Origin of the sequence: Bacillus sp. FSL R5-0443 (assembly GCF_038608285.1) — a bacterium.
Lineage (GTDB): Bacteria > Bacillota > Bacilli > Bacillales > Bacillaceae > Bacillus > Bacillus velezensis.
Window position 1 is genome coordinate 230172 of the sequence record NZ_CP152013.1, and the last position, 115343, is coordinate 345514.

Below are 115343 nucleotides of genomic sequence, written 5' to 3' on the forward strand. Positions count from 1 at the left end.
ATCATTCTCCGACTTTTCCAAAAGGGCTTTCATCGTTTCCAGACTGGTGATGATTTCAGCCATCTTAGCCTGAATATGCTGATATTCGCCCACATCTATCGCTTCGACAAGCGTTTGGGCGAGGCCCAGGAGAAACTCCGTCTTTACAATTTGTCTCGTGATAACTTGATGAAATGCGAAGGCGTTAAAAGAGCTTTTCATATTAAAATCAAAAGCCGCCTCGTAATTATTATAAAAAAATACGCGTTCCCAAGGGACCAAAACGTGATCAAATACAACGATAGAATCCATTTCTTCATATCTTGAGCTGAGCGGATAATCAAACGATGATTTTCCGAGTACGAAAGATTCCCTGCAGATGAATTTTACTCCCTTTGTATTGGAAGGGATTGAAAAAGCGAACGCTTCATCCGATTCAAAATACATTTTAGGCAGAGAAACCACGAGCACTTCATCCGTCAGGCCGCCTTGTGTGGCTAAAATCCGGGCGCCGTGTATGATGAGGCCTTTTTCATTTTTATCGACGACTTTTGCCGAGATAGGTGTCGGCGATACGTTTACACCCATTTGTGAACGATTCACCTGAGGGGTGATAAACGTGTGCGTAAAAGAAAGATCCTGTGCAGCAGCGCGTTCGTACAGCGCTTGAACATGTTCCGGAAAACAATGATCGCGGTCTTTCAAAAGCGCGGCGGAGGAGGCGAAGCTCATCAGCACGGTATTCATATAATCCGGGCTTCGTCCCATCATTCCGTGCGTGTGTCTGGCCCAATGTTCGAACATGTTTCTTCTTCTTTTTACGTCTTCTTTCGTTTTCGGCTGCAGGTATGAAAGCCCGGCCCGTTCTTTTTTACCGGGAAGACTGTAAGTCATTTGATCTTTCATGTCCGGTTTCGTTTGCAAATCATAAAGAGAGCGCTTCGTTTCCAGAAGGCCCTTAAATGCGGGATGTTCAGAAATCTGTCCCTCGATCTTTTCACCATCAAGCCAAATCTCATTTCCAAGCTGATTTAATCGGTCAATGAACATTTTGCCATTAATGATACCCATCATGTCGCCCTTCTTTCTTTGCAGATCCACTACCTCATTATATTGAAAACGAAATTGGGTGTTCCGGTTTTTTCCAAAGGGGAAGAGCCTTTTTGATAAGGGGGGTGAAGGGATTGCATAATAAAAAAACCCCTTAAGCAGAGGGGTTTTTAACTGATCATGTCTTTGTATCGTTGTTCGAGGACAAAGTCTATCATTCCGGTGATACGGGTGTTTTCAGATTTTTGTCTGAAACGGTCAGACACTTGGATTTTTCTTGAAAACGGAAATACAGCAATAATCCAAACAAGGCCGGCCAGGCCGAAAACCATCTGCAGAGCCATTTCAATCAAATCATTAAAATGAGTGCTGAAAAAAAAGATATATAACGTGATGAATGTAACTGTACATACGATTTTGACAGTATGTTGGAAGGTGAGGGGCGGTTCAGTGAAACACATTTTCATTTGATTCAGTGTGAGCGAATCTTGTTTCATTAAGTATGTAAGCAGTTCTTTGTCATTTTGACTTCGCGGAATCAAATCGGTTTCTATTTTTTGAACGGTTTCCTTGTATGTCTGCATATCAATCTTCATGCGAATCCTCCTTTAGAAATAACTCCAAGAATACTCATTGAGCATTCCTGGAGCAAGGAGCTGCCTGTTCAATTATAGAAATAGTGATAAAACCGTGCTGAACAAGGCTGCAGCTCCTCCTAATTCAGGTGCTAAAACGACTAAAGCACCGATCCCTACAATAACAATAATTCCTGCGCCTGCAATAGCCATGGTATTCACGACAGAATCCCAATCCGGAGAGTACACTTCTTCGGAATCCGGCAACCTGAAGCTCTTTTGTTTTATTTTAAATGTAATGGTAGTTGTTAGTCCAGTTGTAGCACTGTCACCGACCGGAATATCAGGTGTATAAATTTTAAATTGAATATTCAGCGATCCCGCAGCCGGATTGACATACACTTCTAAATAACCGTTGCGGACTGACAAGCTCAGACTGTTAAGCAGGTTTTGATAGGAATCAATTTGTGATGCTGTAAAAGAGACTTGTGAATCCCCCATCAGACCGGTAATATAAGCTCCCGGTTTGCCATTTGTAATGGTAACTGTGTTGGGAGAACCTTCGCTTGGCACTGTTGCCAAAAGTGAAGTAGATAAAAGAATATCCATTTCAGGTGATGCATAAATGGTTTCTGTCTTGTCGAATTCAAACATGGCATTCGCAAGATTCGATATATTTTCTAAAGCAGGAATGGTTGTTAAAATATCCGTCAGTGTGCGCAGTCTTGCATCATACACAGGATCAGAAGGCGGATGGACGCTGCTTACACCCGAGTCTTTTCCGGAGTATCCGTCTTTGTCAATGGCGACTTTTCCCGCTCCGCTTCCGATTGATCCTTCATAAAATTGATCAAAAGCCCAGTTTTTCGGCATCGGGTATCCGAGGTTGCCGCTGAATCCGGTCGACATGTTAGCCGTAAAGCTATATTTGGTCAGACCTGCTTCTGACGTCCGGATACAAATGTTTCTCGGTCCGTATACCCCGATTTCATATTTCGGCGCAGTTGAGAACGCCTGCATTTTCATAAAAGCTGACTTGATTTCTTGAAAGTAAGGGATGATTTTATCTGTGACTTCATAATCATACGCATCGAAATCGACCGCAAAGTAAATGGTCGTTCCTGACGGAAAACCTAATCTTCGGGCGGCTGATGCAGCGCTGTACGCATCTCTCGTTCCTTGGTCTTTTACAAAATAAGAAGATTCATAGCCGCCGTCCTGATAAATCGGAAACACGCTTAAGCCGGCATTGAAAATCGTGGAAAGTTCTTTTGACGTTAACGCTTTCGATGTCAGTCCGCTGCTTGTCCGCACATTCCCGGTCAGATATCTTCCCACGATCTTATAGCCATTCTCACGCAAAGTTTTAGCCGTATCTGCCGTCAAAATGGCAGCGGTGTCACAAGCTGAAGCAGCCCGCGTTGTGTCGCCTGAGCTTGATAATAAAGCTTTAATCGTCGGCATGTCCGCATAACCGGTCTGCGGCAGGCACATAAACTTTTGGAAAGCTTTCACTGCCGATACAACTCCGACGCCGTATTTTCCGTCGAATTCACCGGGATCAAACGCTTCCCCATTACAGTAAAGCGCGTATTGGACAATCAAGACAAAGCCTGTCCGTGAATCGCCGGGAGTCAAGGTAGGGCATAAGCTGGTCGTTCCGTTCCCGAAAAATCCATTGGCGACGCTTGTGCTCATGCCTTCTTCTTTTTGCAGAGCATAAATGAGAGCCTTGTTTGTATCGCGGGCATATAAGCCGTCACAAGGCATCAAGCCGATGTAGTCATTGTAATCCCGGTTCAGGTTCTGCTGGATTTGGCGGATTCTTTTGTCGCCTCCCGCTACTAACCGAAAAGCGCTCATATCCAGCAAGGCTTTCATAATGAGTGCCGTGACGATGCCGTCTTGCTTAGTGAGCCCGGCCGCTTTTTGAAACTCTTTTACAGCCCTTTCGGTATTTTCATAGAAAACGCCTGAAAATCCGCCGGGGTTAAAACCTTTACACCACAGCGCCCCTTGCAGAATGTAATTCATGTTTGTCGGCTTAGAATCGGGAGCCTGCTTTTTCAACGGCTTAAACAATCTTTGTGTCGTCGGTCCGAAGTTATCGGCAGGTTCTGAAATACCAAGCTCAATTTGAAGCGCCCGTGTCAGACCGTAAATGGTATCCCAGCCCGTTTTTCCGTTTTCCGGCACTTTGTTGTACCCGTGTCTGCCTTTGTACGTCTCATTCAGCCATTGTTGTGTTTCCAGGACCATTTCGTCCATTGCAATCCCTCCATTATGTGTATTGTGCGTTCATTCATAGGTGGCAAACGTATGACAGTTTGTCATGGGTGCAGGGGTTTATCCAAGGAGAGCCCCATCACAGCAGCAGAACAAACGCCGAAAGAGAGGCATTGATAGGAAAAGACCTCGCTATGACAATTGATACAAAAACAACAAAATGAATAGCGGTTTAAAGTAACTTTATCACTTAATCAAAAATGACAAGAATCATAAGTAGTAGTCATATAGTCATTTTAAGGGCTGTTCACATCTCCTCCTGCGGTCAAAATGGTTAGTTGGACGGATTTATGATTGGCTATATTGTCATTAACATAAATAGGGTAAATAGTTACAGGAAGGAAGGATTTTCTCGATGAAAAGCAAAAAGATTTTTAAGTCGCTCATCATTATTTTTACTCTTTTAATCAGCGGAATTGGTTTTATGGGTTTTTCTTCTCCGCAAAAAGCAGAGGCTAAAGACTGGCTTCATACTTATAAAAGCGGGTATTTCACTAACTATGTGATCAATACATATCACCCTAAATTCACTAAAACGACAAAAAAGTACACCTTGAGAGCCGTGACTTTTAAATCCAACAGTAAAGGGAAGGGCACGTATAAAATATACGTCCAAAAGCAAGTCAACGGCAAAGGTGCCTGGAAAACAATCAAAACCGCCAATGCAAAGAAAAATGGAACGACTTATTTTGAAACACCTTCGTTGAAAAAAGGGGATTCATACAGATTTAAATTGGTCAATCAGGGTTCGAAAAAACGTGTCAATTATAGTGCAAGATGGATTGTATTCGCTTCATAATGCTGATCTTCCGGTCTATAAAGTTTTAGCTGCTGCAGCTGCGGCAGCTTTTTATTTTGTCCGGAGCTCAACCGCCAGGGAGCCCGCACCTGTCTATTCGGACGTGCGTTTGTATTTCACCGCATCATTCTGGATTATGCGGGAAGGTACATCGCTTCAATGATAAGCCAATCCCGGGTTCTTTTGATTCGTTTGAAAATGTTCTGATATAAAAAAGGCGTGCCGCGGTGTAAAATGGCTATATTGATAAATATGGAGGTTGAGATGGATCAAGATTATATGACTGAGCTTGTCTCAGTCCAGCTGAAGAAAATCCGGTCGGAGAGAGGCTACACACAGGAGAAAATGGCGGATGTGATCGGCCTTTCTAAAAAGTCGCTGGTGCAGATTGAGAAAGGGCGGGCGCTTGCGGAATGGCCGCATGTTGTGGCGGTTTGCGCGCTTTTCAGATCAAGTGAAACACTGCAATCCGTATTAGGAGATGATCCGCTGGAGGTCATTGAAACGGTTGCTCACCGCACAATTGACAGGCCGAAGGGGAAGACGATGGGCGGCAAGGTGTGGTGGAAAGCCATCGAGAAAAAAGGCGAGTTCCGCTTGCAGCAGCATTTGATTTCCCACCATTACCGCATCCTTGATTCTTATGATGATCTGTGGTTCAGCAGTTTTGAAAAGGCAGAGGCTTTGGAGCGGCTTGATGAGCTGTTTTTGGAGGCGGAAGAAGCGAAGCGCTGAGCACCTCCGGTTGATGTATTTTCTGACAAGTGGGAAAATATATATAAATTCCAGCCAAAGGAGAGATTCGAATGAAGCCTGAAGATATCGTCCGAAGCGGCCCGAATCAGTACATATGCAAGGAAGGAATCGCAAAAGAACTTCCGGGGCTGCTGGAGACATTCAGAAAACCCGTTATTGTGACCGGAATCAAATCCTATCAGGCGTTCTCCGATTACAGCGGCGGTTCTTCCTGGGATGTGATTCAGCATAAAGGATACTGTTCACCTGAGGCGGTGCGTAAGGTCTGTGAGCAGGCGGAAGACGCGGATGTGATCATCGGTATCGGAGGCGGCACGATATTGGATTTGGCAAAAGCGGCGGCAGACCGGCTTGATATTGAAGCTGTGATGGTTCCTTCCATTGCGGGGACGTGTGCGGCAAGTACGCCGTTGAGTGTCATATATGATGAGAGCGGCAATTTTATCAGAGTTGATTATCATAAGCGTTCAAGCTATTTGACGCTTGTTGATCCGCTGTTTTTGCTTTCCTCTCCCATTGAATATATGAAAAGCGGGATCGGTGATACGCTGGCGAAATGGTATGAGGCCGAGGCGGTCATCAGAAATACGGAGGAGGCGGCGCCGCTGATGGCGCAGGCGGGGCTGAGACAGGCGGAATATATCCGTAATCTGTTATTGCGTTACAGTGAAGCGGCCGTCGGAAGCATGGAGAAAGGCGAGCTGTCCGTGCCGTTCATCCATACGGCGGAAACGATCATTATGCTTGCGGGAACGGTCGGCGGGTATGGCGGCCGTTTGTGCAGGATGGCAGGGGCGCATGCGGTCCACAACGGACTCAGTTTTCTTCAGGAGACACATCAGGTGCTGCATGGCCAGAAGGTTGCTTACGGCATATTGGTGCAGCTCGCGCTTGAGAATCGGAGACCTGAGATTGAAGAGCTGCTTCCGTTTTACCGCCGGCTCGGTTTCCCCGTCAGTCTCTGTGATCTCGGCATCCTTGACAACCATGAGGAAGCCAAGCGCCGCATTGCTTCTCACGCCTGCCGGGCGGAAGAATCGTTATGCTTAATGGGGCAATATCGCGAGAAGGACGTGTCAGCTGCGATTGAATCGCTCGAATCAGCGCAAAAGACAGGATAGAGCTTGTCATCTATCTTGTCTTTATTTTTTGAATATTTCCGTTATAATGAGTGGGGTATAGAAAGGGAGGGGCCAAAGGACATGTATCAGGCGAAGAAGATGTTGTTATTAGGATCAGGCGAGCTGGGGAAAGAAGTCGTCATTGAAGCGCAGCGGCTCGGGGTTGTCACTGTAGCCGTTGACAGCTATGAGCATGCTCCCGCCATGCAGGCCGCGCACAAAAGCTATGTGATTGATATGCTTGATAAAGCGCAGGTCAGAGAAGTCATTGAGAAAGAAAAACCGGACTTGATCGTGCCGGAAGTGGAAGCCATTGCGACGGATGAGCTGCTGAAGCTTGAGGAAGAAGGTTTTCACGTCATTCCGAATGCGCGTGCGGCAAAGCTGACGATGGACCGTGAAGGCATCAGACGGCTTGCGGCAGAGACGCTTCATCTTCCGACTGCCGGCTATGAATTCGCGAATACATATGAAGAATTTAAAGAAGCGGCGGAAACAATCGGCTTTCCGTGCGTGGTAAAACCGCTGATGAGCTCTTCCGGAAAAGGGCAAAGCGTGTGCCGCTCGGCTTCCGGGCTGAAAAGCTGCTGGGACATGGCGATGGAAGGCGGCCGGGTGAAAAACGGCCGGGTCATCGTTGAGGAATTCATTCCGTTTGAATCAGAAATCACTCTTCTGACAGTGCGCGCGGCGAACGGTACGTCCTTTTGCGCGCCGATCGGACATGAACAAAAAGACGGTGACTATATTGAATCATGGCAGCCTCATCATATGACGGAACAGCAGATCAAAGAGGCGAAACACATTGCGAAAAGCATAACGGACGAGCTCGGCGGATACGGTTTGTTCGGGGTGGAGCTTTTCCTTACTGAAGATAAAGTATATTTCAGCGAGGTGTCCCCCCGTCCGCATGATACGGGGCTCGTTACGCTTGTAACGCAAAATTTGTCAGAGTTTGCGCTGCATGTCCGCGCGGTATTGGGATTCCCGATTCCGGAAATCACTCAGCTGTCGCCGGGGGCAAGCCGTCCGCTGAAGGCGCCAAAAGAGCTTGCTGATTATGCGGTTGAAGGTTTGGAAAAGGCTTTGGGGGTAAAAAGCACTCAGGTCCGCGTATTCGGTAAACCCGTCACGAAAGTTGGACGCCGTATGGCGGTTGCGCTTTCTGCAGCTGAGACCGTTGAAGAGGCCAGAGAAAGAGCGGCCGAAGCACTCAGTCATTTATCAATTACATAAAATGATCTTAAAAGGCGTTTTTACCGTAATGGTAAGGCGCCTTTTTTGTTTGGCAGACTATATACTGGAAAACGGGGTTGTGAGATAATGTATGAGGCCGTTTTGTGCCGGCTTTTTAATTCATGAAACTTTTTATGTCCGCAATCGTTATATGTAATGTTCTCATTTCACGGAGAAGGAAATAACAATACATCATACGGCTTTTCATTCATCAAGAACGGACAATCCGGATCGCGGCATGGAATATTTAAGCAGGGTAATCCGGAATAGAGGAATCCATGATTGCTTACCTTAATATGAACGGCGAAAAAACAAAAATCACCAGATTAGATTGTTCAAATAACACCAAATGCTGTATAATAAAAGAATTTGAATGATAGCATTGAAAGAATTTCATTTTATGTTTCCGTAAAATGGAGCCTTTATGCATACGCAGTCCGATTTGATATGGTTTTAATTGGAGGTTTGTGTAAACTGTGAATTATATACCTAGTATGATTACAATTGGAAATTTTATTTGCGGGCTCTTATCGATTCATTCCCTTTTGTATCATAATATACACTCTGCGGTGATTTTTATTTTCACCGGGATGTTTCTTGATTTCTTTGATGGTTTGGCCGCCCGTAAGCTGAACGCGGTATCGGAGATGGGAAGGGAGCTTGACTCTTTTGCTGATCTCGTGACGTTCGGCGTTGCGCCGTCCATGCTCGCTTACAGTGTTTCACTATATACGATTCCGTTCATCGGAATTTTAATCGCGCTTTCCTACAGTATCTGCGGGATGATCCGTCTTTCCAGATTTAATATTGAACAAAGCAAGCTGCCGACGTTTATCGGGATGCCGATTCCGTTTGCGGGTATGTGTCTTGTCATTTTGAGCTTTATCAATAACGCTTTTCTTCTGGGGGCGGGAACGATCGCGCTCGGTTATTTAATGGTCAGCAACATTAAATTTCCGCACTTTAAAAAACAGGCGCCTGAAAACCTGGAGAGCAGAAGATGGAATTAGTTCAGCAATTAATATCCGATTACGGATATATCGCGATTTTTCTTATGCTGACACTCGGTATTATCGGATTGCCTATTCCGGATGAAGTCATGATGACGCTTGTAGGCTACTTCGCTCATTTAAACGTGCTGAATTACGGGCTCTCCATTCTGATCAGCTTTATCGGAGCGCTCCTGGGGATGATTATCAGCTACTTCATCGGCAGAAAAGCCGGCCGGCCGTTTATTAATAAGTTCGGGAAATGGGTCGGCCTGAAGGAAAAGAGGATGGAGAAAGTAGACAGGTGGATGAAGAAGTACGGGCCGTACACCATTATTTTAGGTTATTTCATCCCCGGCATCAGACACGTGACCTGCTACTTTTCCGGAATCGGCAGAATGGAATTCAAAACCTACTTATGCTTCGCCGCCATCGGAGCGTTTTTATGGTGTTTTATTTTTATTACTATAGGAAAATTCATAGGAGTAATCAATGTTTAATACTGCCGCTAAAGTTCTTTACCGTTCATTGATTGAACTGACTAATAATCGATTGACGTCTTATCTCATTAAAAACTTCTGTGAATCGAAACTGAGCAAGCCGATGATTCCGCTGTTTTCCAAACACTATCGCATCAACTGGAATGAAACGGAGCGCACGGCTTCTGACTTTGATTCACTGGCGTCATTTTTCATTCGTGATATTAATTTGAATCTCCGCCCCGTGGCAAAAGAGAAGAACGCCATCGTCAGCCCGGTGGACGGTGTCGTTCAGACGGTTGGCATGATTAAACCTAATCAAACTTTCATGGTAAAAGGGAAGGATTATTCGTTCGCCGAACTGACGGGGTTTAAAAGCGCCGATCACAAGTATAACGGCGGGTGTTTTGCCGTGCTTTACCTGAGCCCGAGACATTACCACCGCTTCCATTCTCCCGTCAGCTGCACGTATCAGAAGCTGGCCGAGCTGGGGAAACGCTCCTATCCCGTTAATACGATGGGGTTGAAGTACGGGAAAGATGTGCTCTCAAAAAATTACCGTTATGTGTACGAGCTGACCCGTGCTGACCAGCAGATGCTCATGATTCCGGTAGGTGCGATGAATATTAACTCGATCGTTCAGACAAACACCGGAAACAGGCTTGAGACGGGAGAAGAGCTGGGCTATTTTTCATTTGGATCGACCGTTATTTTAGTATTCGAGAAAGATATGTTTACCCCTTCGGATAACCTGACTGAAGGCCGTGAATTACAGGTCGGCCAGATCATCGGTTATGCGGAGTCACAGGAGGAGGCGTCCGCTTTATAAAAGCTGCTCCTCTTTTTTATATGGTGTAAGGAAGTGAACATTATGGAAGAAAAGGATTTGGCAAAGCTGATAGAACAGTACCAGCATACAGGGGATCAGCAAATTCTTGAAGCCGTGCGGGACGCATGCCGGCCTGTCGTTGAGGCGCTCATCTCAGAACTGGCTGAAGACAGCGCCGATCTTTTGCGGGCAAAAGGCCGTGACCGTTTTCCGTTTATTATCGGCAAGTATCAGACCGCGGCCGGCCTTTCGCTTGAGACCTTTTTGCGCAATACGTATCGGTTTTATTTTCAGCAGGTTTTAAAAGGCGAAGCGTGACTGGAAGAAAGAGTACGGACGGAAATGTTCATCTTTCGCCTGTTTTCCTGTATGATATAGTAGAGTGTGCGATCATTAATATAATTGAACAGGGTGTATAAATCATGGAAAAACAATATAGAGTTTTACTTTATTATAAATATGTAAAGATTGATGAGCCTGAGGAGTTCACGGCTCAGCATTTGAAGTTTTGTAAGGAGCTCGGTCTGTTAGGCCGTATTTTGATTTCTGAGGAAGGCATTAACGGTACGGTGTCCGGAACGGTTGAACAGACGGAACAATACATGAATGCGCTGAAAGCTGATCCGCGCTTTGCCGACATGCCGATCAAAATTGACGAGGCTGACGGACATGCATTCCGCAAAATGTTTGTGCGCCATAAAAAAGAATTGGTGACGCTTCGTCTCGAAGATGATGTTGATCCGAATGTCACGACGGGCAAGCATTTGAAACCGAAAGACTTTTATGAGCAAATGCAGGATCCTGACACGATCGTGATCGACGCCAGAAACGACTATGAGTATGACCTCGGTCATTTCCGCGGAGCGGTCAGACCTGATATTGAGGCGTTCCGTGAGCTGCCGGACTGGATTGAAGAGCACAAAGACATGCTTGAAGGCAAAAAAATCCTCACGTACTGCACAGGCGGCGTACGCTGTGAAAAATTTTCCGGCTGGCTGCTGAAGAAGGGCTTTGAAGACGTGTCCCAGCTTGACGGCGGTATCGTCACTTACGGTAAAGATCCTGAAGTGAAAGGGCAACTGTGGGACGGACAGTGCTACGTGTTTGACGAAAGAATCAGCGTACCGGTCAACCGTGTAGAGCACGTTATCATCGGAAAAGATTATTTCACGGGCGAGCCGTGCGAGCGTTATGTGAACTGCGCAAATCCGGAATGTAATAAAAAAATGATCTGCACACCTGAGAATGAATACAAATACATGCGCAGCTGCAGTCACGAATGCCGTACGAACGAACGCAACATGTATGTGAAAGAGCACGAAATGACTCAGGAAGAAATCAATGAACGCCTTGCTTTGATTGAACAAGAGGATCATGCGGCGATTGATTGATAGAAAAGACCACCAATAAGGTGGTCTTTTTTGTGTTTACATACTTTCTGTCCGGGCGGTCTGGTCTGCCGTGACGGGTCCTTTATATTTGAATGCTTTTTCCCACTTGGACACGACGATGCAGGCGACCGCATGGCCGGGCACGTTAACGCCGGTTCTCGCCATGTCCATGACGCGGTCGACACCGGCAATGATGGCGACGCCTTCCGCGGGGAGACCGACGGCATTCGCTGTCGCCAGAAGCACGACGAGTGAGCCTGACGGGACGGCGGCAATGCCTTTGCTTGTCATGACGAGCACAAGCATCATCAGAAGCTGCTGAGAAAGCGGCATCTCCACATGAAACGCCTGAGCCAGAAAAATACAGGACACCGATAAATAGAGGCTTGAGCCGTCACAGTTCAGCGATAAACCTGACGGAACCACAAAGGAGACGACCCGCTTCGGACAGCCGTATTTCTCCATCCGATCCATCAGCTGAGGCAGAATGGTTTCTGTGCTTGTCGTGGAGAAAGCGATCAAAAACAGATCCCAAATCATTTTCAGCACTTCAAAGTACTTGATTTTAAAGATAAGCCCCACGATCGGAAACAGAACGAAGAGTATCAGGAACAGCCCGAGGAACACAGTGCCGATCAGCTTCAGCATCGGAAGCAAAAGCGCGATTCCGAATTGCCCGACAGAGGCGGCCATCAGGGCGAGAACGCCGATCGGAGCGGTGACCATTACCATTTGCGTCAGCTTGAACATAATATTTGCCGTGGATTCGAAGAAACTCATGACAGGTGCGGAGGCTTTGCCGATGCCGGCTGCGGCAACACCGAATAAAATCGCGAAAAAAATGACGGCGAGAAGATCGTTTTTCGCCATGACGTCAATGATGTTAACGGGGATAATATCAAGAAGCATTTGTTTCAGGTCGACTACTTTTTCCGTATAGCCGGAAAGCTCGTGAATATCTTTTTTAGCAAGATGAGAGAGGTTAAGTCCGACTCCCGGCTTCAGCACGTTCGCCAATAACAGGCCGAGCGCCAGAACAAGCGTCGTAATCACTTCAAACCAAATAATCGTTTTGATGCCGAGACTGCCCATCTTTTTCATACTGCCGCTGCCGGCGGCTCCGATAACAATGGTCGAAAACACAATCGGCACGACAATCATTTTAATCAGGCGGATAAATCCGTCTCCGACGGGCCGCAGCGCCATCCCGAAATCCGGGAAGAAGTGGCCGATCAATGCTCCGATGGCTAAAGCGATCAAAATCTGGAATGCGATAAATTTTTTCAAGCGAATCCCCCTTTTACTTGCGCATTTCTTACGTAATTCGTGAAGCAGTCGGCAACCACCTTCCTATTCGCCATAAATTTGTCACATGATTGACTGTGCGAAAGAAAGGATTGCTTTACATTATGTAAGCGCAATCATTTAATATGACAGAAAGTCCTCATTGAAAAAAATCAAGCAGAATAAAATAAAGTTAGATTTTCGCTTGAAAATATCAAAAATTTTGATAATTATCCTCTTATAAGTGGTATATTTGTTATGATACGGTCAACTGCATCCTCATATATCTGTGCATACACGATTCAGGCAGAGAAAACAGGCAGCTTACAAAAGACTGAAAATTTGAACAATTACAAGAAAGGTGTGCTTTTGTTGAATCAACTGATTGAAAGACGTAAGGTCACAGCAAGAAAAGAAAAACCGGACTCCGCTTCATTGGGGTTTGGCAAGTACTTCACAGATTACATGTTTGTCATGGATTACGAAGAGGAGAGAGGGTGGCATGATCCGAGAATCACCCCTTATGAACCGGTCCATCTGGATCCTTCCGCATCGGTTTTCCATTACGGGCAGGCCGTATTTGAAGGGCTGAAGGCTTACAGGTCAGAAGACGGCCGGGTATTGATGTTCCGTCCTGACCAAAATATAAAACGGCTGAATAAATCGTTACGGCGGATGAGCATGCCGCCTCTTGACGAGAAGCTGGCGCTGGAGGCATTGATACAATTGGTGGAGCTGGAGCAGGAATGGATACCGATAGAAAAAGGAACCTCTTTATATATCCGTCCGTTTGTAATTGCGACTGAGCCTTCTTTAGGCGTCCGGCCGTCAAAGCGTTACAAGTTCATGGTTGTTCTGACGCCTGTCGGTTCGTACTACGGCGATCAGCTGAAACCGATCCGTATTTATGTGGAGGATGAGTATGTGCGTGCCGTCACCGGCGGAGTGGGCGACGTCAAAACGTCCGGAAATTATGCGGCCAGCTTACAGGCTCAGCGGAAAGCCGAAGAACTGGGGTATGATCAGGTGCTTTGGCTCGATGGGGTGGAAAAGAAATATGCCGAAGAGGTAGGGAGTATGAATATCTTTTTCATCATAAACGGAGAGGCCGTAACGCCGGCGTTAAACGGAAGCATTCTCGGGGGCATCACACGCGCATCTGTGATAGAGCTGTTAAAAAGCTGGGGCATCCGCGTCAGGGAAGAACAGGTCGCCATTGATGACATCTATGAGGCTGCGATGAGAGGCGAGGTGTCAGAGGTATTCGGTACGGGAACCGCGGCCGTCATCTCGCCGGTCGGCGCGCTGCACATTCACGGAGAAACGATTGAACTGAATAACGGTTTGATCGGTGAAGTGTCAGAAAGGCTCTATGAGACGATTGCCGGCATCCAAGTCGGGAAGGTGCGGGATTCGTTCAGATGGGTGGTTGAAGTATAAATGAAAAAAGAACCCTTGCGCTGCAGGGTTCTTTTTTTGGTTATTGGGATTTTACGGCTTGCACGCGGGCTCTGCTTTTCCGGTTTTTCAAGTAATAAGCGGTGTAGCAAACGGCCATAAATGCAATTCCGCAATAAAGGGCGATGGCCTGGTTCGGATCAAAAGCGATGCCGATACAGGAGGCGAGGCACAGGAGAAAGGCCGCTATCGGTACGGCCGGATATCCCGGCGTCCTGTATTTTAAGTCTGAAAGCTGGTGCCCTTCTGTAAGAAACCGTCTTCGGAACAAAAATTGCGATGCGGCGATGCTCATCCACACAGCCACTACCGCAAATCCTGAGACGGAGACGAGAACAAGATAGACTGTATCCGCTGCAAATACGCTTGACAACAACGACAGAATGCCGCCGATCATACTGAAGATCAGAGCGTTAAAAGGAATGCCTTTAGAGGTCAGCCTGGCAAAGGCGGGGTGAAGCTCCCCTTCTTTAGACAGGGACCACAGCATACGTGATGACGCGTACAGCCCTGAATTGGCCGCAGACAGAAGCGCCGTTAAAATGACGAAATTCATCAGATCGGCCGCATAAGGCACGCCGACTCTGTCAAATACCGTGACGAACGGGCTTTCAATCACACCGGCTTCCTTGATGGAGATCATCCCTGACAGCACAAAAATCGTTCCGATAAAGAAAAGCGCCAGCCGCCAGACTGTGGTCTTAATGGCGCGCGGAACGGTTTTTTCCGGATCGGCGCTTTCCCCTGCGGCGATTCCGATCAATTCCGTCCCTGAAAAAGCGAAGTTTACTGAAAGCATCGTCATCAGTATCGGGAAAAAGCCATTTGGAAAAAGGCTGCCGCCATCCGTAAAGTTCGACAGCATAGGTGCGGCCTCACCGCTTTTCATCGGGACGATGCCGAACATCGCCGCTCCGCCCAATAAAATAAACAGTAAGATGGCTAAGACTTTAATGCTTGAGAACCAAAACTCCGATTCAGCAAAAAATTTCACGGAGAAGGCGTTTAATAAAAAGATGAAAAGAGCGAATACCGCACTCCACATCCAAACTGAAGTATGCGGGAACCAACGCTGCATGAAAAGCCCGGCCGCCGTGAATTCAGAGCCCAGCGCCACCGCCCACGTCAGCCAGTACAGCCATGCGACCGTAAAGCCCGTCGCGGGCCCGATATAGGTTTTCGCATAGGTGTGGAATGCGCCCGTCACCGGCATGGCCACTGACAGTTCACCAAGGCAAAGCATGACAAGATAGACGATGCCCGCGCCCAAAAGGTAAGCGAAAATGGTGCCCGCCGGACCCGCCTGATGAATGGTATACCCAGAGCTTAAAAACAGCCCCGTTCCGATCACACCTCCAAGTGATAGCATAAAGAGGTGTCTGCTTTTCATACTTCTCTGAAAATTCGTCTCGTTCTTGTTGTTCATTGTTTTCCAACTTTCTGCGAGGGCCGTCCTAATAAAAAATCTCATGCCGGCGAACGGCACGAGATTCCGGCGAACCGGCTTTTTGAATAGAATATACAAACTATTCCGATTAGTCAAGTTGTTTTTAAGGTCTTGGCCCAATCGGCAATGGCCTGAATGTCCGCAGGTTTCGTCCGGCAGCAGCCGCCGATCAGGCTCACGCCGTTTTCGTACCAGCTTTGCGCGCTTTTTCCGAAATGGTTTTCGCACGCTGCGCCTTTCCAGGTTTTTGTCACTGGGTCATATTGTTCGCCGGAGTTCGGATAGGCGATAATCGGTTTGGACGTTGCCCGTTTGATTTCTTCTATCAGCGGCGGAATATGTTCAATCGGTGTGCAGTTGATGCCGATCGCTGCGATTTGGCTGCAGGAGTCAAGCAGGGCCGCACATTCGGAAATAGGCGTGCCTTCGCTGATATGCCGTCCGTCTTTGGCGCTGAAGCTCATCCATGCATAAGTGCCGGGGAATTCCTCCAGCAGCCTTGTGATCGCTTTTGCTTCTGACAGACACGGAATGGTCTCACAGGCCAAAAGATCGGCGCCGGATTCTATAAGGGCTTTCATCCGGGGGCGGTGAAAGCTGATCAGCTCATCCTCCGTCAGTCCGTAATGCCCGCGATATTCTGAGCCGTCAGCGAGGCTCGCGCCGTAAGGTCCGATAGAAGCGGCGACCAAAGGTTTGGGCCGGTGTAAACGGTTTTCTTCATGCGCCCAAAATTCATCGCGTGCTTGTGCGGCAAGTTCAACAGATGTCTGAATGAGACGTATCGCATCGGTTTCCGGGATGCCGCGCGCTGCAAATCCTTCAATTGTCGATTGATAACTGGCGGTGATCGCGCAATCAGCGCCGGCGGCAAAATATTCTGCATGCACCTGTTTGATCAGTTCTGGCCTCTCCAAAAGAATTTTGGCCGACCACAGATCGTCATGTAAATCACAGCCCATCCGCTCAAGCTCGGTTGCCATCGCGCCGTCTATGATCATAACCGGGTATTCATTTAATATTTGTGTAATGGGATTCATAGGCCTTCCTTTCTGACTTTACTGAAAATATATAAAAAGGGTAATGGATGCTATTCTCTTTGTCAATGAACCGGCAGAAAAAAGGTGTTCAGGACGCTGCCCGAACACCTTTTGTTTAGGAAATGTGTTTGCCTTTCGCACTTTTCGCGATGTCTGAATACTCCCAGCAGTCGATCCCGTCATCATCAGGGAGCACATCTCTGTAAAAGACGGGGTCCTTTCCGGCTTTCTTTTGCCGGGCATAATCGCTCAAAGCGGCAAACGCTTTTTTCGACAGAAGGAAAATCGCGATTAAGTTCACGACCACCATTAAGCCCATGAACAAGTCAGCCATATCCCACACAAGCTGGACTTTGGAAATACAGCCGAACAGTACCATTCCGAGCACGCAGATGCGGTAAATGAACAGCCATTTTTTGTTCTGGCTTAAAAATCCGATATTGGTTTCTCCGTAATAATAGTTGCCCATCAGAGCGCTGAAGCCGAACAAAAGCATTAAGACGGCAAGGAAACCTGACGCCCATGCGCCGACATGATCGCTCAAGGCGGCCTGAGAAAGCGCGATGCCGCTCAGTCCCGGCTGGTGATACGCGTCTGAAAATAAAATGATAAGCGCCGTGCTTGTACAAATGACGAGCGTATCCGTCAGGACGCCGAATGCCTGAATGAGCCCCTGTTTCACCGGGTGGCTCGTTGTAGCTGTCGCCGCCGCGTTCGGAGCGCTTCCCATACCCGCTTCATTTGAGAAAATCCCGCGTCTTACACCTTGCATCAAGGCCGCACCTAAAGCGCCGCCCGCTGCCTGATCAATGCCGAACGCATTTTTTACGATTAGCGACAGAACGCCGGGCAATTGGGTGATGTTCGTCAGAATGACAAAGAAAGCGACACCGATATATAAAACGGCCAAGACGACCACGATGTATTCCGCCATTTTCGCAATTCGTTTGACGCCGCCGAAGATTACGCCGCCGAAAACCACGATTAAAATAATGCCCAATGTAAGCCGGCTGGTGCCGAATGCGTTTTGAAAGGCGACGCTGATTGTATTGGATTGAACGGAATTAAAAACAACCCCGAATGACAGTGTGATTAATACGGCGAACAGCGCGCCCATCCAGCGTTTCTTCAGGCCCTTTTCCATGTAATAGGCCGGGCCCCCGCGGAATCCGTTTTGATCTTTTACTTTATAAATTTGGGCCAGCGTGCTTTCAACAAAGCTTGAAGCCGAACCGATGACTGCGATAATCCACATCCAGAAAATAGCGCCCGGACCGCCGAGTGAGATCGCAATGGCGATTCCGGTAATATTCCCGGTTCCGACACGCGCCGCCATACTGATGCAAAATGCCTGAAACGGGGAAATGCTGTTTTTTGTCCGGGCGGCCGCGCCTTCCTTCAAAACCCGGATCATTTCCTTCAGCATGCGGACTTGCAGACCCTTTGATCTGAACGTAAAAAACAGTCCCAGAGAAAGAAGCAGTACGATTAACAGTTTTGACCATAAAAAATCATTTGCCGAGCCGATTACATTTTCAAGGAATTCCTGCATCCAATCACCTCTTGGTTCGTTTGATTAAAAAATACTGAGCTCCCACTCCTGTGCGATATGTTTCAGCAGCATGCCGCCGGTCAGGCTGTTGCCGTATTCATCAATGGCCGGACCGTAAATGCCGATGCCGCAGCCGTTATGAAAAGGCTGTTCTCTTCTGGCGCTTGGAGGAACCAATGCCATAATGCCGCCGGATACCCCGCTTTTGGCCGGGACGCCGACGAAAGCCGCATATTTGCCTGACGCATTGTACATTCCGCACGTCAGCATCAGGGCTTTGGCGAGTTTTGCGACATCTTTCGGAATGACCTGTTCCCGTCGGATCGGATGGTAGCCGTCATGCGCAAGTATCAATCCGATTAAAGCGATGTCCTCGGTTGTACCCTCCATGGCGCACTGCTTTAAATACACTTCAAGCGTTTCTTCCACATCCGCCTCGAGAAAGTTCGTTTCTTTTAAATAGTAGGCGAGCGCTCGGTTCCGATGCGCGGTCTGCCATTCAGAACGGAAGACCTCCTCGTGAATGTGTGGGCGTTTTCCTATTAATTTTTCAAAAACGGAAAAGAGATATTCTAATTTATCATGCGCCGTTTCACCCGGAAGCAGCGAGGCGACGGTAATGGCGCCGGCATTGATCATCGGGTTGAAGGGCTTCCCGGGTTTATGGATTTCAAGCCGGATGATAGAATTAAACGCATCACCCGTCGGTTCCACGTCCACACGATCCAGCACGTAAGAAATGCCTCTGTTCATGCAGGCGGCAATAAAGCTGATGACTTTTGAGATGCTCTGCAATGTGAACGGGACATTCCATTCACCGGCATGAATCATTGAGCCATCCGGCTCTAATATGCAAATGCCCAGCTGAGAGTCGTTGATTTCTCCGAGGGCGGGTATATAATTTGCGCTTTTTCCATTGACGGAAAACGGTCGGTAATGCTCGACCCAATCTTGTAAAAGTGAAGCCAGTTCCTCTTTTTCAAGGCGCTCTCTGACCATATCTTTCATAACATTCCTCCTCTATTGCAAGCCTGTCCGAAGCGGAAACCGGTCTTGGAAAACGTTTTCAAAAATAGCGTGTTCCATGTTAATGTATAATGACATCTACAGAATCATACAAAATACGACAAAATCATTCTTAAAATAAGCCGATAGATTTATAAATCAGCCGGAGCGTCCCGCCATTCGGGTCTAAAGAAATTTGCGGACTGTGTCGGTCTTGTTCAAAATAGACAGAAGAAGGAAGTGATTATGATCAGGCTCGACTATTTACTGAAAAAAGACGGCTATCTTTTCGCCCTTATGCTGATCACCGTGCCGCTGGCGGGGGAACTGAAATTTTACCCCCTGAATGAGGTATATCGGATCAGCTTCGGCGCCCCGGCTTTTTTCTTTTTTCTGCTGCTGCTTCGGCATGTGCCGGCAGTATTGTCAGGGCTGTTGACAGGTGCAGCCGCTGTGGCATTCCGGATCGGCCTGGAGTGCTGGGGAGGAGAGCATGCCGGCTTTACGGAGGCTTTTTTCAGCCAATATCCCAGTTTCTTTTTTTACTTTACATATGCCTGCTTGTTTTATGTGCTGAAGGTCAGGCTTTTTTGGGATCGGCCGCTGATGATCGGGTTTCTCGGTTTTCTCATTGAAATTGCGTCCGATGCCGTTGAAATGACGGTTCAGTTTTCCGGCGGCCGGCAGATTATGATGCCGGACAAGCTGGCGGATATTGCGGTTATCGCTGTTTCTCACACATTTATTGTGCTGAGTTTTTTCAACGTGATGAAGCTGCACGAATCTCAGGTCAGGGAAAAACAAACGAGAAAGCAGCATGAGCACATGCTGATGATTGTGTCCAACTTATATGAAGAAACGATTCATTTGAAAAAAACGCTGAAAACGACGGAGCATGTGACGAAAGAATCCTATCAGCTATATCGGGAAATGAGCGGGAACGACCGGGAGCTCGGGAGCCGAATGCTGCGCCTTGCGGGAGAAATTCATGAAGTGAAAAAAGACAATCAGCGAATATTCGCCGGTTTGTCGAAGCTGATTTCCAATGAGAGATTCCGGGATTACATGAATGCCGCCGCTCTGGTCGGCATCGTCATCCGAATCAATGAAAAATACGCCGAATCTTTAGGCAAGGACATTCAATTCCGGAGCGTGATTGAAGGAGAGCATCCCGATTATCACGTCTTTACCGTCCTGTCGATCTTAAATAACCTGACCGCCAATGCCGTCGAAGCCATGGGTGACAGGGGTGAGATCCGCCTCGCGCTGCGCAGGACGGAAGGAGAAAAGGCTGAATTTCAGGCGGAAGATGACGGTCCCGGCATTCCGGAAAAAATCGGAGAGGTCGTTTATGATCCCGGGTTTACGTCCAAATACGATGAATTCGGCACACCTTCAACGGGCATCGGGCTTACTTACGTGAAGGAAATCGTAACTGAACTTGACGGAGACATTTCCTTTCATAACAAGCCAAAAGGCGTCATATTTACGATTAAACTGCCGGTGAAGCATTTGATTGCAGAAAGGATGAACTCATAATATGCGTTTTTTTATAGCTGATGATGACCGGGCGATCCGTTCCATTTTAAAACAGATGATCGAGGACGAGGACTTAGGAGAAGTCGTCGGTGAGGCAGAGGACGGAAGCCAGATTGAAGGGCATTATCTCCATTTTAAACAAGTCGATATTTTATTAATTGATCTGCTGATGCCGGGTCGGGACGGGATTGAGACGATCCGGCATCTTCAGGGATCGTACAACGGAAAAGCGGTGATGATATCGCAGGTGGAGGCAAAGGAAATGGTGGGAGAAGCTTATTCTCTCGGCATCGAATACTTTATCCACAAACCGATCAACAAAATCGAGATTGTCACCGTTTTGCGAAAAGTAAAAGAGCGGATTGAACTGGAAACCTCGATCGGCGACATCCAACACTCGTTAAGCCGTCTTATTCAGCGGAATGAGCCGAAAAAAAGCGGGCCGGGGGGGATGCGCGAGAAATCAATCAAAGAAACAGGAAAATTTCTTTTATCGGAATTAGGCATCGTGGGAGAAAGCGGGGCGCATGACCTCATGGCCGTCCTTCACTATTTATTTGAGGATGAACAGGCGGAAAGAAACATCCCGTCTTTAAAGCAGATGTTTACAAACGTCGCCATCCGGAAGCTGGGGCCTGCGGCGGCACAAGCCGAGGTTAACAGGGAAATCAAAGCCTCGGAACAGCGGATCAGAAGGGCCGTCATTCATTCGTTAAACCATTTCGCTTCATTGGGCACAACTGATTTTTCAAACCCCAAATTTGAATATTACGCCTCGAAATTCTTTGATTTCCCCGCTGTCAGCAAGAGAATGAAAGAAATGCAGGCTAAGGAAACCGTGCCGCTTTCTCCGGTTAAAGTGAATATGAAAAAATTCATTCACGTCTTCTTTTTGGAGGCGAAAGATTTACGCGAGGGATCAAAATTTGTCAGCGGAGGCAGCCGGTAAGCTGGCATTGGAAAAGATGGCAAACGTGGATAAATGACAGTTCGTACTGGCCTGATTTTTCCGCGCTGATCCATGGCTTGCACCCTCCGCATATTTTTGTAAACGAAAATCAGCATGTGACAGAATGGCAGGCCGCTTACCCTGTGGAAACGGCGAAGTTCGCGCTTCAGACGGGGCAAGAGGAGCATATGCAAATGGCGCGGGACATGCTCGGCCTGACCGATCCGAAAGGTTATTGACTTCCGCCGGATGACAGCGTATGAGACATTTTAAAATAAAAGAACGGATGAACAATGCTGAGGAAGAGTAAGTACGCATCAGCGCGCGGGGTTCAGAGAGTCGGTGGCCGCTGTGAACCGATCCCCGTCCGGTGCCGAATGGGCTTCTGAATTGCTGCGCTGAAATGACAGTAGGCGGTGCCGGGATTCTTTCCCCGTTATCAAGAAAGGAGTATTGAAACCGTGTGTTTCTGTACTTTTTGAGAGAATGGCTTATCAGCCGTTAATAAAGGTGGCACCGCGAAAACCTCGTCCTTTGATGGACGGGGTTTTTTTGTATTGTTAAGGAGGTGATGGCCATGGAAAATGACTGGAGACGGACAGACAATCAAAAAAGGAGGGATATTCATGGTGATCGCAACCGACGATCTTGAGCTCACGTGTCCGCATTGTGAAGGAACCGGCGAGGAGAAGGAAGGGACGCCCTGTCCGAAGTGCGGCGCGAAGGGCGTCATATTGACCGCTCAAGGAAACACGCTGCTGCATTTTATCAGAAAGCATATTGATCAGTGAAATCAAACGAAAAAGGCCGTTATCCGGCCTTCATGCTGTCGAGAAAATCTCGACAGCCTTTATTTTTCCCTTGTCATAAAATAAAAGAAAGACAGAAAAAATGGCTTTCTCATGTTCCACACAAGAAATTTTTCTCGAAACACAGCCGAATTCGTTCTGTTTGACCAACTCGTCGAAGAGGATCACCTTCTTCGAAAAATTGATAAATACATAGACTTCTCTTTCATCGGTGAAAAAGTCAAACCTTACTGCAGCGAAAATAAAGACCGCCCCTCACTTGATCCGCTGATCTTATTCAAAATGATGTTGAAGATTGCCACATACCCAGCCAAGCAAAGCTAGGCATGTGGGAGTGCTTTTTCTGCACCTGAAATCAAATGAATATGTAAAGAAACAGCACAAAACAAAAAAGCTTGCAGAAAAAACATCGTTTTCTCTACAAGCTGCTTTTTCATTCTTCAAAATAAGGATTCACGTGGATGAGCACTTCTTCAACATCTGAAAAGTGTCTTTGGATTTCATTTCGGATTTCGCGGGCAATATCGTGTCCCTGCTTAATCGTCAAATCATGATCCAAAGATAACCGGACATCAAGCAATTTATAGTGGCCGTGTTCTCTTGCTCGGATTTTATCGAGCCGTTTGACTTGAGGGCAATGCAAAATAACGGCTTTATATTCCTCTATCAGTTCGGGATCAACACTTTTTTCCATGAGAACGTCAACAGACGGCCTGATTAATTCCATTGAAATCTTAAAAATAAGGTACGCCACGATGACACTGGCAATTGCATCGGCGTACAACAGATAGGTCCATCCGCGTGTGTTCCCGATAATCGCCAATAGGACGCCGATAAAAGCGGCAAGAGAGGCAACGATATCGCCTTTATGATCGTATGCAATCGCTATAATCGCTTTACTGTTCCATTTTTCCCCTTGTTTGATCGAATAACGATATAAGATCTGCTTAGCCGCGTAGGATATCAGAGCCGCAAACAATGCGCTGTATTGCGGGATGCTTGGACCTTCAACAAAGGACGAAATCGCTTCTATCAGAATATACACGGAAACGAGCACTAATATGATTCCTACAATCGCTTCGCTGATGACCTCAGCTTTGCCATGCCCGAAAGGATGGTCTTGATCGGGCGGCTTATTAGAAATGCCGATGACGGCCAGGACAGCAATTGAAGCCACGACATCCGCTGCAGAATGTATACCGTCGGCAAAAACTGCTTCACTATCGCCTATCAGTCCAAAAAAGATCTTTCCTGCCATTAAGATCAGATTGGCTATCAATGCAATCAAAGCAACTTTTTTGCTTATTTGTTCTCTTTCACTTGTCATTTTTTCCTCCTATAAAACTGCACAAAAAAATAGAGGCGCTTTTGATTCGCTCTCCGTATCCTTTCTTGTGTAATCACTTTGCTTATCGTACCAATTCAGTTTCGAGTGGGTCTATAGCAAGGTTTTTTCCTGTTTACTAATAAATAAGGTGACAGAAAAAAAGTTGGAGCAGGGCTAAACAGTACACAGACAAAATGGGGCTGAATTAAAAAAAGAACTGTTGACATTTGAGTATTTATCTTTTATTATTATCTCGAATTCAAGATTTTTTAATTCAAGATAATTTAATTAGAGTGCAGGATAAGAACCTGCTGATCGTTTGAATCACGAAAAGATCAGTGAAGAGAACGTTTCGTTTTTTGATCATATGTTATTTGGTTTTTTATACTATAATATCTCGAATTCGAGATAAAGGGGGTACGAGGGAAATGGCTGAATTTGTACAGCTAGTGAATGAAAGAAGATCTGCAAGCAACTTTCTTCCAGAACATCCAATCACAAGAGATGAACTCAACGAAATGTTTGAATTAGTTGCGTTGGCTCCATCAGCTTTTAATTTGCAGCACACAAAATATGTGACGGTTCTTGACCCGGATGTAAAAGAAAAGCTGAAGCAGGCCGCAAACGGACAATATAAAGTGTTTAGCTCATCAGCTGTTCTTTTGGTTTTAGGGGATAAGCAGGCATATCAGCAAGCGGCTGACATCTATGAAGGATTGAAGATGCTGGGGGTATTAAATAAACAAGAGTATGATCACATGGTTCAAGACACCGTTTCGTTTTATGAAAACAGGGGAGAACCATTTAAGAGAGATGAGGCGATAAGAAATGCTTCACTTTCTGCGATGATGTTTATGCTGAGTGCTAAGGAAAAAGGCTGGGACACCTGTCCGATGATAGGGTTTGATGCTGAAGCCGTGAAACAGATTTTGAATATAGATGATCAATTTGAGGTCGTCATGATGATTACAATCGGGAAAGAAAAAATAGAAAGCAGAAGGCCGCGCGGCTACCGAAAGCCTGTGAATGAGTTTGTGGAGTATATTTAACTATTTGTAAAGGAGCGAATAAAAATGGCGAAAAAAACGATGGGCATCCATCATATTACGGCGATTGTCGGTCACCCTCAAGAGAATGCTGATTTCTACGCTGGAGTGCTGGGGCTGCGATTGGTCAAGCAAACGGTCAATTTTGATGATCCGGGTACGTATCACCTTTATTTTGGGGATGAAGGCGGGAAGCCGGGAACAATCATCACATTCTTTCCATGGGCGGGCGCCCGCCAAGGCATCATTGGAGACGGACAGGTTGGCGTGACATCTTACGCCGTGCCGAAGGGTGCCGTGGCGTTTTGGGAAAAGAGACTTGAAAAGTTCAACATTCCATACACAAAAATTGAGCGTTTTGGAGAACAGTATATAGAATTTGATGACCCGCACGGTCTGCACTTAGAAATCGTGGAAAGAGAAGAAGGAGAAGCCAATACGTGGACGTTCGGAGACGTAACCCCGGATGTTGCCATTAAAGGCTTTGGCGGTGCGACCCTGTTATCAGCACAGCCTGAAAAAACAGGTAAACTGCTGGAAAACATCATGGGACTTGAGCGAGTCGGTAAAGAAGGCGACTTCGTTCGTTATCGTTCTGCCGGTGATATCGGAAATGTGATTGATCTTAAATTAACGCCTATCGGCCGCGGGCAAATGGGTGTCGGCACGGTCCATCACATCGCTTGGCGGGCTCAGGATGACGAAGATCAATTAGATTGGCAAAGGTTCATTGCTGCGCACGGATATGGTGTGACTCCTGTTCAGGATAGAAACTATTTTAATGCGGTTTACTTCAGAGAACATGGGGAAATCTTATTTGAGATCGCAACTGATCCGCCTGGCTTTGCCCATGATGAGTCAGAAGAAACAATGGGCGGAAAACTGATGCTCCCTGAGCAGTATGAACCGCACCGGGCACAAATTGAACAAGGGCTGCTGCCGTTTGAAGTGAGAGAATTAGATTGATTGATAGATGAACGTGAAGCATGAAGAAAAATAACAAGACATACATTTAACAGATGTTTGCTGGAAGCGACTGTTGGTAAACAGCTGCCTTGCAGACATCATATAATATGAAAAATAAGGAGAGATAAAAATGGAAGATGCAGGACTATTACTTATTCGAATCATGATTGGTGTGGTGTTTCTGTTTTATGGATCACAAAAATTATTCGGCTGGTTTGGCGGATACGGAATTAAAGGAACCGGACAATGGTTCGAGTCAATTGGAGTTAAACCAGGTAATGCCGCGGCCGCTTTATCAGGTCTCGGGGAACTCGCAAGCGGAATTCTATTTATTTTAGGTGTTTTCCTCCCGCTCGGAGCTGCTATTATAACGATTATTATGTTAGGTGCCATCGTAAAAGTCCATGGAGCGAAAGGATTTGCCAACGGTGCCGGCGGTTTTGAATATAACTTGGTGCTGATTGCAGTCTCCATCGGAGTTGCACTCATCGGTTCAGGGGCGTACGCTTTGCATTTTTAATATAAGTATCTAAGAACAGTTACTGAAAAGCGGTAACTGTTCTTTTATTTTTCAAGCACAACGTTCAGGTGCTCTGAATAGCAAAAAAGCGGATATGTTCAATATAAATGTGTATAGTGAATGTACGAGTATTGATGAGCTTGGTCATAAAAGACGAGCCGATTTGGAGGAGGGTTTTGATGAAAGAGATGGCAGAATTACATTCATTAGATTCTATCGAGAATTTTATTAAACAGTATCAATTCAGTTTTATCTACATTTCAAGACCCGCCTGTACAGTATGTCACGCTGTTCTGCCGCAGCTCAGAAAAGTATTGGATCAGTTTCCGAATATCAAATTGGGGCATATCAATGCTGACGAGGTAGAAGAGGTGGCCGGCAGATTTTCAGTCTTCACTGTTCCCGTGCTTCTTTTGTTCATTGATGGGACTGAGTTTCTGAGAGAAGCCCGCTTTGTTCATTTTGAACAGCTCGAAGAAAGGCTGAAAAGGGTTTATCAGTTATATCAAGATGTATAAAGCGTTTATACTTTACAAATAAAAAGCCCCTTTTAAAGGGGCTTTTATCCGGCCTTTTTTAGGTTATTCGGACCGGGGTTCTAAAAAACGGGACCCGCCCAAGTCTTTTCTCATCAGATAGATATGGAAAAAATATTCTCCGACGGCGATGATGACGGCGGAAATAAGAGCGGCAAACGCCAGTCTTCCTCCGGAAATGCCCATGGACAGCGGCATTCCCATCAGCCAGACAACAAGAAACGCGATTCCGAAATCAGCGGACGCCGCCGTGATATTATTCCATCTCGGAAGCACGTACAGGTCGCCCGTAAAGTAGGAAACGGCTCCCAGCACAATGGTCATCAGCAGCACGTCGCCGAATGTAAAGCGAAAACCTAAGCCGAGTATCAGATACAGAATAATGATGGTCATAATGCCTTTAATGGCAAGCGCTTTAATGTGTTCCATGCGAATTCCTCCTTATGGAAATCATGTTAGTATGTTTCCTCATCCCGTGAAATATAAACCCTTTTTTCGTGAACATTTGTTTTCTGGCTTTTGACTGTCATCACTGGGCCGCTGCTGAATATGATGAAAGGAGAAAATACGGGAGGTGTCATGATGGCAGTCGTAAAAGCGTCGAGCGCCGATGTCGATCTAATGGCAAGGCTGCTCAGGGCGGAAGCGGAAGGCGAAGGGAAGCAGGGAATGCTTTTGGTCGGCAATGTGGGAATCAATCGGGTGCGGGCGAATTGTTCTGATTTTAAAGGCCTGCGCACCATCAGGCAGATGGTGTTTCAGCCGCACGCGTTTGAAGCGGTGACTCACGGATACTTTTACCAGAGACCGCGTGAATCCGAGCGGAGGCTTGCCCGCAGGAACATTAACGGAGAACGGTTTTGGCCGGCTAAATTCAGCCTGTGGTATTTTAAGCCTCCGGGCAACTGCCCGCAGACTTGGTATGGCCAGCCGTTTGTCGCCAGATTCAGATCCCACTGCTTCTATCAGCCGACAGGTGAGACGTGCGAAAACGTGTACAATACATTTTAATCCCGGGCGCACCGTTCTGAGAATGAACGGTGTTTTTTTAATTTTTTGTGAAGAAAAATAGGAAAAAAGTGCGCTTGACGGATGACAAGCCAAAAACAAACAGAGGGGGTTTTCTCCCGGCGGGGCAAGGTTTGTCGAAACAATGTGAAAAATGTCTCCCGCCGTCCATTTTTCAGCCTTACAAACCCTTCACACTTCTTCATAGCGGTTTAACATTTCTTTTTTATAATAAGGGCGATCAATGAGACGAAAGGGGAACTGACATGACACATGACGGCCGTTTAGATGAATGGATCAAGGAATTGGAGAACAAAAGCTTTCAGAACAATACGTTTGACCGACGCGCATTTATACAGGGCGCCGGGAAAATCGCCGGTCTTTCCCTCGGGTTAGCGATCGCGCAATCCATCGGCGCGTTTGAAGTGAATGCCGCTCCGAAATTTTCAAACTATCCGTTCACCCTCGGCGTAGCTTCCGGCGACCCGCTGTCTGACAGCGTCATTCTCTGGACGCGTCTTGCCCCTGACCCGCTGAATGGGGGCGGCATGCCGAAGCAGGCCGTGCCGGTAAAATGGGAAATCGCCGCTGATGAACATTTTCGTCACATCGTCAAACGCGGAACGGAAATGGCCAAGCCGAATCTCGGACACTCCGTCCATGTCGAGGCGGACGGGCTCAAGCCCAATAAAGTGTACTATTACCGGTTTAAAAGCGGGCATGAGCTCAGTCCCGTCGGCCGGACGAAAACGCTGCCCGCTCCCGGCGCTGACGTATCCGCCATGACGTTTGCATTTGCCTCATGCCAGCAGTATGAACACGGCTATTATACGGCGTATAAACATATGGCGAAGGAAAAGCTTGATCTCGTATTCCATCTCGGAGATTACATTTATGAATACGGACCGAACGAATATGTGTCAAAAACGGGAAATGTCAGGACGCACAGCAGCGCTGAAGTGTATACACTGTCAGATTACCGCAACCGTCATGCCCAATACCGCTCTGATGCCAATCTGAAAGCCGCCCACGCCGCATTTCCGTGGGTCGTGACGTGGGACGATCATGAGGTGGAAAACAATTATGCCAATGTTATCCCTGAAAAAGGCCAATCCGTTGAAGCGTTTGTGCTCAGGAGGGCCGCAGCTTACCAGGCTTATTATGAACACATGCCGCTCAGGCGAATGTCATTGCCGAACGGTCCTGATATGCGGCTGTACAGGCAATTTTCTTATGGCAATTTAGCCTCGTTCAATGTGCTTGATACAAGACAGTACAGAGATGATCAGGCCAACGGCGACGGGAATAAGCCGCCTTCTGATGAGTGGAGAGATCCGAAGCGTACATTGATGGGGACAGAACAGGAGCAATGGCTGTTCGGAAATTTAGCCGCTTCAAAAGCGAAGTGGAATGTGCTGGCGCAGCAAATCTTTTTCGCGCAATGGAATTTCGGAACAACCGCCAATCCGATATACAGCATGGATTCATGGGACGGCTACCCGGCTCAGCGGGAGCGGGTCATCAATTTTATAAAAAGCAAAAACCTGAACAATGTCATCGTGCTGACGGGTGATGTTCACGCAAGCTGGGCGTCAAACCTGCATACCGATTTTAATCAAACGAATTCAAAGATTTTCGGAGCCGAATTCGTCGGGACTTCCATTACATCTGGAGGAAACGGAGCGGATAAACGGGCCGATACGGATCAGATCTTAAAACAAAACCCGCATATTAAGTTTTTCAACGATTACCGCGGCTATGTCCGCTGTACGGTGACCCCTGCCCAATGGAGAGCGGATTACAGAGTGGTGCCGTACGTGACGGAGCCGGGGGCTGAGGTATCCACGCGGGCTTCATTCATTTATCAGAAAGACCAGACGGGGATTCGGAAGGTCTCTCAAGCTGCGGTTGCAGGCGGTTTAAAGCAGTCAAACGAGGTGGAAGAGGATCGTTTCTTCGCCCATAACAATGCGCATGAAAAGCAAATGAGAAAGAAACGGGCCAAAATCTCACAATAAGGAGGCACACTCATGTTTTCTAATATCGGCATTCCCGGGTTGATCCTGATCTTCGTCATCGCTCTCATCATTTTCGGGCCTTCAAAGCTTCCGGAAATCGGCCGTGCCGCCGGCCGCACGCTGCTTGAATTTAAAAGCGCCGCAAAAACACTGGTCTCAAATGAAGAGCCGGACAAGCAGACGGCTGAGAAAGACAAAACGGCAGGCTGAATCCTGACATGGGGGCAGACGAATCCGTTTCTGCCTCTTTCTCTATAAGGAGGATGTACGATTGGATAAAAAAGAAACCCACTTGATCGGGCATTTAGAGGAAGTTCGGCAGCGTCTCATTAAAACCGTTATCGCCTTTCTCGTGTTTTTTATCGGCGCCTGCTGGTTTGTGCAGGATATTTATGACTGGCTGATCAAGGATTTGGATGGCAGGCTGGCCGTTTTAGGGCCGAGCGAGATTTTATGGGTGTATATGATGATTGCGGGAATATGCGCCCTTACGGCAACGATTCCGGTTGCCGCTTTTCAGCTCTGGCGTTTTACGGCGCCGGCTTTGACCCCGTTTGAACGCCGCGCCGCTTTGCTTTACATTCCGGGGCTTTCGGTTTTGTTTATTATCGGAATTTCCTTCGGGTATTTTGTGCTGTTTCCGATTGTGCTCGGATTTTTAACACAATTATCCGCCGGCCATTTTGACATGGTATTTACGGCGGACAAGTATTTTACCTTTATGCTGAATCTTACATTGCCGTTCGGATTTTTGTTTGAAATGCCTCTGGCCGTCATGTTTCTGACACGGCTCGGAATCGTGAATCCAACCCGGCTGGCAAAGGCGCGGAAGCTTTCGTATTTTGTGCTGATCGTCGTCTCGGTGCTGATTACGCCTCCGGATTTTATGTCTGACTTTCTCGTCATGATTCCGCTGCTCGTCCTCTATGAAATCAGTGTGACGCTGTCCCGCATCGTTTACCGGAAGAAATGGGCCGAGGCGCCGTCTGCAGCTTAGTGAAGTTCGCCTCCGCCGGTCTCAATATCGTCCTCATGCGCCGCGGCGGTCACCGCGGCGATTTTGAGCGCTTTTGTCACGAGATCCAGGCTGAGGCTCGGCGCAGACTTCTGCAAGGTTTGCTCCGGAATGTACGGGATGTGTATAAACCCGCCGCGGATGTGCGGATGATGGCGGCTGATTTCATCCATCAGCCCGTAAAAGAGGTGATTGCATACAAACGTCCCCGCCGTGTAGGATACAGCCGCGGGAATGCCTTCCTTTTTGATTTCCTCAACGATCCGTTTGATCGGAAGGCCGGTCCAATAGGCCGCGGGACCGTCTTGAGAAATGTTTTCCCCGACAGGCTGGTTTCCTTCGTTATCCGGTATGCGCGCCTCATTGAGATTGATCGCGACCCGTTCCGGCGTGATCTGCATTCTGCCGACTGCCTGTCCGACACAGATGATAATGTCAGGCTGATGTTTTTTGATCGCCTCGCGCAGCACGGCAAGAGACTTATAAAAAACGGTCGGCACTTGTTCAGATACGATAGAGGCGGGGCCCTCAGCGGCACCATTCAGCCGTTTGACCGCTTCCCATGAAGGATTGACCGTTTCCCCGCCGAAGGGGTCAAAGCCTGTCAGCAATACTTTTTTCTCCATATAAAACCCTCCTTTTCTTTTTACCATACTCTATAATGGACATATATTCCTGCCGAAGGGGGAAACATGTCTTGAATTCGCCTCTGGTGCAATACCGATCTTTATTTCCGGCGCTCCGCACACATACGATGCTCGCCAGCTGCTCTCAAAGCGCTCTTGCCCTGCCGGTTTCAAAAGCGATCAATGACTATCAGGAAAGCCTGCTTCAGCATGGCGGAAACTGGGAAGAAGCCATTGGACGAACGGAGCGGGCAAGGTGTGAATTTGCGAAATTGATCGGCGCCCATCCTGAAGAAATCGCCGTTTTACCTTCAGTAACGGCTGCTGTCTCTGCCGTCGTTTCTGCTTTACCGGATTGCCGAAAGAAACAGGCGGTGTATACGGAATTGGATTTTCCGGCGATCGCCCACATTTTGAAGGCACAGACTGAGATGGAGCTTTCAGTCGTGCCGTCTGAAGATGGAATGATCCCGTTAGAGCGGTATGAGACGTACATATCGGAACAGACGCTTTTCACCTGTGTGCCCCATGTGTCCTATACGTCCGGTTTTGTCCAGGATATGAAGCGCATTGCCGAGATATCCGCAAAGAAGGGATCGCTTCTTTTTGTCGATGCTTATCAATCGGCGGGGCACATCCCGATTGATGTAAAAGAATGGGGAGTTGATATGCTGGCCGCGGGTGCGAGAAAGTATATGCTCGGCATACCGGGAACGGCGTTTCTTTATGTCAGAAAGGAACTTGCCGAACGGCTGAAGCCGAAAGTCACCGGATGGTTCGGGCAGCAGCGGGCGTCGATGCTGGATTTAACCCGTTTTTCTTATGCGGACGGAGCCAAACGCTTTGAGACCGGAACCCCGGCATTTATCAGCATATATGCGGCACAGGCGGCATTATCTCTATTAAATGATGCCGGCACAGACCGCATTCACCGGGAAGTAAAAAAACTCAGCACATTTGCGTATGAATACGCTTCTGAAAAAGGGTTGCACCTCACAGGGCCTCCGTCTGCCGATGACAGACCCGGCATGATTTCCATACGGGATGAAAAAGCGGCGGAAACGGCTGCGCTGTTGAGGCGGAAAAACATCGTATGCGCACCCAGCGGACATATCATCCGGCTTTCGCCTCATTTCTATAACACGGCTGACGATCTGATCTATGCGATTGATGAACTGGCTGAAGCGCGCGGTATATAAAAAAACAGCAGACTCACGGGGAGCCTGCTGTTTTCTTATGAGTGATTCACTTTGACCCGTTTCATAAAGAAGGCGCTGATCAAGCCGATAGCGGCGACAATCATCGCGAAGATAAAGGCGTGCTGGACGCCCGCAATCAGCGCGTGAGAGTATGCGGAAGGATCATTCGGGTTTTTCACGGTGCTCATATAATTCTTCTGCCCGGCTGCCATGATGCTGACCGCCACCGCAGTGCCGATTGCGCCGGCCATCTGCTGGAGCGTATTCATAATGGCCGTTCCGTCCGGATAAAATTCCGGCGGCAGCTGGTTTAAGCCGTTCGTTTGCGCCGGCATCATGATCATGGAAATGCCGATCATCAGGCATGTGTGGAGCACGACGATGAGAATGGCCGTTGAAGTGCCGGTAATGTTTGAGAAAAACCAAAGTACGGCTGCCGTGATGACAAACCCGGGAATGACAAGCCACTTCGGTCCGTATTTATCAAACAGGCGCCCCGTCACCGGAGACATAAAGCCGTTTAAAATACCGCCCGGCAGCAGGATGAGCCCGGACGTAAACGCCGTCAGCATCAGTCCGCTTTGTAAATACATTGGCAATAGAAGCATTGTCGATAAGATAACCATCATACAGATAAATACAATCACGACACCGAGAACAAACATCGGATAGCGGAAAGCGCGCAGATTCATCATCGGCTGCTTCATTGTCAGCTGCCTGATGGAAAATAAGATGAGCGCGATCGCACCGACAGTGAGCGAACCGATAACCGTCGGGCTTGACCAGCCGTCTGATCCTTCGCCCGCATTGCTGAATCCGAAGACGATGCCGCCAAACCCGATCGTAGACAGAATAATGGAAAGCACGTCAATTTTCGGTTTTGTAATGTCAGACACGTTCTGCATGTAGGCGATGCCGAATAAAAGAGCCAACACAAGAAACGGCAGGGAAATCCAGAAAATCCAATGCCAGTTCAAATGCTCTAACACGAGCCCTGAAAATGTCGGACCGATCGCAGGAGCGAACATGATGACAAGCCCGATCGTCCCCATCGCCGCTCCGCGCTTATGCGGCGGAAAGATGACGAGGATTGTATTAAACATCAGCGGCAGCAGCAGCCCGGTTCCTAAAGCCTGCACGATTCTCGCCGCCAAAAGAAACGGAAAGCTCGGCGCAAGCGCTGCAATCAGCGTGCCGATAATGGAAAAAGCAAGTGAAACGATAAACAGCTGTCTCGTCGTAAACCATTGCAAAAGCAGACCCGATACCGGGACAAGAATACCGAGAACGAGCAGATAGCCCGTCGTCAGCCACTGGACGGTCGCAGGAGTGATATGTAACTCCTTCATCAGGTCAGTCAGGGCGATATTCAGCGCCGTTTCACTGAACATGCCGATAAACCCTGCCGTCAGTAAAGAAATCATGATCGGCATGACTTTATATTGTTTGGAAGGCTGAGCGTTTTCCAAAATCATTCTCCTCTCTTTCTATACGTACATGTCTCTCGTATTTTATGTCTTCAGCAGGTTCGGGATTTGTTTAGAAATATGGAGGATCGGCATTTTGTCTTTTTTGGCTAAGGACACAATGATGCCGCCTTCTATCATGGCATTTAAAACAGTGCTGATTTCCGCCGCTTTCTCATCAGAAAAACCGGCTGATCTCAATTTGCCCGCGAACAGATTCTCCCATTCCTGATAAGCGCTTTGACAGGCCTGCTGGAGCTTTTCGCTCTTTAAAGCAGTCTCGGCAGCCAGTAAACCGACAGGAAACCCTTCAAAGTTCTCCGGACATGTGAATTGGCTTGATAAGTCCTGTAAAAACGCTTGAATGCTTTCCGCAGGATCAGGATGGGCATCAAGGCTTTCTTTTATTTTCATACGGATATAATGGCTCATTTCATTGACAGCCTCAATGGCGAGCTGCTCTTTGCCGTCCGGAAAATGATAGTAAAGAGAACCTTTCGGCGCACCGCTTTCTTTAATAATCTGATTCAGCCCCGTGCCGTAATACCCCTGAAGCTGAAACAGCCTGGTTGCCGCGGCGAGGATTTTTTCACGAGAATCTCCATAGCTCATAATGTTCCCACCTTACTGATTTTTGACAAATTTAAAATATAGTGACTGGTCTATTATCTTGATTTCACATGACGGTGTCAAGGTTTTTTAACGGTTATTTTCTTCGGGAGGTTGCCTGACAAGCGCGTTGACCGGTGCGAGGAAAATCTTCATAAATAAAGAAAAGGAGGGAAAAGAATGAAAAAACAATTTATGCCCTTCATTACATTTATCACGGCTCTGCTCTTCATCGCGGCCGGCTGCTCCCAATCTCCTCAAGCGAAAGAAACACCGCCCCGGATGGCAGCCGCAGCCCCAGCGAAAAAAGACGGACTTCCGAATGTTAAAATTCTTGCCACCGGCGGCACAATTGCAGGCGCTGCTCCTTCAAAGACGTCCGCTACGGAGTACACGGCGGGGGCAATCGGAGTTGATGCCCTGATTCAGGCCGTTCCGGAGATAAAAGAGGTCGCGCATGTGAGCGGAGAACAGGTTGTGAATATCGGCAGCCAGAATATGAATAACGAGACACTGCTGAAACTTGCAAAACGGGTAAACAAGCTGCTCAAGTCTGATGATACAGACGGCATTGTCATTACACATGGAACAGACACACTTGAGGAAACCGCCTACTTTCTCAATCTGACGGTCAAAAGTGACAAGCCCGTTGTTGTCGCCGGGTCAATGAGGCCGTCCACGGCGATCGGAGCGGACGGGCCGTCCAACTTATATAACGCTGTAAAAACAGCGGCTGCGCCTGATGCGAAAGGCAAGGGGACGCTTGTCGTATTAAATGACAGAATCGCTTCGGCGCGCTATGTGACAAAAACCAATACAACCGCGGCCGACACATTCAAATCGGAAGAAATGGGTTATATCGGAACAATTGCTGATGACATCTATTTTAATAACATCATGACCCGAAAGCATACGAAGGATACAGATTTCAAGATAGATAAACTTGATAAACTGCCGCAGGTCGATATTATATACGGCTATCAAAATGACGGAAGCTATCTCTTTGAAGCTGCCGTAAAATCAGGGGCGCAAGGCATTATTTTTGCAGGCCCGGGAAACGGCTCAATGTCTGATGCGGCGCAAAAAGGCGCCGTAAAGTCGGTCAAAAGCGGGCTGGCGGTCGTCCGCTCCACAAGGACGGGAAACGGAACGGTAACACCTAATCGAGAGTATGAAAAAGACCATTTGACAGCTTCAAACTCTCTCAACCCTCAAAAAGCGCGGATTCTTCTGATGCTTGCGCTGACAAAAACGCATGACCCTAAGCGGATTCAAACCTATTTCAATGAGTACTAGGAGAAGAGAACTGGGTGTTCTCTCCTTTTTTGTTATGCCGTATTAAAGCATAAGCGTGCTTTCGGGAAAGGGGCGTCTTTCTCATTTTTCCGCTCTTTTTTTAATTGTTGAAAACAGTAAAAAATACACTATTTTTTCCTTTTCTTCTCTAATAGAATAAAAACTGCAAAAATATTACATAGCAGGAGGAAAGTTCATGAAACATATAAAAAGCAAAATTCTAGTTGTCCTTACAGTTTGTATGCTGTCCGTCATTTCCGTATTTGCCTTCCAGCCGACCGTATCGAAAGCCTCCTCAGGGCATAACCCTGTTGTCATGGTCCACGGAATCGGCGGGGCGTCCTTTAACTTCGCGGGAATCAAAACATACTTGGCATCCCAAGGCTGGTCAAGAAAAGAGATGTACGCCATCGATTTCTTAGACAAAACCGGAAACAACAGACACAATGCGCCGAGACTGTCCAATTACGTGAAAAAAGTGCTCAGCGAAACAGGTGCGAAAAAAGTCGATATCGTCGCGCACAGCATGGGCGGAGCCAACACGCTCTATTACATTAAAAATCTTGACGGCGGAGACAAAATTGCAAACGTCGTCACACTCGGCGGAGCGAACGGCCTTGTGACCAACCGGGCGCTTCCGGGGACTGATCCGAACCAAAAGATTTTATATACATCGATTTACAGCTCAGCGGACTTAATCGTCCTGAACCCGCTGTCACGGCTGATCGGCGGGAAAAACGTGCAGATTCACGGTGTCGGACACATCGGACTTTTGATGAACAGCCAAGTAAACGGGCTGATTAAAGAAGGTCTGAACGGCGGCGGACAAAATACAAATTAACAGTTTCAAAGCCCCGGAGAATGTGAATATCCCGGGGTCTTTTTTTCTTCCATATTCTTTTTTCGCCGTAAACCAAGCCCTCTGAAGTTATTTTTGTTAAAATAATAAAGTTATATCAGAATTCGGAGGGTTTATTGTGGGAAAAGTGAAAAGAAATGCCCCTTGCCCATGCGGCAGCGGGAAGAAATATAAAAAATGCTGCGGAAGCAAAGAAGCTGCCATTCCGGCAGACATCGCGGCAAAAGAAGCGAAACAGATTCAGGAAAGCCTAATGGAGTACGCCTTTACAGCACATAGAGACGGCATATCATCATTTATTAACCAGCACGCGTTCATTACGGAGCTGGACAGACAGACAAAAGACATCGGAGTCTTCAACCTCGGCATCTGGGGAATTTTCTTCCGTCCGCTGGCAGGCGGCAAGACGATTTTTGAAGAATATCTTCAGAAAAAAGCCGGCGGCATCAACCGCCCGAAAACACGGGAAATCGTTGAATCATGGAAAAGCATGACACCTGCCGTTATGGTGCTTGAAGATGTGAGAGAAGGAATGATTCACTTTGAAGATGTGATGACGAAAAAACAATTCAAAGTGGAAATGGACGTCAGCCAGCAGGATCTTCCGCCGGCGGGAAGCCTGATTCTCGGCTATCCGATCCACGAAGCGGAAAAAGCGGAGTTCTTCATGCAATTTACGATCTTCCCTGTGAAGCGGGCCGAAGCTCTAATCAGCAAAGTGAAAAAGGCGGCTGCCCCGGCTCTTGCGGAAGGAAAATCGCCTGAGCGCTTTATGCAGGAAAACTTCGACATTGTGCTGGCCGCTCTTTTAGGAACGGCGGAAGAGCCTGAGCAGGCTGCTGAAGAAAAACAGACAGAGTGGGCCAACGACATGGAGAAGGAAACGGCAGACGCCATTGAAAAAGGCCTGAGCGGGGATGAATACCCGGCTGAGCTGGTTCCGGCCGTAATTGATCTGTGGAAAACGTTCTGTATCAAAAAAACACCGACGATCAGAAAGCCTGAAGCTTTCGCGGCGGCGGTCGAATATTACGTAAACAGCATTTCTCTGAACGGCGCGTCCGTTTCTCAAGCCAAGCTGGCGAAGAAGTACGGCGTCAGCGCCTCAACGATTTCCAGCCGCTATAAGGAAATCGAGGGTGCTCTCACGGATGAAGCCGAACGCTTCGCCGCAGCTCTGACATCTTAATACACAGCCAAAAAAACCTTGAAGGGCAAACGCTTTTCAAGGTTTTTTTTGCAGATAGGCTCTCAGGCAGGATAATTCTTACCGTCTATCTAATACTAAACAGAGCGATAAAAGGAAGGGAGCCTGAGCCATGGATGAGACACGTACGCTGGGCAGGACGGATTTACGGGTAAAGCGTATCGGTTTTGGCGCAAATGCGGTCGGAGGACATAATCTGTTTCCGAATCTTAATGATGAAACGGGAAAAGAACTCATCCGCACAGCATTGGACGGCGGCGTCAATTTTATTGATACGGCGTTTATATACGGTTTGGGGCGTTCCGAAGAGTTAATCGGTGAAGTTGTCGGAGAGCGCGGCGTGCGGGACAGCCTCGTGATTGCGTCAAAAGGCGCGCACAAAGAGGTCAACGGACAAATCGAGCTGGACAACAGCCGTGAATTTCTCCGGAGTGAGGCGGAAAACAGCCTGAAGCGGCTGAAAACAGACGTGATTGATTTGTATTACGTCCACTTCCCTGACGGCAAAACACCGCTCTCCGAAGTGGCGGGCACGCTAAAAGAACTGAAGGACGAAGGGAAAATCAGAGCAATCGGCGCGTCCAATCTCAGCTTCCGGCAATTGCAGGAGTTTAACGCCGACGGCTATTTAGAGGTTTTTCAATCGGAATATTCACTGATTCAGCGTGAGGCGGAGCATGATCTGCTGCCTTATTGTGAAAAGAACGGCATTTCCTTTATTCCTTATTTTCCGCTTGCTTCCGGCTTGCTGACGGGAAAGTTTACAAAAGACACAGTCTTTGAGGACAGCCGAAAGAACAGGCCGCCGTTTCAGGGAGAAGCTTTTCACCAAAATCTGGAGCGAGTGGATAAGCTTCGGGCCGTTGCGGAGGAAAAAGGGGCGCAGACAGCGCATATCGCACTCGCATGGCTTCTGTCGCAGCCGGCGGTGGATGCGATCATTCCCGGAGCCAAACGCCCCGACCAGCTGAAACACAATCTGGACGCGCTTAATGTGCAGTTAACCGAGGATGAGGTTCAATATATCAGTGACATCTTTAAGTGAAAATAAAAAAAGGAAATAGCCTGCGCTATTTCCTTTCTTGTTGTCAGGACGTTTTCAAAAACGCTTCTGTCAATCCTTCCAGATCGGCGTCTGTATCCAGATACCACTGGCCGCGGGCGTTTTTCTTCATCTCGATTTCTCTTGTAACAGAAGAAGAAGCCGGTTTCAGGCGCATAAACTCTTCTGGATAGACAGAAAGCAGGTGGCTGACAATTTCGTTTTCATCAGCATCAGGGTGCTTTCCGGCATAGTCTTGCACGCGGTCTTGCAGCTGGCCCGCAAGCGGAGACATATCAAGCGGCGTCACTTTTGCTTCAAGGACGGCTTTTTTGCCTGACATGGATTTGGTATGCACCTTGAGCTCTGTGTTATCCCGAAGCGCTGATGACATGGCGTCAATAATAGCGGAAATGGATTTTGAATCCGCCTGTTCTTGTGAAATGCCTGCAGAAGCGATAAAGCTGGCTTTCGCCGATTCCTGATATGCGGCGGCCGTCATTTTTTCATTTACACCGGTCAGGCGGGTGAAATCTTTATTGTGCTTGCCGTACAGCATCACATCAATGTATGCGGATAATGCGTCCGCTGGGTCAGGTTTTGCGTTGGAGGCTGTGCCTTTGACTTTCAGTTTATAAGATAAAGGCTTCGCGTCTTTTGCCTGCGGCTGATATACCAATTCATAGGATTTGCCTTCGTCAGCCGTGAAGTACAGATTGCCCGTCACTGTCTTACCCGCATGAAGCGTGCCGCTCTGCATCAAGTCTTCCTTATCGGCCTTGGCTGTTTTCGCGTCATCCTGATAAAGCGAGAAGTCGCTGCTTTTGACGGTAAGCGGGTCTTTGCCCGTATTTTTGACGGTGACCGTTACTTTCAGCGCGGCCGGATGTTCAGTATCGTCTGAAGCGGCCCATGCCGTCTCTTTTATTTTCACTTTCGCCGTGCTGCTTTCCTGGCCGCCGCTCGTTTCGCTGCTGCACGCGGCGGTAAATGCCGTGAGAAGCAGAATGAAAAACACGGCGCTCATTTTTTTGATGGACATCTGGTTTACCCCCTGTTGTTAATGATTAATTCGATAGTCATGAAGACGGACAGGTTAATTATACTAGTTTTGTATAAAAGAGTCTTGGTAATCATCAATCTTTTTGGAAGAAAAGGAAGTGTTATGATGAATAAAGAAGAATTGAAACAGCTGGCTCTCCGAATCGGAAACGTACCTGCCCGCTACGAGAGTAATGTGGAAGAATACCGGGAAGATGAGGTTCTGTTTTGGTGGGAAGATAAGAATGATCCGGAAGCCGGCATCATGGTCGAATTAGACCGGGACGGAAAACTGAAATACTTATCCCGTGCGGCTTTCCAGACTGATCTGCCGGCTCTTTCGGAATCGGACATAAAAAAACGGATGCGGGCGTTTTTAGAAACCCATCGTCCTGGGGCATTGGCTGAGTTCGAATTGGAAAACAGCGGCTCCGCCAATGATGGCGATGTGAGATATTCCTATGTTCAGATGGCTGACGGTCTGCTGCTTCCGCTGACCGGGTTTTACATCGACCTGGCTGTGACAGGGGAAGTAACCGGCTTTTCTTACCATGGGAAGGCCGATGATCTGTTAAGACCGGAGACAATTGCGGACAAGCGGGAAGCATTGGCTCACTTTGTCAAACATATTGAAGCAGAGCTGTTGTTCACCGTCCTGCATCAGTCCGTCTATGTGCAGGGGGATGACAAGCCCCATCTCGTCTATGAAATCGTGTCTCCGACGCGGCCGATATCGGCCGACCTGAAGGAAGAGAATGCAGAATTAGACGAATATGAAGAGCTGGAAGACGACACGCGGCCGTATGTCCCGATTTCGCGCCCTGCACCTGAAGCGGAAAAGATGAGCATCAATGACATGATCGGGCTGCACGACGGTTTTTATAAAGAGAGGGAAAGCGACCTTGGAGAGGGCCGTATCGGCATTGCCTGGCGTCCTGAAAAAACAAAATCCGCACGGGAAGATAAAAGCTTTGAAAGTCTGTTTAAAGAACGGAATGAACACGTATTGAAAACAATGCATGATAAAGAATCGGGCCGGCTCACCGGGGCGATGTCATTTATAAAGGTTGAAGGCGAACCGGTGTTTTCCGAGGAAGAATGCCATCACATGGCCATCCGCTTTTTATTCGCCATGTTTCCGGAAGCGGATCAGTATTTCCGGGTTCAATATGATGAGCCGGATGATGAAGGAGAAAACGTGGGACTTACATATAAGGCTTGTTCGGGCGGCGTTGATTTGCGATTCGGAGAGGGGAGAATCTGTGTCAGCAAAAAGACGGGTCTTGTCACTTTTTATATGCCGCCGGAAATTGATCCGAAAGAGCTCCAGGAAATCGATCCCGTTCCTTCATTGACAATGGAAGAGGCGAAAGACGCGATCCGCCGGGCCATCAAAGCCGAGCTCGCTTGGGATCGTTGTTACGATGACGACAGCTGCGGAAAAGTGTACAGGCTCGTATACAAGCCGGTTTTCCCGCTGTTTATTGAGGCTCATACAGGGGAAGCGATCACGAGTTTAATAGGCTGAAGGTCATGGGCGTTCGTCCCGGGGCTTTCGCGGGGAATGTGACATTTGTATGAAAAAGAGCCGCTCTGAATACGGCTCTTTTCCCTCTTTGCTAAAAATAGACACATAAAAGGCACTTTCTTCCCTTTAAAAGGATAAGGACGTTTTTATATAATAAAAAACAGTTCTTTTTTATACACTCTTCTGAAAGGATGACCCCATTGCTGAAAGAACATCTGAGAAAAAAAGCGCTGGAAATCGGGAACATACCGCCGGACTATGAGCTTGAAATAGAAGATTATGATGAAAAACAAAAAACGAAAGCCTATTATATATGGAAAGATCGTAACCAGCCGGATAAAACGGTCACGATTGAGCTGGGCGACGACGGATCTTTGCTTACCTATTCACGCAACGACTGTCCGAGTTCAGACATGCAGCTGTCAGACGCCGAATTAAAGCTGACGGCTCTTCGGTTTGCGGCGAGACACCGCCCGCTTACTTTTATGAATTTCATCTTTCAGGCGAGGGAAGAACGCAATGGGTGCATCCGATTTATCTATACAAAAAAAGTGCTCGGCCGGCCGCTTCCCGATTCAGGTTTTTTCGTTGATGTAAGCAGGAGCGGCTTCGTCGTGCAGTTTATCTATTACGGGGATAAGGGTGAAGCGCCCGTCCCGGAAACATTCGTCGATCGGGAAAAAGTCGTCTCGCATTACATGAGTGTGCTGACATTCTGTCTCGTCTATGATGTGGTCAATTTTGAGAAAATACCGCGTCTCGTCTATGAACCGATTCTGCCGGCTTACAGCTATCCGGCCGGTGAAGATGATATCGTGCCGGATCAGCAGCTTTGCGAAGACAGGAATGAGCCGGCAAAACCGCTTCCCGCGTTTGAACATAAACGGGAAATCAGCCTGGATGAATTAATGGGGTTTACCTCGGATATGGTTCAGACGCGCCGGCGCGATCTCGGGGATGAGATCGGAACGACATGGCGGAAAGGGTCGGTTCCGGAACGGAAAGATTTGAGTATCGAAAGCTATTTTGAAAGCAGCAACAAAAATACAATGAAGATGAAAACGGACAAAAAGACAGGGAAAATGACAGCCTTTAAATCCTTTATTGAGCATCAGGGCCCGGCCTTTTATTCTGCGGAAGAGTGTGAGGCCGTCGCGCTTCAATTTTTATACAAGCTTTATCCGAGAGCGGACGAGTTTTTTAAAATGAACCCGCTGAAAACGGACGGAAGGGGCAGGTTCCGCTTCCATTTTTCCATATGGCATCAGGATATTCCGCTGCGGTTCGGCGCTGCGAGAATACTTGTCAGTCCCGTAACGGGGCTTGTGGAAGCTTACATGGCGCCTGACATTGACCCGGAGCAGCTGGAGAAGATCAATCCGGTGCCGGCCGTTACTCCCGAAGAAGCAAAGGCCGCTTTTTTATCCGATTTCCATCTGCGGCTGGAGTGGCAGCGCGATTTTACGCCGTCCGGCAATGAAGGATATAAGCTTGTGTACAGGCCTGTCTATCCTCCGTACATTGATGCGCAAAAGCGAAAAAAGAAAAGGTTTTATTAGCCAGGGATCATTTGTAAATGAGGATAATCTTTAAAGCCTCTCCAATCGCCTCCCCAATCAAAACCGAGCGTTTTGGCAATCGATACGACCTCAAGCCAATCGGGCGTGCCGTTTCGGTTACCGTCGTACGTCATATCCCAAATCAGGCTTCCATCCTTTTTTTGCAGGGCGAAGTCGATCGCAAGGCCGTAATTGTGGTAAGATTCCCCGCCTTTTGCGTAGGTGACGATATTTCCTTTTTTTGAACGTCCTTGACGGTACAATTCGTTTTGTTCCTCAATTGATCTGAAACCCTCTGTGATAACGACGGTGATGCCTTTTTTCAGAGCGGCCGTCTGCAATAGCTCCGCATTCTGTTTCACGAGCGGATGAAGAGCGCTTGGAATGGCTCTGTCTTGTAATGCCGTCTGCGGCCTCAATTCTTTCTGCACATAGGAAAAACATAGGTCTGCGGAAAAGAAGAGGATCAAAAGCAGTGCAATTCTGACTGGTCGTTTCATGGTGAATTCTCTCTTTCTTTAATTGATTAAAATCTTTGTTTGCTCACTGCCATAAATTTGCTATGATAAAATATAACATAATTAGTAGCCGGAGGAAGGAGGCAAATCTATGAAATCCAAGATTCCATCTGAAGAAGTGGCCGTAAAGATGAATGAATGGTATAAGCTGATCCGCGCGTTTGAAGCCGATCAAGCTGAAGCGCTGAAGCGGGAGATTCAATATGAACTCGAAGATATGGAAGAGAACCAGGATTTATTGTTGTATTTTTCATTGATGGAATTTCGGCACCGCATCATGCTGGATAAATTAAAACCCATGAAAGACGGCGACTGCCAGCCTCCGTTCTCTGAAATGCTCACTGAGATTGAGATGAACCAGCAAAAGCTGACCGGCTTACTGGAATATTATTTTTACTATTTCAGGGGAATGTATGAATTTAAGCAGAAAAACTTCATCTCAGCGATTTCTCATTATAAGCGGGCTGAGGAAAAGCTTGAATATGTGGAAGATGACATAGAGAAAGCCGAGTTTCTGTATAAAATTTCTGAGGTGTACTATCATATCAAGCAGACTTTCTTTTCGATGAATTACGCGGGGCAGGCGCTTGATATTTACAAGAAATATGAATTATACGGAATGAGAAGGGTGCAGTGCAAATTTATCATTGCCGGAAATCTGATGGACGCCCAGCAGCATAAAAAAGCGCTGGAATACCTCGAATGCGCCTTGGAACACGCGGAGCGGCTTGATGATCAATATATGATTGCTGCGGCCTATTATAATATCGGGCACTGTATGTACAGTCTGGGTGACTTTTGCAAGGCGGCGGAGGATTTTGAACGGGCGGCTGCCGGATTTGAAGCACACAGCTTCCGGCAGGTCATCCAGGCTGTTTTTTCACTCACGCATATCTACTTTAAAACGGAAAAATACAGTGAAGCCGCCGCCAGCTGCGTGCGGGGCATGAGAAGCGCGGCGGAGTGGGAAGATGAGATCTATATGACGAAATTCCGTCTGATTAAAGAGCTTTATCAGGGGGAAGGCGGACAGGATTCGCTCAAAGAGTATTTTGACATTCTGGAATCAAAAGAGCTGTTGGCTGACACAGAGGAACTGCTTCAGGACGCGGCTCATTTCTTTCATAAACGGGAGAACTACAAAGCGGCATCTTATTTTTTCAGCAGGCTTGTCGGCGTGCAAAAAAGGCTGCAAATGAACAACTACGCATAATGAAAAAAAGAACGAGGGAGCTTCGGCTTCATCGTTCTTTTTATGATCTCTTTTGTTTTCAGCCGATTAAAACCGGGTACATGCTCTGTATTAACATCAGGGAGGAAAAGAGACAATGTATCAGGATTTACAGGGGAAAACAGCAATCGTAACAGGTTCTTCGAAAGGAATCGGAAAAGCCATTGCCGAACGCTTCGGCAAGGAGCGGATGAATGTGGTTGTGAACTACCTCGGTGATTCCGCCGGAGCGGAAGAAGCGGCGGACATCATTGAGAAAGCGGGAGGCAGAGCCGTCACCGTAAAAGCCGATGTATCCTCAGAAGAAGGGATTCAGGCGCTGTTTGATGCCGCCCAGGAGCATTTCGGGGGTGTGGACGTGATGGTCAACAATTCCGGCTTTAACGGGGCCGAAGCGATGCCCCATGAAATGAGCCTGGAGGATTGGCAAAGGGTCATCGACGTCAACGTGACCGGCACCTTTTTGGGGGCGAAAGCGGCACTGAAACATATGCTCGATCGCGGCAAAAAAGGAACGGTCTTAAACATATCGAGCGTTCATCAGCAAATACCGCGTCCTGAAAACGTGCAGTACTCGGCATCCAAAGGCGGGATCAAAATGATGACGGAAACGATGGCGCTCAATTACGCAGACAAAGGCATCCGGGTGAATGCCATCGCTCCCGGCACGATCGCCACGGAGTCCAATAAGGATCTGGAAGATGAAACACATAAACAGGCCCAGCTGAAAAAAATTCCGATGAACGCCTTCGGAAAACCGGAAGAAGTCGCCGCGGCCGCCGCATGGATGGTGTCGGAAGAAGCGAGTTACGTAACCGGAACGACACTTTTCGTCGACGGAGGCATGACGCTTTATCCGTCTCAGCTGGAAAGTTAAAAGAGGAGGGGAAACCTTCTCTTTTTTGTTTAGGGAAGGATTATAAAGGAAATGGTTCTCTAAAAAACAGGAGGGGCCGCAAGATGGCGAATGACTGGTGGAAAGACGCCGTTGTCTATCAAATCTATCCGCGAAGCTTTCAAGATACGAACGGCGACGGTATAGGCGACCTGTGGGGGATTATCGCGCGTCTCGATTATATAAAAGAACTTGGCGCTGATGTGATATGGATCTGCCCGATTTACCCGTCGCCAAACGTCGATAACGGCTACGATGTGACGGATCATCAAGCGATTATGGAATCTTACGGAACGATGGAGGACTTTCACGATCTGCTTACAGAATGCCGCAGCCGCGGATTAAAGCTTGTGATGGATTTCGTCTTAAATCATACCTCCACGGAGCATCCTTGGTTCAAAGAGGCGGAAATGAATCCGGACAGCAAATACCGCGATTATTATATTTGGCGGCCGGGCACCGCGGACGGCCCGCCGACCGATTGGGTGTCGGATTACGGACAATCCGTCTGGCAGTACGAAGAACATACGGGCGAATATTACCTGCATATGAACGCCGTCAAACAAGCCGATCTGAATTGGGAAAATCCCGAGGTTCGGCAATCAGTATACGAGATGATGAGATTTTGGCTCGATAAAGGCGTGGACGGATTGCGTATAGACCAGCTCCATCTTCTGTCAAAAAAAGAATATTTGCCGCCATATGAAGATTACATCGCCCGCCGGGCCGATCCGAAGCCTTTCCGGCCAAACGGAGCACGGATACATGATTACTTAAAAGAAATGACGAAAGAGGTATTTTCCAAATATGACGTGATGTCGGTCGGCGAGGCCGGATCAGTGACGCCTGAGGAAGGGCTCGTTTATACGGGAACCGATGAGCATGAGCTGAATATGATTTTTCATTTTCAGCATATGGAGCTTGATCAGAAGCCGGGCCAAGAGCATTGGGATGTAAAGCCGCTTGAGCTGACCGATTTGAAGAAAGTGCTCACAGACTGGCAGAAAACACTTGAACATCAGGGCTGGAATACGCTGTATTGGTGCAATCATGACCAGCCCCGGATCGTATCCCGCTTCGGAGACGAAGGCACATACCGCAAAGCATCCGCCAAAATGCTTGCCGCCCTGCTTTATTTCATGAAAGGCACGCCATACATTTATCAGGGAGAAGAACTCGGCATGACAAACGCCCCGTTTGACAGGATTGAGGACTATCAGGATATTCAGACCGTCAATATGTATCACAAAAGGGTATTTGAAAAGGGCCGTGACAGAGAAGAAGTCATGGCGTCCATTATGGCGAAAAGCCGTGACCATGCCCGTACACCGATGCAGTGGGACGGCAGCAAGAATGCCGGGTTTACGGAGGGCGAACCGTGGCTCGCGGTCAATCCCAATTACAAAACCGTCAATGCGGCCGAGGCTCAGGATGATCCCGATTCTGTATTGAACTTTTACAAAAAACTGATCCGCCTGCGAAAACAGTATGCTGATGTCATAAAAGGCAGCTACACGCTGCTGCTTCCTGATGACCCGCAGCTGTTTGTATATGAAAGACAAGCAAACGGACAAAAGCTCATCTCCATCAGCAACGTATCGAAAGAAGAAGCCGTCTTTTATTGGCCTGATGGCTCCAAACCTGAAAGCGCCGAGCTTCTTCTCAGCAACTATGAAAATGGCGGCGCGGAATCCCGCATCACATTCCGTCCTTATGAAACAAGAGTTTATCTGCTTGCCTGATATGTGATAGGACGCCCCCGTCCATACATGGCGGGGGCTTTTTAGGTAAATTGGATATCAATTTAGAAAAAAATATCTTGCAAAACGTAATTACTTCGTTTTATTATGGTATAGGTAACAAATGAACGAGAAAGTACGCTTTGGAAATCGTCATCATTCTGATTTACAGAACAGGGGGAAACGGCTTGTTTAAAAAATGGAGCGGAATCATTGTCATTGCGGCATGCTTTTTAATTGCGGCGGGCTGCGGCAATTCATCTTCAAAAGGTTCGTCAGGTTCTTCAAAAAGCGGCAAACTGCACGTCGTGACGACCTTTTATCCTATGTACGAATTCACGAAACAAATTGTCAAAGACAAAGGCGATGTAGACATTCTCATCCCGTCTTCGGTCGAACCCCATGATTGGGAGCCGACGCCGAAGGATATCGCCGGCATTCAAAACGCCGATCTTTTCGTATACAACAGCGAATATATGGAGACATGGGTTCCTTCAGCGGAAAAAAGCATGAGCTCTGATCATGCGAAGTTTGTAAAGGCGTCAAAAGGAATTGACTTACTCGAAGGTTCGGATGAAGAGGAAGAGGAACATGGACACGGCGGTCATGACCACAGCCACAGCATGGACCCTCACGTGTGGCTCAGCCCGGTTCTTGCGCAAAAAGAGGTCAAAACCATTACGGCGCAGATCGTAAAACAGGATCCGAAGAATAAAGCATACTATGAGAAAAATAGTAAAGAATATATTGCAAAACTGCAGGATCTTGATAAACTATACCGTACAACATTAAATAAAGCGGCGAAAAAAGAATTGATCACACAGCACGCGGCATTCAGCTATCTCGCCAAAGAATACGGCTTAAAACAAGTCGCGATTGCAGGCCTTTCTCCTGAAGAAGAGCCGAGTGCGGCCAAACTGGCGGATCTCAAAACGTTTGCCAAACAGCATGATGTGAAGATCATCTACTTTGAAGAAGTTGCATCGCCTAAAGTTGCAGATACGCTTGCCGGTGAAATCGGCGCGAAAACAGAAGTGCTCAATACACTGGAAGGTTTAAGCCAAAAAGAACGGGATAAAGGCATCGGTTATATCGACATTATGGAGAAAAACCTTGATGCACTGAAAGATTCGCTATTGGTTAAATAACATAGTGTGCGCCGCAGGGTGCACACTATTTCTATGCGGGAAAGGAAGGTCAGCATGAATCTCGTTACATTACAGGATATCGTTTTTGGTTATTCGCATACACCCGTGCTTGACGGCGTGTCGCTGGAAATCAAAAGCGGCGAATTTGTCGGCATTACAGGACCGAACGGCGCGTCAAAATCGACGCTGATGAAAGTCATGCTCGGCATGCTCAGACCTTGGGAAGGAACGGCCGAGATCAGTAAAAAAAACGCAGCCGGAAAACGCCTGACAATCGGCTATGTTCCGCAGCAGATTTCTTCATTTAACGCAGGATTCCCAAGCACGGTTCTGGAGCTTGTGCAATCAGGCCGTTATACGAAGGGAAAATGGTTTAAACGATTGAACGAAACGGATCACCACGAGGTGGAAAACGCGCTGAAGATGGTGGAAATGTGGGATTTCCGCCACCGGAAAATCGGCGATTTATCCGGCGGACAGAAGCAGAAAATCTGCATTGCGAGAATGCTTGCGAGCAATCCGGATCTGCTGATGCTTGATGAGCCGACAACCGCGGTTGATTATGAAAGCAGACAGGGTTTCTACGAATTTATGCACCATCAGGTGAAAAATCACAACCGCACCGTCGTCATGGTGACACACGAACAAAACGAAGTACAGCAGTATCTGGATAAAGTCATACGGCTTGAAAGGGGGGAAAAAGGCGGATGGAAATGTTTGACTTGGAATTCATGCGACGAGCTTTTCTAGCGGGAAGCATGATCGGAATTATGGCGCCGATATTAGGCGTATATCTCGTGCTGAGAAGACAGGCGCTGATGGCGGATACACTGTCTCATATTTCATTGTCGGGCGTGGCCATCGGTTTTTTTCTCAGTACCAATATTACGGCGGCGAGCATCGTTGTCGTCACGATCGGAGCGATCGGCATTGAATACATGCGGCGGGCGTACCGTACATATTCCGAGGTATCTATCGCAATCTTAATGGCGGCCGGGCTGTCGTTTGCGATGTTTCTGATCAGCCTGTCAAAAGGCGGCGCGTCGATGAGCATCGATCAATATTTATTTGGATCGCTTGTCACGGTCAGCCAGCAGCAGGTCTATATTATCGGAGGCATTACCCTGCTGATTCTGCTTTATTTCATTATATTAAACAGACCGCTCTATCTGCTTACTTTTGACGAGGCGACGGCGAAGACATCAGGCATTAACACAAACCTGCTGTCAATGTCATTCAGCATCGTGACGGGGCTGGCGATTTCGGTCATTATTCCGATTATCGGCGTGCTGCTCGTTTCCGCGCTCCTCGTACTGCCCGCGGCTTTTGCAATCCGTATCGCCAAAGGGTTTAAATGGGTGTTTGCGGCAGCCATTATTATTTCTCTTTTCAGTGTGTTCATGGGGCTGACGTCTTCGTACCAGCTCGGAACGCCTCCGGGGCCGTCAATCACTTTACTGTTAATCATTCTGCTTCTGCTCGGGTTTACGCTGCAGGGGATTTGGAATGCGTTTAAAAAAGGAAAAGAACGAAAAAACCGCCGTTAAGCGGTGCAGCAGTCTCATCTGCTGCTCCGTTTGACGGCTTTTTTTTACAGAAATATATCAGCAAGACGCTCATATGACTCTTTTTTTGCTTCGAAATCAAAGACGTTGCACAGCACCATCATCTCTTTTGTCTGATACCGCTCGGAAAGTTCAAGCAGACGGCGTTTCACTGCGGCAGGAGAGCCGATCACCATCCGCTTCCTGTTTTCTTCTATCTGTTTACGGTCCTCCGGCGAATACGGATAAGCCTTCGCTTCTTCCACACTCGGCACGCGGCTGTCGGCGCCTTTTCCGACACGAAGAAGCCATAAATCCTGGCTTAAGGCGAGTTCTTCCGCTTTCTCATCCGTAGCCGCGCATATGACGAAAATGGCACAGAGCGAGGCGGGAGCGGAAAAGTGGGCGGAGGCCCGGAAATGGTCCCGATAGATCTGAAAAGCTTTTTCCCCGCGTTCCGGATTAATGAAATGGCCGAAGACATAGCCCGCACCTTGAAGAGCGGCGCGTCTGGCGCTGTTTTCCCCGAGGCCGAGCACCCAAAGCTGCGGGGCTGTTTCAATCAAAGGCGCTGTTTTTATTCCTGCATAAGCATGGTCCGAGGGAACCGAATCTGTCAGAAAGGATGATAAATCCTGAAGCTGCCTGTTAAACTCGGTCATGCTTTTCTTTACCCCGTCTGTGAGGGCGAGCCGGATTTTCGTTGTGCCGCCCGGTGAGCGTCCGACCCCGAGGTCAATCCGGTTTGGATGCAGCGCCTCAAGCTGACGGAAAGTTTCCGCGACTTTATAGGGGCTGTACTGCGGCAGCAGCACGCCGCCTGATCCGACACGGATGGATGTTGTAGCTGCGGCGGTATGAGCGATCATAATTTCCGGCGAAACGCTTGCGAGCCCTCTTGTGCCGTGATGCTCGGCAAACCAGTACCGCTTATAGCCCCATCCTTCACTGAGACGGGCGAGCTCCGCTGAACGGCGGAGCGTCTCGTGCGGCCCGTTTCCTTTGGATACGGGCGCCTGATCAAGTATGCTTAAATCAATCACTCGTCTGCCCCTTTCCTGACATGTATTGATACAAGGATAGGAAAAATGTTCAGTCTTCGTCAATTTCTTTGTTTTCTCTATTCTCTCCGGAACGAAGGAGAATATAGGAAGTAATTTTTCGCCGTTTTTCGCCAAAAATTCTTATGTTTTATGAAACTTTGATATAATAAAAGACGTATATCTTAATAAACACCGGGATTCTTGTCCCGGAATTTAGTAAAAATGCACACTTGCGGCGTGCTTAGCGGCACCCTTACAGAATAGGAGTGAATCATATGGCGATCTCTTTACAAAAAGGACAGCGGATTGATTTAACAAAAGGAAAAGCCGGTCTGTCAAAACTGCTGGTCGGACTCGGCTGGGACCCTGTATCATCCGGGGGCTTTTTCGGAAAGCTGTTCGGCGGAGGCGGTGCCAATATCGACTGTGACGCTTCCGTACTGATGCTTGAAAATGATAAAATGACAGACAGTAAAAACGTCATCTATTTCGGCAATCTGAAAAGCCGATGCGGCGGTGTCGTACACACGGGTGACAACCTGACGGGAGAAGGCGACGGCGATGATGAACAAATTCTCGTCGATTTGGCGAAAGTCCCCGCTCAGATTAATAAACTTGTGTTTGTCGTCAATATTTACGACTGCGTCAGACGAAAACAGGACTTCGGCATGATTCAAAACGCGTTTATCCGCGTCGTTGATCAGGCTAACCGCGAAGAACTGGTGACTTACAATTTAAGAGATAACTATTCAGGCAGAACGAGCCTGATCGCGGCTGAAATCTACCGCGAGGACGGCGAGTGGAAATTCGCTGCGATAGGTGAAGGCACAAACGATACGAAAATCGGCGATATCGTTAACCGATACGCCTAAACGAAAAAAAGGAGAGTGCACACATGGCAATTTCATTGGCAAAAGGACAAAAAGTAGATTTGACTAAAACAAATCCGGGTCTTTCTAAAGTCGTTGTCGGCCTTGGCTGGGATACAAACAAATACGACGGCGGACATGATTTTGATTTAGATTCCAGCGTCTTTCTATTAAATGAAGCAGGAAAATGCGCGTCGCCTGATGATTTCATTTTCTATAATCAGCTTGAAGGCGGAAACGGCTCTGTCGCACATTCAGGCGACAACCTGACAGGCCAGGGCGAAGGCGATGACGAAAGCGTAAGAGTCAACCTGAGCGCGGTGCCTGCCGCTATTGACAAAATTTCATTCGTCATCACGATTCATGAAGCGGAAGCGCGCGGCCAAAACTTCGGACAAGTTTCCAACGCGTTCGTGCGCATTGTCAATGAAGAAACAAATGAAGAGCTGATCCGCTACGATCTGGCTGAAGATTTCTCAATTGAAACAGCCATTATCGCAGGGGAGCTTTACAGACATAACGGCGAATGGAAATTTTCCGCGATCGGCTCAGGCTACCAAGGCGGACTGGCCCGTATTGCGACAGATTACGGCCTGCAAATCGGCTGAACCATATCAAACACAGAAGGGAGAGACGGCACATGGCTATTCAATTGGCGAAAGGACAGCGTGTTGATCTGACAAAAACGAACCCCGGCCTTACAAAAGCGGTGATCGGTTTAGGCTGGGATACGAACAAGTACTCCGGAGGGCATGACTTTGACCTTGACGCGTCGGCTTTTCTTGTCGATGCCCATGACAACTGTGTAAATGATCTTGATTTTGTTTTCTACAATAACCTGGAACACCCAAGCGGGGGCGTCATCCATACGGGAGACAACCGGACGGGCGAGGGCGAGGGAGACGATGAACAAATTATCGTCGACTTCTCAAAAATACCCGCAAATATTGAAAAGATCGGCATCACCGTCACGATTCATGATGCGGAAGCGCGCGGCCAAAATTTCGGACAAGTTTCGAACGCGTTCGTGCGCGTCGTCGATGAAAACAGCCAGAATGAACTGCTTCGTTTCGATTTAGGAGAAGACTTCTCGATTGAAACGGCGGTTGTCGTTTGTGAGCTTTACCGCCATGGGGCTGAGTGGAAGTTTAACGCCATCGGCAGCGGGTTTTCCGGCGGTCTGGCATCACTTTGCCGGAATTACGGCTTGCAGGTGTAAGCAGGAAATTACCGTTTTACTAAATAGGAGGAAAAAACTTGGATTTTCTACATCATATTATGTCGACCTACGCTTCCTTTTTTGATTGGAAAATGTGGGGTGAGGTGCTGACTGACCCTGTATCATGGGGGCTGATCGGTTCCTTGGTTCTGCTGGAAGGGCTGCTGTCGGCCGACAATGCGTTAGTGCTTGCGGTGATGGTAAGGCATCTGCCTGAAAAACAGCGGAAGAAAGCATTAACATACGGATTGTTCGGGGCATATATTTTCCGTTTTATCTTTATCGGGATCGGAATGCTGCTCATTAAGTTCTGGTGGATCAAAGTGCTTGGCGCGCTGTACCTGGCTTGGCTCGTCATTAAGCATTTCTGGATCGGAGAAGGTGATGACGATACGGAAGGCATGAAGAAAAATTCATGGATGGTCCGTACGTTCGGAATTTTCTGGGCCACTGTCGTTTCAGTTGAGTTAATGGATTTGGCCTTCTCTGTTGACAGCATTCTGGCCGCGTTTGCGGTATCGGAAAAAGTGTGGGTGCTCTTGATCGGCGGTATGCTTGGCATTCTCATGATGCGTACAGTCGCAAAAGTATTCCTTGTTTTAATTGATAAAATCCCTGAGCTTGAAAATACGGCTTTTGTGCTGATCGGGATTATCGCCGTGAAAATGGCGGCGAGCGCCTTTGATTATGAAATGCCGCACGTTGTGTTCTTCGGAATCATCATCGCTGCGTTTGTGGTAACGTTTATTATCCACTATTTCAACAAACAAAAGCAGGTTCAGGAGCAAACGGCTGCATCTAAAGAAGAATAAAACAAAAAAGGAGGGAGAGTTCATTTCCTTCCTTTTTTGTACCGATCATCATGAAGAGAAAGGAGGAAAATGATGAGGCAGGAAGAATTGGTGATCCGAAAGGCAGAGCCGGAAAACGATGACTGGGAAACGTTTCTGCTGCGGCCGCTGCCGGAACGTCCCGGTTACGAGCGGGAAAACGGGCTGGCGTTTACCCGGCTTGCCGTCCGGATTTTGGGCACTCCTTATGATGAGACGGAGTATTACAATAAGCTTTTCGAGCTGTCTTCTCATGAAAACATCCATGTGTTAAGCGAGACGCTGGATAAGACCATCGCGCCTGAAACGTTTCAGGCGCTCCAGCACATCCATTCGGTCAATCAAAAAGAGAAAGGGCTTTCGGTTTCCAGGTTTGTCGCGTTTCTCGATGGGGGCAGGCTGCTTGCCAAACACGCTGATCCGCTTATGCACCGCCGGCTGAGAACCGCGTTTATGACGCTTTTGGAAACCTTTGCGGACCGGCATGAAAACGGGCTGAATCATCCCGATTTCCGGCGTGTGCTCTTGGATGTGTCAAAGTTTTCGCTGAACCACCTGAATCCATGGCTTGAACAAGCCGATATAGAGCGTGAGATGCCGAAGGTGGTGTGGTATGGAGACGCTGCCAAAAGCCAGCTCTATTTTCTCTATTATCTCATGCTGATCGGCTGTGACGTCCTATTGTTTCATCCGGCTGCGGAAGATCCGTTCAGCTTGATTGATCCGGATGAGGAACTCAGCTTTGTGATAAAGCTCCCCGCAACAGGCGGCCTTGAGCCATTCCCGAAAGAAAAGCCGGACAGAACGTCCACGACGGCCTACCGGTCAACGAAAGAAATTGAGCATGTGCTGAACCATGAGGAATCTATGATGTATAAGCCTTGGCAGTTCAGGGATCATACCCCGCAGTCCGTGACATTAAAAACGACGTATGATGAGTTATTTCTCATTGCGAAGGAGCGGGCGTTTATCCGGCCGCAATTTAAAGCGGACAGGGAGCGGGTGGCCGTTCCGAACCTTTTTGCGAAAGTGATGGGGGTTTCCAAAGATACGAAAGAATATTGGAATAGACTCCATACCGCCGCAGACTATCAGGAGACACACATGATCCGCAGTTTTCCGTTTACGGAAGAGCTGAAAGCCAACTACCAGTATCACTACAGTCAGGTTTTGAACGAAGAAGGAGCGATTGACGCGGACAGGCTGAAAAGAAGCAACATCTGGCAGTACAAGCATCTCCCGTCAGGCGTGCAGAACGCCATCGCCAATGTGATTTCTGACATGTGCAGAAACCCAGGGCTGAAGGCTTTGCCCGGGGAGCAGGCAAGGGATGCCGCAATCTATTTGTTCCGCCAGGCGACGAACCTGCCCGCTTCGCTGCTGCAATTGATTCAGACGTTTGATTACGCCCAAACCGTTCCGAAACTCGTTTTATATCATACGGAACAAAATGGCGAACTCACACGTTCTGACGCCGCCGCTCTGTTGTTTTTAAATAAATTCGGCGTCGATATCATCTTGTATAATCCGCCGGGGCATCAAGACATTGAGCATTATATTGAAGAAAGCCAATTTGATGTCCATTGGCTGGAGGACATGGTATTTCGGCAGGAATATAAGGAGCCGTCACTCGTAAGAAAGCTGTTTAGAACCATTACGCAAAAGCAGGGAGAGTAAATAAACATGACAGAAAATCAAAATCCGCTTGTTCTTGATAAAAATGAAGAGATTTCTGAACAAAAAGCAGATGACATCAGGGTGCAGCTGCGCCAAGACCCTGAGGTGCAGCGCATTTCACAGCAGATTGACGTGAAAAACCAAATGGAGCTGCTTGAGTACGGAAAAGAACCGGCAGTTGAAATCTCGAAGTTCTCCGACCGCATCTTAAATATGATGAAAACAACAAGTGTCACGGATTCAGGCACAATGCTGACGCAGCTCGGAAAAATCATGGACCGTTTTGACAAAAATGATTTCGATGAACCAAAAGGATTTCTCGCTAAAATGTTCAAACGCGGCAACAGCATGATTGAAAAGATTTTTCAAAAGTACCGCACCCTGGGCGGAGAAATTGAAAAAATCCACGTCGAAATTTCAAAATACAAAGATGAAATGGCAAAGACGAACCATACGCTTGAAGAGATGTATGAAAACAACATTAACTACTACATGGAGCTTGAAAAGTATGTCGTTGCCGGGCAGATGAAGCTTGAGGAAATGCAGGCGCTCATTCCTTCTTATGAAGAAAAAGCGGCAGGCGGAAACCAGCTTGCGCAAATGCAGCTTGATACGCTGCGTGACGGGCTTCAAGCGCTTGAGGAACGTGTCTATGATTTAGATATGGCGCGGATGGTGGCGCTGCAAACGGCGCCGCAGATCCGCCTCCTTCAGCGCGGAAATACGAAGCTCATCGGGAAAATCAATTCCGCTTTCGTCATTACGATTCCGATTTTCAAAAACGGCATCATTCAGGCTGTCACAGTCAAACGGCAAAAGCTTGTGGCTGATTCAATGAGCGAGCTGGACCGCCGCACGAATGAAATGCTGAAGCGAAACGCTGAAAATATTTCAAACCAAAGCGTGGAGATTGCCCGTATGGCAGGCCGTCCGAGCATTGACATTGAGACGATTGAAACGTCTTGGAATACGATTGTCAGCGGTATGCAGGAAACGAAACAGATCGAGGAAGAGAACAGACGTATCAGAGAAGACGGCGCGAAACGGATTCAACAGCTTCAGGATAATATTAAAAACGCAGTCTTAAAGAATTAACACACACCCCGCTTGCTTACGGCAAGCGGGATTTTTTTGCGAAAAAAGATAATGACAATGTGTAAAGACAGGTGTAAACTTATACGGTAATCATTTTCGATTTGAGGTGCTGCTTATGAATAAACAACCTGCTGTCACTCCGCGAAAACTTCTGGCGATTGCCGGAATGGGCTGGCTGTTTGATGCGATGGATGTCGGAATTTTATCGTTTATTATCGCCGCGCTTCACACTGATTGGAATTTAACACCCGATCAAATGAAATGGATCGGAAGCGTCAATTCCATCGGTATGGCAGCGGGCGCCTTTGTATTCGGAATGCTGGCCGACAGGATCGGCCGGAAAAAAGTGTTTATGATCACGCTGTTATTCTTTTCTGTCGGAAGCGGCATATCCGCTTTCGCAACGGGATTGACGGTTTTTCTCATATTGCGTTTTCTGATCGGAATGGGGCTTGGCGGGGAACTGCCTGTCGCCTCAACGCTCGTGTCAGAAGCGTCCGCTCCCGAAAAGCGGGGACGGATCATCGTGCTGCTTGAGAGCTTTTGGGCCGCGGGCTGGCTTCTTGCGGCGGTGATTTCCTACTTTGTCATACCGTCATTCGGCTGGCAGGCCGCGCTGCTCTTAACGGCGCTGGCGGCGTTTTATGCGCTGTATTTGCGGACAGGGCTGCCTGATTCGCCGAAATATGAGTCGCTTTCTGCCAAAAAGAAATCGGTGTGGGAGAATGTAAAAGGCGTCTGGGCAAGACAGTATATAAGACCGACAGTGATGCTGTCGATCGTGTGGTTCTGCGTGGTGTTTTCTTATTACGGCATGTTCCTCTGGCTGCCGAGTGTCATGCTGATAAAAGGCTTCAGCATGATTCAAAGCTTTGAATATGTCCTGCTGATGACGCTTGCTCAGCTTCCGGGCTATTTTTCCGCTGCATGGCTGATCGAAAAAGCGGGCCGGAAGAGGATACTCGTCATTTACTTGATCGGTACAGCAGGAAGCGCCTATTTCTTCGGAACAGCTGATTCCTTAGGCCTTCTGCTTACGGCTGGCATGCTGTTATCGTTTTTCAACCTTGGTGCGTGGGGCGTGCTGTATGCCTATACACCGGAGCAATACCCGACAGCAATTCGCGCAACAGGTTCAGGAACGACAGCGGCGTTTGGAAGAATCGGCGGCATCTTCGGCCCGCTGCTCGTCGGAACGCTCGCAGCCCGCCATATTTCGTTTTCGGTCATCTTTTCAATCTTTTGCATTGCCATCTTACTCGCGGTTGCTTGTATTTTGATTATGGGGAAAGAAACAAAACAAACTGAGCTTGAATAGGGAAAGCACCTCGCGATTGAGGTGCTTTTTTTACATGTGCGCCCGGGCTGAGGATTGGCGATTCCCGGTTGTCTGGTAGAGCGTCATCGCCAGAATGAATAGAATGGCTGTAAATCCTGTAACAGCTCCGAAATGGTGTGAGCTTTGATATAAAAAACCTGCAGCACATGTGCCGACAGTAGTACCTGCATACATAGCGGCATTGGAAAGGGAAGCGATAGTTCCTCGCGCATTCGGTGAAATGGCTTGAAAGACACCCATCATTAACGGAAAGATGATGCCAGCCGTAAAGAACGTGAGAAAAAAGCTTGTTTCTACAAAAAATAAGTTAGGCAAGAAAGGAAGAGCGAAATAGAGAGCGCCCATCAGCAGCATGCCGCCGATCAATGTTTTAAACATGCCCAGCTTTTCTGAAATCCGGCTGCCGATCAGGCTTCCGAGCATATTTCCCAGTCCGAGTACAAGCATAGCGGCGCCAATTTGCGACACGGTTAAATGATAATCCGCAGAAAGCCAAGTGCCGAGAAAGCTGAACGACGCGAAATTTCCGGTTTGAAAGAGGAAATAGGCAAGCAAAATGACCGCTGTTTTCGGCAGCGAAAACAGCTCCCGATATGGAGCGGCAATTGACGTGCGCGCTGTTTGTTCAGAAGGTCGAATATCAGGCATAACAGCTGCCAGGATCAATAGAAGAATAAGCGAGCACGCTGACAAAACGAAAAAGGGAGTATGCCATGTAAAGGAAGCGAAAAACCCTCCGATCGGCAGTCCGAGCATTTGTGAAGCGGCCAATCCCGCTGTCGCAATCCCCATGCTTTTCATGATCTGAGAAGGCTGGACGAGGACAGGGATGGACGCCCAAATTTGAGGCGTCACAAACGCAGCGCTAACGCCTGCGGCAAAACGGAACAGGCACATGGCGGCAAAAGAGGGTGCGATGCCGCATAAAAACGTGGATACAATAAAGCCTGCAAGCCCCCACAGCATGACTGTTTTCCTGTTAAGCCTGTCTGAGATCGGGCCCGCAATTAAAGCGAACAGCGCATAACCGAGTGCATAAGCACTGACCATCCAGCCTGACAAATCGGTAGAGACATGAAACTGATCCTGTAAAAGCGGGAGAAGCGGAGAAAGTAAAAAAGTATCCGTGCCAATGACAAACATCACACTGAAGAAAAGCCAAATACGATTCAAATGTTATCACTCCTATAGTTTTATAACTTTGAAACTATGAAACAGATATGTATAGAGGAAACCCTTTGTTAAAGGGTTTCCAAAAAGCCGGGCAGGTATGTTTGAAATGTGTCTTCCCGCAGGCTGACGTATTTTGTCCGTGAATTTTTCCGAGTTGCCGTTAATCCCGCTTCCCGCAGCGTTTTAAAATGATAGGATGCTGTGGTTTTGACAATATCGCATTTTTCACCTACTTCACCGCAGCTGAGTTCTTTTCCGCTGTAATAAAGCGTCCGAATAATGGCAAGCCTCGATTCATCAGACAGCGCTTTAAAGATTTGGGCTCTGATTTGATCATCTGATTGTTTCATAGTCATAAAACTATAATACATAATGGGAGGTGGAAAAGCAACTTATTTTTCCAGTAAAGGAGAACAATTATAGAAAAAAGAGGAATTAAGTTCCATTAAAAGCGCTTTCAAACATAGGTGAGCGAAATATCACCTGTAAAATACAATCATAAAGGAGTATAACAGAGTATTTAGAAGCATAAATAAGGTCAAACGGCCACAGGGATGTTTATAAAGAAATGATACAGAATAAAAGGAAATATGCTGTTTGTGGGGATGTTACATAAATGTTACGTTAATAAAGATTGCTTAATATGGAGGGAAAATATGAGTGTAGATGAGAAACCAATTAAGATAAAAGTCGAAAATGTATCCAAAGTTTTCGGAAAACAGACAAAAAAAGCCATTCAGATGCTGTCCAGCGGAAAAAACAAAAAAGAGATCCTGAAAGCGACCGGATCAACCGTTGGTGTCAATCAAGCAAACTTTGATGTTTATGATGGGGAGATATTTGTCATCATGGGTCTATCGGGGAGCGGTAAATCAACTTTAGTTCGGCTGTTAAACCGGCTTATTGAACCGACTGCCGGGAATATTTATATTGATGGTGACATGATAACAAATATGTCAAAAGACCAGCTCCGGGAAGTGCGCCGGAAAAAAATCAGCATGGTCTTTCAAAAATTTGCGCTGTTTCCGCACAGAACGATTCTTGAAAATACGGAATACGGTTTGGAGCTCCAAGGCGTTGACAAAAAAGAGCGTGAGCAAAAAGCGCTTGATTCGCTTAAGCTTGTCGGTCTTGAAGGCTTTGAACACCAATTCCCCGATCAGCTCAGCGGAGGAATGCAGCAGCGTGTCGGCCTTGCCCGCGCATTAACGAATGATCCTGACATTCTTCTGATGGATGAAGCTTTCAGTGCGCTTGATCCGCTGATCCGTAAAGATATGCAGGATGAGCTTTTAGACCTTCATGACTCTGTCGGCAAAACGATCATCTTCATCACGCATGACCTTGATGAAGCACTGCGCATCGGCGACAGAATCGTGCTGATGAAAGACGGTAACATCGTTCAGATCGGGACACCTGAAGAAATTCTGATGAGCCCGTCCAATGAATACGTTGAAAAATTCGTTGAAGATGTTGATTTATCAAAAGTTCTGACAGCGGGCCATATCATGAAGCGCGCTGAAACTGTGCGGATTGACAAAGGGCCTCGTGTAGCGCTGCAGCTGATGAAGAACTTGGGTATTTCTTCTATTTACGCCGTTGATAAACAGAAACAGCTTCTCGGCGTCATTCACGCGGCGGATGCGAAAAAAGCGGTGGAATCCGACTTATCGCTTCAGGATATTTTAAATACTGAATTTACGACTGTGCACGAAAGCACCTACTTGACGGAAATTTTCGATGTCGTGTCTGATGCGAATATTCCGATCGCCGTCACGGATGATAAGGACCGCATGAAAGGCATTGTCGTAAAAGGCGCATTAATCGGCGCGCTTTCAGGCAATAACGATTATATAAATGTTGAAGATTCTGCTGAACAAGCTCAGGATTCTTCTGTTCAGGGGGTGAAGTAAATGGACAGATTGCCTAGAATTCCGTTAGCAGATATCGTTGACCGGTTTGTTGACTGGCTTACTATGACGTTCGGAGGTTTCTTTGACGGAATCTCAAACGGTTTGGCCGCTTTCGTAAACGCGATTGTGAGCGGTTTAGGTTTCATCCCGTCTATTTTATTGACTGTTATTTTTGCAGCTCTCGCTTGGTGGATCAGTACGAGAGGAATTGCACTCTTTACGTTAATCGGATTCCTTGTTATTGATTATTTGGGTTATTGGTCGCCGATGCTGCAAACGTTGGCGCTTGTCGTCACATCTGTTTTGATTTCCATTATTATCGGGGTTCCGATCGGCATATGGGCGTCTCAGAAAGAAACGGTCCGCCGCATTGTCACACCGATTCTGGATTTAATGCAGACCATGCCGGCTTTCGTATACCTGCTGCCTGCCATTTTCTTCTTTAATATCGGGGTTGTGCCAGGCGTTGTGGCATCTGTTATTTTCGCGATGCCTCCGACGATCCGCATGACGGTTCTCGGTATTAAACAAGTTCCGGCTGATCTGATTGAAGCGACGGAAGCATTCGGTTCAACGACGTCTCAGCGTCTGTTCAAGGTTCAGCTTCCGCTTGCCACAAAAACCATTCTTGCCGGTATTAACCAAAGCATCATGCTTGCTTTGTCAATGGTCGTTATCGCGGCCATGGTCGGAGCGCCGGGTCTCGGTTCTGAAGTATACAGCGCCGTGACACAATTGAAAACCGGTGTCGGAGTGGAAGCGGGTATCGCGATCGTCATCGTAGCGATTACACTCGACCGTATCACGCAAAACATTAAAGTGAAGAAGAAGAGCAGGGGGAATGCCTGATGCTTAAGAAAATCATCGGTGTCGGCGTTACCGCTGCGCTGGCTCTTTCTTTGGCTGCCTGCGGTTCGCAGACTGATGGTAAGGCAACGGCTGCGGACCAGGTGAACAAAACCATTATCGGTATTGATCCGGGATCGGGAATCATGGCCCTGACGGATGAGGCCGTGAAGGATTACGGATTGAAAGACTGGAATGTCGTCACGGCGTCAAGTGCTGCCATGACGGCGACATTGAAGAAATCATATGACCGGAAAAAGCCGATCATCGTAACGGGCTGGACGCCGCACTGGATGTTCTCCAGATACAAGCTGAAGTTCCTTGATGATCCGAAAAAAACGTACGGAACTGCCGAGCAGATTCATACGATTACAAGAACCGGCTTCAGTAAGGAACAGCCTAACGCGGCCAAAGTTCTCAGCCAGTTCAAATGGACGCAGGACGATATGGGAGAAGTCATGATTGCCGTTGAAGAGGGCGAAAAGCCGGCCAAAGCCGCTGCTGAATATGTGAAAAAACACAAAGATCAAGTAGCTCAATGGACAAAAGGCGCCCATAAAGTCAAAGGGGATAAAATTAACCTGGCATATGTGGCTTGGGACAGTGAAATCGCAAGTACGAACGTGGTCGGAAAAGTATTTCAAGACCTCGGCTATGACGTGAAGCTGACGCAAGTGGAGGCAGGACCGATGTGGACTGCGATTGCGACAGGCAGCGCGGATGCGTCATTGTCTGCTTGGCTTCCGAATACCCATAAGGCATATGCGTCTAAATATAAAGGCAAATATGAAGATGTAGGAACGAGTCTGACAGGCGTCAAGATGGGTCTGGTCGTTCCTCAGTACATGAAAAACGTCAATTCAATTGAAGATCTGAAGAAGTAATGAGGAAAAGCAGCCCTGTAACGGGCTGCTTTTTTTATGCTTCAAACGATTTGAGGACGGCAGCCGTTAATATCTCAACGCCTGTAAAGATGGCGCTTCGGTCAAATGTCATTTGGGGATGGTGAAGCCCCGGCTGCAGACCGCATCCTAGGCCGAGCATCGTCGTTTTCAAGTTTGGCACCTTTAACCCGTAAAAGTGAAAATCCTCTCCTCCGGTTGTCACAAGAGGTTCATCCACATGTTCTTCTCCGAGAATGCCGCTTATCGCAGATGCCATGATGGATTCCGCCTCTTTGTTTCGCTCGGCTGCCGGGAGGCTGTGTTCTTTTTGCAGTTCGATTTTTGCGCCGAATGCGGCAGCAGCCGCCTCACAGGCTCTTTCGGTTTCGGCGGTTAATTTCTCCATGGCGGCATTGGTTTGTGCGCGGAGATCAAGGCTGAACGATGCTTTTCCCGGAATGATATTGGAACTCTCACCGCCTGCCTGAAGCTTTGTCATCTTCACGGAATGCGGGATGCCGGGATCAAGATGAATGAAGCTGAGTTTTTGGACGAGAAGAGCGGCGATTTCGATACTGTTAAGGCCGAGATGCGGTCTCGCGCCGTGGGCTTCTTCTCCGATAATCAGGCCTTCTATATGCTGGCTTGAGCCATGCAGAATGGACGGTGCGCATCGGCCGTTTGCCGTTTCCTGTACGGGGCGCACGTGCACGCCGTATAAGAAATCAACATCATCCAGTACGCCTTTTTCAATCATTTTCAGCGCTCCGCCGCCTTTTTCTTCCGCCGGCTGAAAAATTAAGCGGATGGTGCCCTTCGGAAGTTTCGGCTGACTCTTTAAAAGCATCATCGTGCCGAGCGCCATCGTCATATGTGAATCATGTCCGCATGAATGGTTCGCCTGAAAGACACCGTCCACTTCCTGCCACAGCGCGTCAATATCCGCCCGGACAGCCACAACGGGCGAGCCTTCTCCGATTTCGCCGACAACACCGGTGCAATCATCAAACGTGCGGGTCCGGCAGCCGGCCTCTTTCAGTTTTTCAGTCAGATATTCAGTTGTTTGATATTCTTTCCAGCTTACTTCGGGATTGGCGTGCAGGTGGTCAAAAATATCCATAATGACTTGCTTTTCATGCGCTGTGAGTCTGTTCATGCCGTAAGTCCTCCTTCAAAAGCTGTCTGTTTTTTATTTTTGATATTGAAAACAGGCAATCGGTCTGTATATAATATAGCACATATCTGTATTTTCTGAATAGTTTATAAATTTAAAGCGGGATGGTGATGTTATGGCTGTGCCGAAGGCCGAACCTGTATTGAAAAAGAAGAAATTGTTTGTGATGCCTGATGCTTATGTGCTGCTGTTCATTGTCGCTTTACTATGCGCGATAGCGTCGTACATCGTTCCCGCGGGGGAATTTGACAGGGTGACAAAGGGCAGTGTGACGTCCGCCGTCCCGGGGAGTTATCATTCTTTAGACCGGTCTCCTGTCAGCCCGATCGCTTTTTTTACCGCGATTCAGGAAGGGATGACAAGTTCCGCGCCGATTATTTTTTTAATCCTGTTTACGGGCGGCACCATTGCGATTTTGGAGAAAACGGGCGCCATCAATGGATTGATCAGTAATGTCATCAGTACGTTCCGCACAAAACAGCTGCTGTTTATTGCGATTGTCGGATCTCTATTTTCGATCCTCGGCACAACCGGCATCGTCGTTAATTCCGTGATCGGTTTTATTCCGATCGGCCTGATCGTCGCCCGCTCGCTGAAATGGGACGCCGTGGCCGGAGCGGCCGTCATTTATATCGGCTGCTATGCCGGGTTTAACGCGACGATTTTATCACCTTCACCGCTCGGGTTATCACAAAGCATCGCGGAGCTGCCGCTGTTTTCCGGTATCGGCCTGCGGATTGCCGTCTACATTTGTTTTCTGTTATCATCTATTTTATATATTTATCGGTATACGAGAAAACTCAGAAAAGCAAAGGACGCCAGTCTGCTGGGGAACGATTGGTTTCCGGCGGCAGGTTCACTCCCGCAGGTTTCTGAGCCGGAGGACAAGCATGTCCCGTTTACCGTCCGCCATAAATTGATTCTGGCTGTTGCGGCTTTGTCGCTTGCCGGCTTTTTATACGGCGCGCTTACTCTTGGCTGGTCTGATTCAGAGATGGCCGCCGTGTTCATTTTTATCTCAATCGTGTCCGGCCTGATTGCTGGAATGGCGGCAAATGATATCGCAAAAACGTTTATTACAGGCTGTCAGGGGCTCGTTTACGGTGCACTGATCGTCGGAATGGCGAGAAGCATTTCCGTTATCTTGGAACATGGAAAGCTGCTTGATACGGTAGTCAATGGACTAGCGTCACTGCTGCACGGTTTCAGCCCGATGGCAGGCGCAATCGGAATGTATATTTCCAGCGCCCTGCTTCATTTTCTGATTTCATCGGGCTCAGGGGAGGCGGTCGTATTTATTCCGATCTTGGCGCCGCTTGCCGATCTGATGGGCATCACGAGACAGGTCGCGGTTGAAGCGGTCATGCTCGGAGAAGGCGTCGTAAACTGTGTCAATCCGACTTCCGGCGTGCTGATGGCCGTACTGGCTGCCAGCGGCATTCCGTACGTAAAGTGGCTTCGCTTCATGATTCCGCTGGCGCTGATTTGGTTTGTCATCGGTCTCGTGTTTATCTGCATAGGCGTCCTGATCAATTGGGGCCCTTATTAACATTTTTGTCAATGATATTTCGGTTTATCATTATGAATCGGCAAGATATAATGGGAGTTGTAAGCCATTCTTAATAGTACGGGAGGAAGTCATGAATCAGCGTCGGAACGGACTTTCAAACGTGAATGGAAAGAGTGAGAGTGTGAAAGAGAAAGAACGAATGATTTGGTCAGAAGTCGGAATGCTTGTGGGCACACTGTCTTTGCTTGACATCATCGTACGCGGACTTGTTCTGAACTGTCCGTTTAGGGAATGGGCCGGTAGCTTGGCGGTTTTCTTCATTATAATTGTTTATTATTGCATCAGGGCGGGAGCGTCGGGAATGCTCATGCCGAGAATAGACACCAAAGAAGAACTGCAAAAGCGGGTGAAGCAGCAGCGGATAGATTCAATTGCGGTCACTTTTGCGGTAGCGGCGATTACGATGTACGACAGGGGGTTTCCCCATACATTCTTTGCTTGGCTGAAAATGATCTTTCTTTTTATCGTCTGCGGAGGCATTCTGTTTCTGCTTCGGTATGTCATTGTGAAGCTGTCTTACAGAAGAGCGATAAAAGAAATAAAAAAGAAATCATCTTGACAGGTGGTTTCTTTTTTTGTTTGAAAGCGGGAAGTCTTTTTAATTGATAGGAATATAGATTTGAATTCACTCTGTCACGTTGCTTTGATAGAGAGAGTGTGATAAGTTGAAATGTAAGCGTTAACAAAATTATCCAGTCTTCACAACAGTTGAAAGGAGCTGAAGAAAGAGTAAGAGGAATTTTTGACTCCGCAGTCAGTCTTCAAAAATGAAATAAGGAGTGTCAAAAATGTTTGAAAAACGATTCAAAACCTCTTTACTGCCGTTATTCGCCGGATTTTTATTGCTGTTTCATTTGGTTTTGTCAGGCCCGGCGGCTGCAAACGCTGAAACTGCAAACAAATCGAATAAGGTGACCGCGTCATCGGTCAAAAACGGGACCATCCTTCATGCATGGAATTGGTCGTTCAATACGTTAACACAAAATATGAAAGATATTCGTGATGCGGGCTATGCAGCCATTCAGACGTCTCCGATTAACCAAGTAAAGGAAGGGAACCAAGGAGATAAAAGCATGAGGAACTGGTACTGGCTGTATCAGCCGACATCGTACCAAATCGGCAACCGTTACTTAGGCACTGAACAAGAATTTAAGGACATGTGTGCAGCCGCGGAAAAGTATGGCGTAAAAGTCATTGTCGATGCGGTTATCAATCATACTACCAGCGATTATGGCGCGATTTCTGACGAGATTAAGCGTATTCCAAACTGGACCCATGGAAACACACAAATTAAAAATTGGTCGGATCGATGGGACGTCACTCAAAATTCATTGCTTGGGCTATATGATTGGAATACACAGAATACTGAGGTGCAGGCCTATCTGAAACGTTTCTTGGAAAGAGCATTGAATGACGGAGCAGACGGGTTCCGCTATGATGCCGCCAAGCATATAGAGCTTCCGGATGATGGGAATTACGGCAGCCAATTTTGGCCGAATATCACAAATACATCGGCGGAGTTCCAATACGGAGAAATCCTGCAAGACAGCGCGTCCAGAGATACTGCTTATGCGAATTATATGAATGTGACGGCTTCTAACTACGGGCATTCCATCAGATCCGCTTTAAAGAACCGTAATCTGAGTGTGTCGAATATCTCCCGTTATGCATCTGACGTGTCTGCGGACAAGTTAGTCACATGGGTGGAATCACATGATACGTATGCCAATGATGATGAAGAGTCCACATGGATGAGTGATGACGATATTCGTTTAGGCTGGGCAGTGATTGGTTCCCGCTCAGGAAGCACGCCTCTTTTCTTTTCCAGACCTGAGGGCGGAGGAAATGGTGTAAGATTTCCCGGAAAAAGTCAAATAGGAGATCGCGGGAGCGCCTTATTTAAAGATCAGGCGATCACTGCGGTCAATCAATTTCACAATGTAATGGCCGGGCAGCCTGAGGAACTCTCGAATCCGAATGGGAACAATCAAATATTTATGAATCAGCGCGGCTCAAAAGGCGTTGTGCTGGCAAATGCAGGATCGTCTTCTGTCACCATCAATACTTCAGCGAAATTACCTGACGGCAGGTATGATAATAGGGCCGGCGCCGGTTCATTTCAAGTAGCGAACGGCAAACTGACAGGTAAGATCAATGCCAGATCGGCGGCTGTTCTTTATCCTGACGACATTGGAAATGCGCCTCATGTCTTTCTTGAGAATTACCAAACGGGGGCAGTCCATTCTTTCAATGATCAGCTGACGGTCACCCTGCGTGCAAATGCGAAAACAACAAAAGCCGTTTACCAAATCAATAATGGGCAGCAGACAGCATTTAAGGATGGAGACCGACTAACGATCGGGAAAGGAGATCCAATCGGCACGACTTACAACATCAAATTAACCGGAACGAACGGCGAGGGTGCAGCGAGAACCCAAGAATACACATTTGTCAAAAAAGACCCGTCCCAAACCAACATCATTGGCTATCAAAACCCGGACCATTGGGGCCAGGTAAATGCTTATATTTACAAACATGATGGAGGCAGGGCCATAGAATTAACCGGATCGTGGCCGGGGAAAGCCATGACTAAGAATGCAGATGGAATGTACACGCTGACGCTGCCTGCGAATGCGGATACGGCCAACGCCAAAGTGATTTTTAACAATGGCAGCGCCCAAGTGCCCGGACAGAACCAGCCCGGCTTTGATTATGTGCAGAATGGTTTGTATAACAACTCCGGTTTGAATGGTTATCTTCCGCATTAATGGATAGGGCCATCATCACATCAGCGTGCCGGCAAACCCCCGCTTCTGGGAAAGGGACAGCGCGTCTTCAATCACGCTGAAAAGATGACAGCATCCTAAAACGGTTCCGTTTTAGGATGCTGTCATCATTCTGGAAACCATCACCGATATTTTTTTGTCCAAAAATCAAACTTTTCTCTTGCAAAAGTTTGTGAAGTGTTGCACAATATAAATGTGAAATGCTTCACAAGATAAAAACAGACACCACGAAACACTGGAGGATGAGCATACATGATGAACGAACGAGTGAACAAAGTAGCATTAATCGGAGCAGGTTTTGTTGGAAGCAGTTATGCATTTGCGTTAATTAACCAAGGGATCACAGATGAGCTTGTGATCATTGATGTAAATAGAGAAAAAGCCATGGGAGATGTCATGGATTTAAATCACGGAAAGGCATTTGCGCCTCATCCGGTCAAAACGTCTTACGGCACATATGAGGATTGTAAGGATGCCGATATCGTGTGCATCTGTGCAGGAGCCAATCAAAAACCGGGTGAAACGAGACTTGAGCTGGTCGAAAAAAATCTCGCCATTTTTAAAAGCATTGTCGGTGAAGTAATGGCAAGCGGATTTGACGGCATCTTCCTCGTTGCCACAAACCCGGTCGACATTCTCACTTATGCGACATGGACATTCAGCGGGCTGCCGAAAGAACGCGTCATCGGAAGCGGCACGACACTGGATTCTGCGCGATTCCGTTATATGCTGAGCGAATACTTCGGAGCCGCTCCGCAAAACGTACACGCCCACATTATCGGCGAGCACGGCGATACCGAGCTTCCTGTATGGAGTCACGCCAATATCGGCGGAGTGCCGGTGCAGCAATTGCTGGAGAAAAATGCAGCTTACAAACAGGACGAGCTGGATCAGATCGTTGACGATGTGAAAAATGCGGCCTACCATATTATCGAGAAAAAAGGCGCGACATATTACGGAGTGGCGATGAGCCTCGCCCGCATCACAAAAGCGATTTTGCGTAATGAAAACAGCATTTTAACCGTCAGCACATATCTGGACGGCCAATACGGTGTAAACGACGTCTTTATCGGCGTTCCGGCCGTCGTCAATCGGAACGGCATCGCAGGTGTGACGGAACTTGAGCTGAATGAAACAGAACAGGCTCAATTCAGCCGCAGCGCAAACGTGCTGAAAGATATTCTCGCTCCGCATTTCGCAGAGTAAACAAAAAAGCAGTACATGACAAACGCCATGTACTGCTTTTTTTAATTCGCTTTTTTCGCCATTTCCTGAGAGGTTTTTACTCTCGCTTTTCCCATAAACAAAATGGTAACGGCCGCAATGACGATCGGCGCCAGCGCAAGCGTAAATACATATGTGATGCTTTGCGACATGGCGTCAATAATGCGATCCAGAATGTGCGGCGGAATATGGGCGCGCGTGCCGGCCTGGAAAATCTCCTGCGGATTTCCGATGTTCTGCATCGCGCCGCCCGCTCCTTTCATGCCGCTGAATGAATCTGTGAGCTTATTGGTAAACACATTCGTCTGGATGGTTCCGAAAATCGTCACACCGAGCGTCATACCGAATGATCTCAAAAACGAGTTTGTTGAGTTGGCGCTTCCGCGGTAACGCGGCTCCAGATCGTTCATGGACGCGGCCGGCAGCAGTGAGAAGTTGAAGCCGACGCCGAATCCTGAGATCAGCATGAATACCGTCAGCATCGTACGCGCCGTATCCGGTGTCATATTGGAAAGCAGCAGCATTCCGATAAAGAAAGCGACCACGGAAATCAGCATTAAATTGCGGAACCGCACTTTCGTCTGGAAAATTCCGCCGATCATACTTCCGATAACAGAACCGATCATCATCGGCGTCAAAATAAAGCCCGCGCTTGTCGCGGTGCTTCCGTACACAGCCTGAACGAAGATCGGGATAAACACCGCTAAAATGACGAACGTGGCTCCGTAAAGGAACGCCAGAATCTGTGCCGTAGCAAATAAACGGTTTTTAAACATCCAAAATGAGATAATCGGTTCTTCCGCTTTTCTTTCCACAATAAAAAAGGCGATAAAGAACACGGCGAACACAGCGAACAGACCGATGATCTGCACGGAGTTCCAATCATACGTTTTTCCGCCGAGCTCAAGAGCGAACATCAGACCGACAATGGAAACCACCAGCGTGATTGCGCCGGCCCAGTCGATTTTCTGCTTCTTGTGTTCAAGGGATTCTTTATAATAACGAAGAATGAAAAACAATGATAAAATACCGATCGGCACGTTGATGTAAAACACCCAGTGCCAGCTGATGGAGTCGGTAATGAGCGCGCCTAAAAGCGGCCCGAGAACGCTGGACAGGCCGAAAACGGCACCGAACATGCCCGACATTTTTCCGCGTTTTTCCGGCGGAAATAAATCAAAAATGATCGTGAAGGCGATCGGCATCAGCGCGCCTCCGCCGATTCCCTGAATGACGCGGTAAATAATGAGCTGATCCATTGTCTGGGCGATTCCGCATAACGCGGATCCGATTAAGAAAAGAATAAGACCGAATAAAAAGAAACGTTTGCGTCCGTACATATCGGACAGTTTTCCGTAAATCGGCATACCGGCCATAACGGCTACCATGTATGATGCCGTCACCCACGCGAACTTATCGAAACTTCCGAGGTCCGCCACGATATTTCCCATCGCAGTGGCAACGATTGTATTATCCATAGCCGACATTAAAATGCCCAGCAAAAGACCGATGACGACAAACTTTGTCGAGGCGTCCTTCGCGGCTGTTTGTTCCATGCTTTTTCCTCCCATACTTACTTTTGATCATTAAATTTGCTATGATCATATTAGATTTGCCGAAAATTATCTTGATCGTCAAGATAAATTGATTTTATAGGGAGGCCTGTCAGTTGTCAACAAGAAATACCAGAAGCGAGACGGAGGAAACCGCGATACAGTTATTCCGGAAGATGGCCACAAGGACGATCCTGTTTCATCAAGCGGCCGCTCAATCTCTCGGTCTGTTTCCGACCGATTTGAAATCAGCTGATATCTTAAATGAAGCAGGCCCGATGACCGCAGGCGAGCTGGGAAAAAAAACCGGCCTCAGCACAGGTTCGGTAACGGCGCTCATTGACCGGCTCGAAAAAGCGGGATATGTCATGAGGAAAAAAGACCCGGAAGACAAACGGCGGGTGATCATCGTGCCGCTGACAGCCGGAAAGGCGAATGTGAAGCAATTGTTCAGCTCCTTATCCCAGTCTACGATCAGCCTTTGCCGGCAATATAAAGAAGAAGAACTGCGGCTGATATTCGATTTTTTAGGAAAAGCGACGGACATGATGGAAGACGAGCTTGAGAAATTAAAATAATATATCATAGCGCGGCCCATTCATGAATAACTTGTACAAGTTGCATGAATGAGGGGGAAGCCAATGAACATCTTTTTAAGCTACATCGTTCTCGGGCTGTCATTGTCAGCACCTGTCGGACCGGTCAATGCGGCGCAAATTGACAAAGGCATCAAAAACGGCTTTTGGCATGCATGGATTTTCGGTCTTGGCGCCATGGCCGCGGACGGGCTGTATATGATTCTGATCTATTTCGGGCTGTCTCAATTTTTGACCGCTCCTTTTGTAAAAACGTTTTTGTGGCTCTTCGGTTTTTTCGTGCTGACCTATACGGGAGTCGAAACGCTAAAAAATATAAGGGAAGCCATGAATGTCAGAAGCGGAAAAGGAAAACCGGCTTTTTACAAAACATTCGGCGCGGGATTTTTTATTTCTCTTTCCAATCCGCTGAGCATTTTATTCTGGCTCGGCATATACGGCAGCATCCTCGCTAAAACCGCTGAATCCTTCGATACAAATCAGCTTTTGATTTACAGCTCCGGCATTCTTCTCGGCATTTTGATCTGGGATTTCTGCATGGCGGTCGCCGCGAGCACTTTCAGAAATCTCCTTCATGAAAAAGCGCTCCGCTGGCTGACGGGAGCGGCGGGTGTGTCTTTGATCGTTTTCGGATTTTATTTCGGCTGGCAGGGGATTCAAATGCTCATCTCATAAATAGAAGGACTGTCACCCATCGCCTGTCTCCATCATAACGTATCCTGACGATACTGGAGGTGGGCTGATGGCAAGCGAGCTGTACACAAAAAGTTGCCTTGAGGAAAAGTTGTTGGATCTGCCAAATTGGCAGAGAGTCGCTTTTGAGCTTCTATCAGAAAAAGTAGGTGATAAAGCGGACGCGTTTCCGTGCATTCCGGGACGTCAGGGATTTTTGACAGATCAGCTCCGGATATCCTTTGCGGGTGATCCCCGCGAAGAGGGAACCCCGGAGGAAGTGGGGATGCTGCTGTCCGAGTACGGAAAGATCTCAAGGAATACCGGAAAATACGCGTCGCTGCTTGTGATTTTTGATACGCCTGAGGATTTAGCTGAGCATTATTCCGTTGAGGCGTATGAAGAACTGTTCTGGTCTTTTTTAAACCGGCTGAGCGGCTGCGACCCGAAAGACTGGCCGGAAGACATACCGGAGGACCCTGAACATTATAAATGGGAGTTCTGCTTTGACGGCGAGCCGTATTTTATTCTATGCGCGACGCCTGCGCATGAAGCGAGACAAAGCAGAAGCTTCCCGTTTTTTATGCTGGCGTTTCAGCCGAGATGGGTTTTCGAAGGATTAAATGATTCAACCGCGTTCGGACGAAACATGAGCCGGCTGATCAGAAAACGCTTAGAGGCGTATGATGAAGCCCCTCTTCATCCCCGATTGGGGTGGTACGGAGGAAAAGACAATTTAGAATGGAAGCAATATTTCCTCCGTGATGATGAGACGCAAGTGTCAAAGTGTCCCTTTTCTTATTTGAAGAGACTGTTTAAACCGACGAAATAAGCTATGATCCGGCAGGGCTGTGTCCCTGCTTTTTTTGTACGATCCATGTCACGATCGCAATGACGGCGAGAAAACAAAGGCTGACCAGAAAACCGGGCCGGCTCGATTTCTCAAACAGCGTCCCGGAGACGGCCGCGACAATCAGCACAAGGGCGATAACAATCTGAACGGTTCCCATCTTTGTCGTTTCAAGCAGTTTCTTGCCCGAGAACAAAATGAACAGCCACGTATAAAGAAGCATCAGGCCCGCCGCGGTTGTCATGTGTTCATATATATTTTTCGGCAGCACCAATGACAGGATGATGGAGACGATGAGTCCGGCAAACGTCAATCCTAGCGCAGGCCAGCAGATTTTTTTGTTTTCCTTTAATCTGAAGCATTTCGGCGCATCCCCGTCATCGGCCATCGTACAAAGCAATGTCGTCACGGCAAACAGCGAGGCGACGAGCGTGGAAAATCCCGCAATAATAAAAATCCCGTTAAAAATATCAAGAATGATATCTAAATGAAAACCCTTCAGCGATGTAATAAACGGGCTGTCCTGTTCGGTGAATTTGCCCAGCGGCACTAACAGCAGCGCCAGGCCGAGAGAAATGACGTAAATCACCGCAAGAACGGCAAGCATCAGCCGGCCTGATTTTGAGGCTTCCTCCGGCTTTTTTAAATGCACGGTCATCAGCCCCAAGACTTCAATTCCTCCGAAGGCGTAAAACGCATAAATCAGTCCCGTCCATAACCCCATCGCTCCGTGCGGGAACAAATCCTTAGATTCGTTCGGCACCTGCACATCCGGTTTATGAGAAAATATACCGCACAGCGCCAATATGGCGATCACGATAAACATAAAAATCGCCGCTGTCTTGACAACAGCGAGCACATTTTCCGTTTTTTGAAAAACGGACAGCCCCGTAAATATAATCAAAAGACCGAGCACCGCATAGATGGAGGCGAAAATCCACAGCGGCACATTCGGAAACCAATGCTTCGTAAACAGCGAGATCGCTGTCAGCTGGCTTCCCGTGATCAGCATCTCGGACGACCAGTACACCCATCCGTTGCTGAAACCGGCCCAAGTGCCGAAAGCCTTTCTCGCATAAGCGCAAAAAGACCCCTTTTCGGGCTGTTTGGCCGAAAGCTTCGCGAGCTGCTCAAAGACAAAATAGGTGCCAAGCCCGGCAATAAGAAATGAGATCAGCGCGGAATATCCGCTTTTGACAATAGCGATGCTGGACCCGAGAAAAAAGCCCGTCCCGATTGTGCAGCCGACGCCGATTAAGGAGAGCTGCCACCAAGCGAGATTTCCTTTAGGCTGGTCCTGTGATTTACCCATGAAGTTCAACCCCTTTATCAAAGCTTAGATTGCGGCCGTCAGAAGGGGAATATACATCCAATAAATTGCTTTACATGAAACAAACGGCCGAAGTTCATAATAGAAGAAAAAAAGGAGCAGTCTGATGACACAGCAATTTATTGTACCGCCGAAAAAAGGGCTCGGCCTGAAGGTTCACAAAGGGCAGATTATAAAAGTAGTCGATGTGGAAGGACAGCAGGTGGCTGACTTCACGGCGTATCATGCCAAGGACTTCTATGAACATCTTGATCAGGGCGCGACGATTGATGCCAACCAGTCCATTCATGTAAAAACGGGTGATCATATTTATTCGAATTTATACAAGCCGATGCTGACGCTGATTGAGGATACAGTCGGCAAGCATGACCTGCTGCTTCCCGCCTGCCGTCCGGATATGAACAGGCTTTTATACGGAAAGCATAAAGACGAGCTCCAGGATACGTGCTATGACAATATGAGCGGGGCGCTTGAACCGTTCGGGGTGCCGCGGCCGCATATGCATTACCCATTTGCCATCTTTATGAACACGGTGCTCGATGAGAAGGGGAACTTATCAGTCGAAACGCCTCTTTCTGACGCGGGTGATTATGTACGGCTCCGTGCGGAAATGGATCTCGTCGTCGCGTTTTCATCCTGTCCGATTGAAAAAGGAAAATGCAACGGAGACAGCATCACGGCGCTGCGGGTGGAAATCAGCTGATCCCGGTGTATTTGATTCACTTAAAATCTGCACCTGTGCTATATTTAACAGAGAGTCGTACATAGTGGCATGATTCATTTTCAGCATGAACGGGAAATGGATCATAAAGAAACAATGCAGGAGGAGTGATTGGGATGAGCATCCAGAAACAAATTATGAATGATCTCCATGTAAAGCCCTCAATTGATCCGAAACAAGAAATTGAGGACAGAGTGAACTTTCTGAAACAATATTTGAAAAAAACAGGTGCCAAAGGCTTTGTGCTCGGCATCAGCGGGGGGCAGGATTCCACGCTTGCGGGACGCCTCGCCCAATTGGCGGCTGAAAGCATCAGAGAAGAAGGCGGAAACGCTGAATTTATCGCCGTCCGCCTTCCGCACGGCACACAGCAGGATGAGGATGACGCCCAATTGGCGCTCAAATTCATTAAACCTGATAAATCATGGACATTTGATATTAAGTCCGCTGTCAGCGCGTTCGCTGATCAGTATAAAAAAGACACGGGCGATCAGCTGTCTGACTTTAACAAAGGAAATGTAAAGGCCAGAATGAGAATGATCGCTCAATATGCCATCGGCGGACAAGAGGGGCTGCTTGTCATCGGAACCGACCATGCGGCCGAGGCGGTGACCGGTTTCTTCACGAAATACGGTGACGGCGGAGCTGATCTGCTGCCGCTGACCGGATTAACGAAACGCCAGGGCAGACGTTTATTAGAAGAGCTCGGCGCGCCGGAACGCCTGTATTTGAAATTACCGACGGCCGATCTGCTTGATGAAAAACCGCAGCAGACTGATGAGACCGAACTCGGCATCACATACAATGACATTGATGATTATTTAGAAGGCAAGGACGTTTCTTCCGAAGTGATTGAGGCGCTGGAAAAACGCTATCTCAGTACGGAGCATAAGCGCCAGGTGCCGGCATCAATGTTTGATGATTGGTGGAAATAGAATGAAAAAAACCTCCCTTTTGAAAGGGAGGTTTTTTGTTTATCTCATTTTTATTTATCTACACTTTCATAAATCCCTACCCAATACCCTTTGCTGCTGTCATAGTATTTGCTTTTGAAAATCCACGTTGTTCCATCTAAAACGAAAGAAGCAGCGAAGTTGCCGTTAGGGCTTTGAACGAGTTTGATGGCATTAATGCCGGCATCTGCTTTCGTTGAGATTGGGCTATTTTCCGCGGATGCGGATGCTGTTGGTGATGCGGCAAAGGCAGGAGCGGCAGACATCAGTAAGGCAAGAGACAGCGCAGAACCGGTTAACACTTTTTTGAATTTCATTTCGAGCACTCCCTTTTCAAATGAAATGTGTTACAGTGTTAATAATTAGATTATTATCCATAAAATTCCTTCTGTATTTCTAAAATTTTTTTCTTAACCTTCAGAGGGGCTTTTTATTTATTGATCCATTTGCATGGATCAGGGACATGTTTTCAAAACGTTTTTTTATTTGATACGGATATGATTCAGCTTCACCATCAATCTGTCGTTGAATCTTCGAAGGCTGCCTCTCAAATCAGGCTCAAGAGGCAGATTTGCTTGGGCAGCGATCGTTTCTGCGACCTGCTGAATAGACATTTGGTCTGTATGGAGATGTTCTGTGAAGAGGCTATCAGACAGGCTGTTGATGCAGCGGTCGATTTGTTTTGCGGCCCAGGAGTTTTTTCCTTCCGCTCTGGTGCGCAGGCGTTTCAGCAATGTTTCCTTTGAAGCCAGCAGGGTAAAGTGGTGAATGGTCCGGCCATCCTGTCTCAGCCTGCTGATAATGTCATGGAAGTATTGATCGTTCGTAATGGTCATGGGCACAATGATGATGCCCTGATATGTATCTGACAAATAGGAAAGCATGCTGTAATTGAATTCCCGCCACAGAGGGTAGCTTTGAAAGTCATCTTCAGCGATATCCGGCGGTATCATCGAACGCATCGCAAACCCCATCTTTTCAGGATCATATATGTAAGACGGTTTCAGTCTTCTGTGCAGTTCAAACGCTGTTTGTGTTTTTCCGGAACCGAAAGCCCCATTTATCCAAATGATCATCATGATATCCCCCTTTTTCTATATGATACAAAAAAAGACCCTTCGATCGAAGAGTCAGCGGGAAAAAACAGACGTATATTCGCGGAGCGATTCCTTTATATGCGTAAAGGCATGTTCCCCAAAATACTCAAGAGAAACAAAACCGTCATATTGTCTGTTCATCAGCTCTTTTAAAAATGCTTTTTGATCGAGATCTCCTTGAAAAATCGGAGTTGGCTTGCTGAGATACCAGTTGTCAAAATTCCAGTGATAGTTTTTCAGATGAATGTGGCTGACGGTATGATACAGTTTTTCCAAAGCGGACATTTGGTCAACGTGATTGACGTGTAGGTTGGAGCCGTCAAAAATGGTGCGGACCCGCGGATGTCCGACATCCTCCAAAAATGCCAGCGCCGCCTCCGGTGTATCCGCGTACGTATCGTAATGAATCTCAAGCCCGATATCGACTTCATAGTCATCTGCGAGCCGTGCCGCCTGCTGAAATTGATCAACCGCACGTTGCCACTTTTCCGGTGACGTCCGGTGCGAAGGAAGATTGCCGGCAAAGACTCTGATCAAGGGACTGTGCAGCTGTCGTGCCGCGCTTAATGCCCTTTGAACATCCTTTAACGCCTGCCTTTCATCCTGAGTGGCGAAGTCAGTGTACAAACTGACGGCAGGCACCCCGATGCCTTCTTCCTGAAGCTGCTGATAAAGCTTGTCGAGCGGGCCGATTTCCTCTATATATTTTTTAGCGTGTCCGTACCACAGTTCGATTCCCTCAAAGGAGTGCTCCTTCGCGAAAGAAATGATGTCAAAAATATGCTCTTTCTTAAATCCTGTCGTGCAAAAACTCAGTTTCATCGGTAATCCTCCCGTAACTGTCTATCATATGTGTACTTTTTCCCCGGGTGCGATACGGATAAACAGGTGAAAAGGGCAGACACTTTTTTATAAGCGGGGTGTGTCTGCATCAGGTCAGTGCGGCACACAAATTGTTTAACGCTTTTTTGCGTCAAAGTATTAAATAATTAACCGAAGTGTTGTACAATTAATTTCATTCGAGTAAGGGGGAGAAGCCATTGAAAAAAGAAACGGAGCTGAGGGCCTTCAGTCCCGCCCGCAATAAACCGACTCGCGCTCGTTATGTGATATTGGTTCTTTTGTTTTTTATCACTGCGATTAATTATATAGACCGAGCCAGTGTATCTATTGTCGGCCCATCCATTCAACATTCGCTGAACCTAAGCCCCGCGCTTTTGGGCATCGTTTTTTCTGCGTTCAGCTGGACCTATACGGGGATGCAGATTCCAGGCGGGCTCATTTTGGATAAATTCGGGTCAAAACGGACATACGGAATTTCTTTATTTGTGTGGTCGGTTTTTACCGGAGTACAAGCTTTTGCGGCAAGTTTCGGGTTTCTATTCGGCTGCCGCCTGCTCATCGGGATAGCTGAATCGCCGGCGTTTCCGGCAAACAACCGGATTGTCACGACATGGTTTCCAAGGCGGGAACGCGCCTTTGCGACGGGTGTTTATACGGCGGGGGAATATGTCGGGCTGGCGTTTGCCACACCGGTTTTATTCTGGGTGTTAACGGCATTTGACTGGCGCGCCGTATTTATTTCCTCAGGGGTGCTCGGAATTATTTTCTCCATTTTCTGGTTTAAAATGTATCACGAGCCGAACGGGTATCGGAAAGTGAATCGTGAGGAGCTTGATTATATTAAAGAAGGCGGCGGACTGACTGAGGTGTCTGATGCAGCCGGCAGGATATCGTGGGCGGATTTCGTCCAGCTTCTAAAATACCGCAAGCTTGTCGGATTGTATATCGGCCAATTCGCCGTAGCCTCCACGCTGTTCTTCTTTTTGACATGGTTTCCGACTTATCTGGCGGAGGCAAAGCACATGGCTTTCTTAAAAGTCGGCTTCGCCGCATCAATTCCGTATATCGCCGCCTTTTTCGGCGTATTGTTCGGCGGGTATTGGTCTGACGGCATGATGAAACGGGGGGTGTCGGTGAACGTTGCCCGGAAAACGCCCGTCATCCTCGGTCTTCTGCTGACAGGCTCCATCGTGCTCGCGAATGTTACGGATTCTGCTCCCGCGGTTTTGACGATCTTATCCATTGCTTCTTTTGCGCAGGGCATGTCCAACATATCCTGGACGATGCTGAGTGAGGTCGCGCCAAGCGAAACAATCGGATTGGCAGGGGGCGTCTTTAGCTTTTTCGCCAATATGGCCGGTATTATCACCCCGCTTATCATCGGGTTTATCGTTTCTGCGACCGGTTCTTATAACGGAGCGATTCTGTTTGTCGGCGCTGTCGCATTTATCGGGGCATTTTCTTATATTTTCATTGTCGGAAAGGTGGAACGCATTACGCTCCGATAGAAAGAAAAACTCATCTCTTCTTATAAAGGATGGGTTTTCTTTCATTGCATTATCTCTATATTTCAATATTGAGTTATCATATAATAAACATAACTTTTTCATTTCTTAGGAGGATTTCGCCGAAGATGAACGCAAAACGTGCCATTCCCGTAAGAGAAAGAAATATCGTACTGATCGGATTCATGGGTGTCGGAAAGACAACAATCGGCCAGCTGGTCGCTAAGAAACTATACAGAGACTTCATTGATATTGATCTGCAGATTGAGAAAGATTTCAATATGTCCATCCCTGAAATGTTTGAGAAAAAAGGTGAAGCCTTTTTCCGTCAGACTGAAAAGGACTATATATTAGATATCTGCCGCAATACGAAATTCAAGATCGTGTCGCTTGGGGGCGGTTCGTTTAAACAAGAGGAAATCAGACAGTGCTGCCTTGAAAACTGCCTCGTGCTCCATCTTGATTTATCATGGGAGAATTGGAAGCAGCGGGCTGACCTGCTGATTGAAAGCCGTCCCGTTCTGCATAACCGTTCCATGGATGAAATGCAGCAGCTCTTTAACGAGCGCCAAAGCATCTATGATAAACATAATTCAAAAGTGGCGACGGATAATCTGGAACCAGAAGAAATCGCCGATTATATCGTAGAAACGTTAAAAATCGGCTGGGACCTGTATCAGCCGATGTAAAAAGAGCCGTGACGCTGTGAGCGCACGGCTTTTTTGTTTTTAAACAAACGTTTATTAAAATGTTTAGAAAATGAGTGTAAAATCGTGTTAAGATAGAGTCAGAAAATTAAATCTTATAAAACAAAGGAGAATAATCGGATATGCAATTATACGACTTGCCGCTCGACCAACTGCAAACCTATAAACCAAATAAAACCGCTCCTCATGACTTTTCGGATTTTTGGGCATCATCATTACATGAGCTTGCAAAGGAAGAGGCAAAGCCTGAATTGACGGCTGAAAGCTACCCGGCTGACGGCGTGAAAGTATTCCGGCTGACATACCGAAGCTTCGGCAAGGCGGAAATTGAGGGATGGTACGCCGTTCCCGACCGGCAAGGACCGCATCCGGCCATCGTGAAATATCACGGCTATAACGCGAGCTATGACGGGGATATACATGACATCGTAAATTGGGCGCTTCACGGATATGCCGCGTTCGGCATGCTTGTCCGCGGCCAGCACAGCAGCACAGATACAAGCGTCTCACCGCACGGACACGTTCCCGGCTGGATGACGAAAGGGATTTTAGATAAAGATACATATTATTACCGCGGCGTGTACTTAGACGCCGTCCGGGCTTTGGAAGTCATCAGCGGCTTTGATGAAGTGGATGAAACGAGGATCGCCGTCATCGGCGGGAGCCAGGGAGGCGGACTTTCAATCGCCGCGGCGGCACTATCTGACATTCCGAGAGCGGTTGCGGCCGATTATCCTTATTTAAGCAATTTTGAGCGGGCCATTGATGTCGCTCTTGATGAGCCGTATCTTGAGATTAACTCCTTTTTCAGAAAGAACGGCAGCCCCGAAACGGAGAAGGCCGCGATGAATACACTGGCCTATTTTGATATCATGAATCTGGCGGACCGCGTAAAAGTTCCGGTGCTCATGTCCATCGGGTTGATTGACCGTGTGACCCCGCCGTCGACGGTATTTGCCGCGTACAATCATCTGGAAACGGAAAAAGAATTGAAGGTTTACCGGTATTTCGGACATGAATACATACCTTCTTTCCATACGGAAAAGCTGGCCTTTCTGAAAGCGCATCTGAAAGGCTGACGACAGCGAAAAGCCCAAGTACTTGGGCTTTTTTCAGGAATGATCACGGAAAAGGACGGATACAGATGAAACAAAGGATCATCGAAGAATTAAAACGAATTGAAGCACAGCACGGCGTCAAGGTGCTTTACGCCGTAGAATCAGGGAGCCGCGCATGGGGGTTTCCGTCAAGCGACAGCGACTACGATGTGCGGTTTCTCTATGTGCCGAAAAAAGAATGGTACTTTTCGATCGAACCGCATAGGGATGTCATAGAAGAGCCGATTCATGACATGCTTGACATCAGCGGCTGGGAACTGAGAAAAGCACTGCGGCTTTTTAAAAAATCAAATCCGCCTCTTTTGGAATGGCTCTCTTCTGAGATGATCTATTATGAAGCTTTCTCAGCGGCTGAAAAGCTTCGAAAACTGAAAATCCGCGCCTTTTCGCCTGAAGCCGGCATCTATCATTATCTCAATATGGCAAAACGGAATGAAAAAACGGAATTGCGGGGCAGTGAAGTGAAGATTAAAAAGTATTTTTATGTTCTGCGTCCTCTCCTTGCCTGCAGATGGATTGAAACGTTCGGCTCCGTACCGCCGATGTCATTTCCCGTACTGGCCGATGCCTTATTGACGGATGAAGCGCTCATTTCTGAAATCAATACACTGCTTACAAGGAAAAAAAGCGGTCAGGAGCTGGCTCCGGAACCCAGAAATACGATCATTCATGCATTTATAGAAGAAGAAATAGAACGCATCGGGCACTATGTCAAAACGATCAAAACGCCGAAACCTGACATAACGGAGGAACTGAATCGGCTATTGATTCAGACCGTCGAAGAGGCGTGGGGGGAAAAAGGCGGAAATTGACGATTGCCGTCATTTCCGTCCGCCTTTTTTCGGCATAATCCGCCTGCTATCTAAGAAGCTGATTGTGGTAAAACCACAAAAATTTATCAGAATCTTTGTATTTTTAGAATATTGTGAGAGGATGTTTTGTCCATTTACAATAGACTCATACAAATACTTCTTAGATTGCGGGGTGTTAAGGTTGGAAGTGATTACAAGAGATTTTTTCTTATTTTTATCCAAGAGCAGCTTTCTCAATAAGATGGCGCGAAGCTGGGGAAGCCGTGTGGCAGCCGGCAAAATCATCGGAGGAATGGATTTCCGCAGTTCTATCCCGACAATCCGACATTTGAACAGCCAGGGGCTGTCAGTTACTGTCGATCATTTGGGGGAATTTGTCAACAGCGGTGATGTCGCGAAAGAACGCACCGAGGAGTGCATGCAGACCATCGCCTTAATCGCTGATGAACAGCTGAATTCCCAAGTGTCATTAAAAATGACGTCTTTAGGTCTTGATATAGATCTCGATCTCGTCTATGAAAATATGACGAAAATCCTCCAGACGGCTGAAAAACATAAAGTCATGGTGACGATTGACATGGAAGATGAAACGAGATGCCAGAAGACGCTGGATATCTTTAAAGACTTCCGAAGCCGGTATGAATATGTAAGCACCGTGGTGCAGGCCTATCTGTACAGAACGGAGAAGGATCTTGATGACCTCAGCCCGCTGAATCCGTTTCTGCGGCTTGTCAAAGGGGCCTATAAAGAATCGGAAAAGGTGGCCTATCCTGAAAAAAGCGACGTCGATGAAAATTATAAAAGACTCATCCGCAAACAGCTTTTAAAAGGACATTATACGGCAGTTGCCACGCATGATGACAAAATGATCGAGTTTACAAAACAGCTTGCCAAAGAGCACGGCATTCCAAACGACCGTTTTGAGTTTCAGATGCTGTACGGCATGCGCTCGCAAACCCAGCTCAGCCTGGTGGAAGAAGGATACCGCATGAGAGTCTACCTGCCTTACGGGGATGACTGGTACGGCTATTTCATGAGACGGCTCGCTGAACGCCCCTCAAACATCGCATTCGCCTTTAAAGGAATGACTAAGAAGTAAAAAAGGGAGAGATGACAATGACTACACCTTATAAACACGAACCATTCACGAATTTCCAAGATCAATCGAACGTTGAAGAATTTAAGAAAGCGCTTGCGACGGTAAATGAGTATCTGGGAAAAGATTATCCGCTCGTCATCAACGGTGAAAAGGTAGAGACGGAAGCGAAAATCGTTTCAATCAATCCGGCTGATAAAGAAGAAGTCGTCGGAAAAGTGTCAAAGGCGTCCCAGGAGCACGCTGAGCAAGCGATTGAAGCTGCTGCGAAAGCGTTCGAAGAGTGGAGATACACATCCCCTGAAGAAAGAGCGGCCGTTTTGTTCCGCGCAGCTGCCAAAGTCCGCCGCAGAAAGCACGAATTCTCCGCCCTGCTCGTCAAGGAAGCGGGAAAACCTTGGAACGAAGCTGATGCAGATACGGCTGAAGCGATTGACTTCATGGAGTATTATGCACGCCAAATGATCGAACTGGCAAAAGGCAAACCGGTCAACAGCCGTGAGGGCGAGAAAAACCAATATGTGTACACGCCGACTGGAGTGACAGTTGTTATTCCGCCGTGGAACTTCTTGTTTGCGATCATGGCAGGAACAACAGTGGCGCCGATCGTTACTGGAAACACAGTGGTTCTAAAACCTGCGAGTGCTACACCTGTTATTGCAGCAAAATTTGTTGAGGTGCTTGAAGAGTCCGGATTGCCAAAAGGCGTAGTCAACTTTGTGCCGGGAAGCGGAGCAGAAGTAGGCGATTATCTTGTTGACCATCCGAAAACAAGCCTTATCACATTTACAGGATCACGTGAAGTCGGTACGAGAATTTTCGAACGCGCGGCGAAAGTGCAGCCGGGCCAACAGCATCTGAAACGCGTCATTGCAGAAATGGGCGGTAAAGATACGGTTGTCGTTGACGAAGATGCGGACATTGAATTGGCGGCTCAATCCATCTTTACATCAGCATTCGGCTTCGCGGGACAAAAATGTTCTGCAGGTTCACGTGCAGTTGTCCATGAAAAAGTGTATGATCAAGTATTAGAGCGTGTCATTGAAATTACGGAATCAAAAGTAACTGCTAAACCTGACAGTGCAGATGTTTATATGGGGCCTGTCATCGACCAAGGTTCTTACGACAAGATCATGAGCTACATTGAAATCGGAAAAGAAGAAGGCCGTTTAGTAAGCGGCGGCACCGGAGATGATTCAAAAGGCTACTTTATCAAGCCGACGATCTTCGCTGACCTTGATCCGAAAGCAAGACTCATGCAGGAAGAAATTTTCGGGCCTGTCGTGGCGTTTTCTAAAGTATCAAACTTTGATGAAGCGCTGGAAGTGGCCAACAATACTGAATACGGTTTGACAGGCGCGGTCATTACAAATAACCGCAAACATATTGAACGGGCGAAACAGGAATTCCATGTCGGCAACCTGTACTTCAACCGCAATTGTACGGGAGCGATTGTCGGCTACCATCCGTTCGGAGGCTTCAAAATGTCCGGCACTGATTCAAAAGCGGGCGGTCCGGATTATTTGGCCCTCCACATGCAGGCGAAAACAATCAGTGAAATGTTTTAAGAGGGACTGAATGGGCATCCTCCTCGCGGGGGGTGTCCATTTCACCATAAACATATAAAGCGGAGGAGGAAATGCCATAGCAAACATTCAGTTGATTATTTCCATTTGTATTTATATGGCGGGTATGCTGTTTATCGGTTATTTCGCCTACAGACGGACGTCAAATCTGACGGATTACATGCTCGGGGGGCGTTCTTTAGGCCCTGCCGTCACAGCGCTCAGCGCGGGAGCGGCGGATATGAGCGGATGGCTCTTGATGGGGCTTCCGGGTGCTATGTTCTCGACAGGATTAAGCGGCGCTTGGATTGTGCTCGGGCTTGTGCTCGGGGCGTGGGCGAACTGGCTTTTCGTGGCGCCGAGACTGAGAACGTATACCGAAAAAGCGGGGAATTCCATCACCATTCCGGGTTTCCTTGAAAACCGTTTCGGTGATCATACGAAGCTTCTCAGACTGTTTTCGGGTCTTGTCATTCTCGTCTTTTTCACATTTTACGTATCATCCGGCATGGTATCCGGAGGTGTCTTATTCAACAGCATTTTAGGGTTGAATTACCACACGGGACTGTGGGTCGTGACAGGCGTCGTTGTCGCCTACACCTTGTTCGGGGGCTTTTTGGCGGTAAGCTGGACGGACTTTGTTCAAGGGATCATTATGTTTGTGGCGCTTATTCTTGTGCCGATTGTGACGATTTTCCATACGGGCGGCCCGGGGGAAACCGTTGCCGATATCCGTTCCGTCAACCCGGAACTGTTTAACATGTTCAAAGGGACGACCGTCCTTGGCATTATTTCTTTATTTGCGTGGGGGCTCGGCTATTTCGGGCAGCCGCATATTATTGTGCGCTTTATGGCGATCACGTCTGTGAAAGAAATCAAACGCGCCAGACGGATCGGAATGGGATGGATGATTTTGTCTGCACTAGGCGCGCTGTTTACGGGTCTTGCGGGAATCGCGTATTACCACCAGAACGGACTGAAGCTGGCTGATCCGGAAACCATTTTTATTCAGCTCGGCAACATTCTGTTCCACCCGATTATTACGGGATTTCTCATTTCTGCGATTTTAGCGGCCATTATGAGTACGATTTCGTCTCAGCTGCTCGTTACGTCCAGTTCTTTAGTGGAGGACTTGTATAAGTCCATGTTCAGGCGTTCAGCTTCTGATAAGGAACTCGTATTTCTGGGGAGAATGGCAGTGCTTGCGGTGTCAATCATCGCTTTGGTGCTCGCCTGGGAGAAAAACAACACGATACTTGGTCTTGTCAGCTATGCATGGGCGGGATTCGGCGCTTCATTCGGGCCGGTCGTACTGCTCAGTTTATTTTGGAAACGGATGACGAAATGGGGGGCACTCGCCGGCATGATTGCGGGAGCGATTACCGTAATCATTTGGGCGAATGCCGGTCTTTCAGACTTTTTGTACGAAATCATTCCGGGCTTTGCTGTAAGCCTTGCCGCTGTATTTGTCGTCAGCTTATTGACACAGGCTCCGTCAAAAGATGTCACAGATCAGTTTCATGAGTACCGTGATACACTTTCTCAATAAAAGCAAGGAACGAGAGGAAGAAGGGACCGCCCTTTTTCCTCTTTTCACGATACAGAATTCCGGATCATGCCGTTTTGGGATTATGTGAATTTTTTTCTATACAAAAAGTCACCCCGCAGAGTATGATAAAGATAAAAAGAGCATAGGAGAAATAGGTATGGAAGAGCTTTTAGAGAGAGTTTTTTCATTTACGGACATTGATAAATTAATTGATTTCATCAGTTATGAATTGCAGAAGCCCGTTATTCTGGAAAGCGCGGATTTCTTTTTGCTTGCCTATAATTCTTATTACATTAATCACTTCGACTCCGCCAACCAGCAGACGATATTTTCAAAAAAATGCCCCGTGCAGATTTTTGAAAGGTTTCTGAAGGACGGGGTGATCGAAAAGCTGAAAACCGTTCCTGAACCGTTCCGTGTCGAAAAAATAGACAGTATCGGACTGAATCAGAGAGTGGTTGTAAGCGCAAAACATAAAGGCGAAGTGATGGGCTACATCTGGATTCAGGAGCTCGACCGAAACTTGACGGACGAGGAGCTCGATTTTTTATATGAAACTTCATTCCATGTCGGAAAAATCATCTATAAAACGAACCGGCTGAAACAGGAAAAAGAAGAGAGAGCGGAAGACCTGGTGAAACGGGCGATCTTTCAGCAATTCTCCTCTGAAAAGGAGTTCAGGCGGGAAGCGGAAAAGATGAACGCCGTGCTGCCGTCGGTTTTTTCGGTAGTCGTCCTGCACGCCGCAAATGGGGATGGGGAGGCAGTCGAAGATGTGAAGGAAAACATCAAATCGTACTTGAATTTGCGGGATAAAGTCAGTCACGTCTTAACCATTGATTCCAATATTGTCATCGTCGTCGCAAGCTTCTCGCAAAAAAGCTCCGGCACTTCGGCAGCATCTGAATTTATCCACAAACTGCTGACTCATTTTCACTTTCAGAAGATCCCCACTCCCATCTATATCGGAATCGGCAATGAATACAGCAGCATCCTGAAGCTTGGCAAAAGTTATATAGAGGCCCTTGAAGTCATAAAGGCCGCCGAAATTACCGGAAACCAGGAAAATATCCCGTACGAATACAGTAAGCTCGGGATTTACCGCTATCTTGAAAGCATCGAAGAAAAAAACGCCTCACTGGAATATGTAAACGAAGATTTAGCGTTATTAAAAGCCAAAGACAGAGAAAGCAGTACCGAACTGCTGAAAACGTTAGAAATCTATCTCCTCAATAACTGCAAAACAAAACCAGCCGCAGAACAGCTTTTTATTCATCAAAACACATTGAACTACCGTATCAAACAGATTCTTGACATGACATCAATTAATTTAAACGACTTCAGGACAAGGTGCCAGCTGTATCTCGATATCATGCTGATGAAAAAGAGATAAAAAAGAAACCAGTCGCCGTACTGGTTTCAGTTTTAATACCTTCCCGCTTATCAATCTCAGAACCTCACTTCTGAATCACTCCTTTTCCGCAAGAGAGAAATGAATAAACACTTCTCCTCAATATGTGTTATACTTTCATTGATATTGATTCTCAATTAAAAATGTTTGAAGTATAGATATAAACGGGAGGCAGAACGATGGCGGAAAATCATGAGGTGTATGACGTCACGATTATAGGCGGAGGCCCGATCGGCCTGTTTGCGGCTTTTTATTGCGGGATGCGCGAGCTGAAAACGAAAGTGATCGAGTTTTTGCCGCGGCTCGGAGGGAAAGTGTCTATGTTTTTCCCTGAAAAAATCATCCGTGATATCGGCGGAATACCCGGGATTGCCGGAGAACAGCTGATTAAGCAGCTGAAGGAACAGGCTGCGACATTTGAGCCGGATATCGTGTTGAATCAGCGGGTGACCGGATTTGAACGGCTGGAAGACGGAACCATTGTGCTGGAAAGTTCCGAAGGGGAAAAGCACTATACGCGCACGGTGATTTTGGCCGTCGGCATGGGGACGCTTGAGGTCAATGAACTTGACAGCGCGGATGCGAGCCGTTATTCGGGAAAGAACCTTCATTATAAGGTGGAGAAGCTTGATGCGTTTCGAGATAAGCATGTCGTGATTTCCGGAGGGGGAGATACCGCGGTTGACTGGGCGAATGAGCTGGAACCGATTGCGGCGTCTGTTACCGTCTTGCACCGCAGGGAGGAGTTCGGCGGTTTGGAAAGCAGCGTGGCGAAAATGAAGCGGTCTTCCGTGCGGGTGCTTGCGCCGTATCGTCTGAAGCATCTCAACGGCACCGGAGAACGGATCGAGAGCGTCACCATTTGCCAAACTGAGTCCGGACTTTCTGAAGTCATCAAGCTTGATGAGCTCGTTATCAACCATGGATTTAAAATTGATCTCGGTCCGATGAAGGACTGGGGGCTTGAGATAGAAGAAGGCAGGATTAAAGCTGACAGACATATGCGGACGAATCTTCCGGGCGTGTTTGTCGCCGGTGACGCCGCCCATTATGAAAGTAAGCTCAGATTGATTGCAGGCGGTTTCACGGAGGGGCCGACCGCCGTTAACAGCGCCAAAGCCTATTTGGACCCGCAGGCGGATCAGATGGCGATGTATTCGACTCACCATAAAAAATTGGTGACACAATAAAAAAGGGCTGACCCCCGATGTTGAGTCTGGGGGTCAGAAAAGCATTCCGGCGTATCAGCTGTGAACGAGCATGTCTTTCATTTCATTTCGTATAAATGCAAATAACTGTTCCTGATTTTTCACGGCGGTAAACCCGCAGCCGGCGGGGACGTCTTCGCCCATGCAGATGACGGGAGGGCGGTTTGCTGACGGATCCGGTGATATGCCGATTTGTTTTCCGGCGCTTATCAAATGCTGAGCGGATTCTTTGCCCATACAGATAATCATTTGCAGAGGAGACTCGCTGATCGTGCGTTCGATCATGGAAGTGAACCGCTCATCTGCGATATGTTCATGGGTGATATAAAACGGGCATGATTTTGAGTCTGACAAGTTTTCTGCTGCTTGACGGCTTCCTACAATGAGTGAATGCGGAGAATCAATTTGACATTCGGATAGGACAAAGCCCCGTTTTGTCAGTTCCGTCTTTGCGGCCTCAGTCGCTGCATTCAGGCTTGCGGTCACCCGGCGGATGTCGATCTGCTTGAAAGCCAGTGTGTCAAAGAATTCGCATACCGCAAGGCGTGATGTGAAAAATAGTTGTTCAAAGGTGCTGATCTGTTTCAGGATATTTTCGTTTGCGGGCATTTTTTTAACGATCCGCTTCGGCCATTCAATAACATCGGCGCCATATTCGCGCAGCTTGTCTGTCAATGTATGTTCTTCATCGCCATGAGTGACAACCATGATATGCTGCCCGATGAACGGCTTGCTTTCAAACCAGCTGTGTGTTTGAAAATTGACAATATCACCAATGACGATAATGGCTGGGTTGGTGATGTTTTGGCTTTGAACTTTTTCATGGATATCCTGAAGCGTTCCTTTAACGCTCCGCTGCCGCCCCCACGTCCCCCATTGAATGACGAGTACGGGAACGGAAGGGGATTTTCCGTACTCCGTAAGCTTACGGCATATAAATGACAGATTTTTAACGCCCATGTAAAACACAAGCGTTTGAACGCTTCGGGCAAGCCCTTCCCAGTCGAGATTCGGCCTGCCGTGCAATGATGTATCATGAGCGGTGATCATCGCGAAGGACGAAGCGAAATCACGATGAGTGACGGGGACTCCCGCATACAGCGGCGCTGCGATTCCCGAGGTGATGCCGGGCACCATTTCGTAGCGGATGCCGTGCTGATGAAGCGCCTCTGCTTCTTCGCCGACTCTGCCGAACACACTTGGGTCTCCGCCTTTCAAGCGGACAACGGTGAAGCCCTCCGCCGCTTTTTCAATCAGCAGGGCATTTATCTCAGACTGTTTCATAAAATGGCGGTCGGGCAGCTTTCCGCAATAAATGAACCGGCAGTCCGGTGAGGCATATTCAAGAAACTTTGGGTTTGCGAGCCGGTCATACAAAATAATATCCGCTTTCTCCAGAGCCTGTTTTCCTTTTACGGTGATCAGCCCCGGGTCTCCTGGTCCGGCACCGACAAAATATACGATTCCGTTTTTCATGATGGCGTCATCCCTTCAGCAGTTTAAAAAATGAAGGACCACTTGAAAAAGTGATCCGGTCTTTGCTCAATACAGGAGGTATACATTCTCTCCTTCAATCAGTGTTTCGTATGTTTTGACACAGCCATGATCCGGCTCTTGGACTTTTCCGTCTTCTAAGGAGATTTTCCAGTCATGCATCGGGCAGAAGACGTATTCTCCGCTGACGATGCCTTCAGCCAGGACGCCCCCTTTATGGGGACAGCGGTTTTCGACGGCGCGGACGCTCCCGTCAGAAAGCTTAAATACGGCAAGCTCTTTATCTTCTATATATACGGTTTTTCCTAACTCCTCGGGTAATTCGTTTACTTTGCCTATGCAAACCTTTGTCATATCTTTATTCACCATGTCCGTTCCCCCTTACTGTTTTATGAAGTCGTGACGACATTTTCGAATAGATCTTTAGATGCTTTTTTATCTTTAAGGAAGTATTGCCACGGATCTTTGTGGACAGAGAGTGTCTCATTCATTCTGTCGTTGAGCTCCTGCCGTTTTTCCGGATCGTTTAATACGGATTGGACATGAGATAAACCGACGCGCTCAAGCCATGCGGATGTCCGCTCCAGATAGTTTGCCGTTTCTCTGTAGTACTGAAGGTAAGCCCCCGCATATTCTAAGACTTCTTCATTCGTTTTTACTTTCATCAGCAAATCACCGGCGCGCAAATGGGTTCCGCCGTTTCCGCCGACATAAAGCTCCCAGCCTCCGTCGATGCCGACAACGCCAAGGTCCTTAATGCCTGATTCCGCACAGTTCCGCGGGCAGGCGGACACGGCCATTTTGACCTTATGAGGCGTATTGAGCCCTTCGAATTTTTTCTCAAGCGCAATGCCCAGTGCCATGGAGTCTTGCGTGCCGAAGCGGCAGAATTGTTCGCCTACGCACGTTTTTACCGTGCGGAGTGTTTTTCCGTACGCGTAGCCTGACGGCATATCAAGCTCGGCCCATACTTTCGGCAGGTCTTCTTTTTTGACGCCGATGAGATCAATTCGCTGGCCGCCTGTCATTTTAACGAGCGGGATCTCATATTTGTCGACGACATCGGCGATCTTGCGGAGATCCTGAGAGTTGGTCACGCCGCCGTACATCCGGGGAACGACTGAGTATGTTCCGTCTTTTTGAATATTGGCGTGCATCCGTTCGTTCACAAAACGGGATGTTCTGTCATCCTCGTATGTAGCCGGATTAATCATGCCTAAGTAGTAGTTGAGGGCAGGACGGCATTTGGAGCAGCCCTCCGGCGTTTTCCAGCCGAGCACGTTCATGATTTCTCTTGTATGGGACAGCCCTTTGGCTTTGATTTCTTCTACGACTTCATCTCTCGACAGTGATGTGCAGCCGCAAATCGCTTCTTTTTGCGCGGACGCGTCAAATTCTGAGCCCAGTGTATATTGAAGAATGTCTTCCACGAGCGGTTTACAGCCTCCGCAGGAACGGGATGCCCCGGTGCATGCTTTGATTTCGTCCGTAGATGTGCAGCCTTTTTCCTGAATGGCTTGAATAATCGCGCCTTTTGATACGCCGTTGCATCCGCAGATGATTTCATCGTCGCTCATCGCCGCGGTCATGCTTGCGCCTGCTTCCTGATCAAGAGGCTGTAAGATTGATATTTTGGAAGTTTCGGAGATATCGGCTTCTTTTTGAATCATAGAAAACAGGCGGCCGCCCTCGCTGCTGTCGCCGAACAAAACAGCGCCGACAATTTGATTGCCCCTCAGGACGATTTTTTTATAAATGCCGTCCTGCTCATCGAACACTTTAATCGCTTTTTTGTCCTCTGATTCGTTAAAGTCACCGGCAGAGAAGACTTCGACGCCTGATACCTTTAATTGAGTGGAGAGAACGGAGCCTTCATACGGTTTTGTTTCAATGCCGCAAATATGTTTGGCCAGCACTTTTGCCTGTTCATAGAGCGGCGCCACAAGACCGTATGCGATTCCGCGGTGCTCGGCACATTCACCGACCGCGTAAATGTGCGGAATGTCAGTCTGCATATAATCGTTGACAATGATTCCGCGGTTTACCGGAATGCCGCTTTCTGTGCCAAGCTGTGTATTCGGGCGGATGCCGACCGCCATGACGACCAGGTCAGCTTCGATGCTTGTGCCGTCTTTGAAGCGTACCCCTTCGACACGGTCAGTACCGAGAATTTCTTCGGTTTGCTTTTCAAGGAAAAAGGTCATGCCTTGTTTTTCTAATTCGTTTTGCAGCAGGCGTCCCGCCGCTGCGTCAAGCTGGCGCTCCATCAGGAATGGGGCGAGGTGGATGACAGACACGTCCATTCCGAGATTCAGCAGTCCGCGTGCGGCTTCCAAACCAAGCAGTCCTCCGCCGATGACGGCTGCTTTTTTATATTGTTTTGACGCGGAGAGCATCGTGTCGGTATCTTTTATATCCCGGAAAGCCGTGACGCCTTGTTTGTCTGCGCCCGGAATCGGAAGGATAAAAGGGACAGAGCCTGTCGCCAGGATGAGTTCATCGTAAGGCTGGATTCTGTCTGCATCGGTGATGACGGTTTTGTTTTCCGTGTCGACTTTGATGACTGTTTCACCGGTATACAGCTGGATGTTGTTTTCTTTGTACCAGTTCCAATCGTTTAACGTAATGTCTTGAATGTCGGTATCGCCTTGCAGCACTTTTGACAGAAGGATTCGGTTATAGTTGGGATGAGGTTCGGCCCCGAATATTGTAATCTCGAATTCGTCTTTTGAAACACGCAGTATTTCTTCAATCGCTCTTACCCCGGCCATTCCATTTCCAACAAGAACTAGCTGTTTTTTTCCCATCAGATGATCCGCTCCTTATCTTTGTTTTTTTTAGCGTAGCACAGCAAAAACAAATATTTAAGATGCATGTTATGAAATGTAACAAAAAATACTAAAAAATCTAAAAATTTTATGAAAAATTATATAGGGCTGATTCGTACCGCACACATCTTAAAACCGGGCATTTTACAGTCCGGGTCCAAGGCTTCACCAATTAAATCGTTGACGTTTTGCGTGTCAGACCAATGGATGGGAACAAACAACGTGTCTTTTCGTACTTTCTCCGACCATCTGCTCCGGACCGTGATGCTGCCCCGGGGGGATTCTATTTTCACGAGAACACGGTCTTCGATATGATAGTCGGCCGCCGTTTTTGGATGGATTTCCACAAAGGATTCGAAATGTCTTGCAGCCAGGGCAGAGCTTTTTCTCGTTTGGACACCCGTTAAGTAATGAGACATCACCCTTCCTGTGATTAAATAAAGCGGATAGCCGGCGCTCGGTTTCTCTTTCGGGACGGCCGGTTCATTTGGAATCACGCTTAATTCAGCTCTGTGATCGGGATGGGCAAATGAGTGCTCAAACAATCGCCCGGTTCCGGGGTGATCCGCTTCAGGACATGGCCACTGAATGCCGCCTTCCCGCCTGAGCCTGTCATAGGTGATGCCAGAGTAATCAGCAATTCCGCCGCGGCTCGCTTCTCTCAGTTCGTTAAAGATTTCTTCCGCCGACGTATAGGGAAAATAATGCCCTTTACCAAGAGCCGAGGCAATGTCACAGATGATCTGCCAATCATGTTTCGCTTCTCCGGGGCAGGTGCGGCTCGCTTCTCTTAATGTCACGCGGCCTTCTACATTTGTCATCGTGCCTTCGTCTTCCAAATAAGAGGAGGCGGGTAAAATCACATCCGCGAATGCCGCGGTCTCAGAAATAAATAAGTCAACTGCGACAAAGAATCTCAGTTTCTTGATTGCCTGCTTGACGAAATTCGCATTTGGGCCGGAAACAGCCGGATTGGAACACATGAGAAACAGTCCTTTGATGTCGCCGCTATCTATTTTTGCTATCATTTCATAGGCTGAGACGCCTTTGCGCGGCAGCTCATCCTGATGAATCCCCCACACCTTCGCAATGTGCGCCCGGTGTTCTTCAATTTCGATAGAACGGTAGCCCGGAAGCTGATCCGCTTTTTGGCCGTGTTCTCTCGCGCCTTGTCCGTTGCCTTGACCGGTAATCGCCCCGTAACCTGAGAAGGGCTTGCCGATTTTTCCCGTGATCAGCACCATATTTAAGAAAGCTTTCACTGCCGCGGTACCGTCAGTCTGCTGTTCGATCCCCCGCGCTGTAAACAGCATGCCGGATGTTTCCTTGGCAAACTTCACGGATGCCTTTCGTATATGCTCCAAAGGAACACTTGTCTGCTCGGAGATCTCTTTCAGATCCAAAGCGTCGGTATGCCGTTTGAGCTTATTGAATCCGTTTGTGCGTGTGCGGATAAAGTCTTTGTCTGTAAGCTGTTCGTCAATGCAGATTTTGACGAGTCCGTTTGCCAGGGCTGCGTCTGTGCCGGGCTTGATTTTCAGGTGAAGATCGGCTATTTTGGTCGTCGCCGTTTCCCGGGGATCAATGGCGATAATGTAAGCCCCGTTTTCTTTCGCTTTATCAAAATACGGCATGATCGTCGGCTGGCATTCGGCGATATTGGTGCCTGCCAGGATGATGACACGTGTATGCGGGATGTCCGATAATGGATTCGTCAGGCCCCTGTCCGCGCCGAATGTCTGGCCGGCCGCCGTTGCTGCGGCAGACATACAGAGCCGCCCGTTGTAATCGATGTATTTCGTCTGTAAGCCGACCCGTGCGAACTTTCCAAGCAGATAGGCTTCTTCATTTGTAATTGAGGCGCTCCCGTAGACGGCCATCGCATCATTGCCGTGTTCGGATTTGATCAGATTGATTTGTTCCTTAATGCGATTCAGTGCTTCAGCCCAAGAGACAGGCACAAATTCACCGTTTTTTTTAAGCAGGGGGCGCGTAATGCGGGAAGAGTGCACGGCATGCTGATGTGCATTCATGCCTTTTGTACATAAACGGCCATGTGTCGTCGGATTATCAATGCCGATTGCAGTGTATTTCTTCCGTGCCGCGAAGGTTTGTTCCGTAAGCTGCATTTTGCATTGCATGCTGCAGAACGGGCATTGCGTCTCATATGTTTTTTCCGATTGAATATCTTGCAGTTTGTCACGGAAATAACGGAGCATCGGTTCAGTCAAAAAGCTTCATCCTTTCGTATGGCGTTTTCCCGGCAGACAGGTTTTGCAGCAGGGATATGTCTGAACGGAGATTTTTCAGAAGCTGTGTCCGCATATCTTCTTCAAACAGCATTTCTCTGATATGGACGAGGCCGAGTCTGTCAACCCATTGATAAATCGCTTCGTTGTAGTGAGCTGTTTCGCGATAATATTGAATAAGGCCTTTCATCATAGCGGCGGTACTGTCTTCGTTATCCGTCACACAAAAAAGGCTGCCGGCGCGGGCTTGTTTTCCGCGTTCGCCCCCGATATAAATCTCCCAGCAAGTTTGTGTCTGAAGCGCGCCGATATCCTGAATGTAAGCATCGGTGCAATTGTTTTCACATGACAAGCTGACGGATACATAAGCGGGTACGGCAAGCGTGTCGGTATCTCGTTCAATCCTGCTTGCCAGCTCTTGAAAGGAGCGATGCTGTCCGCACGTACATGCTTTGATTTGCATCGTCCAGCGGTGCCGGGGGGAGAAAACCGGCATGTTCAGTGCTTTTCTGATGCTTGCAAGGTCATTTGGCCTGATTCCGGAAAGCCTCAGCCGGTGACTGTCAGTCATCGAAACCTCGGGGATGCCGTATGCTTCGATGACGTTTGCGATGTTTTTGAGCTCTGCCGCACTTGTCAGTCCGCCGTACATTTGCGGAATCAGGGTGCATGTCTCTTCTGCCGATATTTCATTGAACTGCATAAAATCAGGCCGCGTCCTTTCCAAGTAATAGTGAAGCGCCGGAATACAAATGCGGCAGCCGTTTTCTGTTTTCCAGCCGATCACTTCCATCACCTCGGCGGCATCAGTGAACGGACGGCGCCGAAGTTCGGCGATGACTTCTTCTTCTGTCAAATCGGTGCAGCCGCAAAACGAAGGCTGGCGGGAGGGTTTTGTGTAATCATCGCTTGCCATATACTTCAGCAAGTCTTCAACGAGCGGCCTGCATCCTCCGCAAGATCCGGACGCTTTTGTCATGTGCTTCACTTCCTCCGCGGTTTTTAAGCCATATTTGTTCACCGCTTCTTCAATGGAGCCCTTGGTCACTGAGCTGCATTGGCAAATGGTTTCATGGGGAGGCATGGATTCAAAGGATATACCGCCCTGATCCGGTTCCATGAGCTGTTTTTTCACGATGGAAATATCTCTTTGCTTCACAAGACTGTCGAGAAGCCGCTGTTTACCGCGCGTGTCCCCGAATAAAATAAAGCCGGCCGGTTTATCGTCCTCAAAGAGCGCTTTTTTGTAGATGCCTGCATGCTCATCATGGAACAATATGCCGGCTGTGTGCTCATCCTCGTGCACCTTTCCTGCCGACCATACATCAATACCGGCTATTTTTAAGGCTGCAGATTGTGCAAAGCCTTGAAACCCTTCGCACGGGACGCCGCATAGATGCTGCGCGAGCACTTTTCCCTGTTCATAAAGCGGCGCCGCCAATCCGTATACAATCCCGTCATGCTCCGCGCATTCACCGACGGCATACACATTCGGTTTGTTCGTCTGCATGAATTGATTGACGATGATTCCTCGGTTCACTGAAAGTCCGGCAGATGCAGCCAATCGGATATTGGGCCTCACACCGGCGGCCATGACAATCAGGTCTGCTTCTATGGAAGAACCGTCTTTGAAACGGATGCCTTCCGCCCGTGAGTTCCCTGTAATGGATGCCGTGTCTTTCTCTAAAAGAAAGACTAAGCCTTTTCGTTCCAGCTCTTTCTGCAGCAGGCGGGATGCCGTTTGATCAAGCTGTTTTTGCATAATGGCGGAAGAGTGGTGAATGACGCTGACGTCCATGCCGAGCTGCCGTAAGCCGACGGCCGCTTCAAGACCTAATAAACCGGCGCCGATGACCGCCGCCTTTTGATACCGGCCGGCCGCATTGATAAGGGATTGGCAGTCTTCTATTGTCCGAAAGCCGTACACACCTTCTTTATCTGCTCCGGGTATGGGGAGAATATAAGGAGAGGAGCCCGTTGCAAGGATGATTTGATCGTAAGTCATGCTGCGCTTCCGATCCGTTGTGACAACCTGCCGTTCTGTATCAATGTGTACAACCGTTTCTCCTGTGTAAAGCGTAATTCCGTTTTTTTCGTACCATTCGCGGCTATTCAGCGTAATGTCATCAAGCGAAACCTCACCTTGTAAAACGGAGGATAAGAGAATGCGATTGTAATTGGGATGAGGTTCGCTTCCGAAAATGACAATCTCAAACATGTCACGGTTCATCTTTAAAATGTGTTCAATACAGCGGATTCCGGCCATTCCGTTCCCTGCTGCAATTAATCGTTGTTTCTTCATTCGCCAAACCTCCTTTGCAGCTGCCTGTAAGATTGCTTCTCTATGAGAAATTATGGCACATTGCCTGATTAACGCATTAAATGTGTCGCATTATCTTACACATGTCTTTTCCGGTGAATGCCGGTCATATATTCTTGATTCAGCAATTTGAAATGATAGAAGACCGGAAAGGAGAATGTTATGAAGCTGTCGGAATTAAAAACAAGCGGTCATCCGCTCACTCTGCTCTGTTCCTTCTTATATTTTGATGTGAGTTTTATGATTTGGGTAATGCTGGGGGCGCTCGGCGTTTATATTTCTCAGGATTTCGGGTTATCTTCTTTTGAAAAAGGGTTTGTCGTGGCTCTGCCGATCTTATCAGGATCTGTGTTTCGGATCATTTTAGGTGTGTTAACGGACAGGATCGGGCCGAAGAAAACAGCCGTGATCGGGATGCTGATCACGATGATCCCGCTGCTTTGGGGGGCATTCGGCGGCCGTTCTTTGACTGAGCTGTATGCGATCGGCATTCTGCTGGGCGTAGCGGGCGCAAGTTTTGCTGTTGCGCTTCCGATGGCGAGCCGGTGGTATCCGCCTCACTTGCAGGGGCTTGCGATGGGGATAGCAGGTGCCGGCAACAGCGGCACTTTGTTTGCGACATTGTTCGGTCCCCGCCTTGCGGAACAGTTTGGGTGGCACAGTGTAATGGGAATTGCGCTTCTTCCGTTGATGATCGTTTTTATACTGTTTATCGTCATGGCGAAGGACTCTCCTGCACAGCCCGCACCGCAGCCGCTTAAAAACTACCTTCACGTGTTCAGGCAGAAGGAAACATGGTGTTTCTGTCTTCTGTACGGCGTCACTTTCGGAGGTTTTGTGGGATTATCAAGTTTTTTGGCGATTTTTTTCGTTGATCAATATCAATTGTCAAAAATCCATGCCGGTGATTTCGTCACAATATGTGTCGCAGCGGGCAGTTTTTTTCGCCCTGCAGGAGGCTGGATTTCAGACCGTGCGGGAGGTGCGAAAGTTCTGGCTGTACTGTTTGTCATCGCGGCTCTGTGTATGGCGGGAGTCAGCAGCCTGCCTCCGCTTTCAACGGTGATCGTTCTGCTGTTTATCGGAATGATGGCGCTCGGTATGGGCAACGGAGCGGTATTTCAGCTTGTCCCTCAGCACTTTGCAAAAGAAATCGGAATGGTGACGGGAATCGTCGGAGCAGCCGGCGGCATAGGGGGTTTTTTCCTTCCGAATATTTTAGGATCATTGAAGCAGATGACGGGAACATATGCGATCGGTTTTATCTCTTTCTCATGTATCGCATTGCTCGCATTTGTGCTTGTTCTGGCCGCAGGCTATTTTTGGAGAAAAAGCTATGGCACTGAAAACAGTCCTGCGGATGTTTAAGTTTGGGCGGAAGACACGTATGACAGCGTGTCTTTTTTATGATTGATTATTTTTCACTTGATTTTAAACGGAGAATACATCAGAATAAATAGTAACGATTACGATTTATAATAATGTACATCATGGTGATAATAAGGCAGGTGCGGGGTATAAATCGTAATCATTCTATTTTGTCAGGGGGCTATGTTATGAAAAAAATTCCGGTTACAGTATTGAGCGGCTATCTTGGTGCCGGAAAGACGACCGTTTTGAATCATATTTTACAAAACCGCAACGGTTTAAAAATTGCCGTCATCGTCAATGACATGAGCGAAGTAAATATAGACGCGGGCTTGGTGAAGCAGGGAGGCGGCTTGTCAAGGACGGATGAGAAACTCGTAGAATTATCCAACGGCTGTATCTGCTGCACGCTGCGTGAAGATTTATTAGTCGAAGTTGAGAAACTCGCGAAAGACGGCAGATTTGATTATATAGTGATTGAATCAACCGGGATCAGCGAACCGATTCCCGTTGCCCAGACATTTTCTTATATAGATGAAGAAATGGGCATTGATCTGACAACTTTCTGCAGGCTGGACACAATGGTGACCGTGGTGGATGCAAACCGCTTCTGGCATGATTTCCAGTCCGGTGACAGCCTTCTTGACCGGAAGGAAGCGGCGGGAGAAGAGGATGAACGGGTGATTGCCGATTTATTAATTGACCAAATCGAGTTTTGTGATGTGCTCATTTTAAATAAATGCGACATGGTCGGCGAAAAAGAGCTTGAACAGCTGGAAACGGTTCTTCGCGCATTACAGCCCCGTGCCAGACTGATCCGGTCCGTCCGCGGAGAAGTGCCCGCCGAATACATATTGAATACCGGTTTATTTGAGTTTGAGGAAGCGAGTTCATCAGCAGGATGGATAAAGGAGCTGACGGCAGGTCATGAAGCGCACACTCCGGAAACGGAAGAGTACGGCATCACTTCGTTTGTGTACTCGCGGCGTTTGCCGTTTCATACCGTTCGTTTTGACAGCTGGCTGCATCAATCAATGCCTGACAGCATTGTGCGCGCAAAAGGAATTGCTTGGTGCGCAACCCGCAACAGCCTTGCGCTGCTGATGTCTCAGGCGGGTCCGGCGGTTTCGATTGAGCCTGTTTCTTATTGGGTGGCGGCAATGCCGAAACTTGAGCAGGAGCAGATCAAACAGCAGGAACCGGAGATTCTGGAAGATTGGGACGACCAATTCGGAGACCGTCATACGAACCTGGTGTTTATCGGAACAGATTTAGATGAAGCAGCCATTACAAAGGAATTGGATCAGTGCCTGCTCACGCCGTCTGAGTTCGATTCTGATTGGTCGCAGCTTGAAGATCCTTTTCAATGGGATATTCAGCGGGCCGAATAACATACCGGCCAAGTTTAGAAGCAGGTGAAAAGGGAAGGAGTGATGAAAAAGGAGCTGACCAAGTGTGAAAGCACTGACATACCAAGGAAAAGAACATATGGAAGTGAAAGAAGTCCCGGCACCCGCCATTCAAGATGAGAGAGATGTCATCGTTCGAATCACCGCAACCGGGATATGCGGTTCAGACCTTCATTTATATAAAAACGGAATACCCGCCGATCCGGGTTATATCGTCGGGCATGAGCCGATGGGAATCGTTGAAGAAACGGGCAGTCAAGTCAAAAAGCTGAAAAAAGGCGACCGGGTCGTGATTCCTTTTAACATCGGCTGCGGAGAATGTCATTATTGCAAGCACCAGATGGAAAGCCAGTGTGATGAATCTAATCCAAATCCTCATACAGATGCCGGCGGCTTATTCGGTTTTTCGGAGTTTAACGGTAATTATCCCGGCGGGCAGGCTGAATATTTACGTGTTCCTTATGCTGATTTCTCTTCTTTTCTGGTTCCGGCAGACAGTGAGCTTGAAGATGAGCAGGTGCTGCTTCTGTCAGATGTCATGCCGACCGCCTTTTGGAGCGTCCAGCACAGCGGAGTGAAAAAAGGAGATACAGTCGTGATTCTGGGATCAGGTCCGATCGGTTTAATGGCGCAAAAATTCGCGTGGAAAAAAGGAGCAAAGCGGGTTATCGCAGTCGATCAAGTCCCGCATCGCCTTGAACATGCGAGACGCATAAACGGAGCAGAGACCTTCAATTTTTCAGAACATGATGAGATCGGGAAACTGCTGCATGAACAAACGTCAGGGGGCGCGGATGTAGTGATTGATTGTGTTGGAATGGACGGCACGCCGCTTCCAAAAGAAAAAACAGAGCAAAAACCGAATCAGTTCGGAACGATCAGTCCGATTCTTACAGCATCAGAAGCCGTTAAGAAGTTCGGAACCGTGCAGCTCACGGGCGCATACATTTCTGAAGCGGACGGCTTTCCGCTCGGTGATTTTTTCACACGCAACGTTTCTTTGAAAATGGGCCAGGCACCCGTTATTCATCTGATGCCGATGCTGTATCAAATGATCGAACAAAATGAAATTGATCCGACGGATATCATTACACACAAAATGAGTCTTGCGGAAGCTCCTGCTGCATATGATATATTTGACAAAAAAGAAGATGGCAACATTAAAGTGATTTTAAAGCCATAGCGAGGAGAAACACGATGAATATTTACAGACCGGCGGGATTTTGGATCAGATTGGGAGCCGTGGTACTCGACTATTTAATTACTTCAGTGCCTTTGGCGATTATTTTTATGCTGGCAACAGGAAAAGATCCGAATGAGAGCACAATGATCAGCATCATTTTGACTCTTTATGCTATTTTGCTCCCTGTATACTGGAACGGTTATGTTATCGGCAAAAAGATCTGCGGTACCCGCATCGTCAAAAAAGACGGCACTCAGGTAGGCTTTCTCACTATGATTTTGAGAGTGCTTGTGGGCGGCCTGATATATGGCGTGACGTTTGGAATCGGTGTGATCGTGAGCGCATTCATGGTCGGAATGAGAGAAGACAAACGGTCAATCCACGATTTTGTAGCGGGAACGTATGTCACATACGCGCTGCCGGACGAATCGATTGAAAAGAGCGAATAATTTCGCTCTTTTTTTTGCATAAAAAATGGATGAGGGAGCAACATATAACAAACGTTAAAGGAGGAAAGAGTCATGAAAAAAGCTGCATTGTCTTTAGCTGCATTTTTCATTACAGCAATGGTTTTCACAATGCCGGCACACGCCGCCGGAACAAAAATGCCTTCAACAATGTCACTCACGGAACAGCAGAAAAAAGAAATTGAATCACTTGAAAAAGAAGTGCTCGAAAAACGAAAACATGTTATATCCAAATATGTTGAGTACGGGGTCCTGCCGAAAGAAAAAGCAGAACATATTAAACAGCATATGGACAGGCGCTTTAACATGATGAAACAAAATGGGTTTGTCCCGAAGCCTCCGCCTCATAAATTGGAAAAGCGGCATCATCATTCTTAAGCATCCGGCAAGCCGGATGCTTTTTTGTTTTTATCGGGATTGCTCTGAAACGCGTTTCATAACGTATGATATCAATATCATACGCATCAGGAGGATGAGACACATGATACATAAAAAACAGGGCCTGTTCCCTGATACATTTCTATGGGGATCAGCCTCGGCTGCCTATCAGGTTGAAGGAGCATGGAATAAAGACGGTAAAGGACCTTCAGTATGGGACTTATTCACGAAAATACCGGGTAAAACGTTTAAAGGCTCAAATGGCGATACGGCAGTCGGCCATTATGAGCGTTATAAAGAAGATATCGCCTTGATGGCAGAAATGGGTTTGAAAGCTTACCGCTTTTCTGTCAGCTGGCCGAGAATTTTTCCGAATGGCAGAGGGGAAATTAACGAATCAGGGATCGCATTTTACGAAGACCTGATCGATGAATTGATTTCTAACGATATTGAGCCGGTGCTGACTCTTTATCATTGGGACTTGCCTCAGGCGCTGATGGATGAATACGGCGGCTTTGAATCAAGAAAAATTATTGATGATTTTAATGATTACTGCATTGCGTTATACAAAAGATTTGCCGGCAAGGTGAAATACTGGGTCACGTTAAACGAGCAGAATTATAATTTTCATAACGGGTTTATTACAGCTGCACATCCGCCCGGCGTAAAGGACAGAAAACGATTTTATGAAGCGAATCATATCGCATTTTTAGCTAATGCCAAAGCGATTGAATCCTTCAGACAATATGTTCCTGACGGTTTGATCGGCCCGAGCTTCGCTTATTCACCGGCTTATCCGCTTACAAGTCATCCTGAAGACATAACTGCATTTGAAAACGCAGAGGAATTTATGAATCATTGGTGGCTTGATATGTATTGCCGGGGGACTTATCCGCAAATTCCTTTCAATTATTTAAAGGAAAAGGGCTGGGCGCCCGCCATTGAAGCCGGGGATATGGAATTGCTTGCAAAAGGCAAGCCGGATTTTATCGGTGTTAATTATTATCAGACGATTACGTACGAAAGAAATCCTCTTGATGGTGTATCGGAGGGGAAAATGAACACGACTGGTCAGAAAGGGACAAACCAGGATACCGGTATACCAGGTCTGTTTAAAACGAAAAAGAATCCGAACCTTGTGACGAGTAATTGGGATTGGACGATTGACCCGATAGGTCTGCGCATCGGCCTCCGGCGTATAACGAGCCGCTATGAGCTGCCGGTTTTTATAACAGAAAACGGACTGGGGGAATTCGATAAAATAGAAGAAGACGGCTCAATTCAGGATGACTACAGAATTGACTATTTACGCTCCCATCTTGAACAGTGCAGAGAGGCCATTAGTGACGGAGTTCATCTCATCGGCTACTGCAGCTGGTCATTCACGGATCTGTTAAGCTGGCTGAACGGCTATCAAAAACGCTACGGTTTTGTCTATATCAATCGAGATGAAGAAGATGAAAAGGATTTGAAACGGATCAGGAAAAAAAGTTTTTATTGGTACCAGAATGTAATTGAAACAAACGGTAAAAGTTTATAAAAGTTCCCTGAGAGAAATATAATTCTCTCAGGGATTTCTTTTACATTGCGGCTGCATCAATAATATACGTATCCGCATGAAGATCGGATATTTCGGCAGGCACTGAATAACAGGTAAGGCTGTATCGGCCTTTCGGAATATGAAAGAAAAGCCGCTTGGACATCACGCTTTCAATCTCAATTCCATCTTTTACAGCCTCAAAGGGAACAGTCGCTTTTTTCTCATAGGATGGTACCGGTTCACTTGTGTTAAGCCTGAGAACGATAAATGCCCTCGTATTTCTCCTTGCCTCAAATGAAACAGCTCCGTCAGCTTCCGCATATCCTTTTTCAATGGCTTCATCGGTCCAATCGATAACAGGCGGTTCTGAATCTTTTTGGAAGATTGTAAATTGATGATAAGAAATGGCCAGTTCTTGCGGTTTCCATGATTTAATCAATGCGCTGTTCCTCCTGTTTTTTACTTAATTTTAAATAATACTCTCGTTCCGTCGGGATCATTGGTAAGCTGGTGTCCGATCCATGAGCCGGCTCCGCGGTTGTCTGCCGGAGAAATATATTCTACGGAGGCGTTGTTTCCGCCCTGTTTACAAACCGCCATCGGCCATTCATCCCTATCGTATCCCGTTTTGACGGGCACATGTTTAAGAGATTGCTCACGCCGCTTATGTACTCCGTCTCTGTCAATGGTGCATATGCTGGAATGTCCTTCTTTTATCGCGTCCTTAATATGCTTTGCTGTTTCCGGATATCGATCGGACGGAAATAAGATTACTTTGTCGTAATCACTCTTCTGAACGGTCTGCTCGTTATCTGAGAAAAGATCACCCTTGATCAGGGCCGCGACTGCTCCGGCAATGATGATAAGAACAAGCAGCAGTGCTTTTAATGTTTTCAAGAGTATCAATCACCTCCAGTTTTAATTGCTGTAAAGCTGGTCCAAGAATAAAGCAGAATCGGCCGGCTGTAAAGCTGTTAAAATATATTTCTCAGCCGCAATTCAGCTGAATATCTGTAAAACCATCCGCACAAATCAACTTTATTCATTAAAAATTCGATCAGAAAGTGTTTTTTGCCGTTTCCCTATTCAGAAATGAATAGTTGCGGGTGTATCGTCAATTGAATTATTATAGCGATAAGCTCACCGCAGGATATCTTTGTCTGCGAGTGTCCGACCCGAAAAACTTGGCCGTCTTGTCACCGTGCGCAACAGGACGATAAAAAGACGGCCATCTGATAAGAAGGCCGTCAGCAAATCATTCCAGATTCGCATGCTTTGTAAACATGTCTGCTGAATTCAATTCTTTTTTCTCCATGATTTTTAGAATAACCGCATCGTAAAACAGCAGAAGAGTTTGTTCGAATAAAGAACCCATCGGCTGAATCGTCTTTCTGTCTCCGCCGGTCTCTTCCTTAGGAGAGCCGGGAATCGTTATTGTAAGATCCGCAAGTTTGCCGAGACTTGAGTCGGGGTTAATCGTTAATGCAGTGATGATGCCGTTAAGGCTTTTGGCTTTTTCAGCTGTATGAAGCAGACTTTTTGTTTCGCCTGAGCCTGAGCCGATGATGACGAGACCGCCTTCTTGGAGGGGAGGGGTAAGCGTCTCACCGACGATGTAAGCGTTCAGGCCGATGTGCATCATCCTCATGGCGAACGCTTTAGCCATAAAGCCGGAACGTCCCGCTCCGGACGTGAAGATTTGATCTGCCGATAAAATCTGATCCGCAAGCTTGTCAGCTTCACTGTCGGATATTAATGCTGCGGTGCGGGATATTTCATTTAGTATTTCATGTAAGTATTCAGTCGTTTTCATGATCCTTGTGTGATCAGCTGTTTCATTTTAGCAGCAGCATCCGCTTTATTGTCAGCTCCCGTAATGCCTCCGCCGACAATGATTAAATCTGGGTTTTGTTTGATGGCTTCAGGAAGCGTATCAAGTTTAATGCCTCCGGCAATTGCGGTTTTAGCGCTCTTGACCGCTTTTTTAATCGCCGTCAGTTCCTCGAATGAATTTTTTCCTTCTGCTTGAAGATCATAACCTGTGTGAACACAAATATAATCAACACCGAGTTGGTCAATTTCTTTTGCCCGTGTTTCAAGGTTTTTTACGTTAATCATGTCGACGAGGATTTTTTTCTGCTGTTTTTTTGCTTCGGCAACCGCCCCTTTGATCGTTGAGTCGTCTGTCGCTCCTAAAACGGTGATGATGTCGGCTCCCGCTTCTGCCGCTTTCATGATCTCGTAACCGCCTGCATCCATGATTTTAAGATCGGCAAGCACTTTCAAGTGAGGAAAGGCTGTTTTCATTTCCTGCACGGCTTTCAGGCCTTCATTAATGACAACGGGAGTGCCGATTTCTACAACATCTATATATGGTTCGACCTCTTTCACAAGTTCAATTGCTTCCGGGATATTTACTAAGTCTAATGCCAGCTGTAATTCCACTTTATATCCACTCCTCTTTTTTATGTATTTTCATTCTATAGAGTGCCCCGCATGTTGAGAAGTACGCACTTTGAAGTCTAATAGTTACTTTGAGGATACTGTCCCCGCAGGCAATGCGCTTTGTTTCAGCAAAACTGCGTGGTAGTATAAACTGATGAAAGTTGTGTGAAAAAGTAAGCGTGTATGAATAGATGATGACCGTACAAAAAGTAAGAGGAAGGAGAATTGTCCGTGAGCCGAATGGATGAGAAAACGTTTAATTGCGAAAAGGAATTGACGCTTGCCGTGATAGGCGGGAAGTGGAAAATGCTGATTATGTGGCACTTGGGAAAAGAAGGGACGAAGCGGTTTAATGAGCTGAAAGCTTTAATTCCGGATATTACGCACAAAATTCTTGTGAATCAGCTCAGGGAGCTGGAGCAGGATCTGATCGTTCACAGGGAAGTTTACCCTGTCGTCCCTCCGAAAGTGGAGTATTCTTTAACGGCGCAAGGAGAAAGCCTTATGCCGATTCTGGACGCCATGTATAAGTGGGGAAAAGATTATATGGAATTAATCAACATTGATAAAACTGCAATAAAGGAATCTTTTTGAAGTGCTCTATGTAAAATAGAGTGCTTTTTTTGCGGTTTAATGAAATCATATTGCGAACATTCGGACTGTCTGTTTCGGTTCTTGCGCTGTTTTTTCCGGGTCAGCTTACGTACGTAAATTTTTTTCATTCTGCCATAACTGGATATTCGACAGATTTTCATTATAGTTTAAAGATTTTTAATTTTACGTAAATAATATTTTTGAAAATAAATTGCGGGATGCCGCAAAATACCCTCTGGATTTGTCGGAATTTTTTTCGGTGTGCCGCATGAAACTTTTCACCCATTTTTCGGTGATAAAAACAATATTTTCATATAAAGTGAACGTAAGTAGATATATAGAAATACATGCAGAAATAGGTAAACCTTTCGTGCTTACAATCAATGGCTTTTTGTCTTGATTTCTCATAAATTTGATGCCGCATTTCGGACTGCGCGGGTGAACGGATGACGGATTTCGGCGGTGATTGAATCGGGATCGTTTTTGGAGGTAAGTGGTTCTTTTGGCTTGAGAATGAGTTAGGGACATAGAGGGAGGCTGTTTCTAAGGGAGAATTGACATCTTTATCTTAAAAAGGGGAGGCGCACACATATGGAAATAACTTTTTATCCTTTAACAAATGCTCAAAAACGTATCTGGTATACAGAAAAATTCTATCCGAACACAAGTATTTCAAATCTTGCCGGGTTCGGGAAACTCATTTCTGAAGACGGCGTACAGGCTCATTACGTTGAGAAAGCGATACAGGAATTCGTCCGGCGGTATGAGTCGATGAGAATCCGTCTGCGGCTTGATGATGAGGGGGAGCCCGTTCAATATGTGAGCGAATACCGTCCGCTCTCTATCGGGCACACAGATATCAGGCAAGCCGGCTGCTCTGCGGACGAGCTGTCCAAATGGGGGCGTGAAGAAGCTGGCAAGCCTCTGGCGTTATATGATCAGGATTTATTCCGTTTTTCCGTGCACACGATCAGTGAAAATGAGGTCTGGTTTTACGCTAATGTGCATCACATTATTTCAGACGGGATTTCCATGACGATTCTGGGCAATGCGATTACTGATATTTATTTGGAGCTTTCAGGCGGGACAAGTGAGGAACAGACGGAGATTCCTTCTTTTATCGAGCACGTGCTGACAGAGCAGGAATATGTGCAGTCGAAGCGGTTTAAAAAGGATCGGGATTTTTGGAACGGGCAGTTTGAGACCGTGCCGGAGCTTGTGTCCCTGAAACGGAGCCAGGCAGATGCGGGTCTTGATGCGAAACGGTTTTCTCAAGAAATTCCTCACGACTTATATGGCCGCATTCATTCATTCTGCGAGGAGCATAAAGTCAGCGTACTATCTCTGTTCCAGTCAGCTCTGATCACTTATCTCTACAAAGTGACCGGCCGGGATGACGTTGTCACGGGTACGTTTATGGGAAACCGGACGAATGCGAAAGAAAAGCAGATGCTCGGGATGTTCGTATCTACGGTGCCTGTGCGGACAAGCGTTGACGGAGGACAGTCGTTCTTGGAATTCGTTAAAGGCCGGATGAAGGATCTGATGAAAATTCTCCGCCACCAAAAGTATCCGTATAACCTGCTTGTCAATGATTTGCGCGCTTCGAAAAGTTCGCTGAGCAGATTGTTTACGGTGGCTCTGGAGTACCAGGTGATGCAGTGGCAGAAAAAAGAGAATCTGTCCTTCCTGACAGACCCTATTTTCAGCGGAAGCGGTACAAATGATATTTCAATTCATGTGAAGGAACGATGGGACACCGGGAAATTGACAATTGATTTTGACTATCGCAGCGACATTTTCAAGGGGGAAGAGATTGAATCTGTTTCTGAACGTTTGATCACGCTGATTGAAGATGCGATTTCATCTCCTGATCGCATAATTGATGAACTTACTCTTCTTTCTGAATCCGAGAAAGAGCGGCTGTTGAAACGGGCCTCCGGCAATCCGGTGAATTACCGCGGAGAGATGACGATACCGGGGCTGTTTGAAGAGAAAGTGAAGTCACTGTCTGACAAACCCGCGGTTGTGTATGAAGGCCGAACATTGTCCTATCGCACATTGCATGAACAGTCAGGCCGTATCGCCGGACGCCTTCTTCAAGCCGGGATATCAGCCGATTCTCCTGTCGCGGTGCTGCTTGGCCGTTCTGAGCGTGTCATTGCGGCAATATTGGGAATTTTGAAAGCGGGCGGCGCCTATGTGCCGATAGATCCTGACTTTCCGGCGGATCGGATTCAGTACATTTTGGAGGACAGCGGAGCGAAGGCTGTTCTGACGGAGGCCGGAATACAGGCGCCCGCAGCGGATGCCGAACGGATTGATTTTGACGAGGCTGTTCAGTATGAGACGGCTGCGGACGGTGTCAGCACACAATCAGACCGGCTGGCTTACATCATCTATACGTCAGGTACAACGGGGCGGCCGAAAGGCGTGATGATTGAGCACCGGCAAGTTCATCATCTGGTGCAATCACTGCAGCAGGAGATTTATCAATGCGGTGAGCAGACATTAAGAATGGCGCTTTTGGCTCCGTTTCATTTTGATGCGTCCGTCAAACAGATTTTTGCCTCGCTTCTTTTGGGACAGACGCTTTATATCGTGCCGAAAACGACTGTAACGAATGGCTCGGCACTGCTGGACTATTATCGTCAAAACCGGATTGAAGCCACTGACGGAACGCCTGCGCATCTGCAGATGATGGTTGCGGCGGGAGATGTCAGCGGAATTGAATTGCGCCACATGCTCATTGGGGGAGAGGGCCTGTCCGCCGCTGTTGCCGAGCAGCTGATGACGCTCTTTCATCAATCGGGCAGGACGCCGCGTCTGACGAATGTCTATGGGCCGACAGAAACGTGCGTAGATGCGTCCGTGCATCAGGTGTCAGCGGATAACGGAATGAATCAACAGGCGGCGTACGTTCCGATCGGAAAACCGCTCGGCAACGCCCGTCTGTATATATTGGATAAGCACCAGCGGCTTCAGCCCGACGGCACGGCCGGTGAGCTGTATATCGCGGGTGACGGTGTAGGCCGCGGCTATTTAAATCTTCCGGATTTGACCGCAGAGAAGTTTTTGCAGGACCCGTTTAACGGAATCGGCCGCATGTACCGCACGGGTGATATGGCGCGCTGGCTGCCGGACGGGACGATCGAATATATCGGCCGTGAAGATGATCAGGTGAAAGTCCGGGGCTACCGCATTGAGCTGGGAGAAATTGAAACGGTGCTCAGAAAAGCTCCGGGCGCGGCGCAGGCCGTCGTGCTGGCACGGCCGGATCAGCAGGGCAGCTTAGATGTCTGCGCATATATCGTTCAGGAAAAAGGAACCGAGTTTCACCCTGCCGAGTACAGGGAGTATGTGTCCAAGCACCTTCCTGATTACATGGTGCCCGCTTACTTTACAAAAACGGACGAAATTCCGCTCACGCCGAGCGGGAAGGCGGACCGCAAAAAGCTGTTTGAGCTTGATGTGCAGGCTGTCAGCTCATCCGAATATGCCGCGCCGAGAAATGAAACGGAGGAAACACTTGCCGTCATCTGGCAGGAAGTTCTCGGAATGGACAAGGCGGGCATTTATGATCATTTCTTCGAGTCAGGCGGTCATTCATTAAAGGCAATGACGCTTCTGACGAAAATTCATAAGCAAATGGGCGTTGAAATTCCGCTGCAATACTTGTTTGAGCATCCGACGATTGCGGCGCTTGCCGATTATGCGGAAAACCGAAACGAAGGACCGGCATTCAGGGCAATTGAGCCGGCTGAGAAGCAGGCGAGCTATCCGCTTTCGCTCGCTCAGCAGCGGACTTATATCGCAAGCCAATTTGAAGACGCGGGAGTCGGATATAACATGCCGGCTGCGGCCATGATTGAGGGCGCTTTAGACCGTGAAAAGCTTGAGCGTGCATTTTCTGCCTTAATCAGCAGGCATGAAGCGCTCAGAACATCGTTTCAATCAGAGGACGGCACGCCGAGACAAGTGATTGGCGAGCATGTTCCGTTTCATATTGAAATGATCGAAGCGCGCGGAAGAACGAATGAACAGGTCATGAAGGACTTTGTGCGCCGTTTTGATTTATCTGAGGCGCCGCTGTTCAGAATCGGCCTGCAAACGCTCGGTCACAATCGCCATATGCTGCTGTTTGATATGCATCACCTGATTTCTGACGGGGTGTCTATTTCCATCATGCTGAAGGAACTGGCTGACATCTACGGCGGAAATCAGCTGCCTGAATTGCGCATTCAATATAAAGATTATGCCGTATGGCAGGCGGAACGGGCGAAAGCAGGCTACAAGAAGGAGCGGGCGTACTGGAAAGAAGTCTTCAGCGGCGAACTGCCGGTGCTTCAGCTGCTCCCTGATTATCCGCGGCCGCAGGTGCAAAGCTTTGAAGGTGACCGCGTGTCCGCCAAGCTGCCGAAAATGCTGCGGGAACGGCTGCAGAAGCTTGCCGAGAAAAACGGAGCCACCCTTTACATGGTGCTGTTATCAGCATACTATACGCTGCTTTCTAAGTATTCGGGACAGGAAGACATCATCGTGGGAACACCGTCAGCGGGAAGAAATCACTCCGATACCGAGGGGCTCATCGGGATGTTTGTCAACACGCTTGCGCTGCGAAGCTCCGTGAAGCAGGATCAGACATTTGCCGGCTTGTTAGGTCATGTGCGCAAGCAGGTGCTGGATGCGTTTTCTCATCAGGATTATCCGTTTGAGTGGCTGACCGAGGAGCTGAACGTGCCCCGGGACATGAGCAGGCATCCGATATTTGACACGATGTTCAGTCTGCAAAATGCTTCGGACGGAATTGCGGAGATCGGTAATCTGACGCTGTCTCTTCATGAAACAAACTTCAATATCGCCAAATTCGACCTGACCATGCAGGCTCGGGAAACAGCGGAAGGCATTGCGCTTGATTTGGATTATTGCACGAAGCTGTTTAAGCGCTCAACTGCGGATCGCATGCTTGCGCACTATGTCCGTCTGCTGGAGAGCGCGGCAGCTCAGCCGGATGCGAAAATCAGCGAATATGATCTGCTTTCTGAACGGGAGGCTTTGAATCAATTACAGCGGTTCAACCCGGAACGCACGGTATACCCGAAAGATCAAACGATCGTGCAGATCTTTGAAGAACAAGCCCGAAAGAACCCTGACCGGACGGCTCTACAGTTCGAAGGGGAAACCCTGTCGTATCAGCAGCTGAATGAACGCGCCAACAGGCTTGCGCGGCATATTCTTTCGGTCGGAGGCGGCGGAAAAACCGCGGCTGTTCTGTGTGAACGGTCAATGGATATGATTGTTTCCATTATGGCTGTGTTAAAAGCGGGGTCCGCCTATGTGCCGATTGATCCTGAGCATCCGGTTCAGCGGATTCAGCATTTCTTCCGCGACAGCGGGGCGAATGTGCTCCTGACTCAGCAAAGCCTCAAGCCGATTGCGGAAAAGGCCGGTTTTCAAGGCGTCATTGTGCTTGCTGATGATGAGGCGAGCTATGAAAAGGACTCTCACAATCCAGCATTGCCGTTTGATTCCAAAACGATTGCCAATCTCACTTATACATCAGGCACGACGGGAACGCCGAAAGGAAACATCGTCACACATGCCAACATTTTGCGGACGGTAAAAAACACGAACTATTTGACCGTTTCTGAAGAAGATACAGTGCTCGGTCTGTCAAACTACGTCTTTGACGCCTTTATGTTTGATATGTTCGGTTCGCTGTTAAACGGTGCAAAGCTTGTGATCGTCCCGAAAGATACGGTGCTGGACATGACCCGCCTGTCCCGTGTCATCAAACGGGAGAACGTCAGCATTCTGATGATTACGACGGCCCTGTTCCACCTGCTTGTTGATATGGAGCCGTCCTGTCTGACGACGCTTCGGAAAATCATGTTCGGGGGCGAAAGAGCGTCTGTAGAACATGTCAAAAAGGCGCTTGCGGCAGTCGGAAAAGGAAGACTGCTTCATATGTACGGTCCGTCGGAAAGCACGGTGTTTGCGACATACCATCCGGTGGATGTCATTGAAGAGGATACGCTCTCCGTTCCGATCGGTAAACCGGTCAGCAATACGGAAGTCTTTATCATGAACTCAGCCGGACGCATTCAGCCGGCGGGTATCGCGGGAGAGCTGTGCGTCAGCGGGGAAGGACTCGTAGAAGGCTACTACAACCGTCCTGAACTGACGGAAGAAAAATTTGTAAAGCATCCGTTTAAGGAAGGTGAACGGATGTATAAAACGGGCGACTTGGCCAGATGGCTTCCGAATGGCGATATCGAGTTTATCGGACGTATCGACCATCAGGTGAAAATCCGCGGTCAGCGGATTGAGCTTGGCGAAATTGAGCATCAGCTCCAAAGTCATGACCAGATTCAGGAATGTATTGTGCTCGCTGTGGATCAGGGTGCGGGTGACAAACTTCTTTGCGCGTATGTTGTCGGCCTCAGGGAAATCTCTTCCCGGGAGCTGAGGGAGCATACGGCGAAGGATCTTCCGGCTTATATGATTCCGTCCGTCTTTATTCAATTGGATGAACTGCCTCTTACAGGGAACGGAAAAATCGACAGGCGGGCGCTGCCGATGCCGGATGTGACCGCAGCGAATGCCGTGTCATATACGGCGCCGCGCAATGAAACAGAACAAAAACTGGCGGATATTTGGGCTGAGGTGCTGCAAATGGAGCGGGTCGGCGTCCATGATCAGTTCTTTGAGATCGGGGGCCACTCGTTAGCGGGGATGAAACTGCTGGCCCTTATCCAGAAGACATTCGGCGTGCAGCTTACCTTAAAGGATCTGTTCACTTCTCCGACGGCCGCGGGGCTGGCGCAGCTGATTGAAGGGGCTGAGCGGAAGGCGGCTGAGAGCATCGCACCGGCGGCCGAGCGGGAAACGTATCCGGTTTCTTCACCGCAGAAGCGGATGTTCGTGCTTCAGCAGCTGGAAGGCGCTGAAACAAGCTATAACATGCCGTCTGTGCTCCGCTTAAAAGGAAAGCTTGATGCGGAAAAGCTGAAATCCGTCATGAAACAGCTGACAGAACGCCATGAAGCCTTCAGAACGACATTTGACATAAAGGATGGGGAAACGGTTCAGCGCATATGGACGGAAGCTGATATCGACATGGAATATTATGAAGCCTCTGAAGAAGATGCTGAACGGATTATTCAGAGCTTTATCCGGCCGTTCCGCCTGGATCAGCTTCCTCTCGTCAGAACGGGACTGGTCAAGCTGGCTGAACATGACCACCTGCTGCTGTTTGACATGCACCATATCATTTCGGACGGCGCTTCAGTCGGCGTGCTGATAGATGAACTGTCCCGCTTGT

The 115343-nt window shown here is 47.8% G+C and carries 103 protein-coding genes, 2 pseudogenes and 1 other annotated feature (2 of these 106 cut by a window edge); of the genes and pseudogenes, 72 read left to right on the forward strand and 33 right to left on the reverse strand.

The window, feature by feature from the left end; genetic code table 11:
• The 3 genes from hpaB to NYE28_RS01315 form a co-directional block, all read right to left on the reverse strand.
• Positions 1 to 1050, reverse strand: partial view of a 4-hydroxyphenylacetate 3-monooxygenase, oxygenase component gene (gene hpaB / locus NYE28_RS01305; protein WP_342490258.1) — the 5' portion only. The gene continues 396 nt to the left of window position 1, outside the view; only the first 1050 of its 1446 coding nucleotides appear in the window; it begins with the start codon at positions 1048 to 1050; its stop codon lies off the left edge, out of view.
• A gap of 149 nt (positions 1051 to 1199) precedes the next feature.
• On the reverse strand, positions 1200 to 1625 hold the full coding sequence (locus NYE28_RS01310; protein WP_023356680.1) for a hypothetical protein: 426 nt from the start codon (positions 1623 to 1625) through the stop codon (positions 1200 to 1202).
• A 72-nt stretch (positions 1626 to 1697) separates the two neighbouring features.
• Positions 1698 to 3872 (reverse strand): glycoside hydrolase domain-containing protein, encoded by a 2175-nt coding sequence (locus tag NYE28_RS01315; protein WP_337681216.1) that lies wholly within the window; start codon positions 3870 to 3872, stop codon positions 1698 to 1700.
• Between the two features lie 373 nt (positions 3873 to 4245).
• On the opposite strand from NYE28_RS01315, the gene NYE28_RS01320 reads away from it, so the two are divergent.
• From NYE28_RS01320 to NYE28_RS01360, 9 genes are all read left to right on the forward strand, one after another.
• Complete coding sequence (locus NYE28_RS01320) at positions 4246 to 4689, forward strand: hypothetical protein (RefSeq protein WP_025284165.1); 444 nt, start codon at positions 4246 to 4248, stop codon at positions 4687 to 4689.
• Between the two features lie 264 nt (positions 4690 to 4953).
• Positions 4954 to 5424 (forward strand): helix-turn-helix domain-containing protein, encoded by a 471-nt coding sequence (locus tag NYE28_RS01325; RefSeq protein WP_003156718.1) that lies wholly within the window; start codon positions 4954 to 4956, stop codon positions 5422 to 5424.
• 71 nt (positions 5425 to 5495) lie between these two features.
• Complete coding sequence (locus tag NYE28_RS01330) at positions 5496 to 6566, forward strand: iron-containing alcohol dehydrogenase family protein (RefSeq protein ID WP_061581726.1); 1071 nt, start codon at positions 5496 to 5498, stop codon at positions 6564 to 6566.
• Between the two features lie 81 nt (positions 6567 to 6647).
• The gene (gene purT / locus NYE28_RS01335; protein ID WP_032870218.1) at positions 6648 to 7802 is read left to right on the forward strand and encodes a phosphoribosylglycinamide formyltransferase 2; all 1155 of its coding nucleotides are present in this window, start codon (positions 6648 to 6650) and stop codon (positions 7800 to 7802) included.
• Positions 7803 to 8278: 476 nt separating this feature from the next.
• Positions 8279 to 8812: a CDP-diacylglycerol--serine O-phosphatidyltransferase gene (pssA, locus tag NYE28_RS01340; RefSeq protein ID WP_007409002.1), complete on the forward strand. Its 534-nt coding sequence runs from the start codon at positions 8279 to 8281 to the stop codon at positions 8810 to 8812.
• The gene (locus tag NYE28_RS01345) at positions 8803 to 9291 is read left to right on the forward strand and encodes a DedA family protein (protein ID WP_003156711.1); all 489 of its coding nucleotides are present in this window, start codon (positions 8803 to 8805) and stop codon (positions 9289 to 9291) included. The genes pssA and NYE28_RS01345 overlap by 10 nt, the downstream gene beginning before the upstream one ends.
• Positions 9284 to 10099 carry a phosphatidylserine decarboxylase gene (locus NYE28_RS01350; protein ID WP_007409003.1) on the forward strand — a complete coding sequence of 272 codons (816 nt, stop codon included), beginning with the start codon at positions 9284 to 9286 and terminating at the stop codon, positions 10097 to 10099. The genes NYE28_RS01345 and NYE28_RS01350 overlap by 8 nt, the downstream gene beginning before the upstream one ends.
• Positions 10100 to 10141: 42 nt before the next feature.
• A complete protein-coding gene (locus NYE28_RS01355; protein ID WP_007409004.1) occupies positions 10142 to 10417 on the forward strand; it encodes a hypothetical protein in 276 nt (91 codons plus the stop codon).
• A 104-nt stretch (positions 10418 to 10521) separates the two neighbouring features.
• Positions 10522 to 11490: a rhodanese-related sulfurtransferase gene (locus tag NYE28_RS01360; protein WP_025284170.1), complete on the forward strand. Its 969-nt coding sequence runs from the start codon at positions 10522 to 10524 to the stop codon at positions 11488 to 11490.
• Between the two features lie 36 nt (positions 11491 to 11526).
• Here NYE28_RS01360 and gltP read toward each other — a convergent pair whose 3' ends face one another.
• Positions 11527 to 12777 carry a glutamate-aspartate/proton symporter GltP gene (gltP, locus tag NYE28_RS01365; RefSeq protein WP_007409006.1) on the reverse strand — a complete coding sequence of 417 codons (1251 nt, stop codon included), beginning with the start codon at positions 12775 to 12777 and terminating at the stop codon, positions 11527 to 11529.
• A gap of 369 nt (positions 12778 to 13146) precedes the next feature.
• Here gltP and NYE28_RS01370 point away from each other — a divergent pair, with 369 nt between their 5' ends.
• Complete coding sequence (locus NYE28_RS01370) at positions 13147 to 14214, forward strand: branched-chain amino acid aminotransferase (protein ID WP_015416722.1); 1068 nt, start codon at positions 13147 to 13149, stop codon at positions 14212 to 14214.
• Positions 14215 to 14254: 40 nt separating this feature from the next.
• Here the strand turns inward: NYE28_RS01370 and NYE28_RS01375 are convergent, their stop codons facing one another.
• From NYE28_RS01375 to NYE28_RS01390, 4 genes are all read right to left on the reverse strand, one after another.
• Complete coding sequence (locus NYE28_RS01375; RefSeq protein ID WP_161620106.1) at positions 14255 to 15658, reverse strand: amino acid permease; 1404 nt, start codon at positions 15656 to 15658, stop codon at positions 14255 to 14257.
• Positions 15659 to 15771: 113 nt separating this feature from the next.
• Positions 15772 to 16719 (reverse strand): homocysteine S-methyltransferase, encoded by a 948-nt coding sequence (gene mmuM, locus NYE28_RS01380; RefSeq protein WP_094031462.1) that lies wholly within the window; start codon positions 16717 to 16719, stop codon positions 15772 to 15774.
• Between the two features lie 115 nt (positions 16720 to 16834).
• Positions 16835 to 18271: an alanine/glycine:cation symporter family protein gene (locus NYE28_RS01385; protein ID WP_025284172.1), complete on the reverse strand. Its 1437-nt coding sequence runs from the start codon at positions 18269 to 18271 to the stop codon at positions 16835 to 16837.
• 24 nt (positions 18272 to 18295) lie between these two features.
• A complete protein-coding gene (locus NYE28_RS01390; protein ID WP_007409011.1) occupies positions 18296 to 19279 on the reverse strand; it encodes a glutaminase in 984 nt (327 codons plus the stop codon).
• A gap of 243 nt (positions 19280 to 19522) precedes the next feature.
• Here NYE28_RS01390 and NYE28_RS01395 point away from each other — a divergent pair, with 243 nt between their 5' ends.
• From NYE28_RS01395 to NYE28_RS01415, 5 genes and pseudogenes are all read left to right on the forward strand, one after another.
• Complete coding sequence (locus NYE28_RS01395; RefSeq protein ID WP_332286560.1) at positions 19523 to 20815, forward strand: sensor histidine kinase; 1293 nt, start codon at positions 19523 to 19525, stop codon at positions 20813 to 20815.
• Between the two features lies 1 nt (position 20816).
• Positions 20817 to 21764: a DNA-binding domain-containing protein gene (locus NYE28_RS01400; protein WP_011996260.1), complete on the forward strand. Its 948-nt coding sequence runs from the start codon at positions 20817 to 20819 to the stop codon at positions 21762 to 21764.
• 8 nt (positions 21765 to 21772) lie between these two features.
• Positions 21773 to 22003 (forward strand): annotated as a pseudogene (locus NYE28_RS01405) (hypothetical protein); the annotation flags it as partial.
• 48 nt (positions 22004 to 22051) lie between these two features.
• Positions 22052 to 22302, forward strand: a binding site (T-box leader).
• A gap of 88 nt (positions 22303 to 22390) precedes the next feature.
• Positions 22391 to 22555, forward strand: coding sequence for a tryptophan RNA-binding attenuator protein inhibitory protein (locus NYE28_RS01410; protein ID WP_007409016.1), 165 nt, complete (start codon positions 22391 to 22393; stop codon positions 22553 to 22555).
• Positions 22556 to 22666: 111 nt separating this feature from the next.
• A pseudogene (locus NYE28_RS01415) lies at positions 22667 to 22861 on the forward strand (IS5/IS1182 family transposase); the annotation flags it as partial.
• A gap of 145 nt (positions 22862 to 23006) precedes the next feature.
• On the opposite strand, the gene NYE28_RS01420 reads toward NYE28_RS01415, so the two are convergent.
• Positions 23007 to 23900 carry a cation diffusion facilitator family transporter gene (locus NYE28_RS01420; protein WP_094032892.1) on the reverse strand — a complete coding sequence of 298 codons (894 nt, stop codon included), beginning with the start codon at positions 23898 to 23900 and terminating at the stop codon, positions 23007 to 23009.
• A gap of 428 nt (positions 23901 to 24328) precedes the next feature.
• On the opposite strand from NYE28_RS01420, the gene NYE28_RS01425 reads away from it, so the two are divergent.
• From NYE28_RS01425 to NYE28_RS01440, 4 genes are all read left to right on the forward strand, one after another.
• On the forward strand, positions 24329 to 24949 hold the full coding sequence (locus tag NYE28_RS01425; protein ID WP_011996264.1) for a nitroreductase family protein: 621 nt from the start codon (positions 24329 to 24331) through the stop codon (positions 24947 to 24949).
• 24 nt (positions 24950 to 24973) lie between these two features.
• On the forward strand, positions 24974 to 25912 hold the full coding sequence (locus NYE28_RS01430) for a ring-cleaving dioxygenase (RefSeq protein WP_342490259.1): 939 nt from the start codon (positions 24974 to 24976) through the stop codon (positions 25910 to 25912).
• 130 nt (positions 25913 to 26042) lie between these two features.
• Entirely contained in the window at positions 26043 to 26432 is a 390-nt protein-coding gene (locus NYE28_RS01435; RefSeq protein ID WP_007609195.1) for a DoxX family protein, read from the forward strand.
• 179 nt (positions 26433 to 26611) lie between these two features.
• Positions 26612 to 26950 (forward strand): thioredoxin family protein, encoded by a 339-nt coding sequence (locus NYE28_RS01440; RefSeq protein ID WP_342490260.1) that lies wholly within the window; start codon positions 26612 to 26614, stop codon positions 26948 to 26950.
• A gap of 63 nt (positions 26951 to 27013) precedes the next feature.
• Here the strand turns inward: NYE28_RS01440 and NYE28_RS01445 are convergent, their stop codons facing one another.
• Positions 27014 to 27397 carry a DUF2512 family protein gene (locus NYE28_RS01445; RefSeq protein ID WP_003156684.1) on the reverse strand — a complete coding sequence of 128 codons (384 nt, stop codon included), beginning with the start codon at positions 27395 to 27397 and terminating at the stop codon, positions 27014 to 27016.
• A gap of 153 nt (positions 27398 to 27550) precedes the next feature.
• Between NYE28_RS01445 and NYE28_RS01450 the strand changes: the two genes are divergently transcribed.
• The 4 genes from NYE28_RS01450 (at position 27551) to tatC (ending at position 30991) form a co-directional block, all read left to right on the forward strand.
• Complete coding sequence (locus NYE28_RS01450) at positions 27551 to 27979, forward strand: cell wall hydrolase (protein ID WP_003156683.1); 429 nt, start codon at positions 27551 to 27553, stop codon at positions 27977 to 27979.
• A 263-nt stretch (positions 27980 to 28242) separates the two neighbouring features.
• Entirely contained in the window at positions 28243 to 29994 is a 1752-nt protein-coding gene (locus NYE28_RS01455) for an alkaline phosphatase (protein ID WP_014304274.1), read from the forward strand.
• A gap of 12 nt (positions 29995 to 30006) precedes the next feature.
• On the forward strand, positions 30007 to 30204 hold the full coding sequence (locus NYE28_RS01460) for a twin-arginine translocase TatA/TatE family subunit (protein WP_003156681.1): 198 nt from the start codon (positions 30007 to 30009) through the stop codon (positions 30202 to 30204).
• Positions 30205 to 30265: 61 nt separating this feature from the next.
• Complete coding sequence (gene tatC, locus NYE28_RS01465) at positions 30266 to 30991, forward strand: twin-arginine translocase subunit TatC (RefSeq protein ID WP_007409026.1); 726 nt, start codon at positions 30266 to 30268, stop codon at positions 30989 to 30991.
• Here tatC and pcp read toward each other — a convergent pair.
• Positions 30988 to 31635, reverse strand: coding sequence for a pyroglutamyl-peptidase I (gene pcp, locus NYE28_RS01470; RefSeq protein WP_337681217.1), 648 nt, complete (start codon positions 31633 to 31635; stop codon positions 30988 to 30990). The genes tatC and pcp overlap by 4 nt on opposite strands.
• 71 nt (positions 31636 to 31706) lie before the next feature.
• On the opposite strand from pcp, the gene NYE28_RS01475 reads away from it, so the two are divergent.
• Positions 31707 to 32834, forward strand: coding sequence for an aminotransferase class V-fold PLP-dependent enzyme (locus NYE28_RS01475; RefSeq protein WP_342490261.1), 1128 nt, complete (start codon positions 31707 to 31709; stop codon positions 32832 to 32834).
• A gap of 35 nt (positions 32835 to 32869) precedes the next feature.
• On the opposite strand, the gene lmr(B) is transcribed toward NYE28_RS01475, so the two are convergent.
• Both lmr(B) and NYE28_RS01485 read right to left on the reverse strand, forming a co-directional pair.
• Complete coding sequence (gene lmr(B) / locus NYE28_RS01480; protein WP_038455963.1) at positions 32870 to 34309, reverse strand: lincomycin efflux MFS transporter Lmr(B); 1440 nt, start codon at positions 34307 to 34309, stop codon at positions 32870 to 32872.
• A gap of 36 nt (positions 34310 to 34345) precedes the next feature.
• Positions 34346 to 34912 (reverse strand): TetR/AcrR family transcriptional regulator, encoded by a 567-nt coding sequence (locus NYE28_RS01485; protein WP_007409030.1) that lies wholly within the window; start codon positions 34910 to 34912, stop codon positions 34346 to 34348.
• A gap of 177 nt (positions 34913 to 35089) precedes the next feature.
• Here NYE28_RS01485 and NYE28_RS01490 point away from each other — a divergent pair, with 177 nt between their 5' ends.
• The 4 genes from NYE28_RS01490 to NYE28_RS01505 all read left to right on the forward strand — a co-directional run bounded on the left by NYE28_RS01490 (position 35090) and on the right by NYE28_RS01505 (position 39316).
• On the forward strand, positions 35090 to 36205 hold the full coding sequence (locus tag NYE28_RS01490; protein ID WP_011996274.1) for a type II asparaginase: 1116 nt from the start codon (positions 35090 to 35092) through the stop codon (positions 36203 to 36205).
• A 196-nt stretch (positions 36206 to 36401) separates the two neighbouring features.
• Positions 36402 to 37046: a triacylglycerol lipase gene (locus tag NYE28_RS01495; RefSeq protein ID WP_025284183.1), complete on the forward strand. Its 645-nt coding sequence runs from the start codon at positions 36402 to 36404 to the stop codon at positions 37044 to 37046.
• A 136-nt stretch (positions 37047 to 37182) separates the two neighbouring features.
• The gene (locus NYE28_RS01500; RefSeq protein WP_308973414.1) at positions 37183 to 38253 is read left to right on the forward strand and encodes a helix-turn-helix domain-containing protein; all 1071 of its coding nucleotides are present in this window, start codon (positions 37183 to 37185) and stop codon (positions 38251 to 38253) included.
• 130 nt (positions 38254 to 38383) lie between these two features.
• Positions 38384 to 39316, forward strand: a complete 933-nt coding sequence (locus tag NYE28_RS01505) for an aldo/keto reductase (protein WP_257726585.1) — start codon at positions 38384 to 38386, stop codon at positions 39314 to 39316.
• 43 nt (positions 39317 to 39359) lie between these two features.
• Here NYE28_RS01505 and NYE28_RS01510 read toward each other — a convergent pair whose 3' ends face one another.
• The gene (locus NYE28_RS01510; RefSeq protein ID WP_025284186.1) at positions 39360 to 40355 is read right to left on the reverse strand and encodes a DUF5105 domain-containing protein; all 996 of its coding nucleotides are present in this window, start codon (positions 40353 to 40355) and stop codon (positions 39360 to 39362) included.
• Positions 40356 to 40481: 126 nt separating this feature from the next.
• Here NYE28_RS01510 and NYE28_RS01515 point away from each other — a divergent pair, with 126 nt between their 5' ends.
• Together NYE28_RS01515 and NYE28_RS01520 are read left to right on the forward strand one after the other, a co-directional pair.
• Entirely contained in the window at positions 40482 to 41882 is a 1401-nt protein-coding gene (locus NYE28_RS01515) for a YcdB/YcdC domain-containing protein (protein ID WP_094031473.1), read from the forward strand.
• Positions 41883 to 42082: 200 nt separating this feature from the next.
• Positions 42083 to 43441 (forward strand): YcdB/YcdC domain-containing protein, encoded by a 1359-nt coding sequence (locus tag NYE28_RS01520; protein ID WP_043021503.1) that lies wholly within the window; start codon positions 42083 to 42085, stop codon positions 43439 to 43441.
• Here NYE28_RS01520 and NYE28_RS01525 read toward each other — a convergent pair.
• Positions 43438 to 43941 (reverse strand): M15 family metallopeptidase, encoded by a 504-nt coding sequence (locus NYE28_RS01525; RefSeq protein ID WP_011996280.1) that lies wholly within the window; start codon positions 43939 to 43941, stop codon positions 43438 to 43440. The two genes, NYE28_RS01520 and NYE28_RS01525, sit on opposite strands and share 4 nt — an antisense overlap.
• 109 nt (positions 43942 to 44050) lie before the next feature.
• On the opposite strand from NYE28_RS01525, the gene NYE28_RS01530 reads away from it, so the two are divergent.
• The 6 genes from NYE28_RS01530 to NYE28_RS01555 all read left to right on the forward strand — a co-directional run bounded on the left by NYE28_RS01530 (position 44051) and on the right by NYE28_RS01555 (position 50519).
• Entirely contained in the window at positions 44051 to 45172 is a 1122-nt protein-coding gene (locus NYE28_RS01530; RefSeq protein WP_094031474.1) for a Rap family tetratricopeptide repeat protein, read from the forward strand.
• Between the two features lie 115 nt (positions 45173 to 45287).
• Positions 45288 to 46067: a glucose 1-dehydrogenase gene (locus NYE28_RS01535; RefSeq protein WP_094032899.1), complete on the forward strand. Its 780-nt coding sequence runs from the start codon at positions 45288 to 45290 to the stop codon at positions 46065 to 46067.
• 83 nt (positions 46068 to 46150) lie between these two features.
• Positions 46151 to 47827, forward strand: a complete 1677-nt coding sequence (locus NYE28_RS01540; RefSeq protein WP_337681218.1) for an alpha-glucosidase — start codon at positions 46151 to 46153, stop codon at positions 47825 to 47827.
• 185 nt (positions 47828 to 48012) lie between these two features.
• Positions 48013 to 48972: a metal ABC transporter substrate-binding protein gene (locus tag NYE28_RS01545; RefSeq protein ID WP_064107327.1), complete on the forward strand. Its 960-nt coding sequence runs from the start codon at positions 48013 to 48015 to the stop codon at positions 48970 to 48972.
• A gap of 54 nt (positions 48973 to 49026) precedes the next feature.
• Positions 49027 to 49722: a metal ABC transporter ATP-binding protein gene (locus NYE28_RS01550; protein ID WP_003156655.1), complete on the forward strand. Its 696-nt coding sequence runs from the start codon at positions 49027 to 49029 to the stop codon at positions 49720 to 49722.
• Positions 49680 to 50519 carry a metal ABC transporter permease gene (locus tag NYE28_RS01555; RefSeq protein ID WP_007409044.1) on the forward strand — a complete coding sequence of 280 codons (840 nt, stop codon included), beginning with the start codon at positions 49680 to 49682 and terminating at the stop codon, positions 50517 to 50519. Before NYE28_RS01550 ends, NYE28_RS01555 begins: the two co-directional genes overlap by 43 nt.
• Positions 50520 to 50563: 44 nt before the next feature.
• Here the strand turns inward: NYE28_RS01555 and NYE28_RS01560 are convergent, their stop codons facing one another.
• A complete protein-coding gene (locus NYE28_RS01560; RefSeq protein ID WP_007409045.1) occupies positions 50564 to 51559 on the reverse strand; it encodes an LLM class flavin-dependent oxidoreductase in 996 nt (331 codons plus the stop codon).
• Between the two features lie 275 nt (positions 51560 to 51834).
• Here NYE28_RS01560 and NYE28_RS01565 point away from each other — a divergent pair, with 275 nt between their 5' ends.
• From NYE28_RS01565 to NYE28_RS01595, 7 genes are all read left to right on the forward strand, one after another.
• Positions 51835 to 52431, forward strand: coding sequence for a TerD family protein (locus tag NYE28_RS01565; RefSeq protein ID WP_043021499.1), 597 nt, complete (start codon positions 51835 to 51837; stop codon positions 52429 to 52431).
• A gap of 23 nt (positions 52432 to 52454) precedes the next feature.
• The gene (locus NYE28_RS01570) at positions 52455 to 53036 is read left to right on the forward strand and encodes a TerD family protein (RefSeq protein ID WP_007409047.1); all 582 of its coding nucleotides are present in this window, start codon (positions 52455 to 52457) and stop codon (positions 53034 to 53036) included.
• Between the two features lie 32 nt (positions 53037 to 53068).
• Positions 53069 to 53647: a TerD family protein gene (locus NYE28_RS01575; protein WP_003156645.1), complete on the forward strand. Its 579-nt coding sequence runs from the start codon at positions 53069 to 53071 to the stop codon at positions 53645 to 53647.
• A gap of 38 nt (positions 53648 to 53685) precedes the next feature.
• The gene (locus NYE28_RS01580; protein ID WP_003156644.1) at positions 53686 to 54459 is read left to right on the forward strand and encodes a TerC family protein; all 774 of its coding nucleotides are present in this window, start codon (positions 53686 to 53688) and stop codon (positions 54457 to 54459) included.
• A 72-nt stretch (positions 54460 to 54531) separates the two neighbouring features.
• Positions 54532 to 56154: a YceG family protein gene (locus tag NYE28_RS01585; protein ID WP_095352425.1), complete on the forward strand. Its 1623-nt coding sequence runs from the start codon at positions 54532 to 54534 to the stop codon at positions 56152 to 56154.
• A 6-nt stretch (positions 56155 to 56160) separates the two neighbouring features.
• Positions 56161 to 57249: a toxic anion resistance protein gene (locus NYE28_RS01590; protein WP_007609246.1), complete on the forward strand. Its 1089-nt coding sequence runs from the start codon at positions 56161 to 56163 to the stop codon at positions 57247 to 57249.
• A gap of 115 nt (positions 57250 to 57364) precedes the next feature.
• Entirely contained in the window at positions 57365 to 58567 is a 1203-nt protein-coding gene (locus tag NYE28_RS01595; protein ID WP_342490262.1) for an MFS transporter, read from the forward strand.
• A gap of 30 nt (positions 58568 to 58597) precedes the next feature.
• On the opposite strand, the gene NYE28_RS01600 is transcribed toward NYE28_RS01595, so the two are convergent.
• Both NYE28_RS01600 and NYE28_RS01605 read right to left on the reverse strand, forming a co-directional pair.
• Positions 58598 to 59761, reverse strand: coding sequence for an MFS transporter (locus NYE28_RS01600; protein WP_342490263.1), 1164 nt, complete (start codon positions 59759 to 59761; stop codon positions 58598 to 58600).
• 68 nt (positions 59762 to 59829) lie between these two features.
• Positions 59830 to 60132 (reverse strand): metalloregulator ArsR/SmtB family transcription factor, encoded by a 303-nt coding sequence (locus NYE28_RS01605; protein ID WP_081719893.1) that lies wholly within the window; start codon positions 60130 to 60132, stop codon positions 59830 to 59832.
• Positions 60133 to 60417: 285 nt separating this feature from the next.
• Between NYE28_RS01605 and opuAA the strand changes: the two genes are divergently transcribed.
• The 3 genes from opuAA to NYE28_RS01620 are packed head-to-tail and all read left to right on the forward strand — an operon-like array spanning position 60418 to position 63404.
• On the forward strand, positions 60418 to 61674 hold the full coding sequence (gene opuAA, locus NYE28_RS01610; RefSeq protein ID WP_016936830.1) for a glycine/proline betaine ABC transporter ATP-binding protein OpuAA: 1257 nt from the start codon (positions 60418 to 60420) through the stop codon (positions 61672 to 61674).
• Positions 61675 to 62523, forward strand: a complete 849-nt coding sequence (gene opuAB, locus NYE28_RS01615) for a glycine/proline betaine ABC transporter permease subunit OpuAB (protein ID WP_003156639.1) — start codon at positions 61675 to 61677, stop codon at positions 62521 to 62523.
• On the forward strand, positions 62523 to 63404 hold the full coding sequence (locus tag NYE28_RS01620) for a glycine betaine ABC transporter substrate-binding protein (protein ID WP_015416757.1): 882 nt from the start codon (positions 62523 to 62525) through the stop codon (positions 63402 to 63404). Before opuAB ends, NYE28_RS01620 begins: the two co-directional genes overlap by 1 nt.
• A gap of 34 nt (positions 63405 to 63438) precedes the next feature.
• On the opposite strand, the gene NYE28_RS01625 is transcribed toward NYE28_RS01620, so the two are convergent.
• Entirely contained in the window at positions 63439 to 64560 is a 1122-nt protein-coding gene (locus NYE28_RS01625) for a M20 peptidase aminoacylase family protein (RefSeq protein ID WP_342490264.1), read from the reverse strand.
• 133 nt (positions 64561 to 64693) lie between these two features.
• Here NYE28_RS01625 and NYE28_RS01630 point away from each other — a divergent pair, with 133 nt between their 5' ends.
• The 4 genes from NYE28_RS01630 (at position 64694) to NYE28_RS01645 (ending at position 70140) form a co-directional block, all read left to right on the forward strand.
• Positions 64694 to 66127, forward strand: a complete 1434-nt coding sequence (locus NYE28_RS01630) for a YfcC family protein (RefSeq protein WP_225046151.1) — start codon at positions 64694 to 64696, stop codon at positions 66125 to 66127.
• 91 nt (positions 66128 to 66218) lie between these two features.
• The gene (locus NYE28_RS01635) at positions 66219 to 66707 is read left to right on the forward strand and encodes a DUF6773 family protein (RefSeq protein ID WP_007409054.1); all 489 of its coding nucleotides are present in this window, start codon (positions 66219 to 66221) and stop codon (positions 66705 to 66707) included.
• 229 nt (positions 66708 to 66936) lie between these two features.
• Complete coding sequence (locus tag NYE28_RS01640; RefSeq protein WP_342490265.1) at positions 66937 to 68916, forward strand: starch-binding protein; 1980 nt, start codon at positions 66937 to 66939, stop codon at positions 68914 to 68916.
• 270 nt (positions 68917 to 69186) lie between these two features.
• A complete protein-coding gene (locus tag NYE28_RS01645; RefSeq protein ID WP_014416851.1) occupies positions 69187 to 70140 on the forward strand; it encodes an L-lactate dehydrogenase in 954 nt (317 codons plus the stop codon).
• Positions 70141 to 70181: 41 nt separating this feature from the next.
• Here the strand turns inward: NYE28_RS01645 and NYE28_RS01650 are convergent, their stop codons facing one another.
• A complete protein-coding gene (locus NYE28_RS01650) occupies positions 70182 to 71714 on the reverse strand; it encodes an MDR family MFS transporter (protein WP_003156627.1) in 1533 nt (510 codons plus the stop codon).
• A 113-nt stretch (positions 71715 to 71827) separates the two neighbouring features.
• Here NYE28_RS01650 and NYE28_RS01655 point away from each other — a divergent pair, with 113 nt between their 5' ends.
• The 3 genes from NYE28_RS01655 (at position 71828) to NYE28_RS01665 (ending at position 73811) form a co-directional block, all read left to right on the forward strand.
• A complete protein-coding gene (locus tag NYE28_RS01655; protein ID WP_003156626.1) occupies positions 71828 to 72289 on the forward strand; it encodes a MarR family transcriptional regulator in 462 nt (153 codons plus the stop codon).
• 63 nt (positions 72290 to 72352) lie between these two features.
• Complete coding sequence (locus NYE28_RS01660; protein ID WP_015239111.1) at positions 72353 to 72982, forward strand: LysE family translocator; 630 nt, start codon at positions 72353 to 72355, stop codon at positions 72980 to 72982.
• 67 nt (positions 72983 to 73049) lie between these two features.
• Positions 73050 to 73811 (forward strand): YqcI/YcgG family protein, encoded by a 762-nt coding sequence (locus NYE28_RS01665; RefSeq protein WP_038456905.1) that lies wholly within the window; start codon positions 73050 to 73052, stop codon positions 73809 to 73811.
• Position 73812: 1 nt separating this feature from the next.
• On the opposite strand, the gene NYE28_RS01670 is transcribed toward NYE28_RS01665, so the two are convergent.
• Positions 73813 to 75141, reverse strand: a complete 1329-nt coding sequence (locus NYE28_RS01670) for an amino acid permease (RefSeq protein WP_007409059.1) — start codon at positions 75139 to 75141, stop codon at positions 73813 to 73815.
• A gap of 124 nt (positions 75142 to 75265) precedes the next feature.
• On the opposite strand from NYE28_RS01670, the gene NYE28_RS01675 reads away from it, so the two are divergent.
• Complete coding sequence (locus NYE28_RS01675) at positions 75266 to 75862, forward strand: DUF1989 domain-containing protein (protein WP_011996295.1); 597 nt, start codon at positions 75266 to 75268, stop codon at positions 75860 to 75862.
• Between the two features lie 134 nt (positions 75863 to 75996).
• On the forward strand, positions 75997 to 76815 hold the full coding sequence (gene nadE, locus NYE28_RS01680) for an ammonia-dependent NAD(+) synthetase (protein ID WP_007409061.1): 819 nt from the start codon (positions 75997 to 75999) through the stop codon (positions 76813 to 76815).
• A gap of 50 nt (positions 76816 to 76865) precedes the next feature.
• On the opposite strand, the gene NYE28_RS01685 is transcribed toward nadE, so the two are convergent.
• From NYE28_RS01685 to NYE28_RS01695, 3 genes are all read right to left on the reverse strand, one after another.
• Complete coding sequence (locus NYE28_RS01685) at positions 76866 to 77150, reverse strand: antimicrobial peptide LCI (RefSeq protein WP_011996297.1); 285 nt, start codon at positions 77148 to 77150, stop codon at positions 76866 to 76868.
• Between the two features lie 165 nt (positions 77151 to 77315).
• A complete protein-coding gene (gene tmrB / locus NYE28_RS01690) occupies positions 77316 to 77909 on the reverse strand; it encodes a tunicamycin resistance ATP-binding TmrB (RefSeq protein ID WP_059366537.1) in 594 nt (197 codons plus the stop codon).
• Between the two features lie 54 nt (positions 77910 to 77963).
• Entirely contained in the window at positions 77964 to 78752 is a 789-nt protein-coding gene (locus NYE28_RS01695; protein ID WP_342490266.1) for a sugar phosphate isomerase/epimerase family protein, read from the reverse strand.
• A 218-nt stretch (positions 78753 to 78970) separates the two neighbouring features.
• Here NYE28_RS01695 and NYE28_RS01700 point away from each other — a divergent pair, with 218 nt between their 5' ends.
• The 9 genes from NYE28_RS01700 to NYE28_RS01740 all read left to right on the forward strand — a co-directional run bounded on the left by NYE28_RS01700 (position 78971) and on the right by NYE28_RS01740 (position 89726).
• Positions 78971 to 80281, forward strand: coding sequence for an MFS transporter (locus NYE28_RS01700; protein WP_342490267.1), 1311 nt, complete (start codon positions 78971 to 78973; stop codon positions 80279 to 80281).
• A 125-nt stretch (positions 80282 to 80406) separates the two neighbouring features.
• Positions 80407 to 80967: a shikimate kinase gene (locus NYE28_RS01705; protein ID WP_003156609.1), complete on the forward strand. Its 561-nt coding sequence runs from the start codon at positions 80407 to 80409 to the stop codon at positions 80965 to 80967.
• Between the two features lie 140 nt (positions 80968 to 81107).
• A complete protein-coding gene (cah, locus tag NYE28_RS01710; protein ID WP_025284201.1) occupies positions 81108 to 82064 on the forward strand; it encodes a cephalosporin C deacetylase in 957 nt (318 codons plus the stop codon).
• Positions 82065 to 82129: 65 nt separating this feature from the next.
• Entirely contained in the window at positions 82130 to 82915 is a 786-nt protein-coding gene (locus NYE28_RS01715) for a nucleotidyltransferase domain-containing protein (RefSeq protein WP_011996301.1), read from the forward strand.
• A 187-nt stretch (positions 82916 to 83102) separates the two neighbouring features.
• Positions 83103 to 84014, forward strand: a complete 912-nt coding sequence (locus NYE28_RS01720; protein WP_087920787.1) for a proline dehydrogenase — start codon at positions 83103 to 83105, stop codon at positions 84012 to 84014.
• 17 nt (positions 84015 to 84031) lie between these two features.
• Positions 84032 to 85579, forward strand: a complete 1548-nt coding sequence (pruA, locus tag NYE28_RS01725) for an L-glutamate gamma-semialdehyde dehydrogenase (protein WP_011996302.1) — start codon at positions 84032 to 84034, stop codon at positions 85577 to 85579.
• Positions 85580 to 85670: 91 nt separating this feature from the next.
• Entirely contained in the window at positions 85671 to 87125 is a 1455-nt protein-coding gene (putP, locus tag NYE28_RS01730) for a sodium/proline symporter PutP (RefSeq protein WP_015239118.1), read from the forward strand.
• A 157-nt stretch (positions 87126 to 87282) separates the two neighbouring features.
• Positions 87283 to 88518 carry a PucR family transcriptional regulator gene (locus NYE28_RS01735; RefSeq protein ID WP_015416772.1) on the forward strand — a complete coding sequence of 412 codons (1236 nt, stop codon included), beginning with the start codon at positions 87283 to 87285 and terminating at the stop codon, positions 88516 to 88518.
• Positions 88519 to 88715: 197 nt separating this feature from the next.
• Positions 88716 to 89726 carry an NAD(P)/FAD-dependent oxidoreductase gene (locus NYE28_RS01740; protein WP_342490268.1) on the forward strand — a complete coding sequence of 337 codons (1011 nt, stop codon included), beginning with the start codon at positions 88716 to 88718 and terminating at the stop codon, positions 89724 to 89726.
• A 54-nt stretch (positions 89727 to 89780) separates the two neighbouring features.
• On the opposite strand, the gene cobA is transcribed toward NYE28_RS01740, so the two are convergent.
• The 5 genes from cobA to nirB form a co-directional block, all read right to left on the reverse strand.
• Positions 89781 to 91220 (reverse strand): uroporphyrinogen-III C-methyltransferase, encoded by a 1440-nt coding sequence (gene cobA, locus NYE28_RS01745; protein WP_342490269.1) that lies wholly within the window; start codon positions 91218 to 91220, stop codon positions 89781 to 89783.
• 66 nt (positions 91221 to 91286) lie between these two features.
• Positions 91287 to 91607 carry a nitrite reductase small subunit NirD gene (nirD, locus tag NYE28_RS01750; RefSeq protein ID WP_007409365.1) on the reverse strand — a complete coding sequence of 107 codons (321 nt, stop codon included), beginning with the start codon at positions 91605 to 91607 and terminating at the stop codon, positions 91287 to 91289.
• 20 nt (positions 91608 to 91627) lie between these two features.
• A complete protein-coding gene (nasD, locus tag NYE28_RS01755; RefSeq protein ID WP_072588777.1) occupies positions 91628 to 94045 on the reverse strand; it encodes an NADPH-nitrite reductase in 2418 nt (805 codons plus the stop codon).
• A gap of 119 nt (positions 94046 to 94164) precedes the next feature.
• Entirely contained in the window at positions 94165 to 96297 is a 2133-nt protein-coding gene (locus tag NYE28_RS01760; RefSeq protein WP_342490270.1) for a nitrate reductase, read from the reverse strand.
• The gene (nirB, locus tag NYE28_RS01765; protein WP_094031489.1) at positions 96290 to 98617 is read right to left on the reverse strand and encodes a nitrite reductase large subunit NirB; all 2328 of its coding nucleotides are present in this window, start codon (positions 98615 to 98617) and stop codon (positions 96290 to 96292) included. Before nirB ends, NYE28_RS01760 begins: the two co-directional genes overlap by 8 nt.
• 180 nt (positions 98618 to 98797) lie before the next feature.
• Between nirB and NYE28_RS01770 the strand changes: the two genes are divergently transcribed.
• The 6 genes from NYE28_RS01770 (at position 98798) to NYE28_RS01795 (ending at position 104980) form a co-directional block, all read left to right on the forward strand.
• The gene (locus tag NYE28_RS01770; RefSeq protein ID WP_014416869.1) at positions 98798 to 100003 is read left to right on the forward strand and encodes a nitrate/nitrite transporter; all 1206 of its coding nucleotides are present in this window, start codon (positions 98798 to 98800) and stop codon (positions 100001 to 100003) included.
• A 188-nt stretch (positions 100004 to 100191) separates the two neighbouring features.
• Positions 100192 to 101394 carry a GTP-binding protein gene (locus NYE28_RS01775; protein WP_069007411.1) on the forward strand — a complete coding sequence of 401 codons (1203 nt, stop codon included), beginning with the start codon at positions 100192 to 100194 and terminating at the stop codon, positions 101392 to 101394.
• 64 nt (positions 101395 to 101458) lie between these two features.
• Positions 101459 to 102595 (forward strand): zinc-dependent alcohol dehydrogenase, encoded by a 1137-nt coding sequence (locus tag NYE28_RS01780; RefSeq protein WP_094031490.1) that lies wholly within the window; start codon positions 101459 to 101461, stop codon positions 102593 to 102595.
• A 14-nt stretch (positions 102596 to 102609) separates the two neighbouring features.
• Positions 102610 to 103044, forward strand: a complete 435-nt coding sequence (locus tag NYE28_RS01785) for an RDD family protein (protein ID WP_094031491.1) — start codon at positions 102610 to 102612, stop codon at positions 103042 to 103044.
• A gap of 72 nt (positions 103045 to 103116) precedes the next feature.
• Positions 103117 to 103440, forward strand: coding sequence for a YckD family protein (locus NYE28_RS01790; protein WP_007409357.1), 324 nt, complete (start codon positions 103117 to 103119; stop codon positions 103438 to 103440).
• A 103-nt stretch (positions 103441 to 103543) separates the two neighbouring features.
• Positions 103544 to 104980: a family 1 glycosylhydrolase gene (locus NYE28_RS01795; RefSeq protein WP_076425807.1), complete on the forward strand. Its 1437-nt coding sequence runs from the start codon at positions 103544 to 103546 to the stop codon at positions 104978 to 104980.
• Between the two features lie 40 nt (positions 104981 to 105020).
• On the opposite strand, the gene comJ is transcribed toward NYE28_RS01795, so the two are convergent.
• The 4 genes from comJ to hxlA form a co-directional block, all read right to left on the reverse strand.
• On the reverse strand, positions 105021 to 105419 hold the full coding sequence (gene comJ / locus NYE28_RS01800) for a competence protein ComJ (protein WP_007609299.1): 399 nt from the start codon (positions 105417 to 105419) through the stop codon (positions 105021 to 105023).
• Between the two features lie 20 nt (positions 105420 to 105439).
• Complete coding sequence (locus tag NYE28_RS01805; protein ID WP_342490271.1) at positions 105440 to 105877, reverse strand: NucA/NucB deoxyribonuclease domain-containing protein; 438 nt, start codon at positions 105875 to 105877, stop codon at positions 105440 to 105442.
• A 358-nt stretch (positions 105878 to 106235) separates the two neighbouring features.
• On the reverse strand, positions 106236 to 106793 hold the full coding sequence (hxlB, locus tag NYE28_RS01810) for a 6-phospho-3-hexuloisomerase (RefSeq protein ID WP_007409354.1): 558 nt from the start codon (positions 106791 to 106793) through the stop codon (positions 106236 to 106238).
• Positions 106790 to 107425, reverse strand: a complete 636-nt coding sequence (gene hxlA, locus NYE28_RS01815) for a 3-hexulose-6-phosphate synthase (protein WP_015239130.1) — start codon at positions 107423 to 107425, stop codon at positions 106790 to 106792. The genes hxlB and hxlA overlap by 4 nt, the downstream gene beginning before the upstream one ends.
• 231 nt (positions 107426 to 107656) lie before the next feature.
• On the opposite strand from hxlA, the gene NYE28_RS01820 reads away from it, so the two are divergent.
• Both NYE28_RS01820 and srfAA read left to right on the forward strand, forming a co-directional pair.
• A complete protein-coding gene (locus tag NYE28_RS01820; RefSeq protein WP_007409352.1) occupies positions 107657 to 108019 on the forward strand; it encodes a helix-turn-helix domain-containing protein in 363 nt (120 codons plus the stop codon).
• A gap of 591 nt (positions 108020 to 108610) precedes the next feature.
• Positions 108611 to 115343, forward strand: partial view of a surfactin non-ribosomal peptide synthetase SrfAA gene (srfAA, locus tag NYE28_RS01825; RefSeq protein WP_094031492.1) — the 5' portion only. It continues 4022 nt past the right edge of the window; only the first 6733 of its 10755 coding nucleotides appear in the window; the start codon lies at positions 108611 to 108613; its stop codon lies off the right edge, out of view.

Bases quoted from the DNA above. Each gene is read 5' to 3' on its own strand.
- NYE28_RS01695 (WP_342490266.1), bottom strand. From the start codon at position 78,752: ATGAAACTGAGTTTTTGCACGACAGGATTTAAGAAAGAGCATATTTTT.
- nirD (WP_007409365.1), bottom strand. From the start codon at position 91,607: ATGGTGAATAAAGATATGACAAAGGTTTGCATAGGCAAAGTAAACGAA.
- NYE28_RS01390 (WP_007409011.1), bottom strand. From the start codon at position 19,279: ATGAAAGATATGGTCAGAGAGCGCCTTGAAAAAGAGGAACTGGCTTCA.
- NYE28_RS01315 (WP_337681216.1), bottom strand. From the start codon at position 3,872: ATGGACGAAATGGTCCTGGAAACACAACAATGGCTGAATGAGACGTAC.
- NYE28_RS01705 (WP_003156609.1), top strand. From the start codon at position 80,407: ATGAACGCAAAACGTGCCATTCCCGTAAGAGAAAGAAATATCGTACTG.
- hxlB (WP_007409354.1), bottom strand. From the start codon at position 106,793: ATGAAAACGACTGAATACTTACATGAAATACTAAATGAAATATCCCGC.
- NYE28_RS01525 (WP_011996280.1), bottom strand. From the start codon at position 43,941: ATGAAACGACCAGTCAGAATTGCACTGCTTTTGATCCTCTTCTTTTCC.
- NYE28_RS01775 (WP_069007411.1), top strand. From the start codon at position 100,192: ATGAAAAAAATTCCGGTTACAGTATTGAGCGGCTATCTTGGTGCCGGA.
- NYE28_RS01770 (WP_014416869.1), top strand. From the start codon at position 98,798: ATGAAGCTGTCGGAATTAAAAACAAGCGGTCATCCGCTCACTCTGCTC.
- NYE28_RS01665 (WP_038456905.1), top strand. From the start codon at position 73,050: ATGGCAAGCGAGCTGTACACAAAAAGTTGCCTTGAGGAAAAGTTGTTG.
- NYE28_RS01530 (WP_094031474.1), top strand. From the start codon at position 44,051: ATGAAATCCAAGATTCCATCTGAAGAAGTGGCCGTAAAGATGAATGAA.
- NYE28_RS01325 (WP_003156718.1), top strand. From the start codon at position 4,954: ATGGATCAAGATTATATGACTGAGCTTGTCTCAGTCCAGCTGAAGAAA.
- NYE28_RS01350 (WP_007409003.1), top strand. From the start codon at position 9,284: ATGTTTAATACTGCCGCTAAAGTTCTTTACCGTTCATTGATTGAACTG.
- NYE28_RS01620 (WP_015416757.1), top strand. From the start codon at position 62,523: ATGCTTAAGAAAATCATCGGTGTCGGCGTTACCGCTGCGCTGGCTCTT.
- NYE28_RS01360 (WP_025284170.1), top strand. From the start codon at position 10,522: ATGGAAAAACAATATAGAGTTTTACTTTATTATAAATATGTAAAGATT.
- NYE28_RS01740 (WP_342490268.1), top strand. From the start codon at position 88,716: ATGGCGGAAAATCATGAGGTGTATGACGTCACGATTATAGGCGGAGGC.
- NYE28_RS01485 (WP_007409030.1), bottom strand. From the start codon at position 34,912: ATGAGCTATGGAGATTCTCGTGAAAAAATCCTCGCCGCGGCAACCAGG.
- NYE28_RS01575 (WP_003156645.1), top strand. From the start codon at position 53,069: ATGGCTATTCAATTGGCGAAAGGACAGCGTGTTGATCTGACAAAAACG.
- NYE28_RS01420 (WP_094032892.1), bottom strand. From the start codon at position 23,900: ATGACAAGTGAAAGAGAACAAATAAGCAAAAAAGTTGCTTTGATTGCA.
- NYE28_RS01640 (WP_342490265.1), top strand. From the start codon at position 66,937: ATGTTTGAAAAACGATTCAAAACCTCTTTACTGCCGTTATTCGCCGGA.
- NYE28_RS01435 (WP_007609195.1), top strand. From the start codon at position 26,043: ATGGAAGATGCAGGACTATTACTTATTCGAATCATGATTGGTGTGGTG.
- NYE28_RS01565 (WP_043021499.1), top strand. From the start codon at position 51,835: ATGGCGATCTCTTTACAAAAAGGACAGCGGATTGATTTAACAAAAGGA.
- NYE28_RS01650 (WP_003156627.1), bottom strand. From the start codon at position 71,714: ATGGAACAAACAGCCGCGAAGGACGCCTCGACAAAGTTTGTCGTCATC.
- NYE28_RS01550 (WP_003156655.1), top strand. From the start codon at position 49,027: ATGAATCTCGTTACATTACAGGATATCGTTTTTGGTTATTCGCATACA.
- NYE28_RS01605 (WP_081719893.1), bottom strand. From the start codon at position 60,132: ATGTATTATAGTTTTATGACTATGAAACAATCAGATGATCAAATCAGA.
- NYE28_RS01400 (WP_011996260.1), top strand. From the start codon at position 20,817: ATGCGTTTTTTTATAGCTGATGATGACCGGGCGATCCGTTCCATTTTA.
- NYE28_RS01320 (WP_025284165.1), top strand. From the start codon at position 4,246: ATGAAAAGCAAAAAGATTTTTAAGTCGCTCATCATTATTTTTACTCTT.
- NYE28_RS01790 (WP_007409357.1), top strand. From the start codon at position 103,117: ATGAAAAAAGCTGCATTGTCTTTAGCTGCATTTTTCATTACAGCAATG.
- NYE28_RS01510 (WP_025284186.1), bottom strand. From the start codon at position 40,355: ATGTCCATCAAAAAAATGAGCGCCGTGTTTTTCATTCTGCTTCTCACG.
- NYE28_RS01430 (WP_342490259.1), top strand. From the start codon at position 24,974: ATGGCGAAAAAAACGATGGGCATCCATCATATTACGGCGATTGTCGGT.
- NYE28_RS01385 (WP_025284172.1), bottom strand. From the start codon at position 18,271: ATGCAGGAATTCCTTGAAAATGTAATCGGCTCGGCAAATGATTTTTTA.
- NYE28_RS01645 (WP_014416851.1), top strand. From the start codon at position 69,187: ATGATGAACGAACGAGTGAACAAAGTAGCATTAATCGGAGCAGGTTTT.
- cah (WP_025284201.1), top strand. From the start codon at position 81,108: ATGCAATTATACGACTTGCCGCTCGACCAACTGCAAACCTATAAACCA.
- NYE28_RS01445 (WP_003156684.1), bottom strand. From the start codon at position 27,397: ATGGAACACATTAAAGCGCTTGCCATTAAAGGCATTATGACCATCATT.
- NYE28_RS01670 (WP_007409059.1), bottom strand. From the start codon at position 75,141: ATGGGTAAATCACAGGACCAGCCTAAAGGAAATCTCGCTTGGTGGCAG.
- NYE28_RS01635 (WP_007409054.1), top strand. From the start codon at position 66,219: ATGAATCAGCGTCGGAACGGACTTTCAAACGTGAATGGAAAGAGTGAG.
- NYE28_RS01540 (WP_337681218.1), top strand. From the start codon at position 46,151: ATGGCGAATGACTGGTGGAAAGACGCCGTTGTCTATCAAATCTATCCG.
- NYE28_RS01535 (WP_094032899.1), top strand. From the start codon at position 45,288: ATGTATCAGGATTTACAGGGGAAAACAGCAATCGTAACAGGTTCTTCG.
- NYE28_RS01310 (WP_023356680.1), bottom strand. From the start codon at position 1,625: ATGAAGATTGATATGCAGACATACAAGGAAACCGTTCAAAAAATAGAA.
- NYE28_RS01660 (WP_015239111.1), top strand. From the start codon at position 72,353: ATGAACATCTTTTTAAGCTACATCGTTCTCGGGCTGTCATTGTCAGCA.
- NYE28_RS01555 (WP_007409044.1), top strand. From the start codon at position 49,680: ATGGAAATGTTTGACTTGGAATTCATGCGACGAGCTTTTCTAGCGGGA.
- nasD (WP_072588777.1), bottom strand. From the start codon at position 94,045: ATGGGAAAAAAACAGCTAGTTCTTGTTGGAAATGGAATGGCCGGGGTA.
- NYE28_RS01675 (WP_011996295.1), top strand. From the start codon at position 75,266: ATGACACAGCAATTTATTGTACCGCCGAAAAAAGGGCTCGGCCTGAAG.
- NYE28_RS01450 (WP_003156683.1), top strand. From the start codon at position 27,551: ATGGCAGTCGTAAAAGCGTCGAGCGCCGATGTCGATCTAATGGCAAGG.
- cobA (WP_342490269.1), bottom strand. From the start codon at position 91,220: ATGAAAAACGGAATCGTATATTTTGTCGGTGCCGGACCAGGAGACCCG.
- tmrB (WP_059366537.1), bottom strand. From the start codon at position 77,909: ATGATCATTTGGATAAATGGGGCTTTCGGTTCCGGAAAAACACAAACA.
- pcp (WP_337681217.1), bottom strand. From the start codon at position 31,635: ATGGAGAAAAAAGTATTGCTGACAGGCTTTGACCCCTTCGGCGGGGAA.
- NYE28_RS01585 (WP_095352425.1), top strand. From the start codon at position 54,532: ATGAGGCAGGAAGAATTGGTGATCCGAAAGGCAGAGCCGGAAAACGAT.
- NYE28_RS01495 (WP_025284183.1), top strand. From the start codon at position 36,402: ATGAAACATATAAAAAGCAAAATTCTAGTTGTCCTTACAGTTTGTATG.
- opuAB (WP_003156639.1), top strand. From the start codon at position 61,675: ATGGACAGATTGCCTAGAATTCCGTTAGCAGATATCGTTGACCGGTTT.
- NYE28_RS01685 (WP_011996297.1), bottom strand. From the start codon at position 77,150: ATGAAATTCAAAAAAGTGTTAACCGGTTCTGCGCTGTCTCTTGCCTTA.
- NYE28_RS01630 (WP_225046151.1), top strand. From the start codon at position 64,694: ATGGCTGTGCCGAAGGCCGAACCTGTATTGAAAAAGAAGAAATTGTTT.
- NYE28_RS01785 (WP_094031491.1), top strand. From the start codon at position 102,610: ATGAATATTTACAGACCGGCGGGATTTTGGATCAGATTGGGAGCCGTG.
- NYE28_RS01455 (WP_014304274.1), top strand. From the start codon at position 28,243: ATGACACATGACGGCCGTTTAGATGAATGGATCAAGGAATTGGAGAAC.
- NYE28_RS01735 (WP_015416772.1), top strand. From the start codon at position 87,283: ATGGAAGAGCTTTTAGAGAGAGTTTTTTCATTTACGGACATTGATAAA.
- opuAA (WP_016936830.1), top strand. From the start codon at position 60,418: ATGAGTGTAGATGAGAAACCAATTAAGATAAAAGTCGAAAATGTATCC.
- NYE28_RS01590 (WP_007609246.1), top strand. From the start codon at position 56,161: ATGACAGAAAATCAAAATCCGCTTGTTCTTGATAAAAATGAAGAGATT.
- NYE28_RS01460 (WP_003156681.1), top strand. From the start codon at position 30,007: ATGTTTTCTAATATCGGCATTCCCGGGTTGATCCTGATCTTCGTCATC.
- NYE28_RS01715 (WP_011996301.1), top strand. From the start codon at position 82,130: ATGAAACAAAGGATCATCGAAGAATTAAAACGAATTGAAGCACAGCAC.
- NYE28_RS01355 (WP_007409004.1), top strand. From the start codon at position 10,142: ATGGAAGAAAAGGATTTGGCAAAGCTGATAGAACAGTACCAGCATACA.
- NYE28_RS01505 (WP_257726585.1), top strand. From the start codon at position 38,384: ATGGATGAGACACGTACGCTGGGCAGGACGGATTTACGGGTAAAGCGT.
- pruA (WP_011996302.1), top strand. From the start codon at position 84,032: ATGACTACACCTTATAAACACGAACCATTCACGAATTTCCAAGATCAA.
- purT (WP_032870218.1), top strand. From the start codon at position 6,648: ATGTATCAGGCGAAGAAGATGTTGTTATTAGGATCAGGCGAGCTGGGG.
- NYE28_RS01345 (WP_003156711.1), top strand. From the start codon at position 8,803: ATGGAATTAGTTCAGCAATTAATATCCGATTACGGATATATCGCGATT.
- nadE (WP_007409061.1), top strand. From the start codon at position 75,997: ATGAGCATCCAGAAACAAATTATGAATGATCTCCATGTAAAGCCCTCA.
- NYE28_RS01515 (WP_094031473.1), top strand. From the start codon at position 40,482: ATGAATAAAGAAGAATTGAAACAGCTGGCTCTCCGAATCGGAAACGTA.
- nirB (WP_094031489.1), bottom strand. From the start codon at position 98,617: ATGAAGAAACAACGATTAATTGCAGCAGGGAACGGAATGGCCGGAATC.
- NYE28_RS01330 (WP_061581726.1), top strand. From the start codon at position 5,496: ATGAAGCCTGAAGATATCGTCCGAAGCGGCCCGAATCAGTACATATGC.
- NYE28_RS01570 (WP_007409047.1), top strand. From the start codon at position 52,455: ATGGCAATTTCATTGGCAAAAGGACAAAAAGTAGATTTGACTAAAACA.
- NYE28_RS01395 (WP_332286560.1), top strand. From the start codon at position 19,523: ATGATCAGGCTCGACTATTTACTGAAAAAAGACGGCTATCTTTTCGCC.
- mmuM (WP_094031462.1), bottom strand. From the start codon at position 16,719: ATGAATCCCATTACACAAATATTAAATGAATACCCGGTTATGATCATA.
- NYE28_RS01440 (WP_342490260.1), top strand. From the start codon at position 26,612: ATGAAAGAGATGGCAGAATTACATTCATTAGATTCTATCGAGAATTTT.
- NYE28_RS01625 (WP_342490264.1), bottom strand. From the start codon at position 64,560: ATGAACAGACTCACAGCGCATGAAAAGCAAGTCATTATGGATATTTTT.
- NYE28_RS01595 (WP_342490262.1), top strand. From the start codon at position 57,365: ATGAATAAACAACCTGCTGTCACTCCGCGAAAACTTCTGGCGATTGCC.
- NYE28_RS01490 (WP_011996274.1), top strand. From the start codon at position 35,090: ATGAAAAAACAATTTATGCCCTTCATTACATTTATCACGGCTCTGCTC.
- NYE28_RS01425 (WP_011996264.1), top strand. From the start codon at position 24,329: ATGGCTGAATTTGTACAGCTAGTGAATGAAAGAAGATCTGCAAGCAAC.
- NYE28_RS01375 (WP_161620106.1), bottom strand. From the start codon at position 15,658: ATGAACAACAAGAACGAGACGAATTTTCAGAGAAGTATGAAAAGCAGA.
- NYE28_RS01795 (WP_076425807.1), top strand. From the start codon at position 103,544: ATGATACATAAAAAACAGGGCCTGTTCCCTGATACATTTCTATGGGGA.
- NYE28_RS01410 (WP_007409016.1), top strand. From the start codon at position 22,391: ATGGTGATCGCAACCGACGATCTTGAGCTCACGTGTCCGCATTGTGAA.